Origin of the sequence: Tessaracoccus massiliensis, assembly GCF_000826065.2 — a bacterium.
Classification (GTDB): Bacteria; Actinomycetota; Actinomycetes; order Propionibacteriales; family Propionibacteriaceae; genus Arachnia; species Arachnia massiliensis_A.
Genome location: NZ_LN623540.1, coordinates 1 through 115,343, shown reverse-complemented (window position 1 = coordinate 115,343; position 115,343 = coordinate 1). Strand labels below are relative to the sequence as shown.

At 66.7% G+C, this 115,343-nt stretch carries 105 protein-coding genes; 53 read left to right on the top strand and 52 right to left on the bottom strand.

Annotated features, from left to right (window positions below):
- The first annotated feature begins 159 nt into the window (after window positions 1-159).
- Genes BN1186_RS03380 through BN1186_RS15360 form a run of 3 tightly spaced genes read left to right on the top strand, consistent with a single transcriptional unit; the run spans window position 160 to window position 2,261 of the window.
- On the top strand, window positions 160-1,152 hold the full coding sequence (locus BN1186_RS03380) for an acetylxylan esterase (protein WP_040282525.1): 993 nt from the start codon (window positions 160-162) through the stop codon (window positions 1,150-1,152).
- Window positions 1,153-1,155: 3 nt separating this feature from the next.
- Window positions 1,156-1,926 carry a hypothetical protein gene (locus BN1186_RS15925; protein WP_246043228.1) on the top strand — a complete coding sequence of 257 codons (771 nt, stop codon included), beginning with the start codon at window positions 1,156-1,158 and terminating at the stop codon, window positions 1,924-1,926.
- Window positions 1,927-1,943: 17 nt separating this feature from the next.
- Window positions 1,944-2,261 (top strand): hypothetical protein, encoded by a 318-nt coding sequence (locus BN1186_RS15360; protein WP_180349007.1) that lies wholly within the window; start codon window positions 1,944-1,946, stop codon window positions 2,259-2,261.
- A 28-nt stretch (window positions 2,262-2,289) separates the two neighbouring features.
- Here the strand turns inward: BN1186_RS15360 and BN1186_RS03365 are convergent, their stop codons facing one another.
- Window positions 2,290-2,784, bottom strand: a complete 495-nt coding sequence (locus BN1186_RS03365) for a DUF456 domain-containing protein (RefSeq protein WP_218975390.1) — start codon at window positions 2,782-2,784, stop codon at window positions 2,290-2,292.
- Between the two features lie 128 nt (window positions 2,785-2,912).
- On the opposite strand from BN1186_RS03365, the gene BN1186_RS03360 reads away from it, so the two are divergent.
- The 5 genes from BN1186_RS03360 (at window position 2,913) to BN1186_RS03340 (ending at window position 6,705) form a co-directional block, all read left to right on the top strand.
- Entirely contained in the window at window positions 2,913-3,566 is a 654-nt protein-coding gene (locus tag BN1186_RS03360; RefSeq protein ID WP_040282519.1) for a cytidylate kinase-like family protein, read from the top strand.
- A gap of 110 nt (window positions 3,567-3,676) precedes the next feature.
- Entirely contained in the window at window positions 3,677-4,207 is a 531-nt protein-coding gene (locus BN1186_RS03355) for a MarR family winged helix-turn-helix transcriptional regulator (RefSeq protein ID WP_052459726.1), read from the top strand.
- Between the two features lie 10 nt (window positions 4,208-4,217).
- The gene (locus tag BN1186_RS03350; RefSeq protein WP_040282517.1) at window positions 4,218-4,718 is read left to right on the top strand and encodes a TspO/MBR family protein; all 501 of its coding nucleotides are present in this window, start codon (window positions 4,218-4,220) and stop codon (window positions 4,716-4,718) included.
- A gap of 92 nt (window positions 4,719-4,810) precedes the next feature.
- Window positions 4,811-5,962, top strand: a complete 1,152-nt coding sequence (locus BN1186_RS03345) for a right-handed parallel beta-helix repeat-containing protein (protein ID WP_040282515.1) — start codon at window positions 4,811-4,813, stop codon at window positions 5,960-5,962.
- Between the two features lie 164 nt (window positions 5,963-6,126).
- The gene (locus BN1186_RS03340; protein WP_139650791.1) at window positions 6,127-6,705 is read left to right on the top strand and encodes a sulfite exporter TauE/SafE family protein; all 579 of its coding nucleotides are present in this window, start codon (window positions 6,127-6,129) and stop codon (window positions 6,703-6,705) included.
- Between the two features lie 74 nt (window positions 6,706-6,779).
- On the opposite strand, the gene BN1186_RS16210 is transcribed toward BN1186_RS03340, so the two are convergent.
- On the bottom strand, window positions 6,780-8,315 hold the full coding sequence (locus tag BN1186_RS16210; RefSeq protein WP_040282513.1) for a PQQ-binding-like beta-propeller repeat protein: 1,536 nt from the start codon (window positions 8,313-8,315) through the stop codon (window positions 6,780-6,782).
- Between the two features lie 227 nt (window positions 8,316-8,542).
- On the opposite strand from BN1186_RS16210, the gene BN1186_RS03330 reads away from it, so the two are divergent.
- The 9 genes from BN1186_RS03330 (at window position 8,543) to BN1186_RS03285 (ending at window position 18,689) form a co-directional block, all read left to right on the top strand.
- Window positions 8,543-9,457: a hypothetical protein gene (locus BN1186_RS03330; RefSeq protein ID WP_040282512.1), complete on the top strand. Its 915-nt coding sequence runs from the start codon at window positions 8,543-8,545 to the stop codon at window positions 9,455-9,457.
- Between the two features lies 1 nt (window position 9,458).
- The gene (locus BN1186_RS15355; RefSeq protein WP_040282510.1) at window positions 9,459-13,154 is read left to right on the top strand and encodes a hypothetical protein; all 3,696 of its coding nucleotides are present in this window, start codon (window positions 9,459-9,461) and stop codon (window positions 13,152-13,154) included.
- A 61-nt stretch (window positions 13,155-13,215) separates the two neighbouring features.
- Window positions 13,216-13,722 (top strand): ATP-binding protein, encoded by a 507-nt coding sequence (locus BN1186_RS03315; protein ID WP_040282508.1) that lies wholly within the window; start codon window positions 13,216-13,218, stop codon window positions 13,720-13,722.
- A 184-nt stretch (window positions 13,723-13,906) separates the two neighbouring features.
- The gene (locus BN1186_RS03310; RefSeq protein WP_040282505.1) at window positions 13,907-14,215 is read left to right on the top strand and encodes a helix-turn-helix domain-containing protein; all 309 of its coding nucleotides are present in this window, start codon (window positions 13,907-13,909) and stop codon (window positions 14,213-14,215) included.
- A gap of 317 nt (window positions 14,216-14,532) precedes the next feature.
- On the top strand, window positions 14,533-15,420 hold the full coding sequence (locus BN1186_RS03305) for a ribokinase (RefSeq protein ID WP_040282503.1): 888 nt from the start codon (window positions 14,533-14,535) through the stop codon (window positions 15,418-15,420).
- 143 nt (window positions 15,421-15,563) lie between these two features.
- Complete coding sequence (locus BN1186_RS03300; protein ID WP_040282501.1) at window positions 15,564-16,211, top strand: hypothetical protein; 648 nt, start codon at window positions 15,564-15,566, stop codon at window positions 16,209-16,211.
- A gap of 437 nt (window positions 16,212-16,648) precedes the next feature.
- Complete coding sequence (locus tag BN1186_RS03295; RefSeq protein WP_139650787.1) at window positions 16,649-17,143, top strand: PKD domain-containing protein; 495 nt, start codon at window positions 16,649-16,651, stop codon at window positions 17,141-17,143.
- A 97-nt stretch (window positions 17,144-17,240) separates the two neighbouring features.
- The gene (locus BN1186_RS03290) at window positions 17,241-18,197 is read left to right on the top strand and encodes an AEC family transporter (RefSeq protein ID WP_040282500.1); all 957 of its coding nucleotides are present in this window, start codon (window positions 17,241-17,243) and stop codon (window positions 18,195-18,197) included.
- Between the two features lie 60 nt (window positions 18,198-18,257).
- Window positions 18,258-18,689: a DUF7715 family protein gene (locus BN1186_RS03285; RefSeq protein WP_052459723.1), complete on the top strand. Its 432-nt coding sequence runs from the start codon at window positions 18,258-18,260 to the stop codon at window positions 18,687-18,689.
- Here BN1186_RS03285 and BN1186_RS03280 read toward each other — a convergent pair.
- From BN1186_RS03280 to nadA, 4 genes are all read right to left on the bottom strand, one after another.
- Complete coding sequence (locus tag BN1186_RS03280; protein ID WP_040282498.1) at window positions 18,686-19,345, bottom strand: O-methyltransferase; 660 nt, start codon at window positions 19,343-19,345, stop codon at window positions 18,686-18,688. The genes BN1186_RS03285 and BN1186_RS03280 overlap by 4 nt on opposite strands.
- A gap of 40 nt (window positions 19,346-19,385) precedes the next feature.
- Window positions 19,386-20,936, bottom strand: a complete 1,551-nt coding sequence (locus tag BN1186_RS15915) for a DUF4031 domain-containing protein (RefSeq protein ID WP_052459722.1) — start codon at window positions 20,934-20,936, stop codon at window positions 19,386-19,388.
- Window positions 20,937-21,058: 122 nt separating this feature from the next.
- A complete protein-coding gene (nadB, locus tag BN1186_RS03270; RefSeq protein ID WP_052459721.1) occupies window positions 21,059-23,149 on the bottom strand; it encodes an L-aspartate oxidase in 2,091 nt (696 codons plus the stop codon).
- Complete coding sequence (nadA, locus tag BN1186_RS03265) at window positions 23,146-24,168, bottom strand: quinolinate synthase NadA (protein WP_040282496.1); 1,023 nt, start codon at window positions 24,166-24,168, stop codon at window positions 23,146-23,148. The genes nadB and nadA overlap by 4 nt, the downstream gene beginning before the upstream one ends.
- Before the next feature lie 63 nt (window positions 24,169-24,231).
- Here nadA and BN1186_RS03260 point away from each other — a divergent pair, with 63 nt between their 5' ends.
- The gene (locus BN1186_RS03260) at window positions 24,232-24,954 is read left to right on the top strand and encodes an NUDIX hydrolase (protein ID WP_052459720.1); all 723 of its coding nucleotides are present in this window, start codon (window positions 24,232-24,234) and stop codon (window positions 24,952-24,954) included.
- A 93-nt stretch (window positions 24,955-25,047) separates the two neighbouring features.
- Here BN1186_RS03260 and BN1186_RS03255 read toward each other — a convergent pair whose 3' ends face one another.
- Complete coding sequence (locus BN1186_RS03255) at window positions 25,048-25,446, bottom strand: DUF2218 domain-containing protein (protein ID WP_052459719.1); 399 nt, start codon at window positions 25,444-25,446, stop codon at window positions 25,048-25,050.
- A gap of 31 nt (window positions 25,447-25,477) precedes the next feature.
- On the bottom strand, window positions 25,478-26,482 hold the full coding sequence (locus BN1186_RS03250; protein WP_040282494.1) for a LacI family DNA-binding transcriptional regulator: 1,005 nt from the start codon (window positions 26,480-26,482) through the stop codon (window positions 25,478-25,480).
- Window positions 26,483-26,645: 163 nt separating this feature from the next.
- Between BN1186_RS03250 and BN1186_RS03245 the strand changes: the two genes are divergently transcribed.
- Genes BN1186_RS03245 through BN1186_RS03235 form a run of 3 tightly spaced genes read left to right on the top strand, consistent with a single transcriptional unit; the run spans window position 26,646 to window position 31,652 of the window.
- Window positions 26,646-29,606 (top strand): glycoside hydrolase family 2 TIM barrel-domain containing protein, encoded by a 2,961-nt coding sequence (locus BN1186_RS03245; RefSeq protein ID WP_040282492.1) that lies wholly within the window; start codon window positions 26,646-26,648, stop codon window positions 29,604-29,606.
- Between the two features lies 1 nt (window position 29,607).
- Window positions 29,608-30,060: a NanQ anomerase/TabA/YiaL family protein gene (locus BN1186_RS03240; RefSeq protein WP_040282490.1), complete on the top strand. Its 453-nt coding sequence runs from the start codon at window positions 29,608-29,610 to the stop codon at window positions 30,058-30,060.
- A gap of 59 nt (window positions 30,061-30,119) precedes the next feature.
- Entirely contained in the window at window positions 30,120-31,652 is a 1,533-nt protein-coding gene (locus BN1186_RS03235) for an amino acid permease (protein WP_082031089.1), read from the top strand.
- 85 nt (window positions 31,653-31,737) lie between these two features.
- On the opposite strand, the gene BN1186_RS03230 is transcribed toward BN1186_RS03235, so the two are convergent.
- From BN1186_RS03230 to BN1186_RS03190, 9 genes are all read right to left on the bottom strand, one after another.
- Window positions 31,738-33,315 carry an amylo-alpha-1,6-glucosidase gene (locus tag BN1186_RS03230; protein ID WP_040282488.1) on the bottom strand — a complete coding sequence of 526 codons (1,578 nt, stop codon included), beginning with the start codon at window positions 33,313-33,315 and terminating at the stop codon, window positions 31,738-31,740.
- A 21-nt stretch (window positions 33,316-33,336) separates the two neighbouring features.
- Window positions 33,337-34,230 carry a carbohydrate ABC transporter permease gene (locus BN1186_RS03225; RefSeq protein ID WP_082031088.1) on the bottom strand — a complete coding sequence of 298 codons (894 nt, stop codon included), beginning with the start codon at window positions 34,228-34,230 and terminating at the stop codon, window positions 33,337-33,339.
- Window positions 34,231-34,233: 3 nt separating this feature from the next.
- Window positions 34,234-35,157, bottom strand: coding sequence for a carbohydrate ABC transporter permease (locus BN1186_RS03220; protein WP_052459718.1), 924 nt, complete (start codon window positions 35,155-35,157; stop codon window positions 34,234-34,236).
- Complete coding sequence (locus BN1186_RS03215) at window positions 35,154-36,446, bottom strand: extracellular solute-binding protein (protein ID WP_040282484.1); 1,293 nt, start codon at window positions 36,444-36,446, stop codon at window positions 35,154-35,156. The genes BN1186_RS03220 and BN1186_RS03215 overlap by 4 nt, the downstream gene beginning before the upstream one ends.
- Window positions 36,443-37,399 (bottom strand): DMT family transporter, encoded by a 957-nt coding sequence (locus BN1186_RS03210; protein ID WP_074436912.1) that lies wholly within the window; start codon window positions 37,397-37,399, stop codon window positions 36,443-36,445. Before BN1186_RS03210 ends, BN1186_RS03215 begins: the two co-directional genes overlap by 4 nt.
- A gap of 131 nt (window positions 37,400-37,530) precedes the next feature.
- Window positions 37,531-39,057 (bottom strand): lysine--tRNA ligase, encoded by a 1,527-nt coding sequence (lysS, locus tag BN1186_RS03205; RefSeq protein WP_040282482.1) that lies wholly within the window; start codon window positions 39,055-39,057, stop codon window positions 37,531-37,533.
- 156 nt (window positions 39,058-39,213) lie between these two features.
- The gene (locus BN1186_RS03200) at window positions 39,214-39,720 is read right to left on the bottom strand and encodes a heavy metal-binding domain-containing protein (RefSeq protein ID WP_052459717.1); all 507 of its coding nucleotides are present in this window, start codon (window positions 39,718-39,720) and stop codon (window positions 39,214-39,216) included.
- 312 nt (window positions 39,721-40,032) lie between these two features.
- Window positions 40,033-40,680, bottom strand: a complete 648-nt coding sequence (locus BN1186_RS03195) for an HAD-IA family hydrolase (protein WP_074436911.1) — start codon at window positions 40,678-40,680, stop codon at window positions 40,033-40,035.
- The gene (locus BN1186_RS03190; protein ID WP_040282725.1) at window positions 40,677-40,961 is read right to left on the bottom strand and encodes a cell division protein CrgA; all 285 of its coding nucleotides are present in this window, start codon (window positions 40,959-40,961) and stop codon (window positions 40,677-40,679) included. The genes BN1186_RS03195 and BN1186_RS03190 overlap by 4 nt, the downstream gene beginning before the upstream one ends.
- Window positions 40,962-41,158: 197 nt before the next feature.
- Here BN1186_RS03190 and BN1186_RS03185 point away from each other — a divergent pair, with 197 nt between their 5' ends.
- Window positions 41,159-41,935, top strand: coding sequence for a DUF881 domain-containing protein (locus tag BN1186_RS03185; RefSeq protein ID WP_074436910.1), 777 nt, complete (start codon window positions 41,159-41,161; stop codon window positions 41,933-41,935).
- 114 nt (window positions 41,936-42,049) lie between these two features.
- Here the strand turns inward: BN1186_RS03185 and BN1186_RS03180 are convergent, their stop codons facing one another.
- The 16 genes from BN1186_RS03180 to rfbB (BN1186_RS03105) form a co-directional block, all read right to left on the bottom strand.
- Window positions 42,050-42,697: an aminodeoxychorismate/anthranilate synthase component II gene (locus tag BN1186_RS03180; RefSeq protein WP_040282480.1), complete on the bottom strand. Its 648-nt coding sequence runs from the start codon at window positions 42,695-42,697 to the stop codon at window positions 42,050-42,052.
- 108 nt (window positions 42,698-42,805) lie between these two features.
- Window positions 42,806-44,731, bottom strand: a complete 1,926-nt coding sequence (gene pknB, locus BN1186_RS03175; protein ID WP_052459716.1) for a Stk1 family PASTA domain-containing Ser/Thr kinase — start codon at window positions 44,729-44,731, stop codon at window positions 42,806-42,808.
- 67 nt (window positions 44,732-44,798) lie between these two features.
- Window positions 44,799-46,226, bottom strand: a complete 1,428-nt coding sequence (locus tag BN1186_RS03170; protein ID WP_040282478.1) for a peptidoglycan D,D-transpeptidase FtsI family protein — start codon at window positions 46,224-46,226, stop codon at window positions 44,799-44,801.
- A complete protein-coding gene (locus BN1186_RS03165; RefSeq protein ID WP_040282476.1) occupies window positions 46,223-47,638 on the bottom strand; it encodes an FtsW/RodA/SpoVE family cell cycle protein in 1,416 nt (471 codons plus the stop codon). Before BN1186_RS03165 ends, BN1186_RS03170 begins: the two co-directional genes overlap by 4 nt.
- Complete coding sequence (locus BN1186_RS03160) at window positions 47,638-49,344, bottom strand: PP2C family protein-serine/threonine phosphatase (RefSeq protein WP_425471469.1); 1,707 nt, start codon at window positions 49,342-49,344, stop codon at window positions 47,638-47,640. The genes BN1186_RS03165 and BN1186_RS03160 overlap by 1 nt, the downstream gene beginning before the upstream one ends.
- Window positions 49,345-49,382: 38 nt before the next feature.
- Complete coding sequence (locus BN1186_RS03155) at window positions 49,383-49,844, bottom strand: FHA domain-containing protein FhaB/FipA (RefSeq protein WP_040282429.1); 462 nt, start codon at window positions 49,842-49,844, stop codon at window positions 49,383-49,385.
- Window positions 49,845-50,540: an FHA domain-containing protein gene (locus BN1186_RS03150; protein ID WP_040282431.1), complete on the bottom strand. Its 696-nt coding sequence runs from the start codon at window positions 50,538-50,540 to the stop codon at window positions 49,845-49,847.
- Between the two features lie 141 nt (window positions 50,541-50,681).
- On the bottom strand, window positions 50,682-51,701 hold the full coding sequence (meaB, locus tag BN1186_RS03145; RefSeq protein ID WP_040282433.1) for a methylmalonyl Co-A mutase-associated GTPase MeaB: 1,020 nt from the start codon (window positions 51,699-51,701) through the stop codon (window positions 50,682-50,684).
- 102 nt (window positions 51,702-51,803) lie between these two features.
- The gene (locus tag BN1186_RS03140; RefSeq protein WP_052459704.1) at window positions 51,804-52,670 is read right to left on the bottom strand and encodes a PqqD family protein; all 867 of its coding nucleotides are present in this window, start codon (window positions 52,668-52,670) and stop codon (window positions 51,804-51,806) included.
- Window positions 52,671-52,978: 308 nt separating this feature from the next.
- The gene (locus tag BN1186_RS03135) at window positions 52,979-53,500 is read right to left on the bottom strand and encodes an arsenate reductase/protein-tyrosine-phosphatase family protein (RefSeq protein ID WP_052459705.1); all 522 of its coding nucleotides are present in this window, start codon (window positions 53,498-53,500) and stop codon (window positions 52,979-52,981) included.
- Complete coding sequence (locus BN1186_RS03130) at window positions 53,493-53,744, bottom strand: PqqD family protein (protein ID WP_040282435.1); 252 nt, start codon at window positions 53,742-53,744, stop codon at window positions 53,493-53,495. Before BN1186_RS03130 ends, BN1186_RS03135 begins: the two co-directional genes overlap by 8 nt.
- Window positions 53,744-54,643, bottom strand: a complete 900-nt coding sequence (locus BN1186_RS03125) for a hypothetical protein (RefSeq protein WP_052459706.1) — start codon at window positions 54,641-54,643, stop codon at window positions 53,744-53,746. Before BN1186_RS03125 ends, BN1186_RS03130 begins: the two co-directional genes overlap by 1 nt.
- Window positions 54,640-56,019 carry a sugar nucleotide-binding protein gene (locus BN1186_RS03120; RefSeq protein ID WP_040282442.1) on the bottom strand — a complete coding sequence of 460 codons (1,380 nt, stop codon included), beginning with the start codon at window positions 56,017-56,019 and terminating at the stop codon, window positions 54,640-54,642. The genes BN1186_RS03125 and BN1186_RS03120 overlap by 4 nt, the downstream gene beginning before the upstream one ends.
- Window positions 56,020-56,204: 185 nt before the next feature.
- Entirely contained in the window at window positions 56,205-56,579 is a 375-nt protein-coding gene (locus BN1186_RS03115) for a type II toxin-antitoxin system death-on-curing family toxin (RefSeq protein WP_040282449.1), read from the bottom strand.
- Window positions 56,576-56,773 carry a FitA-like ribbon-helix-helix domain-containing protein gene (locus BN1186_RS03110; protein ID WP_040282450.1) on the bottom strand — a complete coding sequence of 66 codons (198 nt, stop codon included), beginning with the start codon at window positions 56,771-56,773 and terminating at the stop codon, window positions 56,576-56,578. Before BN1186_RS03110 ends, BN1186_RS03115 begins: the two co-directional genes overlap by 4 nt.
- A gap of 33 nt (window positions 56,774-56,806) precedes the next feature.
- Window positions 56,807-57,805 (bottom strand): dTDP-glucose 4,6-dehydratase, encoded by a 999-nt coding sequence (gene rfbB, locus BN1186_RS03105; protein ID WP_040282452.1) that lies wholly within the window; start codon window positions 57,803-57,805, stop codon window positions 56,807-56,809.
- A 230-nt stretch (window positions 57,806-58,035) separates the two neighbouring features.
- Between rfbB (BN1186_RS03105) and rfbA (BN1186_RS03100) the strand changes: the two genes are divergently transcribed.
- Window positions 58,036-58,911: a glucose-1-phosphate thymidylyltransferase RfbA gene (gene rfbA, locus BN1186_RS03100; protein ID WP_040282454.1), complete on the top strand. Its 876-nt coding sequence runs from the start codon at window positions 58,036-58,038 to the stop codon at window positions 58,909-58,911.
- A 336-nt stretch (window positions 58,912-59,247) separates the two neighbouring features.
- Here rfbA (BN1186_RS03100) and BN1186_RS03095 read toward each other — a convergent pair whose 3' ends face one another.
- A complete protein-coding gene (locus BN1186_RS03095) occupies window positions 59,248-60,654 on the bottom strand; it encodes a sugar transferase (protein ID WP_052459707.1) in 1,407 nt (468 codons plus the stop codon).
- Window positions 60,655-60,815: 161 nt separating this feature from the next.
- Between BN1186_RS03095 and BN1186_RS03090 the strand changes: the two genes are divergently transcribed.
- Window positions 60,816-61,454: a YveK family protein gene (locus BN1186_RS03090; protein ID WP_052459708.1), complete on the top strand. Its 639-nt coding sequence runs from the start codon at window positions 60,816-60,818 to the stop codon at window positions 61,452-61,454.
- A 41-nt stretch (window positions 61,455-61,495) separates the two neighbouring features.
- Complete coding sequence (locus BN1186_RS03085) at window positions 61,496-62,404, top strand: CpsD/CapB family tyrosine-protein kinase (RefSeq protein ID WP_147625361.1); 909 nt, start codon at window positions 61,496-61,498, stop codon at window positions 62,402-62,404.
- A 27-nt stretch (window positions 62,405-62,431) separates the two neighbouring features.
- Here BN1186_RS03085 and BN1186_RS03080 read toward each other — a convergent pair whose 3' ends face one another.
- Window positions 62,432-63,259 carry an arsenate-mycothiol transferase ArsC gene (locus BN1186_RS03080; protein WP_052459710.1) on the bottom strand — a complete coding sequence of 276 codons (828 nt, stop codon included), beginning with the start codon at window positions 63,257-63,259 and terminating at the stop codon, window positions 62,432-62,434.
- 175 nt (window positions 63,260-63,434) lie between these two features.
- On the opposite strand from BN1186_RS03080, the gene BN1186_RS03075 reads away from it, so the two are divergent.
- Window positions 63,435-64,973 (top strand): tyrosine-protein kinase domain-containing protein, encoded by a 1,539-nt coding sequence (locus tag BN1186_RS03075; RefSeq protein ID WP_052459711.1) that lies wholly within the window; start codon window positions 63,435-63,437, stop codon window positions 64,971-64,973.
- Here BN1186_RS03075 and BN1186_RS03070 read toward each other — a convergent pair.
- From BN1186_RS03070 to BN1186_RS03025, 10 genes are all read right to left on the bottom strand, one after another.
- Entirely contained in the window at window positions 64,970-65,536 is a 567-nt protein-coding gene (locus tag BN1186_RS03070; protein WP_139650781.1) for a hypothetical protein, read from the bottom strand. The two genes, BN1186_RS03075 and BN1186_RS03070, sit on opposite strands and share 4 nt — an antisense overlap.
- A gap of 649 nt (window positions 65,537-66,185) precedes the next feature.
- Window positions 66,186-67,298 carry a glycosyltransferase gene (locus tag BN1186_RS03065; RefSeq protein ID WP_040282459.1) on the bottom strand — a complete coding sequence of 371 codons (1,113 nt, stop codon included), beginning with the start codon at window positions 67,296-67,298 and terminating at the stop codon, window positions 66,186-66,188.
- On the bottom strand, window positions 67,298-68,230 hold the full coding sequence (locus BN1186_RS03060) for a glycosyltransferase family 2 protein (RefSeq protein WP_040282461.1): 933 nt from the start codon (window positions 68,228-68,230) through the stop codon (window positions 67,298-67,300). Before BN1186_RS03060 ends, BN1186_RS03065 begins: the two co-directional genes overlap by 1 nt.
- Window positions 68,227-69,261, bottom strand: a complete 1,035-nt coding sequence (locus tag BN1186_RS03055; RefSeq protein ID WP_040282463.1) for a glycosyltransferase family 4 protein — start codon at window positions 69,259-69,261, stop codon at window positions 68,227-68,229. Before BN1186_RS03055 ends, BN1186_RS03060 begins: the two co-directional genes overlap by 4 nt.
- Complete coding sequence (locus BN1186_RS03050; RefSeq protein ID WP_040282465.1) at window positions 69,258-70,301, bottom strand: glycosyltransferase family 4 protein; 1,044 nt, start codon at window positions 70,299-70,301, stop codon at window positions 69,258-69,260. Before BN1186_RS03050 ends, BN1186_RS03055 begins: the two co-directional genes overlap by 4 nt.
- Before the next feature lies 1 nt (window position 70,302).
- Window positions 70,303-72,546 (bottom strand): N-acetylneuraminate synthase family protein, encoded by a 2,244-nt coding sequence (locus BN1186_RS03045; protein ID WP_040282467.1) that lies wholly within the window; start codon window positions 72,544-72,546, stop codon window positions 70,303-70,305.
- Between the two features lie 58 nt (window positions 72,547-72,604).
- A complete protein-coding gene (locus BN1186_RS03040; RefSeq protein ID WP_074436908.1) occupies window positions 72,605-73,537 on the bottom strand; it encodes a glycosyltransferase family 2 protein in 933 nt (310 codons plus the stop codon).
- 1,000 nt (window positions 73,538-74,537) lie between these two features.
- Window positions 74,538-75,545, bottom strand: coding sequence for a CgeB family protein (locus BN1186_RS03035; RefSeq protein ID WP_040282469.1), 1,008 nt, complete (start codon window positions 75,543-75,545; stop codon window positions 74,538-74,540).
- Window positions 75,535-76,446: a glycosyltransferase family 2 protein gene (locus tag BN1186_RS03030; RefSeq protein WP_180349008.1), complete on the bottom strand. Its 912-nt coding sequence runs from the start codon at window positions 76,444-76,446 to the stop codon at window positions 75,535-75,537. The genes BN1186_RS03035 and BN1186_RS03030 overlap by 11 nt, the downstream gene beginning before the upstream one ends.
- 40 nt (window positions 76,447-76,486) lie before the next feature.
- Window positions 76,487-78,301: an ABC transporter ATP-binding protein gene (locus BN1186_RS03025; protein ID WP_040282472.1), complete on the bottom strand. Its 1,815-nt coding sequence runs from the start codon at window positions 78,299-78,301 to the stop codon at window positions 76,487-76,489.
- Window positions 78,302-78,374: 73 nt separating this feature from the next.
- Here BN1186_RS03025 and BN1186_RS03020 point away from each other — a divergent pair, with 73 nt between their 5' ends.
- Window positions 78,375-79,295, top strand: coding sequence for a glycosyltransferase (locus BN1186_RS03020; protein WP_082031085.1), 921 nt, complete (start codon window positions 78,375-78,377; stop codon window positions 79,293-79,295).
- On the opposite strand, the gene BN1186_RS03015 is transcribed toward BN1186_RS03020, so the two are convergent.
- Together BN1186_RS03015 and BN1186_RS03010 are read right to left on the bottom strand one after the other, a co-directional pair.
- Window positions 79,296-79,928: a glycosyltransferase family protein gene (locus BN1186_RS03015; RefSeq protein ID WP_040282474.1), complete on the bottom strand. Its 633-nt coding sequence runs from the start codon at window positions 79,926-79,928 to the stop codon at window positions 79,296-79,298.
- Window positions 79,929-80,314: 386 nt separating this feature from the next.
- A complete protein-coding gene (locus tag BN1186_RS03010) occupies window positions 80,315-81,676 on the bottom strand; it encodes a glycosyltransferase (RefSeq protein ID WP_052459714.1) in 1,362 nt (453 codons plus the stop codon).
- Between the two features lie 88 nt (window positions 81,677-81,764).
- Between BN1186_RS03010 and BN1186_RS03005 the strand changes: the two genes are divergently transcribed.
- Window positions 81,765-83,126: a glycosyltransferase gene (locus BN1186_RS03005; RefSeq protein WP_052459714.1), complete on the top strand. Its 1,362-nt coding sequence runs from the start codon at window positions 81,765-81,767 to the stop codon at window positions 83,124-83,126.
- A 386-nt stretch (window positions 83,127-83,512) separates the two neighbouring features.
- Window positions 83,513-84,145 (top strand): glycosyltransferase family protein, encoded by a 633-nt coding sequence (locus tag BN1186_RS03000; protein WP_040282474.1) that lies wholly within the window; start codon window positions 83,513-83,515, stop codon window positions 84,143-84,145.
- On the opposite strand, the gene BN1186_RS02995 is transcribed toward BN1186_RS03000, so the two are convergent.
- Window positions 84,146-84,997 carry a glycosyltransferase family 2 protein gene (locus BN1186_RS02995; RefSeq protein WP_052459713.1) on the bottom strand — a complete coding sequence of 284 codons (852 nt, stop codon included), beginning with the start codon at window positions 84,995-84,997 and terminating at the stop codon, window positions 84,146-84,148.
- A 142-nt stretch (window positions 84,998-85,139) separates the two neighbouring features.
- Between BN1186_RS02995 and BN1186_RS02990 the strand changes: the two genes are divergently transcribed.
- The 10 genes from BN1186_RS02990 to BN1186_RS02945 all read left to right on the top strand — a co-directional run bounded on the left by BN1186_RS02990 (window position 85,140) and on the right by BN1186_RS02945 (window position 98,471).
- A complete protein-coding gene (locus BN1186_RS02990) occupies window positions 85,140-86,954 on the top strand; it encodes an ABC transporter ATP-binding protein (RefSeq protein WP_040282472.1) in 1,815 nt (604 codons plus the stop codon).
- 40 nt (window positions 86,955-86,994) lie between these two features.
- The gene (locus tag BN1186_RS02985) at window positions 86,995-87,906 is read left to right on the top strand and encodes a glycosyltransferase family 2 protein (protein WP_180349008.1); all 912 of its coding nucleotides are present in this window, start codon (window positions 86,995-86,997) and stop codon (window positions 87,904-87,906) included.
- Window positions 87,896-88,903, top strand: a complete 1,008-nt coding sequence (locus BN1186_RS02980) for a CgeB family protein (RefSeq protein ID WP_040282469.1) — start codon at window positions 87,896-87,898, stop codon at window positions 88,901-88,903. Before BN1186_RS02985 ends, BN1186_RS02980 begins: the two co-directional genes overlap by 11 nt.
- Window positions 88,904-89,903: 1,000 nt before the next feature.
- The gene (locus BN1186_RS02975; RefSeq protein WP_074436908.1) at window positions 89,904-90,836 is read left to right on the top strand and encodes a glycosyltransferase family 2 protein; all 933 of its coding nucleotides are present in this window, start codon (window positions 89,904-89,906) and stop codon (window positions 90,834-90,836) included.
- Window positions 90,837-90,894: 58 nt separating this feature from the next.
- The gene (locus tag BN1186_RS02970) at window positions 90,895-93,138 is read left to right on the top strand and encodes an N-acetylneuraminate synthase family protein (RefSeq protein WP_040282467.1); all 2,244 of its coding nucleotides are present in this window, start codon (window positions 90,895-90,897) and stop codon (window positions 93,136-93,138) included.
- A 1-nt stretch (window position 93,139) separates the two neighbouring features.
- A complete protein-coding gene (locus BN1186_RS02965) occupies window positions 93,140-94,183 on the top strand; it encodes a glycosyltransferase family 4 protein (protein ID WP_040282465.1) in 1,044 nt (347 codons plus the stop codon).
- A complete protein-coding gene (locus BN1186_RS02960; protein WP_040282463.1) occupies window positions 94,180-95,214 on the top strand; it encodes a glycosyltransferase family 4 protein in 1,035 nt (344 codons plus the stop codon). Before BN1186_RS02965 ends, BN1186_RS02960 begins: the two co-directional genes overlap by 4 nt.
- Window positions 95,211-96,143 (top strand): glycosyltransferase family 2 protein, encoded by a 933-nt coding sequence (locus BN1186_RS02955; protein ID WP_040282461.1) that lies wholly within the window; start codon window positions 95,211-95,213, stop codon window positions 96,141-96,143. The genes BN1186_RS02960 and BN1186_RS02955 overlap by 4 nt, the downstream gene beginning before the upstream one ends.
- Window positions 96,143-97,255 carry a glycosyltransferase gene (locus BN1186_RS02950; RefSeq protein ID WP_040282459.1) on the top strand — a complete coding sequence of 371 codons (1,113 nt, stop codon included), beginning with the start codon at window positions 96,143-96,145 and terminating at the stop codon, window positions 97,253-97,255. The genes BN1186_RS02955 and BN1186_RS02950 overlap by 1 nt, the downstream gene beginning before the upstream one ends.
- A 649-nt stretch (window positions 97,256-97,904) precedes the next feature.
- Window positions 97,905-98,471: a hypothetical protein gene (locus BN1186_RS02945; protein ID WP_139650781.1), complete on the top strand. Its 567-nt coding sequence runs from the start codon at window positions 97,905-97,907 to the stop codon at window positions 98,469-98,471.
- On the opposite strand, the gene BN1186_RS02940 is transcribed toward BN1186_RS02945, so the two are convergent.
- Window positions 98,468-100,006, bottom strand: coding sequence for a tyrosine-protein kinase domain-containing protein (locus tag BN1186_RS02940; protein ID WP_052459711.1), 1,539 nt, complete (start codon window positions 100,004-100,006; stop codon window positions 98,468-98,470). The genes BN1186_RS02945 and BN1186_RS02940 overlap by 4 nt on opposite strands.
- 175 nt (window positions 100,007-100,181) lie before the next feature.
- Between BN1186_RS02940 and BN1186_RS02935 the strand changes: the two genes are divergently transcribed.
- Window positions 100,182-101,009, top strand: coding sequence for an arsenate-mycothiol transferase ArsC (locus BN1186_RS02935; RefSeq protein ID WP_052459710.1), 828 nt, complete (start codon window positions 100,182-100,184; stop codon window positions 101,007-101,009).
- Between the two features lie 27 nt (window positions 101,010-101,036).
- Here the strand turns inward: BN1186_RS02935 and BN1186_RS02930 are convergent, their stop codons facing one another.
- Both BN1186_RS02930 and BN1186_RS02925 read right to left on the bottom strand, forming a co-directional pair.
- Window positions 101,037-101,945, bottom strand: a complete 909-nt coding sequence (locus tag BN1186_RS02930) for a CpsD/CapB family tyrosine-protein kinase (RefSeq protein WP_147625361.1) — start codon at window positions 101,943-101,945, stop codon at window positions 101,037-101,039.
- 41 nt (window positions 101,946-101,986) lie between these two features.
- Complete coding sequence (locus BN1186_RS02925; protein ID WP_052459708.1) at window positions 101,987-102,625, bottom strand: YveK family protein; 639 nt, start codon at window positions 102,623-102,625, stop codon at window positions 101,987-101,989.
- Between the two features lie 161 nt (window positions 102,626-102,786).
- Here BN1186_RS02925 and BN1186_RS02920 point away from each other — a divergent pair, with 161 nt between their 5' ends.
- Entirely contained in the window at window positions 102,787-104,193 is a 1,407-nt protein-coding gene (locus BN1186_RS02920) for a sugar transferase (RefSeq protein ID WP_052459707.1), read from the top strand.
- Window positions 104,194-104,529: 336 nt separating this feature from the next.
- Here the strand turns inward: BN1186_RS02920 and rfbA (BN1186_RS02915) are convergent, their stop codons facing one another.
- Window positions 104,530-105,405: a glucose-1-phosphate thymidylyltransferase RfbA gene (rfbA, locus tag BN1186_RS02915; RefSeq protein ID WP_040282454.1), complete on the bottom strand. Its 876-nt coding sequence runs from the start codon at window positions 105,403-105,405 to the stop codon at window positions 104,530-104,532.
- A gap of 230 nt (window positions 105,406-105,635) precedes the next feature.
- Between rfbA (BN1186_RS02915) and rfbB (BN1186_RS02910) the strand changes: the two genes are divergently transcribed.
- The 12 genes from rfbB (BN1186_RS02910) to BN1186_RS02855 all read left to right on the top strand — a co-directional run.
- Window positions 105,636-106,634 carry a dTDP-glucose 4,6-dehydratase gene (gene rfbB, locus BN1186_RS02910; RefSeq protein ID WP_040282452.1) on the top strand — a complete coding sequence of 333 codons (999 nt, stop codon included), beginning with the start codon at window positions 105,636-105,638 and terminating at the stop codon, window positions 106,632-106,634.
- 33 nt (window positions 106,635-106,667) lie between these two features.
- Window positions 106,668-106,865: a FitA-like ribbon-helix-helix domain-containing protein gene (locus BN1186_RS02905; RefSeq protein WP_040282450.1), complete on the top strand. Its 198-nt coding sequence runs from the start codon at window positions 106,668-106,670 to the stop codon at window positions 106,863-106,865.
- Window positions 106,862-107,236 carry a type II toxin-antitoxin system death-on-curing family toxin gene (locus BN1186_RS02900; protein WP_040282449.1) on the top strand — a complete coding sequence of 125 codons (375 nt, stop codon included), beginning with the start codon at window positions 106,862-106,864 and terminating at the stop codon, window positions 107,234-107,236. The genes BN1186_RS02905 and BN1186_RS02900 overlap by 4 nt, the downstream gene beginning before the upstream one ends.
- A 185-nt stretch (window positions 107,237-107,421) precedes the next feature.
- Complete coding sequence (locus BN1186_RS02895; RefSeq protein WP_040282442.1) at window positions 107,422-108,801, top strand: sugar nucleotide-binding protein; 1,380 nt, start codon at window positions 107,422-107,424, stop codon at window positions 108,799-108,801.
- On the top strand, window positions 108,798-109,697 hold the full coding sequence (locus BN1186_RS02890) for a hypothetical protein (protein WP_052459706.1): 900 nt from the start codon (window positions 108,798-108,800) through the stop codon (window positions 109,695-109,697). The genes BN1186_RS02895 and BN1186_RS02890 overlap by 4 nt, the downstream gene beginning before the upstream one ends.
- Window positions 109,697-109,948, top strand: a complete 252-nt coding sequence (locus BN1186_RS02885) for a PqqD family protein (RefSeq protein WP_040282435.1) — start codon at window positions 109,697-109,699, stop codon at window positions 109,946-109,948. Before BN1186_RS02890 ends, BN1186_RS02885 begins: the two co-directional genes overlap by 1 nt.
- Window positions 109,941-110,462 (top strand): arsenate reductase/protein-tyrosine-phosphatase family protein, encoded by a 522-nt coding sequence (locus BN1186_RS02880; RefSeq protein WP_052459705.1) that lies wholly within the window; start codon window positions 109,941-109,943, stop codon window positions 110,460-110,462. Before BN1186_RS02885 ends, BN1186_RS02880 begins: the two co-directional genes overlap by 8 nt.
- Window positions 110,463-110,770: 308 nt before the next feature.
- Entirely contained in the window at window positions 110,771-111,637 is an 867-nt protein-coding gene (locus BN1186_RS02875; RefSeq protein WP_052459704.1) for a PqqD family protein, read from the top strand.
- A 102-nt stretch (window positions 111,638-111,739) separates the two neighbouring features.
- On the top strand, window positions 111,740-112,759 hold the full coding sequence (gene meaB / locus BN1186_RS02870; RefSeq protein WP_040282433.1) for a methylmalonyl Co-A mutase-associated GTPase MeaB: 1,020 nt from the start codon (window positions 111,740-111,742) through the stop codon (window positions 112,757-112,759).
- Window positions 112,760-112,900: 141 nt separating this feature from the next.
- Entirely contained in the window at window positions 112,901-113,596 is a 696-nt protein-coding gene (locus BN1186_RS02865) for an FHA domain-containing protein (RefSeq protein ID WP_040282431.1), read from the top strand.
- A complete protein-coding gene (locus BN1186_RS02860) occupies window positions 113,597-114,058 on the top strand; it encodes an FHA domain-containing protein FhaB/FipA (protein ID WP_040282429.1) in 462 nt (153 codons plus the stop codon).
- 2 nt (window positions 114,059-114,060) lie between these two features.
- Window positions 114,061-115,343 (top strand): PP2C family protein-serine/threonine phosphatase (locus BN1186_RS02855; RefSeq protein WP_052459703.1); only part of this gene is annotated, 1,283 nt, incomplete at its 3' end.

Sequence of the window (115,343 nt, the reverse complement as noted above, 5' to 3'; positions counted from 1 at the left end):
CGCGGCCGGCCACGTGCAGGAGCACCTGCCCGGCTCCTGCTTCGCAGGGCAGCCTCAGCGAAGGGTGCCGGGAAACGCTGCGGGGCCCTTTCGTCGTGTCGCCCTGCTCATCCTCGCAGGCGACCTGCTCAGGGGCCATGCGGGCACTAGGCTGAACCCATGGCATTCTTCGACCTCCCCGCGGAGGAACTGGCCCGCTTCGCACCGGAGCTCAACGAGCCCGCTGACTTCGACGACTTCTGGGCCCAGACCTTCACCGATCACGGGTCCGGGCCGCTCGACTTCATCTGCGAGCCGGTCGAGACCCACCTCTCAGTGCTCGACGCGTTCGACATCAGCTGGCGCGGCTTCGACGGCACCACCGTCCACGGCTGGCTCGTGCTGCCGCGAGGCACGGAGGGTCCGCTGCCCACCGTCGTGCAGTACACCGGCTACGCTGGCGGCCGCGGTATGCCGTTCGAGAACATCGCCTACGCCGTGGGCGGCTATGCGCAGTTCATCATCGACGCACGCGGGCAGGGCTGGCGCTCGCCCAGCCCGAAGCCCGGCTCCGAGGACCCCGGCCTGCGGACCTCCGGCAGCGTTCCCGGCTTCATGACCGCCGGCGTCCTCGACCCGGAGCTCTACTACTACCGCCGCCTCTTCGTCGACGCCGTGCGCCTGGCCGAGGCGGCCGCCAGTCACGAGCGGGTGGACGCGGACCGGCTGTTCGTCACGGGCGGCAGCCAGGGCGGGGCCATGGCGCTTGCGGTCGCCGCGCTGGCGGGACACCGCAACGTGAAGATTGCCGGCTGCGCGCCCGATGTCCCGTTCATGTGCAACTTCCCCCGCGCCATCGGCTTGACCGACGCCTATCCCTACAAGGAAGTGGCCGACTACCTCGCCACCTACCCGCAGCGCCACGCGCAGGTGATGCGCACGCTCTCCTACTTCGACGGCATGTCCATGGCCGCCCGGGCCACCATGCCCGGCCTGTTCTCGGTGGGGCTGATGGACCAGATCACCCCGCCGTCGACGGTGTACTCGGCCTACCGTCACTATGCGGGGGAGAAGGCCATCGAGGTCTACCCCTTCAACGGGCACGAGGGCGGCACCGGCTATCAGATCGAGCGCATCCACCAGTGGCTCAAAGGTCTGGTGGCAACGCGGTAGCGGTTGGTAGCGTGGAACAAGACCCTTTCAGACAGCCCGCTGGTCGCCTCGGTGCGAGACCTGGGTGTGCAGTTCCTCGACAACGACATCAACATCTCCGGGCAGGACGCGGTCACCTCCGTTGAACTCCCCGGCGACGAGACCTTCTGGATCTTCGGCGACACCCTCGAAGGCCCGTTCGAAACCGTGCGGTACCTCTCCCTGATGGAGGTGCTGTCCAACACGGGCGCCATCGTCCCGCTCCAGGACATCTCCGACGGCATCAAGGACTTCACCTACCTGACCGGGCCCGACGGGCGGCGTGCCCGGCAGATGATCGCCTTCGAGCCGCCCGAGCACAAGTCGACCCAGCGCCTCTGGGCCATCCACGGCACCCACCAGAACGGCAGCCTCTACCTCTACTACCACCGCATCACGATGGACCAGAAGCTCGACGTCTTCGAAACCTTCCAGCTCGACGGCATGGGCATCGCCAGGGCCGACGACGACTACAACTTCACGCGACTCGTCGCGCCCGATGGCACGGCCCTCGCAACTCGAGGACCTGGCGGCCTACGAGTACCTGGTGGCGGCACCCACCGTCGAGAATCCGGACATCGAGCCGGAATGGTCCTCGACGTGGGCGCCGACTGCCTGCCTGTTCGACAACGTGCCCAACGAGATGTCGGCCGCCTGGAACGAATACCTGGGCTGCTATGTGTCGCTGACCACCTACCGCCGCGAGAACACCCTCGTGATCCGCACAGCCCCGCAGCTGTGGGGGCCGTGGAGTGAACCGCAGGGTCACCTACATGACCTTCATCGACTCAGAGGTCTACGTGCCGCACCTCAGACAACGGTGCGTCGAGCCCGCCGTTGTCGATGTGCGGGCCGCGGGGCGATTGGCGGTGCCGGCAGATGAGTTTGAGGTGATCATGCTTGTGACCGGGGACATGGTGCCGGGCGGCGGACCGAAAATTGCCGTGTCGCTGGACAGTGGTGGTGCCGTGCTCGCGGGATTGGAACTCGGACGGGGACAGTCGGTTTTCATTCCCGACGGCGAGTCGCCTGCGGTGGAGCGCGGCGAGGTGTGGGTGGTTGCAGTGGCCTCAGAGCGCAGACAGAAGTGAGCCATCGGGGGCGTTGAGGCGTGGACAGTCACCACGCCGTCGCGATGCTGACTCCCACCGCCGCCGTCGCGATCATCGCGCAGGTGAACTCGATCAAGATGCCCAGGCCGAGGGCCTTGAGGGTGCGCCAGCTCGTCGTCAGGGCGGTGCGGAGGTTGCGCACCCGGTACCACTCGGCCAGCAGCAGGCCCACCGCGAAGCCGATCGGCAGCCCGAAGCCCGGCAACACGAACAGCCCGACGATGCCGAACACGACGCCCACCGCCACCGGCCACTTGGGGATCTCGTGGCGCTGTAGGGATCGGCCGGTCAGCAGCAGGCTGCTCAACGCGCCGATGATCAGCAGCACGGCCGCGACGCCGAATGCGACCCACCCCCACGGCGAGTGGCCCCAGATGGCCCAGGTCAACGCGCCCGCGCCGACGAGGAGGCTGCCGGCCGGGATCACCGGCAGCACGATGCCGGCCAGCCCGACGAGGGCCAAGGCGCCGGCCACTAGGGCGGCGATCATCTCAACAGTCACGCTTCCAGGGTAGAGCGCCAGCACGTCGTCGCGACTGTCGCCCGTTTCCCGGGTTGGCGGGCGGTCGCGCGCGTAGAGTGAAAGGACAGCCTGACGCCCACCGCTGGGCACCGAAAGAAAGGTCGGCCATGAGCGCCATCACCGTCTCCCGCAAGCTCGGATCCTACGGAGGCAGAATCGCCGAGAGAGTCGCCCGGGAACTGGGCTGGAAGTTCGCCGATCGCTTCTTCATCGACTCCGTCATCAGCGAATACGGCCTCAATCAGCTGGGATCGCTCTACGACAAGCCGCCGTCGCTGATGGACCTGTTCAACGAGAACACGATGCAGACCATCGGATGGATGAACAAGACGCTTGTCACCATCGCCGCCAGATATGACGTCGTCATCCTCGGCCGCGGCGGATTCGCCGCTCTGAAGGGCTACTCGGACGTCTTCAACGTGCTGGTCACCGCGCCCACTGACGAACGCATCAGGCGAGTCACGGAAGACAGCAAGGTGTCCCAGGGCATCGCGCAGGAGATGGTGGAGCGCGATCAGGACACGAAGTCGCGCTTCGTCCGCCGCTACTACGGCGAGAACTGGGCGTCCGACGACAGTTACGACCTGGTGATTGACACCTCTGAAGTGTCGCAGGACGAGGCCGTGCGGAGGATCGTCGACATGGCTCAGAGCCATCTCGCCACCGCAGGCGGCTCTCCCGTGACGGAGCTGGAGGTGGACGATCTGCTGCAGCAGACGATCGAGGAGCGCTTCCAGCGGGAAATGTTCCAGGCCCCGTAGGTCGCCCCGTTTCTGCCTCCTCCGTCCAAGGGCTGGCGCCCCCAGCGCTGGCCGCCAGGTAGATAGTCAAATAGGTTTGATATTCAATGGAAGTGGGGTAATGTGGGGCTGTGAGCACCCCAGACCACGAGCCGACGCCGGGCTTCCACCCCGTTGCCCACGCGCTCCAAGCCGTGATCACCCTCTCCAACGAGATCGAGCGCGAACTGGTGCGCCTCCTCGGCCTCAACCTCACCGATTACCGGGCGCTCACGATGCTGGCGTCGGCCGGCCCCACCACGGTGAGCGCGCTGGCCGAACGGATCGGCGCCTCCGCCGCCACCACGACGGCGATCCTCAACCGTCTCGAAGCCGCGGGCTACGTGCGGCGTAGCCGCATCGACGCAGACCGTCGCCGCGTGCACGTCTCGGTCGCGCCCGATGTGTACCCGAAGATCATGGGGCTGATGGGGCCCCTCGTGCGGCGCGTCGACGACGAGGTGACGTCGCTTCCGGCCGGGCAACAGGACGTCGTCGAGGCGTTCTTCGGACGCGTGACGCATCTGCTCGAGGACCACCTCGGCCAACTCTCCCAGCAGCCCGCGCCCGAAGCCGCCACCGCAGGGACCGACAGCGACGGTGCCCCCACCGTCGACAATTGAAGGAGTAAGCATGAAGAAGAAGGACCTCGCCAAGAAGGCATGGGCCCAGAGCCTCGCCATGACCACGGCCACCGCCGTGTCCGGATCCATCGCCACCGACACCAACTCGCTCTGGTACAAGAGCCTCAGCAAGCCGAAGTGGCAGCCGCCGGGCTGGCTGTTCCCCATCGTCTGGACGGGCCTGTACGCCGGCATCGCCGCGACGTCGGCACGCACCATCAAGAAGCTCGAGGCGCAGGGCGACCACGACGAAGCTGACCGCTACCGCGCTGCTCTGGGCGTCAACCTCGTGCTCAATCAGGGCTGGAGCTGGACGTTCTTCAAGGCGCAGAAGCTGGGCCCGGCCACCGGGGTCGCGGCGCTGCTGGCGGCCAGCTCCATCGGCCTGGCCAAGCGCTCCGGCGACGTGGAGCAGGGCAAGGGCCTCGAGCTGACGCCCTACGCGCTGTGGTGCAGCTTCGCCACGGTGCTCACCGCCGCCATCTGGCGTCGCAACAAGCGCTCCGAGTAGCAGGGCGGCGCCGCCGCGGACCGGAGAACAGGCCCCGATGGCACCCCGCTGCGGTATAACGGGACCCAACCGAACTACGTGGGAGATCCCGGATGAAGCGCACGCTCAGCATTCTGGTGTCAGGCGCGATGGCCCTCGCGGGCCTGGCCGTCGCGGCACCGGCGGCCAACGCCGCCACCGTCGACTGTCAGGACGTCACGAGGGGCCAGACCGTCGACGGCGACTTGGTGGTGTCGCAGTCGGCCTTCAGCTGCGTCCTCAACGACGTGACGGTCAAGGGCGACGTCGTCGTCGAGGCCAAGCGGGGCAGCTTCGCAGCGCAGGGCGGCTCCCACATCACCGGCAACGTCACCGCCGTGAATGAGCCGGTGAGCGTGTCCATCCATGACGGGAGCGTCGTCGACGGCGACGTCACCGTAAGTAACGCGACGGCGCAGGCGACGATCACCTTCAGGTCCAAGGTTCGCGGCAACGTGAACTTCACCGGGAACCGTTCACTGCTCCAGGTGCGGGGCAGCACCGTCGAGGGCAACCTCGCGGTCACTGACAACCGTGGCTCGTCGCTGGCCTTCTACAACAGCACGATCGAAGGCAACCTCATCTTCTCCCGCAACACCGGCGGGCTGAAGGGGGTCGCGGCCAACTCGATCCGCAACAACACCATCGGCGGCAACCTCGAATGCGAGGCCAACGTGGCCGCGCCGCAGGGCCGGGACAAAGTGGTGGGTGGCACCGCCAGCGGACAGTGCGCCACTTTCGTCAAGGTGGAGAAGCCGAAGCCGGTGGTGAAGTTCAAGCCCGCCGCCCCGTACACGCTGCCCGGCAACCACGTGGTCAACGGCCGCGACTGGCGGACCACCTGCGAGCCGTACTCCCGGACGCAGCGGTGTCGCACGGAGATCCTGGCCACCGTCGTGAAGATGGAAGCCGGCCGGTTCGTCCGCGAAACCGGGTGGGCGTTCAACAACCTCACCTACCTGCCGTACATGACGCGTGCGGCGTGGAAGGGCAACCGGCTGGGCGACCCGGCCTCCACCCAGAACGGCCAGTTCACCTCAGGCGGGCGCCAGTGGCGCACCGAATGCGACACCGCCGCCACCGGCCGCGACGCCTGCCGCAGCTACACGATGACCACGGTCTACGCGGCCGCCCCGAAGGCAGCCGGCGGGTACACGTTCAGCCAGAAGAACGAGTGGGTCTTCAACAACATCGTCATGTTCGGCGGGCCCGAGAAGCGTCCGTGAGCCTGTCACCTCGGTGAGCGACATATCTCTACCAAAACAGGGGGTCGGTGTGGATAATCCACACTGACCCCCTGATTTCGTAGAGATAAATCTCAGGCAGCTGAACTCTTGCGGGTGGGCTGGAGGCTGGCAAGATGAGGGGCTGTCGACAAGGGAGGCCGTCGGTGTCAGTTGCGGTGCTTGCGCTCCTCGTGGGCGCCACGGTGTTGTTCGCGTCGGCGACCCAACGCATCACCGGCCTCGGCTACGCCTTGGTGGCCTCTCCGCCCCTCGTCCTGCTGCTCGGCGCCGCCACTGGCGTGGCGCTGATCCAGATCATGGGCGTCAGCGTCGCCGTCGTGGTGCTGCTGTCCACCTTCAAACACGTGTCGTGGCGCAAGGCCGCCGGGCTGGCGCTGCCTGCGCTGATCGGCATCATCCCCGGCTGGTGGTTGGCGCGCACGGTGCCCGGCCCGGTGCTGCTGACCCTGATCGGTGGGATGGTGCTCCTCGCGTTGCTGACCATGGTCGCCAACTACCTGGGCTCCTCCGTGGGCGGCATTCTGCTGGGCCACGCGTGGGACATCGGCGGCTGGCCGCTCAGCGTGGCGGGGGCGCTGGCGCTGTTGGCCGTGGCTGGTGTCGCGGGCTCGACGGGTCGCCCGGCTGCGGCGGGCTCTAGGGCAGGTCCAACAACGCGATGTGATCCATCGAGCTCGATACCACGCCCTCCTGCAAGGCATGGATCTCCCATCCGTGGGTGAGATCCCAGGCGCCCACGATGCCGCCGGTGGCGAGGTTGAGTTCGTGCACGTCTGAATCGACGATCAGGAGCGAATCATCCGTCAGCACCGTGGTGCCGAGTTGGAGGCCGTACCCGTTGACCCAGAGGACCTCCCCGGTGGCCGGGTCGATCCCGGCGGTCTTCGTGCGGTCCGTGGCAATGAGCAGGTCGCCTGCGGTGGTGACAGTCGGCGGAACCTCCATGCCCAGCGCCTCGCCCATGCCGGTATCGAGGAGCTCGCCGACGGCGGCGCCGGTGTTGCTGTCCACGTGCATCAGCGTGCCGTCCTCGTCCAGGAAAGCGGGGAAGGTCACATCGCTGTCCCGAGGCAAGGCGCGGTTTGGGGAACGCCAGGCGCACGCCGCGCTCTGTGCGGGTGACGAAACGCAGATCGTAGTCGTAGGCCATGGCGACCGGGCCGTCGTTGCACCAGAGCCGCGACCCGTCGTCCACCAGCCGGCTGCAGAACGGCATGCCCTTGAGCTCACCCGTGGCGGCGTCGATGAAGACGGTGCGGGTGCCTATCCACAGGGCGCTGAGACCGTCGCCCACCCGTCGGAACCGCGGCCGGTCCAGCGCCGGCCCCTCGGGGAACCGCTCGGCCCGCACCCACACGCGGTTCTCGGAGAACAGGCCGTCGTGGCCCTCCACGCCTGACAGGTCGAGCTGCCACGCCTGGTTGAGTTCGCCGTCGAACCCGGTGACCACGGCGTGCGGCGCAGGCAGCCGCTGCTCGAGGAGGATGAGGTGATCCTGATCCACCGCGATGCCCGCGACCCAGCCGCCATATTCAGCCGACACCGTGGTCTCGCCCGTCTCCGGGCTGAGGAGGTGCAGCGTCCACCCGGTGCCCTGCCCCTGCTCCCACGCGGTGGCCTCGGCGCACGCGATGTGGTCGCGCAGGAGGGTGGGGGAGCAGTAGGCGCCCTCGAGGTCGCGGGTCCAGAGCTCCTCGCCGGTGCTGGCGTCAAGGCCGTGCAACCGGTTGTCGCCGCCGTCATCCCCGAGCGTGATCACGGCCCAGGTGGAGCCGGCGTCGATGATGGCCGCATCGTCGAGGAAGCCGTCGATGGAACTTTCGAAGATGCCCGCCGCGAGGTCGGGGCGCAGATCCACGGCGCTGAGGGTCCACACGGTGGGCGCGTCCACGGTGGCGCGTGGCGCTGGATTCCTCTCCGACGAGAGGGACGGACGCGACGGGCGCTCCTCCAGCGCCCGGTCCACCAGGAGCCACCCCGCGATGAGCGCGAGCACGATGAACGTGACGATGGAGGCGACCTCCGTGCGGCGGTGTCGCCGGGGCGGCAGGTTGGGGACGTGGCGAGGCTCGGGCGACGACGGTGCAGGTTCGGGCGGCGGCGCTGGCCGGGGCTCAGGCTCGGGGGCAGGGTCTGGCGTGGACATGGGCGTGGGCGCCTGGGGAGCGGCGGGGGAGCCATCGAGGGGCTCGGGGGCAGGGTCTGGCGTGGACATGGGCGTGGGCGCCTGGGGAGCGGCGGGGGAGCCATCGAGGGAGCCCCAGCCCTCAGGGCGCTCGAACTCGACGGCAGGCTGCTTCCGCCTGCGTTTCCCGATCTGCCACCACCTCACGGCGGCGAGGTTACCCGGGATATCAGCGTCATCTCTACCGATTCGGGGGGCCGGCGTGGATAATCCACACCGACCCCCCGAATCGGTGGAGATACGTTTCACGCCCCGGGTATGAGCGTGCTGGACGGTGACCAGAGACCGCGATTGTAGGGGTTACCCCGACGCGACGCGGGGCCCCCGGAGCGAACACTGAGTAGGTGCATTGCCATCCCCCGAAAGGACGCAACGTGTCACCCACCCGAAGGCGAACGATTTCGCTGACCCTCTTCGCCACGCTCATCGCAGCGTGGTTCATCCCCACGGCGCACGCGCTTGACGTGACGATCAAACCCAACGGGTTCGTCGCAGTCGCGCTGCCCGCCACCCCCGGGGCCACCCAACTGTGGATCGACGTCGAATCCCCAGGCCTCACCCACACCCAGGCCGTGGTGCGCCTCGACGGCGCTGGCGTCGAGATGCGCACCGGCCCGTTCGGCATCACCGGGATCGTCGTCCACGACCGCGGCCCGTCCACCCTCGAGGTGGCCCTTCGCGCGCCCGCCAGGGCGACGGTCTCGGTCATGTTCGCCGATGTGAGCGACCGCATCCTCCACTCGGACGCCGCCACGCTCAACTTCCGCGGCATGGACGATCCGAGCACCCCGCCCCCCGCAACGCCCACGGCACCGACCACGCCCACCGACCCCGGCCACACCTACGTGCGCACCGCGCCCTACACGCTGCCGGGCCTCCGCAAGGGCCTCAACGGACGCGACTGGAGCACCTCCTGCCAGCCCTATTCGCAGACCGAGCGCTGCCGCACCGAGATCTGGGCCACCGTCGTCCTGCTCGAGGACGGCCGCTTCGTGCGCAAGGAGGGCTGGGCGTTCAACAACCTCACCTACCTCCCGTACATGACCGAGGCCTCCTGGCACGGCAACCCGCTTGCCATGCACAACATGGCCGGCTTCACCTCCGGAGGACGCCAGTGGCGCACCGAATGCCACACCCCGCAGACCGGCAACGGCGCCTGCCGCAGCTACATCATGACCACGGTCTACGCCGCCACCGCGAAGCCTGCAGGTGGATACACCTTCTCGCAGAGCAACAAGTGGGTCTTCAACCACATCGTGATGTTCGGCGCACCGAGCTGGAGGGGCTGACATGATCGCCCGTTTCATCCGCTCGTTGCTGACCTTCATCGCGGCGTTCGCGCTGCTGCTCACGATGGCGCCGCTGGCGGCCAACGCCGCCCCCGGCGACGACGGCACGCCCATCCCCAAGCGCATCGACGACATGGTCCCCGCCCTCGACTCACCGTCCGGCCGCGGCGAACCACTGCCCGGGGGTGAGGCCGTCGCCTTCCCTGCCGGCGGCGCAGGCATGCACTCGGCGCTGATCCGGCTCTCCGTGTTCTCGCCCGACGTGGACACGCAGATCTCGGCCGCCGGCGCGCACGCGCTCCACGTGGCCAAGGGTCGTTCCTCCTCCACGACGGTGCTGGTCCCGCTGACCAGCGGCAAGTTCTCCGTCCTGGCCACGCGCACCGCGCAGGCACGAGTGGAGGTGCTGGCCACCTTCGGCGGCACCGCCGCCAGCGCAGGCGTCACGTTGGCGCTGCCCACCGCTGTCGCCCGCCCGGCTGACGGATCCCTCCTCAGCGCCGGCCCCGGCGACAGCGCCACCTTCGGCCTCGTCGGCGCCGGCGGCGTCCCATCCGACGGCGTGCGCGCCGTCCACGCCAGCCTCACCGTGCGTGCCACCACGGCCACCACGGTCAAGGTGGGCGCGCAGACGCTGCCGGTCAAGCCCGGCACCACCGTGCTCTCCACCGTGCTGACGCCTTCTGCGGCCGGCGACGTGGAGGTCACCGCGGGCGTGCCCGTCACCGTCGGCTTGCACGTGCGCGGCTGGGTCACCGGTGCCACCGCCGGCCCCAACAACGGCCCCGGGGCCTATTGGCCGGAGCCGCACAAGCTGCCCATCAGCTACACCGCCAACCCCACCCCGAAACCCGTCGAGGTGCACGGCCGCGCCGACGCCAGCCACGTGATGGCACTCATCTGGGCCGCCGCCGCCAAGCTCACCGCGCTCGAGGCCGGCGACCTCCGCCCGGGCCGCACCCGCGGCGCCGTCGTCGACCCGGCCACCGGCGCCCAACCCCAACTGGTGATCCTCCCCATCGAGGACGCCGAGATGGTGCTGCACCACGGCTCCGCCACCGCCAGGGTGATGGTGTTGGGCAGCTTCATCGGCGACGCCGGTGCGCCTGCCCTCCAAGGCCCCATCACCGTCGACTCGCCCGTGCAGGGCCCCGTCGACCTGGGTGACCACCTCACTGTCACCTTCTCCGGCCACCTCGATCTGCGCACCAGCACCCCGCAGCGCATCGAAGTGACCCTCCAGGGCCACCTTCTGGGCCTGGCCACCATGCGCCCGTCCGCCAGCGGCGTGACGTGGGAATTCACCACCGGCATCCGCGAACCCGGCGAACGCGCCTATGTGTTCACGCTCATCGGTCGCGACGACACCCGCACAGCCACCACCTGGCGCGGAATCTTCACCATCCCCGGTGCGGAGGCCGTGATCATCCAGGACGACGTGATCATCCTCGGCCGCTCCGACGACGACCCCGAACAGTTGGAACTGACCGACGACGCCGTGGCCTTCGCCACCGACCCGGGCTTCGTGCCGGGAGAGGTCATCGTCAGCGACGTCACCGAAGCAGCCCCCGACGGGTTCCTGCGGCGGGTGCGCGCCGTCGACGAGACTCCCGACGGTTTCGTGGTCCACACCGGCCCTGCGACCCTGGAGGACGTCTTCCTCCAGGTCAAGCGCGAGGCGTGGCAGCCGATGCTGCCCGGCGCACGTCCCGTCGAGCTACCCGCCACCGAACCGGGCGGGGTGGCGCTGACGGGGCACGCCGTCGTCCCCGCTGACGAGGCGTTCGTCGAGTTGCCACACGAGGCGGAGATGGAGGCCGTGACGGACGACACCGAGATCGACGAGCCGCCCACCGACTGGAGCGGACGCGTCGGCGCCAGTGTCAACGCGCTGAGGGGCGCCGCCGTCGGCCCGATGGCCATGCCCGTCCCGCGCCCACCCAGGCCGGAGGACGATCAGGGCGGCGACCCGCCGCCGTCGAAGGCTCAGACCACGGGCGAATCCGAGTACACCGATGTGTGGGACTTCAAGCTGCAGGACAAGGGCACCAAGGGCGCCGTGTCCTACGACATGAAGCTTGAGGGCATGTCCGCCATCGGCATGGAGGTGGTGTTCGTCCTCGAAGTCGACGTGGCGTGGGCTGGGCCCCTTCCTTATCCGGTGGTCAAGCAGTTCGAGACCTCGCTGCTGACCAGGGTGCAGGTTCGGCTCGAGGGAGACCTCGACATCAACGGCGCCTGGAAGAAGGAGTGGAAGAGCAGCATCCCGCTGCTGAGATTCCCCACCATGACCGTGTTCGTGGGGCCTGTCCCTGTGGTGATCGCGTTCAATGTGGACCTCACCATCAAGGCGAACGTCTCGATGTCGGCCGCTTTCCACCTGGGGTTCACGCAGGTCTCTGAGGCGTGGTTCAAGATCGGCTTCGCGTACAGGGACGGCAAGTGGGCCGCGATCAATGACGGTGCCACCAAGTTCGGCGACCCCGTCATGGACAGCGACGCCATCTTCCAAGGTCAGGTGCGCGCAGCCGCCGGGCCGGAGATCATGGCCAAGTTGATGCTCTACGACACGTTCGGCCCGGCGCTGGGCTTCGGCCTGAAGGCCGGCGTCGATCTGGACGCCAAGATGGAGGCAAACGGCCTGATGGCCCGGGTGAAGATCTACTTCACGGGCAGCGTGCTGGTGCAGGTCTCGCTGAAGATCCCCGTGATCAACGTCGACGTGACCGACCTCACCATCCTCGAGGGCGACATCCTCCGGTGGAACCTCGTCGACTGGAACTACGACTACTACGACCTGCTCACCGTGCCCAGGCCCGACCCTGATCCCGATCCCACCGACCCTCCGACGACGGACCCTCCAGATCCGACGGACCCGCCCACGACGGATCCGCCCGACCCGGTGGTCATCGACGCGCTCGAGTTCGCCAAGGCCATCGAGCTGCGGGAGTACATCTATGGCGGGGATGACGCGTGGTACGAGGATCGCGTGCCGATCGCGGCCGAGTGGGTCGACGGTCCGCCGTCGCCTGGCTCGGCGGCCATCGTGAAGGGCGACTTCAGCCTGCCGCCCACCGTCCTCAACCAGTACGAGGACACCCGGCCGGAAGCCCAGTTCCTCAAGGGTCGCTACCCCGTGCTGGGCACGGGTGGCACCAGCTTCTGGGACCCGGGCGCCGGCAGCAAGGGCAAGCCCGGCCCGGCGCACCGGGGGGAGGGTGTGACCGATTCCACCACGCTGAAGATCGACTTGCCGCCCATGAAGCGAGCCTCCTGCGTGAGCATCGCCGTGCTGGTGGGCGACTCCTCGGAGGAAGGCATCTTCGCCGCGGAGTGGGGCGGCACGTCGTGGCGACACGAGGGCGACATGCAGTTCTCGAGCGAGCACGCCGTCAACGACGAGGTCATCACACCGTGGTTCCCCTACCCGGGCGAACCGGTGTACCGGATGAACCGCGCCGGCCAGGACACGCGGGGCGTGGCGCCGTTCAGGTTCCAGGCGGTGACGAGGTGGCAGATCTCCGGCGACATCGGCCCGGGAAACTCGCTGTACCTCTCCACTGCAGCGTTTGACCCGAAGGGCCGCGGCGCCGCCATGGCCATCGAGTCCATCACGTTCATGGATTCCTTCCTGTGCCCCCGCCAGCCGAAGGGCACCCGGCAACTGTGGTCCGTGAGGGGGTTGGCCGACTGGTGACAGCTCTATCTTCCGTCGTGCGGGCGGAGTAGCCTGAGGCTCCCTCTCGGAGGAGGCCGCCATGGACGCGCCGCTCGTGGGCCGCGACGGTGAGCTGAGGCTCATCGTGGAATCCCTCGCGTTCGCCCGGCAGGGGCAGGCCCAGGTGGTCTGGCTCCAGGGCGACGCGGGGGCGGGCAAGACGACGCTGCTGCAGCGGGCTGTGGAACTGGCTTCGGCCGGTCCCGCAGCCCGCTGTTGCGTGTGGCGCGTGACCTGTGACCTGGCCGAGCGGCTCATCGAGCACGGCGTCTCGGAGCAGCTCCTGCGCCGGGCGACGGGGGCGGTGTCGGCGGATTCGCCGTCGTCGATCCGGTACGCGGAGCAACTGCTGGGGTCGTTGGCCGCGCAGGAGGATGTGACGGTGGTGCTGGCCATAGACGACCTGCACTGGTGCGACCGTTCCTCCCTCCAGATGCTGCGCTATGCCCTGCGCCGCCTCGACGGCCGGGTGCTGGTGCTGCTGGCCCACCGCCCCGTGTCGATGAGGCGGAGGCCGTGCTGGCCGGGCCCGGGGCCGTGGGGTTGAGCGCGTACGGGGCCTCGAGTGGCCTGCGGGGGTCGGCCGCGGTTGCCGTTGCGCGGGGGTCGCTGACCGAGGCTGAGTCGCTGCTCCGTGCCGCCGTCGACCTGGAGGCTGGGCCGGTGATGCAGGTGCGGGCGGAGTTGGCGTTGGGGCGCTGCTGCGTCGTCGCGGACAGCGGAGGGCGGCCGTGAAGTACCTGGAGCGGGCCTTGGCCAGGGCGTCGTCGCTGGGGGCCGTGGCGTGGCGGGAGCGCGCGGAGCGGGAGTTGGCGATGTCGGGGCTGAGGCCGTCGTCGGACGGGGTGGGGTTGACGCCGTCGGAGCGGGAGGTGTCGCGGCTGGCGGTGGAGGGGCTGACGAACCGGGAGATCGCCGAGCGGCTGAGCGTGAGCATCAAGACGGTGGAGAGCCATCTGACGAGAGTGTTCGTGAAGATGGGCGTGCGGCATCGGGTGGAGTTGGTGAGGGCGTTCCAGGTCGCCGAGCCCGGTCCCTGAGCGCTGGTTGAGTCGCGCCCGAGCGTTGGTTGAGCCAACTGCCCCCGAGCGCTGGTTGAGCCAACTGCCCCCGAGCGCTGGTTGAGCCAACCGCCCCCGAGTTTGCGAGGGGCGCGGTTGTGTCGAAACCGGGTGGTTTCTCGGCTCACGGCGACTCACGAACAGTGAGGACGGCGCGTAGGACTCGCGGGCCCAACCAGCGAAGCGTGGTGCTTCAGCGGTGCGGAAATATCTCTGCGTACAGAGGGCATCGTTGTGGATTATCCACACCTGCACCCCTGTGAGGTAGAGATAATGATGGGCTGAAGGGAGAGGCGATGGCTGAGGTAGTGGTGATCGGGTCGGCGAACGTCGATCACGTGGTGGAGATCGAGCACCGGCCGGTGGACGGCGAGACCATCCTGGGCTCAGACCTGACGTTCACCCCTGGCGGCAAGGGCGCCAACCAGGCCGTAGCGGCAGGGCTGCTCGGCGGGGCGGTGGCGTTCATCGGCTGCGTGGGTGCTGATTCGTCCGGCGACCTGCTCGTCGGCTCACTGGCCGGAGCCGGCGTCGACCTCTCGGGGACGGTGCGCGTGGGCGGGCCCACCGGGGTCGCGATCATCATGCTCACTCCGGATGGAGAGAATTCGATCATCGTCGCGCCCGGCGCCAACCGGCAGGTGACGCCCGAGGTCGTCGCCGGCAACGAGGTGTTGCTGGCCGACGCCCGGGTGGTGGTGGCGCAGTTGGAGATCCCGCTGGAATCGGTGGTGGAGGCCGTGTGGTACGCACCCGGCGCCCGTTTGGTGCTCAACGCGGCGCCGGCCGCCCCGCTGCCTGCCGAGTTGCTGGCGGAGTGCAACCCCCTGGTGGTCAACGAGTCCGAGGCCGCATCGCTACTGGGGGACGGGGCTCCGGAGGATGGAGCCGGATTGGCAGCGGCGCTGCTGGAACTTGGAGCCAGGTCTGTGGTGGTGACGATGGGGGCAGCCGGCGCGTTCGTGGCTGAGACCGGGGGAGATCCGGTGCACGTTGCGGCTGCGGAGGTGGAGGCGGTGGACACCACCGGCGCGGGCGACGCCTTCGTCGGCGCGCTGGCTGTGCGGTTGGCCGAAGGATCGGGATTGGCCGAGGCTGCGTCGTTCGCCTCGAGGGTTGCCGGGATTGCGGTGACGAAGAGGGGTGCGCAGTCGTCGTACCCGAGTCGCGCGGAACTCAAGTAGAGGGCCCCGTAGCTTGCCTGACACCTCGAGTGCAGCGAATTGCCCCGTCATCGACGCCGAAGTTATCCACAGGTTTGGGTTAGGGGTTCCAAAGTGACCCTTGTGCTTGTTTAGATGAAGCTCCACGTGGATCGGAGTTTCTGATGCGGCTGGTTCTTACTTCCGTAGCTGTTGTCGCGCTGCTGGTCGGTTGCTCGCCTGGGGATGAGGAGTCGCCGAGCCCAAGCCCGGAGCCGGTGGAGACGACGGTGTCAGAGTCGCCGGTGGTGAGCCCGAGTCCGTCGCCGACGACGGAGTCGCCCAGCCCCACTCCTACGCCCACGCCGTCGGTGTTCCAGTCGTACCCGGCTGATCTGCCGACGGAGGATCCGGAGTCGGCGGCGATCATCGCAGCCTGGCAGGAGTATCAGCGGGTCATGGACAAGTATCTTGCTGATCCAGATGGCTACACCGATTTCACCGAGACGCAGAATGTGACGACCGGGGAAGAGCAGAACATCGTCTTGGACACCGTGCAGCTCTACCGTGAGCGGAGAATTCAATCCAGAGGAGGCCTGTCTTTTGACTCACTGACCATCGGCGAGATGCAGCCGACAGGAGAAGGCGGTCAGCCGCAGGTGGCTCTCTCCTACTGCGTGGACCGCAGCCAAGGGAGAGTTGTGACGTATGACGGAGAGGTTTTCCCTACCGACCACCTGCAACCGCGTTTCAAAGAGGTCTCGACCATGGAGCAGGGGCTAGACGGAGTCTGGAGGGTTGCAGTCGTTCGCAACGGTGATGAGCCATGTTGAAGCGTTGGCTGAGCCCCCTGTTTGGCGCACTACTGATGCTCATTGTCGCGGGTAGCGCGACAGCGGACGATGCGATCTGTTCGAAGAGGGATCAACTTTCGGGTGAGTGTCTTCTCTGGATTCCCCTTGGCGGAGGCACTGAAAGGCCAGGGAATGGCTCAGGAGGTGGGAGCCCGCGCCCACAGCCTGCGCCTCCGTCGCAGCCGCGGGTGTGTTCCTACCAAGGCAAGGCAATTGACTGTGACATGCCAATGGGATCCTGGAGTTCGGCGGTGGGGGCGTGGTGTCGGTTGGCGCCGACGCAGCCGCCGTTGTCGGAGGCTGTGTGGGGTGGGCGTACGGATGGGGCGATTTATCTGTGCACGCGACCCGGTTTCGGTCTTCTTCCAGATCCGAATATGACGGCGTTGCGGTGGTTGCCGGGTCCGCCGGAGGCGGTGCGGGTCGATCCGCGGGAGGTCGCATTGCGGCTGTTGGCTCGGATTGATCTGCAGGCGGTGGAGCTCGGGATGTTTCCGGCCGGGGATAGTGATGTGCGGATGAGTTTTGTGGGCTGGAATACCTGGATGTGGGCGGAGACGCCGTCGCAGCAGCAGTGGGGGCCTGTTTCGTCGTCGGATTCGGGGAGCGGAATTACAGTGACGCTGACTGCGGAGGTTGACCGTGTGGAGTGGGACATGGGCGATGGCACGGTGGTGACCTGTGGGAAGGGGACGCCGTGGTCGGCGGCCAGGTCGCAGGGTGGGAAGAATGTTGCATCTCCTGATTGTGGGCATGTCTACGAGCAGAAGGGGACGTATGAGGTGACCGCGACGTCGTATTGGAATGTGCAGTGGAGCGGTGGTGGGCAGTCGGGGACGTTGCCGTTCTCGTTGTCGCGGAGTGCTGATTATCTGGTGGGGGAGTACCAGTCGCTCAACACGCAAGGCTGAAATGACGGAAGAGCCCCGCAGCCACCCACTCTGCTGATCCCCGCGGCAACAAGCGGCAAGGTGGTCGTCGATCCGGGCGCAGCGATAGCGTGCTGGGGTGACCGACGTGCTCTCCTCCACCGTGCCGATCTTCCTGATCGTCGCGCTGGGGTATCTGGTCACCCGGTTCGGGTCGCTCAAACGCGGCGACATGACGGTGCTGTCCACCTACGTCGTCAAGGTGGCGCTGCCGGCGCTGGTGTTCGTCAACGTCGCCGGGCGCACGCTCGCCGAGATCCTCGACCCAACGTGGCTGCTCACCTACGCCGTCGCCGCCATGGCCATGATCGCCCTCGGCCTGCTCTACGCCCGCGCGCGGGGGCTGTCCGCGAAGCGCGCGGCCACCGTCGCGTTCGCGATGAGCGGCACCAACAACGGGTTCGTCGGGTTTCCCATGTTCCTGATCCTGCTGCCCGACGTGGCGGGGCTCGCCGTCGGCATGGCCATGCTGGTGGACAACGTGCTCATCATCCCCGTGGCGATCGCGATGTTCGAGGCCGCCAGCGGGCGCGGCGGCCATTGGGTCAGGCAGCTGCTGGGGATCGTGCGACGCGTGGTCACGCACCCGATGGTGATCGCGATCGTCGCCGCGCTGCTCGTGGAGGCCTTCGCGGTCGAGCTGCCCGAGGTCCTGGACCGCTCGGTCACCATCGTGGCCAACAGCAGCTCCGCGGTCGCCCTCTTCGCGATCGGCGGGATGCTCGTGGGCCTCAAACTCCGCGGGCAACTGCGCGACATCCTCACCGCCGTGGGCGGAAAGCTGCTGCTCATGCCCGTGCTCGCCGTCGCACTCGTCACCCTGCTCCCGATGCTCGGGCTGCCCGCGCTGACCTTGGAGCTGCGCGTCGCCGCCGTGCTCACCGCTGCGTTGCCGTCGATGTCGGTGATGGCCACGGTCGCTGAGCAGCATGGCGAAGGCGACCTGGGTGCGGCATCGATGATGCTCTCGACGGTGTGCTCGTTCGTCACGCTGACCGCCTGGATGCTGGGCCTCACCGCGATCGGCTGGCTGTAATCGAGCGCCTGGCGGAAAATGTCAGAGGCTTCTCCTAGCGTTCTGGGTAGGAGGTAAACGATGAAAGTACTCGTTGCAAGCAAGGCCCTGGAACCCATCGAGGGCGATTACAACTTCTGCGTGGAAGGGGAGCTGGTCTACCTTCAGGAGCCCTGCGGCAGAGACCGACGAGACCCCGACGGCGGCTGCGGCTGCGGGAGGGGGTTCTCTGGGCTGATGTCCCACCGAGCATGCACCACCGCCAGCGTGGTGGAGACAGAGCTGAGTGAGGAGGATCTCTGCATGGCGATCGAGGCCAGCCTCGAAGCACAGGGCTGGCTGGACCCGTCGCTGATGAATCCCTGCGACAGGGCCGCAGTGGTGGGCCAGATCTTCCACGGGCTGCAGCGGATCACGGAGCGGTTCGAGGCAGGGACCCAGCTGCGGCGCCGGTTGGATCTTCTCTACACCTCGCCGGAGGCTTTGGAGAGCTACCTGGGCACGATGGATTAGCTGCTCCTGCGGAGGACGGCGAACCCGTCCCAGCCCTTCGTGCCCACCGTCTGGATCGCGGCCACCTCCAAGCGGGGGTCCTCGTTGGCGGCGGCGAGGGCGGCGCGCACTCCGCGGCTGTCGTCATCATCCGGGTGCAGCACGCGCCCGTCGCGCACCACGTTGTCGATCACGATCAGTGCGCCGGGGCTGGTGAGCTCGACGGCGCGGCTGAGGTAGGTGGGCAGCGAGGCCTTGTCGGCGTCGATGAACACGAAGTCGAAGGGTTCCACATCCAGCTCCGCGAGGCGGGCGGAGGTGCGGGCGGCGGGCCCGCACATGATGTCCACCCACGAACTGACGCCCGCCTCCTCCAGGTGGCGGCGGGCGGTCTCGGCGTTGCTGCGCTCCAGTTCTAGGCTGACCACGCGTCCGGCGGGGCCGACGGCGCGGGCCAGCCAGATCGTCGAGTAGCCGGCCAACGTGCCGAATTCGAGGACCCGCTTCGCTCCGGAGGCGGCGGCGAGGATGTGCAGGAGTCGGCCGAAAGACGGCGAGACCTCGATGCCGGGGCGGGTCACGTCGGTGGCGGTGCGGGCAGCGGAGAGGGCGTCGTCCTCGCCGGCGAGGGGCGCGAAGATGTCGTCGAGGGCCTCAGGCGTCGGTGAGTCGGCCATGCTCAGAGCCTAAGGCATGGCCTGGCGGCCGGTGGCAGTCTCAGCCGAGGTGGTCGGCGATCGCGACGGCGAGGTCACCGATGCCGCTGCTCACGCCGTCGCCCACCGTGATCACGCCGAACGGGGTGTCCTTGATCAGGCAGTTCTCGGCGCCGTTGGCGTCGGTGGAGCAGAGCACCTTGTCGTTGAGCACGGTGGGATCGGGGAAGAGCATGTCCTGCCAGCCCGGGTCCACGGTGGTGATGCCGAGGTCGAGCAGGAGAATGGTCTGGTCGCCCTGCCGGTAGGCGAGGGTGCCGTCGCTGGTGGTGAGTGTGTAGCCGAGGAGGGTCTCGGGCAGCGCGGCCGCAGTGAGGGGTTGTGGCTGGGCGCCCTGATCGGCCGGCTCCGTCTCTGCGGCGGGGGCAGTCTCGGTGGCGGGATCGGTCACGGGCTCGCTCGCCACCGGTTCGGTGGGCTCAACGGCCACCGTGGTCTCGGGGGCCGCCGGCTCAGTGGGTGCCGGCGCGACGGGGGGTTCCTCGGTGGGCGCTGGGTCCGCAGGTGCGGGCTCGATCGTGACCTCAGCGGGCGGTGCGGCCGGCGTCGGCTCCACGGAGGCAGTAGTGGTCTCGGTCGGGACGGGCGCGGGCACAGCCGTGTCGTCGTCGCCTCCGGTGAGCAGGAAGAACACGATGGTGCCGATGATGCCGATCAGCACCAGGGCGCCGATGACGTAGGGCAGCCGGCTGGGTCGGTTCTCTGCGGTGTCCTCGACGGGTTGCTCTGGGTCAGCAGTGAGGTCCGCTGGCTGGCTGGGCTCTGCCGGCTGTGGCGGCAATTGGATCTCGGAGTGGGGTTTCTGTGTCGGGGGAAACGTGCCCGTCTTGCGCGGGAGGGCCTGCGTCTGGTCCGGCTCGGAGGGCCGAGCCGAGTCCGCGGCCGGCTGGGAGTGGCCCCGGGCTGGGGGGATGACCGTGGTGGGGGTGTCCTCTGGGGATTCGCCTCCGGGAACGCCAGCGGGCTGTGAGGGCACGAGGGTGGGGGATGGCGGGGGCGGTCCGCTGAGCCGGCTCAGCGACTCCTCCGCCAGCCGGGCCGAAGCCTCCTCGTCCTCGCTGGCGACGCCCTCGTAGACCGCATCGTGGAACCAGGCCGCGAGGACGACCACAGGATCCGTGCACTGGAGCTCCTCGAGTGCGGTGAGGACCTGCGCCAGGTGGCGGACATCGTGGTAGTGGCGGTGCGGGTCCTGCCAGCGGGTCAGAAGGTCGTCGCGGAGGGAGTTGGGAAGGCCCAGCCCGCGCCAGGAGCGGTGCGCGACGTCGAGGGCCTGTTCCCGCGTGGGCGATTTCTGCGGCTTGCGGACGCGCAGGCCGCTGGCGGTGAGGGCGCGGATGAGCTCCATCTCGCCGACGGGGTGGGCGCCGAGGGCGACGAGGTCGTCGTAACGGGAGGCGGGCACGTCGTAGTGGTCGTGGTCGAACGCGCGTGGCGGCAGCTCAGCCTCGCGCGCGAAGGCGTGGAGTTCCTCAAGCGAGGTGTCTGAGATGAGATGCGCGAACACGGTGTCGTGAGCGGGCCAACGTGGTGGGTCGATCAGGATGCCCATCGCCCCATCCTTGCGTACGAGTACTGAAGCTTTGCCGCATATCTCTACCGATTCGGGGGGCGGTGTGATAATCCACGCTGCCCCCCCCCGAATCGGTAGAGATATTCTCGCTGGGCCAGATATCAGTCGGTCAGGAGATCGAGGCCGAGGTCGAGGACCTTCGCCGAGTGGGTCAGCGCGCCGATGGAGATGTAGTCCACGCCCGTGGCGGCCACGGCTCGGGCGGTGTCGAGGGTCAACCCGCCGCTGGCCTCGGTCTTTACCCCAGCGCGGCGGCAGAGGTTGACGGCTTCGCGCATGCTGTCGGGGCTCATGTTGTCTAGCAGCACCAACTGGGCGCCCACCTCGATGGCCTCGCGAACCTGGGCGATCGTGTCGCACTCCACCTCCACGGGGATCTCGGGAGCAGCCGCCTTCACCGCCTCGAACGCGGCGCGCACAGATCCCGTGGCGGCGACGTGGTTGTCCTTGATGAGGGCGGCGTCGCCGAGTGCCATGCGGTGATTGACGCCGCCGCCGTGCACCACGGCCGCCTTCTGCAGCGCACGCAGGCCGGGCACGGTCTTGCGGGTGTCGCGGATCCTGGCGCCTGTGCCGATGGGGGCGGCGGTGCAGGTGAGGCGGCCGCCCTGCAGGGTGAGGGCGAGGTGGTGTGGTGCGGTCTGCAGCGGGAAGTCGGCGCGGCGGTGCGCGCCCCTGGACTCCTGCCGGGCCAGCGCGGCCGTTGTGACGGCGGTGGCCACGAGGTGCAGGTTGGTGGCGGTGAGGGAGTCGTCGGTGAGGGCGTTCGTGGTGGGGGCGGCGCGCAGGTGCTCGAGCAGAGCGGTGAGGCCGTCGGCGGTGCGGGCGACGAATGCGTGGCTTTGCATCGCGGCCTTGAGTGCTGGGATGGAGGTGGGATTGATGAACGGGTTGGGATTGAGGTGTTGGATCGGCTGCGGGGGCCCTTCGTCGTGTCCCGGCTCCTTCGTCGCGGGGCCACGCTCAGGGGCCGTCCCAGTCAGGTGCTGGCCGAGGCGGTCGCCCATCACGAGAGCTTCGGTGAGGGAGTTCGAGGCCAGGCGGTTGGCGCCGTGCACGCCCGTGGCCGCGACCTCGCCGACGGCGAACAGACCCGGCACCGTGGTCACGCCGTCGAGCGTGGCGGCGACGCCCCCGCACGAGTAGTGCGCCGCCGGGTGCACGGGGATGGGCTGGGTGACGGGATCGACGCCGCGCTCCCGGCACAGCCCGAGGACGCCGGGGAAGTGTCGCTCCCACTTCGCGGCGCCGAAGGCCGTGGCGTCGAGGAACGCGTGCGGCTCGCGGGTGGTTCGGAGGTGGGCGATGATCGCGGCGGAGACGACATCGCGGGGTGCAAGGTCCTTCAGCGGGTGGACGCCGTCCATGATCCGCGTGCCGCGTGAGTCGACCAGCACGGCGCCCTCGCCGCGCACCGCCTCGCTGATCAGGACCCCGCGGGAGGTGGCCGCGTCGTCTGCCAGGACGGTGGGGTGGAACTGGACGAACTCGATGTCGCGCACGGCCGCACCCGCGCGTAGGGCCGCAGCGACGCCGTCGCCCGTCGCCCCGGCCGGGTTCGAGGTGACCGGCCAGAGCTGGCCGAGGCCGCCGGTGGCGAGCACCACCGCATCGGCGTGGATCGTGAGGTCCGGCAGCACGCGCACGCCGACGGCACGCCCACCGTCGGTCAGGATGTCAACCAGGCGCGCGTCCTCCAGGATGCGCACGCTGCTGCCCTCCAGCGCCTGCGACAGAGCGGCCCACAGCGCGCGTTCGATCTCCGCGCCGGTGGCATCGCCGTCGGCGTGGATGATCCGACGGTGGGAGTGGCCGCCTTCGAGGTGCAGGTCGAGTGCGCCGGTGGGGGTGCGGTCGAACTGCGCGCCGAGCTCGATCAGGCGACGGATGGTGCCGGGCGCGGCAGCGACGAGTTCGCTGACTGCGGCCTCGTTGCAGAGGCCTGCGCCGGCGGTGAGGGTGTCGGCGATGTGGGATTCAACGCAGTCTGTGGCGTCCCAGACAGCGGCGAGGCCGCCCTGGGCCCAAGCGGTCGCGGAATCGGTGACGCCGGAGCGGGTGATGGCGACGGTGTCGACGCCGGCGGCGGCCAGGTGCAGCAGCGTCGACAGGCCCGCCGCGCCTGTGCCGACGACCACCACCTGAGTGTGGAGGGGCTGGGGGGAGACCGGCTCGACCAGGGTGGTCGTCATTCGCCGGAGCCCTGGTTGCCGATGGCGATCATCCGCTCGACGGCGCGGCGGGCCCTCGCGGCGACCTCGGGCTCCACATCCACCTCGAAACCCCTCGTGGTCTCGGGGCTACCCAGGCAGGCTTCCAGCTTCTCGGGTGTGATCAGCTTCATGTACGGGCACGACGCCTGGGGATTCACGGCGCGGAAGTCCGTCGTCGGGTTGGCTTTGCGGAGTTGGTGCAACATGCCGATCTCGGTGGCCACCAGCACCTGCCCGCGGGTCTCCTGCCGGGCCGCGTCGAGCATGCCGCCCGTCGAGAGGATCTGTGTGCGGCCCGCGGGGATCGCGCCCGACTCCGCCAGCCACAGCGCCGACGTCGTGCAGCCGCACTCGGGATGCACGTAGAGCGCCGCGTCGGGATTGTCGTGGACGGCGTCGATGAGGCTCGACGGCGAGATGTCGGCGTGCACGTGGCATTCACCCAGCCACACGTGGATGTTCCGGCGGCCCGTGGCGCGGCGCACATGGGCGCCGAGGAATTGGTCCGGGAGGAACAGGATCTCGCGGTCTTCGGGGATGCTGAGCACCACGTCGACGGCGTTGCTTGAGGTGCAGCAGACGTCCGTGAGGGCCTTCACCTCGGCGGTGGTGTTGACGTAGGAGACGACGACGGCGCCCGGGTGTTCGGCCTTCCAGGCGCGTAGTTGCTCGGCGTTGATGGTGTCGGCGAGAGAGCAGCCAGCCCCCTGATCCGGGATCAGCACGCGTTTGGCGGGGGAGAGGATCTTGGCGGTCTCGGCCATGAAGTGGACGCCTGCGAACACGATGGTCCCTGCGTCTGCGGTGGCGGCGAGCCGGCTGAGCGCGAGGGAGTCGCCCACGTGGTGCGCGACGTCCTGGATGATGCCGGCCTGGTAGTTGTGCGCGAGGATCACGGCGTCGCGCTCGTTGGCGAGGCGGTGGATGCGCTCCTGCCAGGCCGCGACCTCCTCCGAAGTCCAGTTCTCCCACGATGTGGGGGTGAGGGTCAGCGTCATGTCGCTTCCTTCCGCAGGTTATCGCCTCAAAGGCGGAAACTGATGTAACAGTAACATGCAGCCATGACCGAGAGCCAAATCCGCGACGCCGCCGGAGTCGCCCTGTATCGCCACGAGGCCATCGGGGCGGTGCTGCAGGTGCGCGGGGTCGCGGGGCAGGAGGCGACGCCGACGTTGTGCGTGCTCACCGCGGTGCGCGGCCCGGCGCCGTTCGCGGGGCTGCCGGCGCTGCCGTCCGGCCCGGTCGAGCCGGGCGAGACGCTGGGCGACGCGGTGCTGCGCCACCTGGCGGCGAAGGTCGACGTGGGGGGTCTGGGGCATCTGGAGCAGTTGGGCACACGCTCGGATCCGGCGCGGGACCCCGCGCAACGCACCATCGGCACCACGTATCTGGGGCTGGTGGCGGCCGACGCGGAGCCGGCCTTGCCGGACAACGCAGCCTGGGTTGCGGTTGATGCTGTGCCGGAGATGGCGTTCGACCATCGAGACGTGGTGGAGCACGCCGTCGAGAGGCTTCGGGCGAAGCTGTCCTATACCAACATCGGGTTCGCGTTGATGCCCGAGGAGTTCACGATCGCTGAACTGAGGGCTGTGTACATGGCGGCGCTGGGGCGCGACGTGGCCGCGACCAACCTGCAGCGGGTGCTGACGCGGCGGGGGCAGCTTGAGGCGACCGGGGAGATGTCGGCGCCGGGGTCGAAGGGGGGTCGCCCGGCGAGGGTGTTCAGGTTTGTGGACCGCGAACTCGTGGTCACGGACCCCTTCGCGGTGTTGCGTCCGGAGTAGCCGGACCGCCACGCCGTCGTCGTTGAGGAGCACGGCCGAGACCTCGTCGGCGTGCGACTCCTGGGCCACAGACCCAAGGCGAAACGGATGCGATCAGACGTGTGGCTTGGTCTCGGGTGGATTGTCGATCAGATCTCGCGGCTCGTCGAGGCGCTGCACGGTGCCCGCGGTGCCGTCGTTGCGCGACCACGCCACCTGCAGATCATCGCGGCCGACGAAGCGCACCAAATGGCGACCCACGGCGCCCTCGACCCGCTCGATCGCCTCAAGGTCAGGACCGCTCACCTGCATGGTGATGGTTCCGCCCTGCACCGCGACCTCGGCGCGCCCGGTCTCGCCCAACTGCATCCAGCCGCTCTCCGACGCCGGGTCCCACCCGCCGCCGAACTTGCGCGACATGTGGCTGACCAACTGCTTGGCGTAGCGCGCCGCGCGCTCCACCTCGACGACGGCGGTGCTCGTGACGGCTAGGTTAGGGTTACCTAAGTTCATGCGGCCAGGATAGCTGGGCGAGGCATGCCAGCTACACCGAATCCCGCTCGATCAACTCCATGTCAAGCACGATCGTGCGGGCCGGGGCACCTGCGATCATGTCGAGCGCGGTCTCCGCGGCCAAGCGACCCTCTTGGTTCAGCGGCTGTCGCACCGTCGTCAGCGCGGGGGTCACCGCCGTGGCCAGGTTGTGGTCGTCGAACCCGATCAGCGATACATCCGCCGGCACGTTCTTCCCCCCCAGCGACAGGGCCTGTAGGGCTCCGGCGGCGATCCGGTCCGAGGCGGCCAGCACGCCGTCGATCTGAGGTTCCCGCTCCAGCAGCGATCGCATGCTCTCGAACCCGGAGGCTTCGTCCCAGCCCGTCCATACGGCCAACTCGGGGTCGAAGGTCCCGCCCATTGCAGCGCGGTAGCCCAGTAGACGGTCGACCGCAGCGGGGTTGTCCTGCGGCCCGTTGATGATGGCGATCCGACGGCGGCCGCGCTCCATCATCCGCGTACCGGCCAGTTGTGCGCCAGCGACGTCGTCGGCGTACACGTTGCCGAACACCCCCACGTACGGGTGTCCCTCCACCTGTCCGCAGAGCACGACGGGGAGCGTGCCCTCTTGGAGTGCCTCGAGCATGTCGCCGCCGACATAGGGGGAGATGGAGATCACGGCGTCGAAGGAGCGTCGCTCGAAATGTCGCAGCGCGCGCCGGTGCTCGGATTCGGACCAGGCTTGTAGCAGCACAGGCATGGTCGATGTCTCCGCGAGGCCGTCGTTGACGCCGCGCAGCACAGTGAGGAAGGTGGGGTCGCTGAAGAACTCGTCCAGCGGTTCGGTCACCAGGATGGCGATGGTCTCCGAGCGGCCGACGGCGAGGGCCCGGCCGAGTCTGTTCATGACGAAGCCTGTCTCCTGGACGGCAGCGCGTACCTTCTCCTTGGTGACGTCGGTGACCTGAGGTGAGTCGTTGAGCGCGCGGGACGCCGTGGCCCGTGACACCCCTGCCACGCGGGCTACGTCCGCGATGGTGGCGCGCTTGACCATGGTTGTATCCCCCGTTCTCTCGGCGGCCGACGGGCCCCATTGTGTCACGCCGTATGAAACCGATTTCATTGCGACCCCGCTGCTGACAAAGCGACGTCGGGCGTGTATCTTGGTTGAAATGAAACCGGTTTCATCCAAATCTCGAGCAAAGGAGACCGAGTCCATGTCAGATCCCCGCGACTGGGAAAACCAAGCACTCACCGGGCGCAACCGGCTCCCCGCCCGCGCATACTTCTTCGGCTACGCCAACCCCGACGACGCAGCCACCCGCGACCGCACGAGGTCGCGCGGCTTCGTCAGCCTCTCCGGGCCCTGGCAGTTCCGGCTCTTCGACGGCCCACTGCGTGTCCCTGCCGCCTTCCTGGCCGAATACCACGGCGACTGGGACGAGGTCACCGTCCCTCACATGTGGCAGGTCGACGGCTACGGCCACCTCCAGTACACCGATGAGGGGTACCCCTTCCCCATCGAACAGCCCCGCGTGCCAGCCGACACGCCCACGGGGGCCTATCAGCGCGTCGTCAGCCTCACCGCCCCCGCCGAGGGGGAGCAGGTCATCCTGAAGATGGACGGCGTGGAGTCCTACGCGGAGATCTACCTCAACGGGAACTTTGTCGGTATGACGAAGGGCTCGCGCCTGACCGCAGAGTTCGACATCACGGCCCTCATCGTCGACGGCGACAACCTCTTCGCAATCAAGGTCCTCCAATACTGCGACGCCACCTACATCGAGGATCAGGACATGTGGTGGGCATCGGGCATCTTCCGCGACCTGTACCTCATCACGCGACCCCAGGCCCGGCTGACGGACTTCTTCGTCTTCACCCACAAGGTGGGCGACTCCGCGGAGGTCACCCTCACCGCAGAGGCCGAGGGCACGCGACAGATCGGGTGGAGGATCACCGACGGCGGCACCACCGTCGCGGAGACCGTCCTCAACCCTGGCGACACGGTCACGGTCACCATCGAGGACGCCACGTTCTGGAACCCCGAGACGCCGTACCTCTACGACATGACTTTGACTGTCATGGGTGACGACGGCCCGGCCGAGTACGTCCCCCATCGCCTGGGCCTCCGCGAGATCACCATCGTGGACGGGCTGATGCGCCTCAACGGCTCGTACTTCATGATGCACGGCGTCAACCGCCACGACCACGACCCTGAGAAGGGCCGCGCCATCTCCATGGACCGTGCTCGCCGTGACCTCGAGCTCATGAAGCTTCACAACATCAACGCCGTGCGTACCGCGCACTATCCGAACGACCCGCGCTTCTACGAGATGACCGATGAGATCGGGCTGATGCTGATCGCTGAGACGGATCTCGAGTCGCACGGCTTCGCCAACGTTGACGACCTGGGCCGCGTCACTGACGACCCCGCGTGGGAGGCGGCCTACGTCGACCGCATCGAGCGTCACGTCCTGGCTCAGCGCAACCACGCATCGGTGTTGATCTGGAGCCTCGGCAACGAGTCTGAGTTCGGGTGCAACATCCGCGCGATGTACCACCGCGCCAAGGAACTCGACCCGACCCGCCCGGTGCACTACGAGGAAGATCGCAACGGCGAGGTGGTCGACATCATCTCGACGATGTACTCGCGCGTGCAGCAGATGAACGACTTCGGGGAGCATCCGCATCCCAAGCCGCGCATCAACTGCGAGTACGGCCACTCGATGGGCAACGGCCCCGGCGGACTGTCCGAATACCAGGAGGTGTTCAACAAGTGGGAGTCGATCCAGGGGCACTTCATCTGGGAGTGGTGCGATCACGGCCTGCTGGATCACACTGAAGACGGCCGCGAGTTCTACGCCTACGGCGGTGATTACGGCGACTACCCCAACAACAAGAACTTCTGCATCGACGGCATGGTCTTCCCCTGGCAGGAGCCCAGCCCCGGCCTGACCGAGTACAAGCAGGTCATCTGCCCGGTGCGCGTCTCCTGGGCCGACGGCGAACTCACCGTCACGAACCGCCGCTGGTTCACCGGCCTCGGCGACATCGAGATCCGCGTCGAAACCACCGTCGACGGCGAGGCGGCCGAGCCTCTGATCCTCACCCCGGAGCCCGTCGGGCCGGGGGAAACCTGGGCCACTGAGCTCGAGCTGGAACTGGGCGACGGGGTTCCCGCGGCCGCAGTGGCGCGGGTCTTCTCAACGCAGGCTCACGACTGGGCCGACGCCGGTCGGGAACTCGGCGTGTTCCAATTGGCGGTCGTGGATGTACTCCCGGCGCCGCCGTCAGTGGAGGGTGCGGTGGAGACCGCTGAGGACGAATTCACCCTCACAGTCACTGCAGGAAACGGGGAACTCGTCTTCGATAAGGTCGACGGCGCGCTCCTCTCCTGGCAGGCCGCCGGCCGCTCCCTGGTCGAGTCGCCGTTGAAGGTGGGCTTCTGGAAGCCGCTGATCGACAACCATCAGCAGGAGGCGGACGAGCACTGGCTGCCCAACCATGTGGAGATCATGCAGACCTCGGCACGTGACGTCACCTGGCGTCAGGATGGCGACGCGCTCGTCATCGAGCACGAGGTGCGCGTCGCCCCGCCGGTGCTCGATTTCGGCATGCAGTGCCGCGTCGCCTGGCGTATCACCCCCGATGGCGTCGCCACCGTGCACGTCGCCGGCGAGCCCTACGGCGACTACCGCGACATCATCCCGCGCATCGGCGTCAGCCTGGAGGTGCCGGGCGCCCTTCAGCACATCTCCTGGTTCGGTCGTGGCCCTGGTGAGAACTACCCGGACTCCAAAGCCGCCAACACCATCGGATTCTGGCACGCCACCGTCGAGGAGATGGAGACTCCGTACGTCTATCCGCAGGATTACGGCAACCGGGGCGATGTGCGCTGGATGACCATCACCGACGACGCCGGCAGCGGCCTCCACATCAGCCGCCCGGCGGATCAGGCCCCGTTCCACTTCTCCGCCTGGAACTACACCTGCCAGGACATAGACGACGCCCAGCACCGCACCGATCTGAAGCGCCGCGACCACGTCACCCTCAACCTCAACGACCAGGTGATGGGGCTCGGTTCCAACTCCTGGGGTTCGGAGGTGCTCGACGCCTACCGCACCCGCTTTGAGAGCTTCGACTTCTCGTTCACCATCCGCCCCACCGAGGAGAAATGACATGCGACTGTTCACCCACCGCGACATCATGCGCGAGGTCATGGCCAGCCACAAGAAGTGGAGCCGGACCCTCCAGGCGCTGGACAACGCCCCGCAACTGCAGAGGGGGGTGGCCTATTCCATCGTGGACTCCCTCACGTACCGCAGGGACCGTACCCCCGAGCTCGCCACGGACGCTCTGGTGGGCCGCCGTCGCTACCACGGCGTGGTGGCGGCGCTCGACGGCGATGTGGAGGTCGCCGTCGCGCCCAAGGCCAGCCTCACTGAGGAGGGCCCCTACTCGGATCTGACGGATCGGCAGTCGTTCAGCGGCGACGCCGCGACCGTCGTCGTGCCGGAAGGCGGGGTGCTCGTCGTTGACATCGACGAGGCGTTCCGTGTCCTGCCAGCGCCTGATGCCGATGCCGTGCTGCTGCACGTCTCGGTTGAGGGCGCCACCTTCCACAATAAGTGACACCAGGGGGCTAGTCCCCACCACCCCCTCCATAACTGCTCCCGAGAGAGAGACTGACCATGTCAACCGGAGTAAACCGCGCGCGGATCGGCATGTTCGCGCTGCTCACCATGACGGTGGCAGCGGTGTTCAACATCCGCAACGTCATCAACAACAACGTGGCGATCGGCCTGGCGTCGGCCCCGGCGTTCTTCTTCGCCACGCTGCTCTACTTCATTCCCTTCACCCTGGTCATCGCCGAGTTCGTGGCGTTGAACAAGAACTCCGAATCCGGTGTCTACCAGTGGGTGAAGACGTCGATGGGCGGACGCTGGGCATTCCTCACGGCCTTCTGCTACTGGTTCGTGAACCTGTTCTACTTCGCGTCCCTGCTGCCGCTGATCCTCGTGTTCTCCTCCTACCTGTTCTACGGCGAGGAGAAGCAGCTCTCGCAGCTGTGGATCACCATCTTGTCGATCGTCATCTTTGCGGTGGCCACCTACGTCTCCACCCGGGGCGCCAAGTGGATCGGCTCGGTCACCTCATTCGGCTCCACCCTCGTGCTGGTGCTGACAGCCGCGTTCATCCTCCTGTCGGTCGCTTCGCTGTTCGGTGGCGTCGAGCCCGCAACCCCCATCAGCGCCTCCACCATGGCCCCTGATCTGTCGACCTTCGCCATGGCGTGGGGCTTCTTCGGCACCTTGGCCTGGATCATCCAAGGCGTGGGTGGCGCAGAGTCGTCCGCGGTGTTCCTCAACGACCTCCGCGGTGGCGTCAAGGCCTTCGTCCGCACCATCGTCATCGCCGGCATCGTCATCGGCCTGCTCTACGCAGCCGCCTCCCTGCTGATGAACGTGTTCGTCCCGGTGGGCACGCTCGACTACTCCAACGGTCTGTTCGTGGTGATGGGCGCCGTCGGCGAGCACTTCGGCATGTCGGCCGGCATCGTCAGTCGCGTCGTCGGCCTCATCCTCCTGGCGGCGACGCTGGGCTCATTGCTGATGTGGACCTCCACCCCGGTGAAGATCTTCTTCTCGGAAATCCCCGAGGGTATCTTCGGTGGCAAGTTGGTGGAGCTCAACGAGGAAGGCATCCCGTGGCGCGCGGCCTGGCTGCAGTTCGCCATCGTGGTGCCCATCCTCATCATCCCGGCGCTCGGCTCCGGCAACATCAACGACCTGTTGGGCATCGTGATCAACATGACCGCGGCCACGGCCCTGCTGCCTCCGCTGCTGATCCTCCTGGCCTACTGGGTGCTCCGCAAGAAGTACGATCACGTGGCCCGCGACTTCCGCATGGGTAAGAAGGCCTTCGGTCTGTCCGTGGCCACCTTCCTTCTGGTGGTGTTCGCGTTCGTGTTCATCGCCGGCACCACCCCCGTCGGCCAGCCCCTGTGGTTGACGTTGATCTACAACGTCGGTGGCGTTGTGGTGTTCGTCGGCCTCGCAGTCCTCTGGTACGAGCGCTACATCAAGCGGCTCAAGCAGACCGATCCGGCCGCTGCGCATGAGGAACTGGAGCCCACCGCAGAGCAGATGCTGCGCGGCGACTACGTCCCGCCCCAGGAGCAGGACGACCCCACCGTCGATGAAGCGGGCAAGGTCAAGGACTGACGCTCAGCCCGTGGGCATGGTGAGGGCCCGGGAGGTTCGCCTCCCGGGCCCTTTCGCGTGTGCTGAGTTTGCGGTGGAGTGGCGATCAGTTGCCCGTGCTCAGGCGAACCGCGAGGTCCACCGTCAAGGCCGCGGACCAGCCGAACACCGTGGTGGCCCGGGGCGGCTTCTCGCCGGTGTCCGGGCGGAAGTACTCGTTGGGTCCATGCTGGGCGACCAGGCGCAGCGTGGCGAACTCGAGCCGTTCGGCCAGGTCGGTCGCGCCGCGGGCGCGCAGCCCCTTGGCGACCAACCAGTTCGTATTGACCCAGACGGGGCCACGCCACATTTCGGCCGGGGCGAAGGCAGGATCACGCACGGCCACCGTCGGCAGGGGGTGTGGCGTCCCGAAGCGCTGGGGGTCGGTGAGCGCGTCGAGCATGGCCTGCATCTGCTCGCCGGGCAGCCCCTCGACGAGGAGGGGCATCAGGGAGACGATCGTCTCGGAAGTCACGGGCGTGCCCTGCTCGCCGATGCTGGGGAAGAACCCGCGCCGCGCATCCCATGTGGCGACCAGGTCGGCGACGGCGTGGTCGGACCGCGACGAGCACCGTTGGGCGTCGCTTTCACGTCCCCGCTCCCGCAACCAGCCGGCCAGGATGTGGTCGGCGAGGATGAGGTAGCTCACCAGGTCGGGTGAGATGAGGATGGCCTCGGTGTCGAAGATCGGCGAATCGTCCAGCCCCGAGGAATACGGGTGCAGGTAGGCGGGGCGGCCCGAGGGAGCGGAGGTGGAGTACCACCAGTCCTGCGCTGCCATCATCGCTGGCAGGAACTCGTCCACCACGGCGGAGCCCGCCTTCTCCGCCAGTAGCTGCACGGCCAGAGCGGTGAGCGGCGGCTTCGTCAGCGGTACGCGTGAGTTCGCCAGGCTCGGTGAGCTCATGCGGCGCAGGTTCTCCAGGTCACCTGGGGGCAGGTCTTCGGAGGAAGCCAGAACGCCCTCATCGTGCACGACGTCGGGCAGTTGCCCATCGGCCCCCTGATGGGCCAGCGCGATGCGCAGCTGTTCGGTGGCCAAGTCGACGTCACCGTGGCGCAGGCCGATCGCCATGAAGTAGGCGTCCCACTGCCACAGTCCCACGTAGCCGATCTTCGATGGCACGACGGCACGGTTGGTGCCGATGGGGGCGTCCAGCCTGAGCGTGTTAGCGCCGAGCACCCACCAGCAGAAGCGGGTTACGTCGCGCCACTGCTTGTCGACGCGGGGGCACTTGGCCATCCACTCGCCCAGCTCGGCTGCGAGGGCACGGATCCCCGTGCCTTCGCAGCCGCGCACGATCTCGATATTCGCCTGCGACTCGTCGACTGATCCCGTCTCGAGCAGGAAGCCCTCCGGCAGCTCGACGACGACGCGCTCGTCCGCGACGTACAGGTGCGCGCCGCCGCGGAACGTGACGCGTAGCGGGGCCACGCGGGTGACCTCCGCGTCGACACCGTGCGGATCGACGACACGGAGCCCTGCCACGGCGACACTGTTGGCCAGCGGCCGCTCGTACGCGGCGCGGTATACGTCCAGCCCCCGTTCGCCGCGGCGTACGAACAGGCGCGAGCCGCGCACGGTGTAGGGCACATGGTGCAGGTCGAACCAGTGGGCGAGATCCTCGCCGAGATCGCTGTGCATGTCAGAGACGCCTTCCTTGTGTCAGCGGCCACCGAGCCCGGATGTGGCCAGGGACTCGATGATCTGGCGCTGGCCGATCATGAACGCGATCAGCATGGGCACCGTCGACAGCGCGGTGGCTGCCATCACGAGGCCGTAGTTCATCCCGCCGTACTGGCCCTGGAACTGGCTGAGAAGCAGGGGGATGGTGAACAACTCGGTGGAGTTCAGCAGCACCAGCGGCAGCAGGAAGTTGTTCCACGCGTCCAGCGCCACGATGATGCCCAGCGCACCCAGGCCCGGCCGGATGGCGGGGAGGATGATGGTCCAGTAGATGCGCCACCGGGATGCGCCGTCGATCATGGCGGCCTCTTCCAATTCGACGGGCACGGACTGTATGAACTGCCGGGCGAGGAACACTCCGAACGGGTTGACCAGGATGGCGGGGATGATCAGAGCCAGGTGCGAATCGATCCAGCCGAACTGGGCCATCAGGAAGTAGAACGGGACCAGGGTGACCTGCTTGGGCACCATCTGCATAGCGAGGAACACCATGAACAACACCTTCGAACCCTTGAAAGGGATGCGGGCGAAGCCATAGGCGGCCATCGAAGCGGTCAGCAGAGTGCCGAACACCACCAGCACAGTGATGTAGATCGAGTTGGCGTAGGCGCGCCCGAATGGCAGCGCGTTCCAGGCGTCGGGGAAGTTGGTCCACACCCACGGGTCCGGTAGAACGGACAGAGGATCCTGCAGCAGCTGCGGCAGACCCTTGAAGGATGTCAGCAGCATCCAGATGAACGGGGCGACCATGAGCAGGCCGAGGCCCAGCACAAGGGGATGCTTCAGCCATCCCAGCCAAGGGAGGCGACGGCGTTCCTGTGGTGCGGGAGTTACGGGGGTGGCTGTGGTGACGGGGATGGTTGATGCGGTCATGGCTCAGCCCTCGTAGTGGACGAACTTCTTCTGGGCGCCGAACTGCATTGCAGTGATCAGCAGGGTCAGCACCAGAAGGACGATGGAGGCGGCGCTCGACAGGCCGAACTGTGATTTGGCGAAGCCGAGGTCGTAGATGTGGTAGACGATGGTGCGGGTTCCGTTGTCGGGTCCCGCGTTGGGCACGAGCACGAACACCAGGTCGAACGTTTGCAGGGACGAGATGAAAGCCACCACCGACTGGTAGAACACGATGGGGCTCAGCAGGGGCAGGATCACCTTGAAGAAGCGCGCCAGCGGGCCGGCCCCGTCGATGGCGGCGGCCTCAAGGACAGACGGTGAGATGGATTGGAGCCCGGCCATGAAGATCACGATGTTGAGACCGAGTGACGACCAGACCGTGACCACACAGACGGCGAGGAGGGCGAGCCAGGGGTGCCCCAGCCAGTCGATCGGCGGGATGCCGAAGGTGTTGGTCAGAAAGCCACTGATGACGCCGTCAGGCCGCAGCAACTGTTGCCAGATCAGGGCCACCGCGATGGAACTGGTCACCACCGGTGCGAAGAACAGCACCAGGTAGAACGGACGCCCCTTAATTTTGTTGAGCAGGACAGCGCCCACGATGGACAGGAAGAGGCCCACCGGAACAGTGACGGCGGCGATGACCAGGGTGTTGATGATGGCTCGGCCGAGGAGAGGGCTGGTGAGCTGATCGCGGAAGTTGTCGAATCCGATGATCTGCGGCATCCCGAACCCGTTCCACTCGGTGAAGGCGAGGAGGAACGCGAAGACGAAGGGGATCAGGGTGAAGGTGAGCATGCCCAAGGCCTGAGGGGCCACGAAGAACATGCCCCAGTACCTGTCCCTCGCCCGCCACCCCTTCCGGGGCGGAGCTGCCTCCGCCCCGGTAACGGCTGCTGAACTCATGACTGTGTCTTCTCCGCAACCAGTGCAGCCACCTCATCCAGTGCGGTCTTGGCGTCCTTCTTGCCCTCGTAGAGCGGTTGCATGTACTCCACGGAGATCTGGTTGCTGAGGTCAGGCACGGCAGCCTCGGTGGCGTAGTTCGAGTAGCCGATGTCGCGCATGTCCAGCATGGTCTGTGCGTGGGCGGGGTAGCCCCCATCGGTGACGATGTCGTCGGCGCCGCTGATGGACGGCACCGCATTGCCCTGCCCCTCGAGGCGCAGTCGCTGGCCGTCCGCGTCGAGGAAGGACGAGAAGAACGTGAGTGCAGCCTCCGGGTCTGCGGCCTTGGCGTTGATCGCCAGGTATGACGCGGCCACCCCGGTGGGGGCAGCTTTACCGTCGTGGCTCGGCCAGCGCACGATGTCGTACAGGGCCTCGTCGACCCCCGCGCCGCGGATGGCGCCGATCGTGTACCGGCCGGCGGCGAGGAAGCCGAGCTTGTGCGTGACCAGCAGGGTTTCGGATCCGGCGCCTTCGGGCAGGAGGTCGGCGATCTTGAGTTCGCCGTTCTGGAAGCGCTTGGCGTATTCCTCCATGGCTGCCACGGAGTTCGGATCAGTGTTGGCGACGTAGTTGCCTTCGTCGTCGTAGACGCGGCCACCGTTGGTGGTCATGAAGCCGTCATGCGTGGCCCAGTAGTTCCAGTAGACCGCGCCGGTGAGGCCGGCTGACGCGAGCTTGGCGGTCATCTCGAAGAACTTGTCCGTGGTCCACTCGTCGTTCTCGGCGAGCTCGGCCGGGTCCTCGGTGATGCCGGCGTCCTGCAGTGCCTGCTTGTCGTACCAGAGGGCGTCGGGGTTGACGTCGTTGGGCAGGGCGTAGAGCTTCCCCTCCCAGCGGGCGATGTCGAGGACGTTCTCGGCGAAGTCGCCCTCGCTGACGGAGGCGCCCTCGATCGGCATCAGTACGTTGTTGCGGATGACAGATGCGACGCGGTCGTCGCCGATGTAGAACACATCTGGCGCGGTGTTGGAGCTGAGCTGGGTGAGCAGCTTCGAGTGGTACTCGGAGTAGGAGGGCGTGGGCTGGAAGACCAGTTCGATCTCGGGATGGTCGGTTTTGAACTGTTCCTGGAAGCGGTCATAGCTCTTCAGGTCTTCGGGTGAGCCCCACGTCGACCAGACGACCTTGCCTTCGCCGCCACCGCTGCCTGACCCTGAACAGGCGGTGAGGGTGGGGCCGGCAACGGCTGCTGCGGCGAGGATTCCGGCGAAGCCACCGAACTGGCGGCGGGAGAAGGTGGTCATGGTGTGCTCCTGTCTCGGGTCAACAGTGACCCTTCGTGGGTGGTGTGCTCCGGATGGTCCGGGGCGATCTGGCGGGTGAGGTTGGGATCGATGGTGTCGGCTTTACCTGCACGGAGGCCCACGAGCGTGGCCAGCAGGATGAGGGACCCGCCCACGAGGAGACGGGCCGTGATGGTCTCGCCGCCGAAGGCGACGGCGAAGGCGGAGGCGAACACAGGCTCGAAGGTCATCATGAGTGCGACTCGCGTCGGCGAGATGTGACGTTGGGCCCAGGTTTGGAGGAGCATCGTGACGACGCCGGCGATAATGGCGGTGTACAGGACCGCGCCCCATACGGGGATGCTCGCCGGGATGCGGTAGGCGCCGGGGAGGCCGAGGAAGGAGCAGGTGACGGCGACGCCGATCAGCTGCACCACAGTCAACGACACGGCATCCATGGAGCGGGACCAGCGGTCGAGCATCACGATGTGCAGGGCGTACAGGGTGGCGCCCACCAGGGTGAGGGACTCGCCGATGCCGCCTGATCCGACTCCGGTCAGGCTGAGGATGGCCAGGCCGAGGACGGCGATGCCCACAGCCACCCAGGTCATGGCGTTGAGACGCGCTTTGAAGGCGATCCACAAGATGATGGGGGTCAGGACGACGTAGGTGCCGGTGATGAACCCGGAGACCGAGGCGTTGGTGTGCTGCAGGCCAACGGTTTGGACGATTTGCGCCAGCCCGTACAGGCCGCCGAGAGTCAGACCGATCTGCCACTGTTGTGCGCTGAGCCTGCGTAGCCGGCGCCAGAAGATGATGGCGGGGATGAGTGCGCCGATGGAGAATCTCACGGCCAGGAAGTCGATCGGATCGACCAGAGTGACGGCGTCTTTGATGATGAAGAAGGTCGAACCCCACACCGCGGTCACCATGAGGATGGCCAGGGTGGCGAGCGTCGCCCTGCTGCCTCGCATCCTCACCGTGGACTCCTCATCGAATGTAACCGGTTACATTGGAGAGTGTAAGCGAGTGCCCTCGCCGGTTGCAACCGGTTTCATTGAATGAGATCGGGTTGTTATCCCCTACCGCAAGGTTTTCACTGAGATCAGTGCTCGGACGAGGGGCGCAGCAGCGGGTAGAGGATGGTCTCCCGGATTCCCACGCCGGTCAGCAGCATGATGAGGCGGTCGATGCCGAGGCCGAGGCCACCCAGCGGAGGCACGCCGTATTCAAGGGCTTCGATGAAGTCCTGGTCGTACTTCATCGCCTCATGGTCGCCTGCTGCAGCCAGCTTCGACTGCGCCATCAGCACGTCGCGCTGGATCACCGGGTCGATCAGCTCGGTATAGCCCGTGCCGCGTTCCACGCCGCCGATGATGAGGTCCCAGGCTTCCACCTTGCCCGCGTCGGTGCGGTGCCGCCGAGCCAGTGGCTGTGCGATGGACGGGTAGTCGTAGACGAACGTGGGCTGCAGCAGGCCAGGCTCCACGAGGTCGCCGAAGAGCTCCATGATCATCTTGTCCGCGGCCCACTTCGGGTCGTACTCCACCTCGTGTGCGTCGGCGTGCTTACGGAGCACCTCGACGGGGGTCTCCACGGTGATCTCCTCGCCAAGCTTCTCCGAGAGGGCGGGAAACACCGACAACCAGGGCCACTCACCGTCGAGGTCAATGACGCCGGCGGCGGTCTCGATCTGGCGCGATCCGACGGCGTCTGCCGAGGCCACCACGATGTCCTGGATGAGGCGCGCGATGGTGGTCTGGTCACCCCACGCCTGGTACGCCTCGAGCATCGTGAATTCTGCGGAGTGCGTCGAGTCGATGCCCTCGTTGCGGAACACCCGGCCGATCTCGAAGACGCGGTCAGCGCCGCCCACCATGGTGCGCTTGAGGTGCAACTCGAGGGCGATGCGCAGCGTCATGTTGATGTCGAACGCGTTGATGTGCGTCTCGAACGGGCGGGCTGCGGCGCCGCCGTGGATCAGTTGCAGGATGGGGGTCTCCACCTCCATGTAGCCCTGCCCGTACAGCGTCTCGCGTATCGCGCGCGTGATCGCGGAGCGCTTGCGCACCATCTCGCGGGCCTCGTCGCGCACGATGAGATCCACGTAGCGACGGCGGACCCGCGACTCCTCGGACAGGTCCTTGTGCATCACGGGCAGCGGGCGCAGCGCCTTGGCGGCCATGCGCCACTCGCTGGCCATGATGGACAGCTCACCGCGGCGCGACGCGATGACGCGGCCGGTGATGTGGACGAAGTCGCCCAGGTCGACGTCGGACTTCCACGACGCCAGGCCCTCCTCGCCGACCTCGGCCAGCGAGAGCATGACCTGCAGGCGCTCACCGTTGTCGTCGGGCGTGAAACCGTCCTGCAGGGTGGCGAAGGCCAGCTTGCCCGTGTTGCGGATGAACACGACGCGCCCGCCGGTGGTGACCACATCCTGGGTCTCCTCCCCGGCCTCGAGGTGGCCCCACGTGTCGCGGATCTCGCGGAGTGTATGGGTGCGCGTCAGGTCCGCCGGATACGCCTCGACGCCGGCCTCCAGTAACCGCGCACGCTTCTCCTTGCGGATGGCGGTCTGCTCGGAATCGGTGGGCAGGGGGGTGTTCGGGCTCTCAGTCACGCCGGTCATCCTACCTCCGAGGGCGCCGGGCGGCACGTCCTCACGTCCCCGCCGGTCTGAGCGTTCGACGGCGTGCCTGCGAGCCAGCGGACGACGAAGGGTCCCGCAGCCGGCCCGACGACTCCGAGCCCAGTGGTCAACCCGGAAACACCCTGCGGGTGAGGGTCAGCTGAACCTCACCGCGGTGCCGTAGGCCGTGAGCTCGGTGACGGTGTCGCTGATCTTCCCGCCGTCGAAGCGTAGGCCGACGACGGCGTCGGCGCCGGCTTCCTGCGCCTGTTGCACCAACGCTCCGATGGCGTCCTGGCGCGCAGCCGTATTGACGAAGCCCATCTCGGGGTTGTGCGCCATGTCACGCGGCCGAGTGGCGACCCCGATCACCACGCCCAACGTCTGCCCGATCTGGTGCCCGGGCAGCGACTCCGTGGTGGCAACCGGGATGGGATAGGTGACGAAATGGGGCCGACGCGGCTCGGTGTCGCGCTGCGGTTGTGGCGAGATGGGCTCGGGCCGCGACGGAGACAGCGCGGAGGCGGCCGGCGCTGAAGCAACCGGTGCGGGGGCGACCGGCGCCGATCCTGTGGGCTGAGCCGAGGGCTGGATACCGGCCGGCGGACCGGGCTTCGGCGTGGGCTGCGCGAACTGCGCCCCCTGCTGGCCGCCGCTGGGCATGATCGGATGGGGCCCCACGGGCCGCGGGCGGGGACGGGGAGTCGGGCGGGGCAGGGGCCGGGTCTGGTCCTGCGCTGCTGACCGGCTGGGCTGCGGTCGTCCAGGGCCTTGCTGCGGCTGAGTCATGTCGGCCAGCCTAGTGGCGGCCCGTCTCAGTCTCGGGAGATCGGCGAGGCAATCGGTTGCTGAGGTGCCGGACCGGCTGCGGGGCTGGTCCCTGAGCGTCGCGCCCCGCGCGGCGACGAATGGCGCCCGCAGCGTCTCCTGCACCTGAAGCACGCGGGTTGAGGCGTCAGAAGCGGCCGACCGCGCTCAGGCCAGGCGGAGGGCGACCCCGTCGTCGGCGGGTTCGAATGCCACCTCGGAGAGGTCCTTGACGTGCCAATCGGCGCCGAGTTCGTCGGCGGTGTGGTGCGTCATCTCGCCCAGCACCGCGCAGCCGGCGGCGCGCCCACCCGCGACTCCTGCCGGAGCATCCTCGACGACGAGGCACCGCCCGGCGTCGAAGCCCAGCCTTTGCGCGGCCAGGGCGAACGTCTCCGGGTCCGGCTTGCCGGCGGCGACCTGATCCCGCGTCACCAGGACGGCGGGGCGGGGCAGCCCCGTCGCGCCGAGGCGGGATTCCAGGAGAGGTGCGGTGCAGGACGTCGCGATGGCCGCGCGGTCAGCGGGCACCGCGGCCAATGCGTCGGCGGCGCCGGGGAGGGCGACCACGTCGTCGACATCCTCGATCTCCAACTGCTCGATCCGGGCCTGCCCCTCGTCGAACCTTTCCGCGGGTAGCAGGGCCCGCACCATCACGTCGCTGGGGAGGCCGGTGAACTGTCTGTGGTCGCGCGGCTCCACCCCGAATTCCCGCGCCCACGTGGCGGCTGCGCGGACGATGGCGGCGGTGGAATCCGCGAGCGTGCCGTCGAAGTCGAAGATGACGGCGTCGAAGACCCCGAGTGTGCGGATCACTTCCAGAGCGTCATGCCGGAGAAGCCGACAACGATGAGGATCAGCGCGATGGCCACGTTCCAGTCGCCGATGGCGCGCATGAAGCCGATGTCCTGGCCGGCAAGGTTGTAGACAACCATCCACGCGACGCCGAGGAGCCCGACGGGCACGAACACCTTCGGCACCCAGTTACGCCCGGCAGGCGCGAGGCGTGCATTTGCGGCGCGCTGTTCAGCTGTTTCAGCCAAGCGCTTACGCTTCAGCTTCTCGGCTGCCTGCTTGCGAACCTTTGATTCGGCCACGATGTCTCCTTCTGAGGTCCGCACTAGCCTAATTGAGACCGCCCGGAATCCCCACTTCGCCCCTGACGTGAGCCCGATTCGTGAGCAATTGGATAGGGTCACGGCCCGGATCGACGGCGCCACCGGCGTGTCGCGACCGTGACCCTATCCAATTGCTCACGGTGGGCAACGCCGCACCCGCCGCGTAGGCTGTGGCCATGAGGCTGTGGCGCGAGGTTCGGGAGCGGGGCTCCGCCGTGCGTGCCTCCATGGCCCGCAACCAGCTCCGCCCGCGCAGCCCCCGCGGCCGGGTGACCACCATCCTCGTGTGCGTGATCGCCGGGCTCATGATGACCGTCGCCAGCCTCGCAGCCCGTGGCACGGATCTGCGCAGCGACCGCAACGCCGACATGCGAGACCTCATCGTCTCCCAGAGCCAACGCAACGAGGAGCTGCGTCTGCAGATCAACGAGCTGCAGGCCGAGGTGGACGCACTGACGACCGGGAGCCAGGGACGCACCGACTACTCCAGCGACCTCGTCTTCGCCGAAAGCGCCGCCAGCATGACCGCCGTCAGCGGCCCAGGCATGCGCGTCACGCTCACCGACGCCCCGGCCGACGTGAAGCCGCCCGGCGTCGGCGATGACAGCCTCGTTGTGCATCAACAGGACATCCAGGCGGTCGTCAATGCGCTCTGGGCCGGGGGTGCAGAAGCCATGACCATTCAGGGCCAGCGCGTGATCGCCACCACCGGCATCAAGTGCGTCGGCAACACCGTGGTGTTGCATGGCATCCCATACGCCCCGCCGTATGTGATCGAGGCGATCGGGGACGGGGAGTCGATGCAGGCCGCGCTGGACGAGTCGCCCGCCGTGGGCATCTACCGCCAGTACGCCGAGGCCTACGGGTTGGGCTACCAGGCTGAGACCGCCGACGATCTGGAGCTGCCGTCGTTCAGCGGGTCGACGGGGGTGCGGTTCGCCAAGCCGAAGTGAGGCTGGTGCTGTGGTCAGGGCCGACGCTGGGGTGAGGTGTCGGATCGGCTGCGGGGCCCTTCGTCGTGCCCGGCTCGTTCCTCGCGGGGCACGCGCAGGGGCCGGCGCTGCGCGTCACTCGGCCAGCGACATGTCGGCCGACACCAGCGGGCTCAACCCCGCAGCGCGACGCGGGGCGTCGGCGTCGCCGCACTCCACGAGCCAGTTGGCGAGCATCTGATACCCGCCCTCTGTGAGCACCGACTCGGGGTGGAACTGCACCGCCTCGACGGGCAGCTCGCGGTGCCTCACCCCCATGATCACGCCGCTGTCCGTGCGGGCGGTGACCTTCAACTCGGCCGGCAGCGTGTCCTCGACGATGGCCAGGGAGTGGTAGCGCGTCGTCGTGACCGGCGACGGCAGCCCAACGAACACGCCCTCACCCTCGTGGAAGACAGGGGAGGTCTTGCCGTGCAACTGCTCGGGGGCGCGGTCGACGGTGCCACCGTACGCCACGGCCATCGCCTGCAAGCCGAGGCACACGCCGAACAGGGGCTTGACGCCTCCCATCGTGCGCACCACATCGACGCAGACGCCCGCGGCCTCGGGGGCGCCAGGGCCGGGGGAGATCAGGATCCCGTCGAACTTCTCGCCCCACGCCTCGTGACCGAACCTCGGGTCGTCGTTGCGCCAGACCTCCACCTCAGCGCCGATCTGCGCGAGATAGGAGACGAGGTTGTAGACGAACGAGTCGTAGTTGTCGATGACGAGGATGGAGGCCACCGGCCCATTGTGCCACTGCCCGCTGGTTGCGGTGTTGGGGACGCTGAGGCGTTTCTACACTGCTCGCTGCGCTCGCAGGCTCAACCAGCGCCGGACGACCGGCTCAACCTACGGGGTCGTGATCGACGCCGGGGTCTCCGTCTCGACCGATTCCTCCGTCGCAGGGGGTCCCTCCGTCGCCGGGGCGAGGGCGATCTTCACCTGGATCTTCTCCGTCCGCGGCAGCGGCTCGTCCCACGCGGGGGTCTGCTCGAACACCAGGCCGGGGGCCTGGGCCGTCGACTCCTCCTCGGTGACCTCGATCTCGAAGCCGGCCGCCTGGGCCGCGGCCGTGGCCTGCTCCAGGTTGAGGCCCGTGAGGCGGGGCACGATGGACTGCCCGGAGGCGATGGTCAGCGTGATGGGGGCGTCCACCGCGGCCGACGATCCGGGTGCCGGGTTGGACGTCACCACGTTGCCGGCGATCGCGTCGATGGGCTCATCGGCCGGGTCCATCTGCTGGGCCTCGGCGATGTTGGTGAACCCGCTGGTGGTCAGCAACGTCACGGCGGCGTCGTAGTTGATGCCCACGATCTGTTCCGGGATGACGCGGGTGTCCACACCGGAGGAGACGTAGAGCGTCACCTCGGCGCCGGGCTCCAGCTCCGTGCCCGCTACGGGGTCGGTCTCCAGCACCTGACCCACGTCGGTGGCGGTGCCGGCCCGGGTTTCGACGACGGGCACCAGCCCGAGGGCGGTGATCGCACGCTCGGCGGCGGCCTGGTTCTGGCCGATGACGTCCGGTACCGCGGCCAGCACCACCTCGGGGGTGGTCTCGGTCTGCGTGGGTTCAGGCGTCGTCGGCTCGGTCGTCGGGGTGGGCGTCGTCGCGGTCACCGACGGCGAGGGCGACGGCGAAGCGACCTCGCGCCCACCCGGGTTGAGCAGGAACCACAGCCCGATGAGCAGGCCGATCAGCACCAGCGCACCCAGGATGCCGAGCACGATCACACCGGTGCGCGACTTCGGCTCCTCCTCCTCCTCCTCCTCCTCCTTGTCCAGATCCTCCAGATGCTCCGGCGGCGGAGACGGGGCGGAGGCGAGGGGGGGCTCAGCGGGCATGACACCGCGCCGCGCCGTCGCCGTCATGGGATCTGAGGGGATCACCTGCGTGGGCACATCCACCGGCGCGCCGGCCAGCACGGGCTGCCCGTTCATGGCGCGCAGGATGTCCTCGCGGAACTCGGAGGCGTCCTGGTACCGGTCCCGCGGATCCTTCGCCAGCGACTTCAGCACGATGGCGTCCATCTCCGGCGTGACTTCCGGGTCGATCTGCGACGGCGGAACCGGCTGTTCCCGCACGTGCTGGTAGGCGACGCTCACCGGGGAATCGCCCTTGAACAACGGCTGCGAGGTGAGCAGTTCGTAGAGCAGGCAGCCCACCGAGTAGATGTCTGAGCGGTTGTCCACCTTCTCGCCGCGCGCCTGCTCGGGCGACAGGTACTGCGCGGTGCCGACCACGGCGGCGGTCTGCGTCATCGTGGCCGAGGTGTCGGCCACAGCGCGGGCGATGCCGAAGTCCATCACCTTGACGGTGCCGTTGGACGTCATCATGACGTTGGCGGGCTTGATGTCGCGGTGGATGATGCCGGCGCGGTGCGAGTACGCCAGGGCGTCGAGCACCCCGGCGGTGAACTCCAGCGCCCGCTCGGGAACGAGTTTGCGGCCGCCGCGCAGCACCTCGCGCAGCGTGATGCCCTCCACCAGCTCCATGATGATGTAGGGCACCGAGACCTGGGAGGCCTGGTCGATCTGCTCGCCGGTGTCGTAGACCGCGACGATGTTGGGGTGGTTCAGGCCGGCGGCGGACTGCGCCTCGCGGCGGAACCGGGCCTGGAAGGTGGGGTCGCTGGCCAGGTCGACGCGCAGCCGCTTGACGGCGACGTCGCGCTCCAGCCGCACGTCGCGTGCGCGCCACACCTCAGCCATGCCGCCTCGGCCAATGATCTGGTCGAGTTCGTAGCGGTTGCCGAGCAGGGCTCCTCGCTCTGTCATCGCTCGCGGTCCTTTCGGTTCGTCACGCACCATCTTGCGGCATGCACATGAGAGTTGTCTGAGAGTTTCATCGCAGGGCCTCCACAACAGCCTTGAAGATGGGTGCGGCCAGGCGGCCGCCGGAAATGTCGTCCCGTTCCACGTCGGCGTCCTCCACGAACGCCACCACGGCCACGTTCGGGTCCTCCGCGTAGCCCACGAACCATGCGTACGGCGGGCGGTCCGGGGCGGTCTGCGCGGTGCCGGTCTTGCCACCCACGACGACGCCGTCGATCTGGGCGGGCCGGCCCGTGCCGTCCTGGACGGTGGCCACCATCATGTCCTTGAGGTGCTGAGCGGTGGCCTTCGAGATGGGGTTGCCCAGGCTCTCGGGGGACTGCGAGCTCAGCACGGTGAGATCGCGGTTGGTGACCGTGGAGACCAGGTAGGGCTTCATCATCTCGCCGTCGTTGGCGATGGCGGCGGCCACCTGCGCGATCTGCAGCGGGGAGGCGGCCACGTCGTACTGGCCGATGGCGGTCAGCGCGGTCTGAGCCTCGTCGAGTTCCGTCGGGAAGCGCGACGTGGCGGCGGAGATGTCTATCGTCTGTTCCTTGTTGAAGCCGAACTTCTCGGCCATCTCGATCATCTTCTCGGCGCCGAGATCCAGCCCGATGGTGCCGAAGGCGGTGTTGCAGGAGGTCTTCATCGCCTGTTCGAGGGTGACCCGCTCTCCGCCGCAGTTGGTGGAGTTACCCATCGAACGCGACGAGTTCGGCAGCCGCAGCGACGCCGGTGAGTCCACCTCCGTCGACGGCACCATGCCGTCCTCCAGCGCGGCGGCGGCGGTGACCAGCTTGAACGTCGACCCAGGGGGGTAGACCTCGCGGGTGGCGCGGTTCTTCAGCGGCTCGTCGGGGGCGTTGAGAAGTTCGGACCATGCCTCGCGCTCCGCGGGCAGGTCCACCGTCGCGAGCCGGTTGGGGTCATAGGTGGGTGTGGAGACCAGCGCCTTGATCTCGCCGGTGGTGTAATCCATGGCGACGACGGCGCCGCGCTGGTTGCCCAACGCCCGCACCGCCGCGGCCTGGGCCGCCGGGTTGAGCGTGGTGGACAGGTTCGCGCCGCGACCCTGCCGGCCGCTGAGGATGTCGACGATGCGGCTGGCGGCCTGCGACGACGAGGTGCCGGCGAGCTGCTGGTTGTAGCTCTGCTCCAGCCCGGAGCGGGCGTAGTCGTAGGAGTACCAGCCCGTCACCGAGCTCCACAGCTCCGGCTCGGCGTAGCTGCGCACGTAGGGGAACCGGCCGCTGCGCTCCACGGACTGGGCGATGGGGGTGTTGCCCACCAGGATGGTGCCGCGGTTGCGGGAGAACTCGGCGTCGCGGACGCGACGGTTGCGGCCGTCCTCGTTGAGGGAATCCGTGCGCACCACGGAGATCCACGTGAGGTTGGCCAGCAGCGCGCACATCAGGAGCGCCACGAACGTGGCGACGGTGCGGATGGGTCCGTTCACCGGTGGATCACCCCCGTCGCGTCGTCGACGGCGGCCGCCTCGAGTTGGGCGGCGCTCTGCGGGGTGGCGGTGGCGGCCTGCGGCAGGCGGCTGCGGTGCGAGATGACCATGAGGATGCCGATGATGATCCAGTTGGCGATCAGTGAGGAGCCGCCCTGCGACATGAACGGTGTGGTGAGGCCCGTGAGGGGCAGTAGGCGGGTGGCGCCGCCGATGATGACGAAGACCTGCAGCGCGAACACGAAGCTGAGGCCCGCGGCCAGGAGCTTGCCGAAGCCGTCCGGGGAGGTCAGCGCGGTCTTGAAGCCGCGGGAGATCAGCAGGGCGTAGATCAGGATCACGGCCATCAGCCCGAGGATGCCCAGTTCCTCGCCGATGGCGGCCGAGACCATGTCGGACTTCGCCAACGGAGTCAGGCCGGGCCGGCCGAGGCCCCAGCCCCGGCCGAAGAGCCCGCCCCACGCGAAGCCGAACTGGGCGGAGATGATCTGCAGGTTGCGGTCGTAATCCGAGAACGGGTCGAGCCAGGCGTTGAGGCGGCGCGGCACGTGGTTGGTGAAGTTCGCGGCGGCCACGCCGGCGGCGGCGAACGCGAGCCCGGCGATGATCGGCCACGCCGGCCGCTCCGTCGCGATGTAGATCATCACGGTGAACAGGCCGAAGAACAGCAGCGAGGTGCCCAGGTCGTTCTGGAAGACCATCACCGCCAGCGACGCGAGCCACATCACGGCGATGGGGCCCAGGTCGCGCGCGCGGGGGAACTCGATGCCGAGGAACCGCTTGCCCGCCAGGGCCAGCACGTCGCGCTTCTCGTAGAAGTAGGCGGCGAACGCGATGGCCAGCAGGATCTTGGCCACCTCCGCCGGCTGGAACGACATTCCGAACACGCGGATCCAGATCCGTGCCCCGCCGGCTGCGTGCCCGATGAACGGAGCGAGGGGCAGGAGGAGCAGGAACAGTCCGCTGATGAATAACAGGTAGGGGTAGCGCTGGAGGCGACGGTGGTCGCGCAGCAGGATCGCCACGACGGCGAACAGCAGCAGGCCCAGAGCCGTCCAGGCTAGTTGCATGGTGGAATCCGTGCGCGGTGGTTCGGGGATCTGGTCGATCCGGTAGATCATGGCCAGGCCCAGCCCGTTGAGCAGGAACACGCTGGGCAGGATCACCGGATCCGCGTACGGCAGCCGGAACCGCACCACCAGATGCGTGAGCAGGCCCATGCCGTACCAGAGGGCCGCCACCGTGGCGATGTTGGTGGGCAGCTCCCCGTACAGGTTGAGGTTGGTGATGACCCAGCCGCCGAAGCCGAACGACTGCGCCAGCAGGAGCAGCAGCAACTCCACGTTGCGCCGCTTCTTGTAGACGATGACCTCGTCGGAGACCTTCGGCTGGACCTGGTCCTGGATGGACATCAGCAGTCCTCCAGATCGGCCTCTTCGCCAGGGGCCGGTTCCAGTTCGGCCAGCTCCTCCGAGAGCGAGGGGGTCGCCACCGGCTCCGGGGTTGACGGTTTGAGGAACTCGGGTGCGGTGGCGGTGGCGGTGGAAGCGGGCGCCGAGGTCTGCGTCGCCGTCGGTGACCCGACGGGGCTCTGCGGCAGGCCCGGACCTTCCTCAGCGGTGGTTCCCGGCAAGGGCGTCGTCGAAGAGGTGGGCGTGGGGGAGGTGGTGNCCAGCTCCTCCGAGAGCGAGGGGGTCGCCACCGGCTCCGGGGTTGACGGTTTGAGGAACTCGGGTGCGGTGGCGGTGGCGGTGGAAGCGGGCGCCGAGGTCTGCGTCGCCGTCGGTGACCCGACGGGGCTCTGCGGCAGGCCCGGACCTTCCTCAGCGGTGGTTCCCGGCAAGGGCGTCGTCGAAGAGGTGGGCGTGGGGGAGGTGGTGGGGGCAGGGGTCGCGCGGGCCTCGCGGCGCTCCGTGCGGATGGTGACGCACAGTTGGGCCATGTCGCGCAGCGAGCCGACGGTGCTCTCGGCGGCATCCAAGCTGCCCACGTTGATGGCGCTCTCCACCTCGCCGCGGTAGAAGCGGGGCAGGTCGTCGACGGGGATGTCGGTGCGCTCCACCAGGTCGTTGAGCTGGAAGCCCAAGACGTTGCCGGGTACGCCGTTGAACACGGCCACCTGCCCGTCATCGGCGGAGACGAAGTAGCGCGAGGACACGTACGCGGAGGTGGCCCACCAGCCGCCGCCCATCACCAGCACGATGGCCAGCACGGTGGCGATCACCCCCGGCCAGCGTCTTTTACCCTCCGTGGGGGCGTAGCGGGCGGCCTCGTCTGCGCTGTGCTCCACCACCACGTCGGAATCCGACGGCGGGGTGGGGTAGCCGGTGCCCTCCGACGCGGGCGCGGCCGCGGCGCGGGGAATGTCCACCTCGACGGCGGAACCCACCAGGCTCGATTCGGCGTCGTCGAGGGCGGCACTCTGCTCGACAACGTCGCCGATGACGATGGTGATGTTGTCGTGCCCGCCGTTCTCGTTGGCGGCTTGGGCGAGTTGTTCGACGGCCTTGTCGCGATCCTTCTCGGTGAGGAGTTCGAGGATGAGGTCGTCGTCGATGAGACCGCTCAGACCGTCGGAGCAGAACATCAGGCGATCGCCGAGTTCCGCGTCGAACACATCGAAATCCGGCTCAAAGTGCACCTGCCCGTTGAGGACCTTCAGGATGAGCGAACGGTGCGGATGCGTGGCTGCCTGTTCGGGGGTGATCTTGCCCTCGTCAATGAGTGACTGCACCCAGGAGTGGTCGTGCGTGAGCTGGGTGAGTTCGCCGTCGCGCAGGCGGTAGCCGCGGGAGTCGCCGATGTGGGCCAGCGCGAACTGCGTGCCGTTGAACAGGGCGCCGCAGAAGGTGGTGCCCATGCCGTCGAGTTCGAGGTTGTCTTCGATGAGGTCTGAGAGCTTCGTGTTGGAGCGGGCGATCATGCCGGCGATCCGCTCGAGCATCTCCTCGCCGTCGGAATTGCGGATGTCCGCGGAGTTGTCTGAGCGGGCGGCCTCCGTGGCGGCGACGGCGGAAGCGAGGTCGCCCGCGGCCGCGCCACCCATGCCGTCTGCCACGAGCAGCATCGTGGGCGAGGCGTAGCCCGCATCCTGGTTGTTCTTCCGGATGCGGCCCACTTCCGAGTGCGCGGTGAAGGCGAGGCTGAACGTCAAGGTCAGATCTCCAGCCTCATGAGGGTCTTGCCGATGCGCACCACGTCTCCCACGGTGACCTTGACCGGCTCGGTGACGAGCTTGCCGTTGACGTAGGTGCCGTTGGTGGACTGTAGATCCGAGATCACCCAGGTGGTGGCGTCCTTCTGCACCAGTTGGGCGTGGCGGGCGGAGGCGTAGTCGTCGTCGAGCAGGAGCGTGGAATCTGCGGCCCGGCCCAGGTTGATCGTGGGTTCGACGGGCACGGCGACGCCCTGCTGCGGCCCCGCGGTGATCGCGAAGCGGGTGGGTAGTTTGGATCGGCCCTTGCCGCGGCCGCGGTCTGCGGGGATGGCGCTCAGCGACGACGCGGGCACGCGCCGGCCGAACATGTCGGTGCGCACCACGTTGGCGACGAACAGGATGAAGAGCCAGAGCAGGCCGAGGAAGACGATCTTGATCGCCGCGATGACTAGATCTGACACTCAGGTCTCCGAAGGCGTATGCACCAACATTCTGGTGCTACCGATCTCGATTCGGGCGCCCTCTCCAATCCTCGTTTTGCTGATGCGGCTGCCGTTGACGTGCACGCCGTTGGTGGAACCGAGATCCTCGATGGTGATCACGGGATGGTCCGGGTCCCCGGTCACGCTGATGAGGGCGTGGCGGCGGGAGACGCCGGGGTCGTTGAGGCGGAGGTCCGCCTCCGAGCCGCGGCCGATCAGGATGCCCGGCGCGACCAGCGGGTGCCGCACGCCGTTGACCTCGAGCACGATGCGGCCAGGTCGTGGGGATTCGCTGCGGGTCTCCGGCGCCACGGCCTCCGAGACGACGGTGAACTGCCCCGTCGGGAGGGAGGTGTCGAGTTCGTAGTCGATGGAGATGGGACCGTTGAAGACGTAGTGGCGGTCCGCAGCGTGGTCGCGGAGCGCGGGGAGGATCTCCCCGTTGAGGGTCTTGGAGTAGGGGGCGAGCCTGTCGTAATCGTTCTGTGAGAGGCCGACGGTGAACGCGTTGGGCACCAGGCGCTTGTCGCGGGAGAGCAACTTGGCTTCCGCGTCGAGTTCCCGCTGGATACCGGCGACGATCTCGACGGGATGGACGTAGCCCTTGAAGGCACGTGCAAATACCTTGCCGACGGCGGATTCGATCCGCTTTTCAGCCTTGTCGAAGACTCCCATGCGCCTCCTTCCTGCGGTCGTTCGGACGCAACGGTACCCGGGCAGTCTACCCGTAGGTATGGATTGGCTCTGTGACGCCGTCGCCGTTGCTCCCTGAGCGTCGCCGGCGAGGCACGAGCCCGCGACGACGAAGGGCCCGACTCAATCGGCGTCGCGACCCCAGGGGAACGTGCCGATGTTGTCCGCGAACGCCCGCAGGATCTCCTGCGAACCCTCGAGCGCGCTCAGCGACTCCGCCGCGATCCGCGACTCCACGTCCTCAGAGACCACCCGCACCTCGGGCGAGGTGCGCAGCGACTCCATCAGCTCGTCGCGCACCATGTTCCACAACCAGTCGCGCTGCTGGGTGAGGCGGCGCTGCTGAAGAGAGCCCTCCTCCTCCAACTCGGCGCGGTGCTTGGTCACGGCGTTCCACACGTCGTCGAGGCCGGCGCCGGTGTACGACGAGCAGGTCAGCACGGGCGCGCGGCGCTTCTCATTGTCCGAGGTGATGAGCTTCATCGCGATGCTGAGGTCACGGGCGGCGACGCGGGCCTCGCCCTCGTTGTCGCCGTCGGCCTTGGTGATGGCGATGACGTCCGCCAACTCCAGGATGCCGCGCTTGATGCCCTGCAGCTGGTCTCCGGTGCGGGCCACCTGCAGCATGAGGAACGTGTCCACCATGCCGTGGACGGCGACTTCGGACTGCCCCACGCCCACCGTCTCCACGAGCACGACGTCGTAGCCGGCGGCCTCGAGGACGAGCATCGATTCGCGGGTGGCGCGGGCGACGCCGCCCAGGTGTCCGGCGGAGGGGGAGGGGCGGATGAAGGCGTCCTCGCGTTGGGCGAGGTCGGCCATGCGGGTGCGGTCGCCCAGGATGGAGCCGCCGGTGCGCGATGACGACGGGTCGACGGCCAGCACGGCCACCTTGTGCTGCCGCTCGTCGATGAGCTTGACGCCCATCGCGTCGACGAAGGTGGATTTGCCCGCCCCCGGCACGCCGGAGATGCCCACGCGGAACGCTTTTCCGGTGAGCGGGGCGATTTTCGCGAGCAGCTCGTGCGCCTGCTCACGGTGTGCGGGCTTCAACGATTCCACCAGCGTGATCGCACGGGCGATGTGCCCGCGGTTCCCGTCGACGATGCCTTGAGCCAGATCCTCCACACTCATTCTGCGCATGGTGTGACCCTATCGCGCGGGGTGGATGTCCACTCGATGGGAGGTCCACCTCGAAAAAAGGGTGGATGGTGCCGTCGAGTGGACATCCACCCGGTTGGACGGTCAGTTCCCTCGTTCGACGACGCCGTGTTCGGCCAGGGTCCGCAGCTGTTCCTCGACGGCGGGGATGAGGTTGCCGTCTGCCGGCGCGCCGAAGCGTTCCTCCAGGGCGGCGGCGAGTTCCTCGACGGAGCAGGGCAGCAACTCGATGATCGCGGTGGCGATGGGGCCGAGCCGCAGCAGTTCGTCGCCGACGAGGACGGCGCTCTCCTCACCGGCTACGAGCACCTCGGCGCGCTCACTGAGTGTTTCGTTCCCTGAGCGTTCGCCTGCGGGATTGCGAGCCAGCGGACGGCGAAGGCGCTGTCCTGAGTTTTCGTGAGGGACGAACGAACGTATCGAAGGAGCCGCCGCAGCCGATCCAGCACCTGAATCAACCAGCGACTGAACGCACCACTCGACGACGTCCTCAGCCTCGCCGTACTCGATCAGCGTCACGCCGCCGACCTGCTCGTAGACGTCAGCGAACACCTCCAGCGGGAGGTTCAGCTTCGACAGCGACGACGTCTCTGGCACCACCATCTCTACCGCATCCAGGAGACCAAGCGGCGTGAACGTGGCCTCCGCCCCGTCGCGACGACGCAGCACGGCCAGCCGGGCGAGCTTGACCCTCTCGGGGGTCGCGCCCAGCCCGACGTCCTCCGGTGCGTGCTCCCGCTTCGGCTTGCCCTTCTCATCCGCCCAGGTCAGCGGCTTGGGGTACGGCAGCACCTCGAGCGTCGCGGGCACAACTCCCACGGTCTCGTCCGTCACGTAGCCCAACGTCTGCGCGAGCAGGCGGGTGAGGGTCGACTTCCCCGTTCCGCCCGGGGCGACATAAGCCAGCGCCCGCCCCGACGCCGGGTCCGCCACCGCGCCGGCGTGCAGCATCAATAACGTGCCCCACTGCTGCTCGATGAGGGCTCGGGTGATCTGCTGGGTCGCTGACTCGAAGGAAGTGCCTTGAGCGAGCAGCAGAGGCTGAGGCTCCTTCGACCTGCCTGGCTCGCAAGCTCGCCGGGCAGGCTCAGGAAGCGACTCGGTCCCTGAGCAAGGCTCTGCGACGAAGGAGCCAGCCTGGTCGAACGGCGCTAAGCGTTCAACACACCTGCCCCACAGCCGGCGGAACTCGGCCTCGTCCAACCCATTGTCGGCCAGATCGACATCGACCCAGACCCCGAGCCCCCCAACGCGAATCATCAGACCTCCGCTGCCGGCACGAGCACGCCCGCGATCTCCGTCAACAAACCTTCCAGCACCGCCGCCGTCACCGCCGCGCGCTCGGGACCCTGCCGGTACGGGTCCGCGATGTCGTGACCCGACGCCGCGACCCTGTGCCGGTACGCCCACTGCAGCAACGCCTCCAGCCCCATCCCGGCAGGCGCGCCGCGCAGCGTCGTGGCCAACTGGCCCAGCGTGAACGTCTTACGGATCGCGCCGGGGTATTCGTCGAGCAGCCACAGCCGGTGGCGATCCTCCATCGTCACCAGCGCCACGGCCTCGGCCACCAGGGGCCGCGTGATGAACTTCGCACGGTGCTCCTCGAACCCGCCGGGGAGTGTGGCGGCCATGGTGTCGTCCATGGGGCGACCCGCCGTCGACGGCATGATCCCCGCCGACGCCACGCGGAACCCCGGCAGCAGCTCCCGGCCACGGGCCTCCGCCCACGGGGAACGGCAGATGTTGGCCGTACACACGAACACGATCAGCGGCTCAGTCACAGGTCACCAACCTCAGGTCCTTCAACTCCGCCAGGCAGGCGCCGACGTCTCGCCGGATCACGTCTTCGGTCTCACCGGAGGCGGCGGCCAGTTCGGGGACCATGTCGTCGACTGGCACCCCCAACCAGTCCCACACCACGGCGGCGCTGCCCGAAAGCGACACCAGTTCCCCGACGGCGGGGTGCACCGCCCAGATCCGTTCACCGTCGTCCTCCCAGACGACGGAGGCCTCACGCCGCCACATCAGCCGCCCCCCTTCTTCAGCCGCGACGTCGCGTACGCGGCCAGTTCCCGGCCCATCGTGCCAAAGCGGCCGAGGTTGCGCCGGAGAATCTCGCGGAAGGTGGGGGTGTGGCCGAGGTCTGATTCGAGGGAGGCGGGGTCGAAGAACACGAAGGAGCGGGCGACGCGGGATTTGGCCCGCAGCCCGCGTGCGGCCTTCCAGCGGGCGTGCCATTCGTGGAGCCGTGACGGGTTGGCCTCGCGGTAGTGCTTCCAGAGGAGGTATTCCGGGTGGTGTTCCCAGCCGTCGAGTTCGTCGAGGGCGGCGGCGAGCCCCAGTTCTGCGCCCGCCTCGCGGGCCAGGGCGCGCACCGATGCGCGCTCGTCGTCGCTGGCGCGGGTCCAGGCCCGGTCCACGTCGGGGTGCCCCGGGCCGCTGCGGGCGGCGTGCAGCAGCAGGATCAGCCGCTGCGCGTGCACCGACGGCACCGGGCACTCCACCGAGCCCAGCTCCGTGGCCCCGTGGTGGGCCCATAGGTCATCGAACGCGTCCTCGGGGAGGCCGGGGTAGTAGCGGTGCACGTCGGCGTTGCCGAGTTTGGGGTGGTAGATGTTCAGTGCGTGCCCGAAGGCCGAGCCGCTGTAGAACGAGGTCTTCTTCACCCAGCCGTGGTTCTGCGCGGCGGCGAAGAACGTCTTGATGTCTGCGGGGTGGACGAGGATGTCGGCATCTGAGCTGCCCCGCGGCACGGTGACCTCCACCTTCTCGCCTGAGCTGTCCACCGTCGTGCGCCTGTCGAGGAGTGCCTCCGCGACGGCCGGGCCCTTGATATGCAGCAGGCGGGCGCCGGCGTCGTCGGCGATGCGTTGCAGCACGCCGTGGATGATCCGCACGCGCACGTCGATGGACGGTGCGTTCATTCCAGGCTTCCGAGGTACTGGCGCAGCGCGGCCATGCCGTCGGCGGGTTCGAAGCCGGTGGCCTTGATCTTGTCCAGGGAGAGCGTGGAGTGGCGGGGGCGGGGCGCCATCGCGCGGCCGGCGGAGAACTCGGCTGTGGTGGTGGGGGAGACCTCCCCCTCCGCGCCGCGGGCGTCGAACACGGCGCGGGCCACGTCGAACCAGGTCATGGTGTCGCCGTCGGAGGTGACGTTGTAGGTGCCGTAGGGGACAGGGCCGGTGAGTACGTGTTGGACGGCGCGGGCGAGGTCGTCGGCGAAGGTGAGGCGGCCGTGCTGGTCGGCCACCACCGACGGGGAGGCGCCCTGGTCTGCCAGGCGGGCCATGGTGCGCACGAAGTTAGGGCCGTCGCCCACCACCCAGCTGGTGCGCAGGATGTAGTGGTGGGGCCAGGTGGCCACGAGGGCGTCGCCGGCGGCCTTGGCGGCGCCGTAGGCCGAGAGGGGAGTGAAGGTCTCATCCTCGTCGTGGTGCTCGGCCTCGCCGTCGAAGACGTAGTCCGAGGAGATGTGGATCAGGGGGAGGCGGTGCCGACGCGCCGTGGCCGCGAGGTTGGCTGGGCCGGTGACGTTAACGGCCCAGCAGGCGGCGCGACCCTCGCCTTCCGCGGCGTCGACGGCGGTCCAGGCGGCGGCGTTGATGATGGCGGAGGTCTGGGAGAACTCGTAGGCGGCCACGGCGTCGGCGTCGGTGATGTCGAGCTCGGCCCGGTCGGTGAACACCGCGTTGGGTAGCAGGCGGCGCAGCGCGCGGCCGAGCTGGCCGTCGGCCCCGGTGACCAGTGGGCGCGGGAGGGCGAACGGCTCGACGTCGGCGAGCTGGGGGTGGTTCTGGTCCGCGTCGCTGAGCACGGCGTCGGACAGGGGGATGGGCCAGTCGACGGCGGGGTGGCCCAGGTGGGTGAAGGTGTAGCGGGATTTCGCCTCGGCGGACCAGTGTTCGTTGACGAGGTAGGTGTAACAGGTGCCGTCTTCGAGGGCCTGGTAGGCGTTGCCGACGCCGCGGGGGACGAACACGGCGCGCCCGGCGTCGATCTCGATGGTGAAGACGCGGCCGAAGGTGGCGCCGTCACGCAGGTCGATCCAGGCGCCGAACACGCGGCCGGTGGCGACGGAGACGAGCTTGTCCCACGGTTCGGCGTGGAAGCCGCGGGTGACGCCGGCCTTGGCGTTGAAGCTGAGGTTGTTCTGCACCGGCCCGAAATCCGGCAGCCCGGCGGCCACCATTTTCTCGCGCTGCCAGCCTTCTTTGAACCAGCCGCGGGAGTCGCCGTGGACGGGGAGGTCGACGACGAGCAGCCCCGGAATGTCGGTGGGGGAGACGGTGGGCGTGGTCACGCGCTCAGCCTATCGGGTCGCTGCGCATCGCGGCCGGCCCCTGAGCCAGCCGCATGTCTGTTCCCTGGGTCAGCCGCCTGCGGCTGGTCGGAGGGCACTGAGCGTGGTGACTGCCGGTTGAATCGGAACTCGCCCGCCTCAAGATCGGGGTTCATCTGCGATTGCCTGGATTTCGACGGTGCTGTTCAGTCCGCGAGGTGGCGCCGTATCCAGGTCGCAATGTCAGGAACGTCCAAAGTCCCTTCAGCGATGCCCAGTACGAGCTGTTCTGCGTCGTCGACGGATTCGTAGGTGAGGTCGTGACCGTTCATCAGGCAGAATACGCGGGCTGCGGCCCAAGCCAACCGCATGTTTCCGTCCACCAATGGGTGGTTTCGGGCGAGTGAGTGGAGCAGTGCGGCGGCCTTCGCCTCGACGGTTGGGTAGGCGTCGCTGCCGAAGACCGTCGCCGCCGGCCGGGCGGCCGCCGACGACAGGAGCCCGGCGTCTCGAATGGTGAAGGCGCCGAGGACCCCTTCGGCGATATGGAGGAGGTCCTCAACGCTGAGGTAATCGGTCACTTCGCGAGCCGGGCGAGCAACTCGGCGTCCTCTGTGCGGACGCGTTCGATGGCCGACGTGAGCCGGGTGCGCCGGTGTGAGATGTACTCGTGGAGGGCTGAGCGTACGACGTCGTTCATTGAGCGTCCCTCAACCGCGGCCTGCTTCCGCAGCGCCGCCGCTTCGGCGTCGTCGAGACGAAGATTCATAGCCATCCGCTCATGGTACCAGCGCGGTACTGCTGCCCGCTACTGGCCCTTCGCCGCGTACTTGGCTTCGGTGGTGTCCTTCATCGGCCGCCACCAGGCCTCGTTTTCCTCGTACCAGGTGATGGTGTCTTTGAGGCCCTCGCTGAAGTCGGTGTACTGCGGCTCCCAGCCCAGCTCCTCGCGCAGCTTGGTGGAGTCGATCGCGTAGCGCAGGTCGTGGCCGGGGCGGTCGGTGACGTGGTCGTAGTCGTCGGGTTTGCGGCCCATGAGCTGCAGGATCAGCTCCACCACTTCCTTGTTGTTCTTCTCCCCGTCGGCGCCGATGAGGTAGGTCTCCCCGATGCGACCCTTCTGCAGGATCCCCCACACCGCGGAGTTGTGGTCGTCGACGTGGATCCAGTCGCGCACGTTCTCGCCGGCGCCGTAGAGCTTGGGGCGGATCCCGTCGATGAGGTTGGTGATCTGGCGGGGGATGAACTTCTCGATGTGCTGGCGCGGGCCGTAGTTGTTCGAGCAGTTGGACAGCGTGGCTTCCACGCCGAAGCTGCGTACCCAGGCGCGCACCAGGTGGTCGCTGGCGGCCTTCGATGCCGAGTACGGCGAGGACGGGTTGTACGGCGTCTGAGCGGTGAACTTCGCCGGGTCATCCAGCTCCAGATCCCCGTACACCTCGTCGGTGGAGATGTGGTGCAGCCGCTTGCCGAACTGCCGCACGGCCTGCAGCACGTGATAGGTGCCCACGATGTTGGTCTCGATGAAGACGCCCGGGCCCTCGAGGGAGTTGTCGTTGTGGCTCTCAGCCGCGAAATGCACGACGGCGTCGTGCGCCTCAACCAGCTCATTGACGAGGCCGGGGTTGGTCACCGAACCGGCGACTAACTCAAAGCGTTCCTCAGGTAGCCCGCCGAGGTTGGCGGTGTTACCGGCGTAGGTGAGCGCGTCAAGGACTGTGACCGTGGCGTCGGTATTGTTCAGCGCCCAGTGGACGAAGTTCGAACCGATGAAACCCGCGCCCCCGGTGACGAGTAGAGAGGTCATGGCCGACAGCCTAGTCGTATCATCAGCAGACTTCTGGTTGATCGTACTGACCAGCTACTGGCCCGCTGCTGTCCTCTGCGTGCTGCTGCCTGTCGTCCCGGTGCAAGATCTGCTTTGCCCAGTGCAGGGCCCTGGGAATGGGCTATAGACGGGATACAGGGGTACGTCCTCGTTCCCGGCCTTCTGCTGAACTGCGCTACACACGGCGGCGTCTCTGCCAAGCTGGGGACATGCGAGGAATCATTCTGGCCGGGGGCACCGGATCACGTCTCCATCCCATCACGCTCGGTACCAGCAAACAGCTCATGCCTGTCTATGACAAGCCGATGATCTACTACCCGCTTGCCACGCTCATCTTCGCCGGCATCCGGGATGTGCTGATCATCACCACCCCGCACGAGGCGCAGGCGTTCCACCACCTCCTCGGCGACGGCGAACAATTCGGTGTGAACTTCACCTTCGCGGTGCAGCCCGAGCCCAAGGGGCTGGCACAGGCGTTCACCATCGGGGCGGACTTCGTCGACGGCGAGAAGTCCTGCCTCATCCTCGGCGACAACATCTTCTCCGGCCCCGGCCTCGGCTCGCGGCTGCAGGAGCGCGCGCAGAGCGTCGACGGCGCCCTCGTCTTCGGCTACCAGGTGGCCGATCCCACCGCTTACGGCGTCGTCGAGGTGGACGACAACGGCATGGCCGTGTCCATCGAGGAGAAGCCGTCGCAGCCGAAGTCCCACTGGGCGGTGCCCGGCTTGTACTTCTACGACGAGCAGGTCACGGATATCGCGACGAACCTGAAGCCCTCACCTCGCGGTGAGCTGGAGATCACCGACGTCAACCGGGTCTACATGGAGCAGGGCAAGCTGCACGTCGACCTCCTCCCACGGGGCACCGCCTGGCTCGATACCGGCACCTTCGATTCCCTCAACGACGCCAGCAACTTCGTGCGCACCATCCAGGCCCGTCAGGGTCTACAGGTCGGCTGCCCGGAGGAGGCCGCGTGGAGGCGGGGCTTCCTGTCCGACGACGCGCTCGCCGAGCGCGCCACGCGCTACGAAAAGAGCGGCTACGGCCAGTACCTGCGCAACCTGCTCACCTACGACGCCCGCTGAGTCGTTGGTTGAGCCGCATCCCGCGAGGAACGGGTGGCTACGGCCAGTACCTGCGCAATCTGCTCACCTACGACGCCCGCTGAGTCGTTGGTTGAGCCGCTGCCCGCCAGGGACGGGTGGCTACGGGCAGTACCTGCGCAATCTGCTCACCTACGACGCCGGCTGAGTCGTTGGTTGAGCCGCTGCCCGCGAGGAACGAGCGGCGCAGCGTGTCGAAACCGGCTGAGCGTTCGAGCGGCCTTGATGCGAAGGTCACCGGGTTTCGACACGACCGCGCTCCTCGTTCCTCGGAGGCGGTCGGCTCAACCAGCGAATGGCGGGTCAACCAGCGACTGCTCAGTAGGCCCCGCGACTGCTGAGCACCGCACGCACCGTCTTCATCAGGATGACGATGTCCTGCACAAGCGACCAGTTGTCCACGTAGTACAGATCCAGCCGCACCGCGTCGTCCCAGCTCAGATCCGAGCGACCCGAGACCTGCCACAGCCCAGTGATGCCCGGGCGCACGTCCAGGCGACGCCGCACGTGCTTCTTGTACTGCTCCACCTCGTTGGCCAACGCCGGGCGAGGGCCGATGAGGCTCATCTCGCCCTTCAACACGTTGAACAGCTGAGGCAGCTCGTCAATGGAGTAGCGCCGGATGAAACGGCCGATCCGCGTCACCCGCGGGTCCTTCTTCATCTTGAACAGGCGACCATCGGCCTCGTTGTGTTCCTCCAACTGCTCGGCGCGGATCTGCTCCGCGTTGGGTACCATGGAGCGGAACTTGTACAGCTGGAACGGCTGCCCGCCCCGGCCGACTCGGCTCTGCTTGAAGATCACCTTCCCGCCATCCTCGAGCTTCACCAGCAGTGCGGTGATCAGCAGCAGCGGAGAGATGAGCAGCAGGATGAGCGAGGAGCCGACGATGTCGAACAGCCTCTTGGTCAGCTTCAAGGACCGCTCTGCCTGGGGCTTGCCAACGTGCATCAGCGGGATGCCCGCCACGGGGGTCACGCTGATGCGCTGGGCGGCGATGTCTGTCATGGCCGGCACCACGATCATCTGCGTGCGGTGTCGCTCCAGCGTGCGGGCGAAGGCGTTGAACTCGTTGCCGCGCCGCACGGAGCCGGAGGTGAAGATCACCGCGCCGATGTTGTTGTCGTTCACCGCCTCCAGCAGCTCCGAGGACGTGCCGACGATGGGCACACCGTCCACGTGCTCCTGCGGCTCGAGGGGGTTGGACAGCACGCCGACGGCGTCGTAGCCCAGCCAGGGCTCGCGGCCCAGCACGGCGATGACATCAGAAGCGGCCTCGGGATGCCCCGCCACCAGAGTGCGGACGCAACTCTTGCCCCGCCGTCGCAGCCCGTGCAGCACGCGCCGGGCGATGAGGCGCCCCAGAGCCAGCGCCGGAATGCCGATGAGGAAGAGCAGCGCCACGAAGATGCGTGAGAGCGGGTAGTTGAACAGGAACGCGGCTAGGGCCAGCACCAGCAGGAAGCCGACGGAGGCGTTGATCACCTGCCGGTACTCGTCCACGCCGGCGCCCCAATGGCGCGGGCGGTAGGAGCCGCCGAGGATGAGGGTGAGCACCCAGCCCAGGATGATCCACGGGACGATGGGGATGACGAGACGACGAACGTCCGCCTCCGCGTCCGGGAGGAACGGCATCCACTGGCGCAACTCCGCCGCGGCCAACGTGACCGCAATCACGATTGCCGCGTCGAGTGCCAACACCACCCAACGAAACTTGCTCTGCACCTACATACGCCCCCTTATGCACGCTCACCTTACTGAAACCTCGTGACAATTTGCACGCGTGCCAGGAAGCGACTGCGTGGGCAAGCGCCCCGCTGCCTATACCCATCGGGAAACGACGGTGACGTGCACCGTCCGGCAGACACGTCTGGGGGTTCCGCCACGTGACCGTCCTCGAGTTTTTCCGGTTCCTGAGGCACAACGCCCGCGGGATCATCCTCTTCACCCTGGCCGGGCTCCTCCTGTCTGCCGCGTTCGCGTTCTCGCGGCCCGTGGTCTACGAATCCTCCGCCACCGGCATCGTCGTGGCTGGCGACAACACCTCCGTCGGCGGCGCCATGAGCGGCCACGCCCTCGCCAAGCAGCGCGCCTCCGTCTACATCACCCTCGCCGGCACCGGCGCCGTCAGGGAGCGGGCCCTCGCCCAGCCCGAGGTGCAGGCCGCCCCCGAGGCCGGCCGTGGCGCCATCAGCGCCGAGCCCCTCAACGAGACCATCATCCGCGTCACCGCCACCGGCAACTCCGCGGAGAACGCCCGCATCCTGGCCGACGCCGCACTCACCGCTCTGGCCGAGGAGGCCGTCGCGCTTGAGGGCCTCACGGTGGACAACGCCGCCCCGCAGGACCCCGCCGCCACCCCCACGGCCGATCCCGCGGACCCCAACGCAGCTCCGGGCGAGGGCAACATCGCCGTCCGGCTGGCGAAGTACAGCCCGGCCGCCCTCTCCAGCGACCCGGTCTCCCCGAACTGGGTGAGATCCTCGCCGTCGGCACCGGCCTGGGCCTCCTGCTGGGCCTGCTGATCGCGTTCCTGCGCCGCCAGCTCGACGTGCGGGTGCGCACCATGAAGGACGTGGAGGACACCACCGGCCACGGCGTGCTGGGCGTCATCCCGGATTCGAAGGAGTTCGCCAAGCAGCGCGAGGGCGGCCGGATCAGCCTGGCCACGCTGGGCACCACCGGCGAGGCGCTGCGTCAGCTGCGCACCAACCTGCGCTTCGTCGACGTGGACAACCCGCCGCGCAGCATCGTGGTGAGCTCCTCCAACCCGGGCGAGGGCAAATCCACCATCTCCTCGGTGCTCTCAGTGCTGATGGCCCGCTCGGGCCAGCCCGTTGTCCTGATCGACGCGGACCTGCGCAAGCCCGTGCAGCACAAGACGTTCAACGCCGACAACGCCGTGGGCCTGTCCCAGGTGCTGGTGGGTGACGTGGCCGTGGAGGACGCGCTACAGCCCACCAACGAGCCCAACCTCTACGTCCTCACGTCAGGCCGTGTGCCGTCCAACCCCAGCGAGATGGTGGGCTCCAAGCGCATGCGCGCCCTCATCGAGAAGCTGTCGGAGAACTACTTCGTCATCACCGACGCGCCGCCCATCCTGGCCGTCACCGACGCCCCGCTGCTGGCCGCCTCCACCGACGGCGTGGTGCTGGTCACCCGCGTGGGCGTGACCCGCAAGGAGCAGCTCAACCTGGCCGTGAAGCTGGTCAAGCAGGTGGGCGGCACCGTGCTGGGCACCGTCATGCACCGCGCCCGCGCCAAGGCGATGGGCGAGACGGTCTACGGCGCCGGCTACGGCGGCAGCTACCAGTCCTACTACGGCGAGGGCTACCTGGCCGCCAAGGACGACGAGAAGGCCCCGGTCAGCGCAGACAACGTTGATCTCACCGTCGTCCGCGGCCCGGATACCAGCCTGACGCCGGTCACCCCGGAATCGGCTGAGGTCAAGAGCGCCAAGCGCCGCCTCTGGTGAACGCTCCCTGAGCCTGCCCCCGCCCAGCTACGTGGTGGTGCCGCGGTCCTCAACGCGCGATAGTGCCTCGAGGATGCGGTCCACGTGCTCTTCGATGTCGCGCGCTGTGCGGGCGGCTGCGTCGTCGCCCTGGCCGTAGGGGTCGATGACGGAATCTGCCGGGTCATGCGACCTGTGGCTCCACAGATACCCCGGCACCTCATCGGTGCCCAGCCCATCAGGTAGCTGCTGCAGCTCGCGGGTGGCCTGGCCGATCACGAACGTGCGCCGCGCCAGCTCCGGCCATTCGTCGAGGATGTAATCGCGCTGCTCCCCGGTGAGCGTGATGATCAGATCCGCGTGGCTGGCGACGGAGCGGTTCAGCTGCCGCGACCTGTGGGTGGTGTCCAGCCCGGCCTGCTTCAGGTGCGCGGCCATGGGCGGGTCCATCTCCTGCCCGACGAGGGCGTGGGTGCCGGCCGGGGAGAAGTGGATGGTGCCGTCGGAGCGGCCGCGGGCATAGGCGGCGGCATAGGCGGAGCGGCAGATGTTGGCGGTGCAGACGAAGAGCACGCCGAAGCGGTCCTTCGGCGGCGCCAGCTGCACGGTGGGCACGTCCTGGCTGCTTGCATCGACGATGAGGTGCCGCTCGGCGAGGGATTCGGTCAGCTTCTGGATGCCGGCAGCGATCAGGTCGGCGGGGGCGTCCCACCGGCCCGCGGCGGCATCGAGGGGGCTGATCCCTTCGGCCACGCTGTGCAGGATGGCGGCCTCGGCGCCGGTGAAGCTGCGGGTGGCGCCGGAGTGATCGCGCAGTTCCAGCCCGCCGTCGGTGAGAGCACTGGACGCGAGATCCGGGTGGAGGCGGTATTTCATGGTGCTCCTCTGGTGCCTACAGCTGACTGGTGGGAGCCACCCTAGTGCTCTGGGCCCCTCACCTGCGGGTGAATTGGCGCGGCGGGGTTGTGCCGGCCTCGGCATCTGATGCGTATGGCCGGGTGTGGGTGCAGTAGCATGAGGGATGTCTCCCCGCAAGTAGAAAGACGGCCGCGTGACGCTCATTGACCTGGTTCGCCTCCTCCGCAAGAACTTCCTCATCCTGCTGCTGTGCGCGGCGCTGGGCGTGGGGCTGGCGGCTGCGTGGACGCTGACCCGCCCGGCGGTGTACACCACCTCCGCCGTGGGCCTGGTGGTGGCCGGCGACACGCAGAATCTGGGCAACGCGACGTTCGGCGACGCGGTGGCCCAGCAGCGCGCCGCCGCCTACGCCGCCCTGGTGAACACCCGTGCGGTGGGGGACCGTGCCGCGGAGATCCTGGCCGCGATGCCGGAACAGCCGGCGATGGCCAGCTACACGGCCTCCGTTGATGCCGCCCCTGCGTTCATCCGCGTCACCGCGACGGCCGACAACGGCCTGTCCGCCCAGGCGACGGCGGACGCGGTGCTGCAGGGCCTCATCGACGAGGCGCTGCGCCTGGAGACGTACTCGCAGACCCAGACCATGGAGAACCCGCCGGAGGACCCCACCTCGCTCACGGCGCTGCACATCATGCCGTACGAGACGGCTTCCCTGCCCACCGTGCCGCAGCAGGCTGACCTGACCCGCAACCTCCTCGTCGGCCTCCTCGCCGGCCTGGCACTGGGCGTGGGCGTGGCGATCATGCGCCGGCAGCTGGATATCCGCGTGCGCACGCAGACCGACGTGGAGGAGCTCACCGGCCACGCCGTGCTGGGCATCGTGCCGGAGACCAAGGAGATGCGCCGCGAATCCAAGGGCGGCGGCTTGGCCACCGGCGCGGCCGCGGAGGCGCTGCGGAAGCTGCGCACCAATCTGCGCTTCGTGCAGGTGGACAACCCGCCCAGGGCGATTGTGATCACCAGCGCCAACCCGGCCGAGGGTAAGTCCACCGTCGCGGCCAACCTGGCCCGGCTGCTGGCGCAGGCCGAGCAGCGCACCGTGATTGTGGATGCTGACCTGCGTCGTCCGACGCAGGCGAAGCACTTCGGCCTGGACGGCAGCGTGGGCCTGTCCCAGGTGCTGGCTGGAGACGTGCCGGTGCGCGACGCGCTGCAGGCCACGGAAACGCCGTTGCTTCAGTTGCTGCCCGCCGGGCGGATCCCCCCGAACCCCAGCGAGCTGGTGGGCTCCAGGCACATGGCGGCGATGATCCGGGAGCTGTCGAAGGACGCCATGGTGATCATCGACGCCCCGCCGCTGCTGCCCGTGACCGACGCCGGCCTCCTCGCCGCTGCCGCCGACGGCGCCATCCTGGTGGTGCGCGTGGGCAAGACGTTCAAGGAGCAGGTGCAGCTGGCCACGAAGATGCTGCACCAGGTGGACGCGAAGCTGCTGGGCTCCGTGATGAACCTGGCCTCGCGCACAGCGATGGGCGAGGTGGTCTACGGCTATGGACGCAGCTACGGCTACTCGTCGACGTACCAGTACTACGGCGAGGGTGACGGCAAGAAGGGTCGCCGCTCGAAGCAGAAGAAGTCCAAGGCAGCCCCTGCCCGTCTGGCCCCTGCCGCTGAGGCGGCTGCCTCGGAGGCTGTGCGGCCGTCCCGGGCCATTCCGGCCGACGAGTCCTAGCTCGTCGGCTTCTCCAACTCGCCGACGGCTGCCTCGGCAGCCAACTCCTCGCGCGCCAGGCAGTGGTAGGCGATGTACATGCCTACGGCCATGGCCATGGGCACGCTGGTGAGGGAGTAGCCGATGTTGATGGAGCAGATGAGTGCGGCGATGATCGCCGCCTCTGCCCAGACTGGCCGGTGCGTGGCAGGGAGTTCGTGGAAGTTCCAGTAGAGCGAGATCCCCATGATGATCAGCAGGATCAGAGCGATGAGCCCACCTTCAGTTTGGAGCGCTCGGAAACTGTTGTGGAAGAACAGGGTGACGCCCTCGAACTCTGCCAGCGCTGTGCCTAGACCGTGGCCCCACCATCCCGCGGAGTCAGTGAGGATCCGCTCTGATTCCGTCAAGCGATCACGGAGGTTGTCGGAACCCAGCCGCTCCTGGAACCAGCCTTGCCGCTCGGCGTACTCGGACGCCCACTGGAACAGCCACACGACGCCAATCAGTGCGCCGAGGCTCAAGATTCGTCCGAACCTGCGGCCGAACAAGACCCACAGCGTGGCGATTGCCAGAGCGAACATGGAAGTGCGGGATTGCGTGAGCCAGATTGTGCCCGCCATGAAGAGCCACAGAAGCCAAACATCTCGACGTCTCGTCATCCGCTGAGCGACTATCAGCCCCACAGCGAGGACGGTAAATCCAAAACCGTTGGGATCGCCAAGGAGCCCTGTTAGGCGCCCAGCGTAGTTAGAAGACCCACCCATGCGAGGGATGCTCACGGCGGTGCCTGCCACCATGCCGACGAGCAGTCCTCGGCGAATGGAGTCAATGTGGAGACGTCCGCTGCCAACTACGTATGCCAGGGCGAAAAGCGAAGTCAGGCTGCCGGCCCTGCGGAGATCGAAATCGTCCTGTAGGAACGCTGACGGCAGAATGAGTGCAACCCACAGCGCGCCAGCAGCCAAGGTGAACATAGGCAATGAGATCCGCCAACGTGGCCGTGCGAAGAAGGCGAGGACAGCCAGGAGGATGGCCGCCATTGTGTTCAGCGGTAGGTCCGGAAACCCGGGAATCAAAGTGTGAAGCCCACGCAGAGGAATGATGACTGACAGCAGGAATACCGAGATCACGGTGTGACCGACATGGCTGTCATCCTCGACGCCATGGACTCGGTCTGGCACTGATGAAAGGGCGCTCACGGACGCGACTCTAGTCTGGGACGTTCCAGCGTCATAACGATGAAACCATCTCATCAACCTGTGTCCGCAGTTTCTCGGCGAAGCGGGATTCACTGAACTGGTCCACGTGAGCCTTGATGGAAGCGCCGCCTATGCGCTGCGTGCTACTTCTTCGCACTGCTTGGGTGATGTCTGCAACGGTTGGCTCCTCGAAGAAGCTTCCGCTGATGCCTTCGGCGACGGTGTCGAGATAGCCGCCTGCCCTCAGTGCAAGCGTTGGCGTGCCGAGCACTCCAGCTTCCAGTGGAGTCAATCCGTAGTCCTCATGGCTTGGCGCGATCAGGGCCGTAGCGTTGGCGTAGGCCCAGCTCAACTCCCCGTCCGTCAGCCCTTCAAGCATCCGGACGTTGGGTGGCAGATCTCGGCGCAGCGCTTCGCCCAGCGGCCCCTTGCCTACGATGACGAGCTTCTCGTCCGTGAGGGAGCGGAACGCATCAATCACCTTGTCCACGTTCTTGTACGGCAACAGCCGCGACACCACGAGATAGAACCCCGGTCCCCAATCGGTGAGCTGACTGATCGATTCAAGCTCAACCGAATCATTCACTGCGGGGGGCGCCGGCACGACAGTCGCCTCGATGCCATAGACGTCCTTGATGCGTTCCTTCACCACTGTGGAGTTCGCCAGGTACCGGTCTGCCGAGTGTGCGGCGCGCTGGTCCCACTCAACCAGCCGAGGGCGCAGAGCCGACAACGCCAACCCCACTGGTGACTTCTTTGGTGAGCCGCCCAGGTAATCCTCCGCCAGGTACAGGAACCGAGCGGGAGAGTGGCAGTAGACAATCTTCTTGCCTGTGGTGCGGAACCCGTGCGCGAACCCCGTCGTGGAGACGAGGAGCACGTCTGCATCGATCACCGGAGCCTTGTCGATGGCGCCCTGGTACAGCGGCAGCCCGAAGCGGTGATCCTTTTGAAGCAGCTTCACCCGATTGATGGGCAGCGTGTTCACGCGTACATCCCGCAGCTCGGGAAAGGTAGTCTCCGGGTTGTAGATGGTTGTGTAGAGCTCAGCATCAGGGAATGCACGGAGCATCGCCAGCGCAACGCGCTCGGCCCCACCACGTTGAGTGAAGTAGTCGTGCGCTATCGCTACTCGAGGCTTCATCAGATCTCCAGTGAAGTTTGGTGGGCATTGCGGTATCCAGCTAGAGCAGCTGATTCCACCGTGAGGGCGATCAGCTTGCGAGCGATTGGGGCAGGGAAGAGACGAGAAGCCTGATCCACGAGGCGTGCCAGCATGGCCGTCCGAGGGGCATCCAATTTGTTTCCCAGCCCCAGGACCAGCCGGTTCCACGCGGTTGGCTCTAGAACCGTGGGATCACCCAGAACTTCTTTCCCGTGTCGGTCTTCAAAGATCCGGCGCGCTGCTCCCGAATGGAAGGCTCTAGAGCTACGAATCACCGTGGTGACAGCTGCCATGTGATGGCGGGTCTCCAGTGCGGGCACGAGACGAACCGGGAAGCCTGCCTGATGGATCCGGTAGCCGTAGTCCACGTCCTCAAACCCGTAGGCGCGGTAGTCGGTGCTGTACTCACCCACCGTTTCGTACACCTCTCGGCGCACAGATACGTTCCCGCCCCAGTACCGCCAGCCCCTGTCCTGCTGCGCTCGGTATGCGTCGCGGCGGAAGGTGGCGTCAACGTGGCTGCCGTAGTTCCCCCAGTATGGGGTGGCTTCTGAGATGTTGATCGGCAAACCGACGGCTCCGCAGAGTTGATGGTGGTGTGGGGCTTTGTGTTCGCGGACGTAGTGAGGGGACGGCTCCATGTCATCGTCGCAGCGGATGAGCACATCTCCGGAAGCGCTGGTGAAGCCTGCGTTCAGCGCTGAAACGCGGCCGCGATTCTCTGGGAACACGATCGAGCGAACAGGGAGGTGGGCGTACTGCGCCACAACAGCTTCGGAACCGTCGATATCGCCGTCAATGACAACGATGGCTTCCCACTCGGAATCGTCCTGGGCCGCGAGGGCGGTCAAGAGTCTGGGCAGGCGCTCGGCGCCGCCGCGGCTTGGGATGACGATGGATGCGAGAGTCATGCGTGCTCTTCCTCCAATCGAGCCAGAATGGTGGCCAGCCGCTCACAGCCCGCATCGGGCGAGTAGGTGTCCCGCCAGCGCCTGGACGACGCCTCCAGCTGGGTGGGGGTGTAATCGCTGAGGGCGTCCTCGATAGTGGTGGCCAGCGCCGAGGAATCCGCTGCCTGGGCAACCCACGGGAAATCATGACCCGCAACCGACGGCAGCGCTCCGGCATTCGTGATGACGAAGGGGCATCCGGCAGACATCGCTTCTGCTACGACTAGTCCAAATGGCTCGTCCCATACCGATGGAAATACGGCCAGATCGACGGTGGAGAAGAAGTCTTCGCGCGAAATCCAGCCAGCGCGGGTGGTGATGTTGCTCACTTCCTCGAGGCTGTCCTCAACCTTTCGCACATCCTGCGGAGTGACGAATCGAGGTTCGCCTGCCAGCAGCAGGTGGTAGCCCCCAGGCGTCCTTCGATCCAGTTCCTTGACCGCTTCTGCCAGGACATCCACGCCCTTGTCGGGCGACAGCCGGCCGAGGTATCCGATGACCGCAGGTTCGCTCCGATTGAGGACGGCGCGACGCGAGATGTTGACCGGTTGGGTCCAGTTCTCCATGACGTAGGCGCCAAGACCGACCTGCGACTTCATGAGCTGCGAGGGAACGAGGACCATCTCCGCCCCGCGGGTGGCTACCCAGGCAACTGCTTTCAGGTGTCCTGCTGGCTGCTGGTGCAGGTGGACAACACGGTTGCTTAGCCCTGTCGTGGCGGCTGCCGGTCGCAGTCCGTTACACCACAGCAGTCCGCGTGGTTGCGCACCAGCCCAGGCACGGAGGCCCTTCAAGTACGGCAACGTGCCGTCGCCGTGAATACCGATCACGGGAAACTGCTCGGCGATTGCTGCGTCGAGCACCGAAGAGGGAGAAGAGGGAGCAACGATCTGGACATCGTGACCGAGTTCGCGCGCAGCCCTCGCCATCGCGAGCAGCATCACCTCGCCACCTCCGATCTCACCGTGGTTGGCCGCGAAGCTGATCTTCATCGCATGAGCCTCTCATAGAGTGCCGCGATCTGCTTGGTCATGTCGGAGACCGTTGGCCAGCTCTCGGTAAGGGTTGGCCTCATGGAGACATCGGTGGCCTGCCCACGCAGGAGGCGTGCTACTCGGTCCGTGTCTGCGGCATCCGTCAGGCAATGGTCAGGCAGGATCTCCGTGTTGCCACCCACTGGGGTGGCCACCACTCCCAAGCCGTGCGCGACAGCATCGAGGATGGAGTAGGAGGCGTTCTCCCAAGCCGAGAGCTGGACCAGGACGTCGTGACTGGCCAATGCCTTGTCAGCAGCTAGGTATCCGGGGAAGCGCACCCGGTCTGCGATGCCGAGACTCTGGGCTTGCGCGATCAGTGCGCCCCTTTCGGGCCCGTCGCCGGCCACCGTCAGCGAGGCGCTCGGCAGATCCTCGGCAGCCGTTGCGAAGGCATCGATGGCGTTGGAGATGCGCTTCTCAGGCGCCAGGCGGGCCAAGCTCAGGAACCTGGTGCCTGGCTCTCGAACGATGCCCGCTGGACGGTTCACTCCGTTGAGGATCACATCAATCTGGGTGGCGGGGCGCCAGGCCCGGATCATCTCCCGTTTGGTGGACTCACTTTCCGCAATCAGTGTGTCGAACCTGCGTGAGCGGAAGTGATGGAGCAATTTGCGCGCCGAGGCCTTGAGTATTCCCCGGTTGTACAACTGAGCATCTGCAGCGATGCCGTGCTCGGTGGAGACCACCTTGCAGGGCAGCCCCGGGGTTGCGGCAGCAGTCAGGAAGTCAGCTTTCGCCAAGTGCGAATGGACCACCGCTGGCTTCACGGATTGGATGACGGAGCGCAGCGCCCGCACGGCCTTGGCGGGATTGCCGTCCAACGCCACCGGATGGACCGGAACGCTCAATTTCGTGAGCTCTTCGAGGAGGGGGCCAGCTGGGCCTGCCACCTCAAGGTTGTAGCCGGGGAGGCCCTGTTTGGCGGCGTCGAGCACGTGCCGGGCCACGCCGGCCAGGTTGCTGACCGGCACCACCCACAGCGCGCGCCTTGTCACGTCAGAACCACTTCTCCAAGCGTTCCAACGCTGTCCAGAAGCCCGCGCCGTTATCGGTGTGGCCCATCCAGATCTCCGGGATGAACGGAACTCCGGGAGCCAGCTCGTCCAACTGCTTGGCCAGCAGCGGCCAGTCAACTTCGCCTTCGCCAATCTGTGGGCCCTCGCCGTCCACGCCTTCTGCATCGACAATGTGGAGGTGCTCGGTGAACGGCGCCAGCTTCTCCACGTAGGTGCTAAACGGCATCTTGTGGAAGTTGGCGGCGAGCTTGGAGTGCGAGATGTCCAGCGTGATGCGCTGGCCGTATCGCTCGCAGAAGTCGACCGTGTCGTCCAGGCCCATGAAGAGGTTGTGGTACTGCTGGCCGCCCATCAGCCACGGGTAGGGCGGGAGGGTCTGGGCCGTGAGGCGGACGCCGCTTGTGTCGAGGCGCTCGATGGCCTGGGCGATCCGCGTATACATCGCGGGGCGTTCGGAGGGATCGACGAAGCCGTCGGCGGTGAAGCCTCCCATGGTGGCGATGACGATGGGGTCTTCTTCCTGGGTGAAGTACTTGCGGAGGTACTTCGTCAGGTCGATGACGCGCTGCGTCTCCTGGATGGACCGCGCCCAGACATCCTCGTCCTGGCTGGCCAGGTTGACGATGAAATCGCCGGCGTAGAGGTCTGGCAGGTGCACTGTGTAGCCGTAAGGGAGCCGCTCGCTGAAGATCTCGTCAACGTTCAGTTCCACGTCCTTGTAGGAGAGATGGAACTCCACAAAGTCCGGGTTGGTGCCCTCGGCCAGCTTGAAGGTGTCGTGGTAGCGGACGGGTAGGCCCCACGGACGGCGGAACGAGTAGTCGCGCTTACCGATGGGGGTGTCGCTCAGATCGCCGGCATAGAAGAAGTCACCTTCGTCGATGGAGCGACCAGCGGTGCGGCCGATCAGTTCGTGCAGCTTGTTGGGCTGAAGACCCCGGCCAGGAGACTTCACCGTCACGTCATCGCGCGTGATGCGCTGCCCGCTCTCGATGCGGCGTGCAGCAACCAGCGACTTGGCCAGGTTGACCCGGTTCATGGATTCACCGGTGGAGACCACGCGGGCGCTGCCGTCGCCCAGAGACTCCTCGAGTTCGCGGATGCGGGCCACCATCTGCTTGAACTCGCCGGGGAGGAGGGAGACCTTGTGGTCGTTGCCTTCCAGGCTGCGGTCCGTGGTGAAGTGCTTCTCGATGATCCGGGCGCCCATCGCCACGGCGGCGACGGGGATGTGGAAGCCGCGCTCGTGGCCCGAGTAGCCCACGGGTCCGCCGGTGATCTCGGCCAGGCGGTTGAGGTAGCGCAGGTTGATGTCCTTGAACGGTGCGGGGTAGGTGCTCTGGCAGTGCAGCATCGCGAACGGGGAGCCGGAGGAGCGGAGCAGGTCCGCTGCCTCGATGATCTCTGCCTCGGTGCTCATGCCGGTGGAGACGATGAGCGGGAGCCCGGTGGCGAACATGTCCTCGAGCAGGGTGTGGTTGGTCATGTCGGCCGAGGCCACCTTGAGGCCCGGGATGCCGTACTCGGCCAGCACCTTCACGCTGGGGGAGTCCCAGGGCGTGCAGAGGATGTCGAGATCACGGGACTTGCAGTGGTCGAACACCTCGATCATCTGATCCGCGCTCAGCGAATACTTGCCGAGCAGGTTGAGCGTGTACTGGGCTCCGAGGTCCTCTCCACCGGTGGCGGCGCCGCTCTGGCGGTAGAGGGCATCCATGTCTCGGAGCTGGAACTTCACCACGTCGGCACCGCCGTCGACCGCGAGATCCACCAGTTCCTTCGCGAAACCGACGTCACCCTGGTGGTTGTTGCCGATCTCCGCGATGATCAGCGTCGGGTCATTAGCGGAGACCCGGTGGCGGCCGAACTGGAATGCACGGCGGTCGTTGCTCGCGACTGCGACGAGACGCCCCTGGTCGTCGAGAAGAGGGAGGTGGCTTATGGGGCCGTCGATGAGGCCGGCGATGTCACCATGAGGATCATCAATCCGAGCTCGCACAGCCTGGGCGTTGGCGGCCTGGCGGCTCGGCGTGTCGAGGCTGGCGTCGGGCGTTGAGAGCAGCCATCGGCGTACGTCACCGTCGGAGAGCGATCCGATCAGGTGGCCGTGGTTGTCCACCACGAAGATGATTCGAGACTTGTTCGCATCGATCTTGCGAAGAGCGTTAATCAGAGGCTCGTCGTCGCGGATTGCGTACTGGCCGACGTGACGGTCGATGATCATTTCATTGGCTCCCCGTGTATTCAGTCGCGCCCCAGTAGTAGGGGGCTTGTTCATAGTTTCACAACTCTGTTGGGCTCGGTCTTCTTGATCGCACGAGCGCTGGCGGATGATCCTCGCTGCGGACGAAGTAGGTCCAATATCCCGACAGCCGTCCTGCCGCGTCCACTACCCAGCGGACCCAGCGCGTACGCGGAGTGTGCCCAGGTTTGATCATGCGCCAAGGGAGCATCAGGCTCTGCTTGGCAAGGTCGACTATGAATGTTGTGAGATGGGGGGTCGTGCTCTCAGAGTCCGGATGTCGGGCAGCAGTGGCAATGCGTGCCTTGGCCATCTGGAATTCCTTCTTGACAACCCGCGTGCGTGGGGTGATCGTGAACTGCACGGACGCTGCTGGGACATAGTCAAGCTGAAATCCCGCTTCCTGTACTCGCCATGAAAACTCCAAGTCATCGCAGCCATAGGGTGGGAGCGACTCGTCGAAGCCACCTACAGCGAAGAACGTATCCCTGGCAATTGAAAAATTGCACCCCGGCGCATGTGGAAGATAGGCGGTTTGCATCAGCGTTTCGCTGAAGGCGCTCGGTTCCGGCGTGCCATCGGGGCGAACGGCCTCGACTCTCCCCCCTCCCATACCGGTGTCTACGGCTGCGGCATGGGCAGCAACCCATCCAGGGCGCACAGCGTCGTCAGCGTCGCAGAAGGCAAGCAGACGTCCGCGGGCTGCTGATGCGCCGGCATTACGAGCGAACGGAATACCGGGCTTCTCGCCTGAATCGATGACCCGGGCTGCTGTCACGGCGCCCAGCGAACTGGTGGCCCATGCGTCAACGAGCGCGGCGGTGCCGTCCGTAGAGCCATTGTTGGAAACGACTACCTCGAATGCTGGGGCGTCCACTTGTGCGCTCAGAGCATCGAGTTGACGCCGGATCGTCTTGGCACCATTTCGTACACAGATGATGACGCTGACTTCGATTGCAGGCAGGGCGGTCATGGCGTACTCCAGAAGGATTGGACGAGTTCGTCTATCGGTTTGCCCACCGGTACAGAGTACTTTGTGGGGGCATCTCCCCAGACTGCGAGTTCATAGCGTTCCCACATCTCTCGCAACCAAGAAGGCGGGTTTACATGGAAGGCCCAGGATGGCACGCCTCGTGCCGCTGATTCCAGAATTCCAGTGGAGAAGGCAGCGACCACCGGCTGATCCAGGCCTGCTAGCGAGCCGGCACCGTCAATGCGTATACCCATTTTGCGCCACAGTCTGTGTTGGATGCGCGATAGCCTGTCCTCTTCTCGTGGGTGCGGACGGTAGCTTGCGCCGGTCATTCGCCAGAATGTTGTCACTGACTTTGTCATCGCAATGCGGGAGAGTTCCGCACCGTGAAGTTGCCCGAGAAACACTGGTACTTCAAAACGGCTGACAGGGCGTTCAGGTTTGTGCTGTGCAGCGGAAGCCAAGAGCGGAGATCCAGTGACCCGAGTGCTGAGATCGCTGCGTCCCTCGGAGACGAAGTGCGCATCCGCTTCGGACCAGGCTAGAAACAGTGCGCCTTCCGGGGGTGGAGGCGACCACGGTGTCAGTAGCCCATGCTGAACAACGATCTGAGTGGCGCGATGTACTTGGGCGACCCCTTTCGCCCAGGCACCAACGGCCAAGTGATCTCCGATAGAAGCAACCCTATTGAGATTGTCGAAGGCCTTCTCTGTGCTATCGAGAACATGCCACCCCGGCCCGGGTGGGGTGATCGCTGCGGCCTCCGGCACTGCGAGGATGGCAGCTTGGTCCGAAGACTCCAACGCTGACAACAGAGCATGATGATTGGTGGGCGAATCAGAGTCGCACGCCACCAGCAGTTCAGGGTTAGAACCCCGCGACCACAGCTTGATTCGGGGCGGTAGGGGAGCGGAAGCGTCGCCTCGTAGCCGGTCTCTCAGCACGTGGATCCGCCGACGTGAACTCTGCCACCTCTGCCAATCATCATGCGTAGTGAATCTCAACCCCACAGCGCAGCCACCTTTGCTGCACGGTGTGCCCATGTGTGCTCCGCTAGCGTCCGTTTCTGGCCTGCCTCTCTGAGTGAGTCACCCCAACGATCGTCACGGATAGCACGTTGGCAGAGTTCGAGAAGTTCGTCTCCGTTACGGAATACCGCCACCTCCGTGCCAGGTTCGTAGTACTCCGCCACATCGTCACGATCGATCAGTTGTACTCCACCAACACCCGGCACCTCAAAGGTCTTCATGGTGAACCCGTCCTGGTCTCCGTGAACGTTGATGGCAGCGGGAGCTCCCGCGGTGAGGGCATAGCCGTCAAGGCGCCCGATGTCACGGGCCGACGGAACCTTGGGGCGGCTGACCTGCCACGTGCGGGCGAGGTCGACCGGGTGCCGGGACCAATCGCGGCCGTAAGCACGGACAGGCACGTCCTGTTCCGTCAGATGAGTCAGCAACTGCTCACGGCGTGGGTAACGGGCGCCGATGAACACGATCTCGGAGGTGTGGCGTGGCGGAGGCGCCATGGCCGGATCAAACGCATTAGGCACGTGCAGGCAATTGCGTCCTGCCTCGTTGAAGGCCGCTGTGTCGAGAGGGGAGTAGGAGATGAGGTGGTCATAGCGGTCGAGCAGTTCATCCGTGTGCGAAGTCCGGCGCACCTCATCCCACAACCAGCAGAAGCGCTTCGACCCCACCTCGTCGAGGGCGGTGAAGAGTTCGTGGCCGAACTGGTCGCCGCGGATGACGAGCGTGACGTCGGGACGAAGGGCCTTGACCGCCGCAGCCGTCTCCACCGTGATCTGGGAGTTCGTCTCGGCTTCGCCGATACCGAGCTTGGACGGCAACTCGCGTGCAAGCTTGTGGGTGAGTTTTTCCCGGAAGCTGGCCTTGTGGTCGTAGGCGTGGACGTCCATGTGGAAGCCGCGCTGACGGAAACCCTCGGCGATGCTGTGCGCGTAGCCGTGAAAGGTGGGGGCGATGAGGAGGAGCCTTGGTTCAGCGTCCATGGTTGCCCCAGATGAGGTCGAGTTCCTGATTCAGGACCCCTATCGGCTTGACGCCGATGCCGCGAAGGGCACGGATGCAGTTCCACATGAAGTTGACGACGGTGGCTCCGGTGAGGGCCGCCTTGAGCCTCCAAAGCCCTCCCCACTTCCTCGCGTAGCGGAACTGGGACGTGACCAGCCAGCGCCTGCGCTTGGCGGGGTCCGATGAGCCACCGCCCTCGTGGACCACGGTGACCGCGGGTAGGTAAATTCGTTTGAGTCCCCGTGCGGCCAGACGTCGTTGGAGGTCGATCTCCTCCGAGTTCATGTGGAATCGCTCGTCAAGGCCGCCCACCGCCCGGAAGTCCGCCGTCGGCACCATGAACGCGGCCCCCACCACCCAGTCGACCTCGATGGGTTGTGACGCCGTGAAGGCCCGCGGATCGTGGCCGAGAACACGCTGGAACCACGGACGGCCCCTCCAGCGGGCCAGCGGGGTCAGCCACTCAAGCGTCTGGTTGAGAACCGACGGCCATGCCCTCACTGTGTGGTCGATCTCACCCGCGGGCGTGATGACCCGGGGCGCCACTACTGCGGGCTGCCAAGGTTCGGCCTCGGAGGAGAACTGCTTCAAGAAGTCGGGGGAGACCTCGAGGTCGCTGTTGAGGACGAGGATGTACTTGCCCGTGGCCCGCTCCGCCCCGCTGTTGACGGCAGCCGCGAAGCCGCCGTTCGTGGGGCGACGAACCACCGTGATCCCAGCGCTATCGGGGAAGGGGACGGGCGACTGGTCATCGCTGACGATCACCTCATGGACGCCCTGATGGAGCAGTTCCTGAGCCAGTATCGCCGTCGGACCGGGGGCGCCATAGTGCGGGACGACGACGCTGATCGCCATGCTGCCCTTGGTTTCGTCTAGCACGTCCCCACCCGTCCTGCCGGTCATCGTTCCCTCGTGCTGGTCAGGCCAGCCGGCCCAGTCTCACGAGTTCGGCGAACTCCGCATTCGTGGCCACGAGTTCCTCCATTGTGCCCCGTGCGACGATCCGGCCGCCCGAGAAGAACATGATGGTGTCTGCGTTCCTGACGGTGGAGAGCCTGTGGGCGACGACGACCATCGTCATGGTGCCGTGGAGGGATTGGATGGTCTGCGAGATCCTGGCCTCGGTTTCGTTGTCCAGGGCCGAGGTGGCCTCGTCGAGGACGAGCACCTGAGGCTGGCGGTAGAGGGCTCTCGCGATGCCAATGCGTTGCTTCTGGCCCCCGGAGACGCGGCTGCCCTGATAACCCACTTGGGTGTCGAGCCCGTCCGGCATCCTGGCGATGACGTCCTCAAGCTGGGCAAGTCGTATGGCCTCCCGGAGCCGCTCTTCGTCGATGTCCTCAACAGGCACGCCGAAGGCGATGTTCTCGCGGACGCTCGCATCCTGGAGATAGACGTTCTGCGTCACGACACCGAGTTGCTTCCACCACGCGCCGGGGTGTTGGTGGATGGACACCCCATCCACCTGGATCGTCCCGCTGCCGGGGACGAAGAGCCCCAGAAGGAGGTCCACGAGGGTAGTCTTCCCGGCACCGCTCGACCCAACGAACGCGACGGTCTTGCCAGCCGGGATCACCCCGGAGACCCCTTGAAGCACGGGCTCGTCGGCGTCCGGGAACTGGAAGGTGACGTCCGTGAAGACGACGTCGGCGCTGGGGAACTCGTGGGGAAGCTCCGGGGTTGTGGCTCTACCGGCCTCGGACCTGAGGGTGCGGATCTCGCCCGCCATCTTCTCGACGCCGGGAAGGTTGGCCCTGATCCCTCCCACGTTGCCAACGATGCGGTTGAGTGACGGCATCATGCGGATGGCCGCGACGGCGAAGACGCCAAGGAAGGCGAGGGCATCCTGCTGGGAGGAGGTGGCGAAGAGCGCCAGGGCGATCACCATGATGCCCAGGATCATGACGACTTCGAGGAGGTAACGCGGCAGCTCGTTCAGGACGCTGAGTTGGCTCCCCAGTTGGGCCGAGCGACGGCGTGTCATCGAGTAGCCGGTGGTGAAGCGGCCCCCGGCCTGGGCAAGACGCACCTCCTTGAATCCATCGAGGATCGGCGTGATGAACCCCCAACTCAGGTGGTTCTCCGCTTGGATGCGCTCGCCGATGCGGCGCACGCGTCCCTTGAGCGCCCACTGGATGACGAAGGCCGAGCCCCCGAAGAACACAATGGCGACGAGGGTGGCGAGCGGGGACACGACGACCAGCGCGACAAGCAGGGCCAGAAGGGTGATGGCGTCCACCGCGACCGTGATGAGTGCCGAGGTGACATTGATGAGCGAAATGGGAAGGTAGCTGGTGAGCGCCTGGTAGACGTCGTCGGTGGACCGTCGTCGCTGGTGGATCCAGGGAGACGAGACGTACAGCGACAGCAATTCGTGGCTCGCGTCACCTGTCGCTCTTGCCATGACGCCGAGGCTCCACCAACGGAAGTAGATGGTGAAGAGGTTCTTGCCGAGCATCAGGACAACGACGGTCACGAGGATGACGACGAGCAACTCTGCTGGATCCGTCCGGCCCGTGACCGAGGAGACAACCCGGAGAATGGCCGACTGCGAGACGGGTGTTCCCGACACGATCTGCATGATGGGGAGGATCAGTACCACCGCGGCGAGGTCCATCAATGCCACGACGACGGCCCCCACGAGCATCGCGATCAGTTTCGGGCGCATTCGCCACGGCACGAGGACGAAGACCTCGCGCAGATTCCCGATCTGTTCTCGAATCCCTGTCAGCACTTGAGCCCCCACCTGCTACGAGGATTGGTGCCACCAGTCACTGTCGACGGGACCCAACCCATTTCGTAGGGTGATGCTACCGTCAGGTCAGGTTTGGACAGGCATCGGCTGGAGTGGCCGCAGCGTCTTGAGGGGGCGGGATATGAGTGTGGTCGTTGTCATCCCAGCGTTGAACGCCGCCCAGACCCTGCCCAGGCAACTGGAAGCGCTCAACAGCCAGACGGACTTGGACTTCCGGGTGGTGGTCAGTGACAACGGGTCCTCGGACGGCACGCCGGACGTCGCACGCCGTTGGGTACCGACATTTCACTCGCTAGAGGTGGTCGACTCTTCCGATCGGCCTGGTGCGGCTCATGCGCGAAACGTAGGTGTGGGTTCCAGCTCAGAGGACCTCATCCTCATCTGCGACGCCGATGACCGCGTTCGTCCCACGTGGGTGGAGGCCATGCGCCGGGGCCTCGCGTCCTCAGACGTCGTCACAGGGCCGTTGTTTCTAGTCTGGCCGGACGAACCCGGACGGCGAGAGGTGTGGAATGTCGATGCCCCGCCCATGTCGATGGGGTTCCGGCCGTACGTTCCCGGATGCAACGCAGGCCTCACCCGCGAGGCGTTCATGGGGGTGGGCGGCTTCGACGAGGATCTCTTCCGCGCCCAGGAGGATGTGGACCTGGGATGGCGATTGGTGGGGAACGGCCATGACATCTCCTTCGAGAGGGATGCGGCGATCGACTACTTCCAGCGGAGCGGGCTGCGCAGCTACCTGCGGCAGCAGTGGAGCTACGGCCGGGCCCACGTGACCTTGTTCATGAAGTACCGGGATGCAGGGATCCGCTCGGCCAGTTGGAAGACCTCAGCGCGTTGGTTCGTCGAGTGGGCGAAGCAGTTGCCGGGGCGCGTACGGAGCGGTGACGGCCGCACTGCGGTCGGTGGAGCGGTCTTCCAACTTTCGCGGTGCTGGGAGTCGCTGCGGACACGAACGTCCACCCCGCTATAGCTAGACCCAGTTCCTTGCCTGGAACAGTTGGTCGACCTGGCTCCACATGTGCTGGTAGGTGAATCGCGAGTGGACAAGGTCCGCTGCGCGGCGGCCCAGGCTGACGCGAAGATCCCTGTCATGACTGATGGATTGAATCGCGTCCCTCCAGGCCGTCACGTCGCCCGAGGGCACGAACATCGCTGTCTCATCGGTGAAGTACTCCCGCATCGGTTCGGTGTCAGTGAGGACCAGCGCCGCACCCGTTCCGGCGGCCTCAAGGGCAACCGACTGTCCGGTGGGATACGCCATGACCCTGGTGGGGACCAGGACAGCAGTCGCCCGCGCCAGGACACGTCGATATTCGCCGAAGGGGACCGTTCCCTTGAAGCTCACATTCGTCGGGAGTGGATGGCCTTGTAGGTTCTGTTCTCTGCAATACAGGTCGAGCAGTGCGTCTGTTTCGCCCATTGCGTTCAGAAGAGTGGGGTAGTCTCGGCCTCGGTCCACGCCCACCGAAACCAGAGCTGGCTCGCCGTCTTTGTCCGCTCGCGGAAACAGGCTGGGGGCGAATCCGAAGTTAATGGTCTCAACGCTGCCGCTGCGGAAGCCGGCGTCCTCGAGAACGTCTACCTGGTTGGAGGAGAAGACCATGGTCAGGGTCCACGCCGTTGTACGCCTTGGCTCGAGACCGACGCTCTCCCTTCGTGAGGGACTTGAGTTCATCCGACAACCAGCAAGCGATCATGGCGAGGGGTCGCTCGGAGTAGGGAGGGATGCGCCTCGCCCGCAACCATGAGGGGGCCAGAGCCTCGCGCTCCAGGAAGGCGAGCACCACGTCCGTATGCAGCACCTTCGGAACTGATCGAAGTGCTTTGTCGAGAGGACGGCCGGACCGATGTTCGACGACGTCGCGCACCTTCACGTGGACCCGACTAGTCGCAGGAGCAACCTCGACGAGTTCATACCAAGCCCGAGCAGTTCGGTGACCCCGTAGGGCCCCGCTGAGGCGAGGCGTTGAACGAGAACCAGACAGCGCTTCACCGTGCTTCGTCGCCCGCCTGCCCAAGTGGTGATCCTGGCGCGGAATATACGCCTCGCATCGCTGTCGCGAACGTCAACGCCGAGTACCTGCTCCATACCGCCGACTGGTGCACCCGTGCCTGTTCGACCGCTAATGGGTTGTTGACCAGGGCCTCCACCACCGCTTGGGCAAAGGTGTCTGGGAGATCCGTCAGGCCGCTGAACAGTCCCGCCCCGCCGATGCCCTCGGCGCCGATGGATGTTGTCACGACCGGTACTCCCGCCAGCAGCGCCTCAATCGTCTTGAACTTCACCCCGGCTCCGTGGAGAAGAGGAACCACCGCGACGCTGGCCTGCGCGTACTCATCGGCGATGTCCGGCACGAAGCCCCGCAGGATGATTCCATCGTGGTTGCCGCGAAACTGCGAGGCGTTCCCCGGGGACATGGCGCCACCAACGACGTGGAACTCCGCATTGGGAATGGCGGCTCGGACGAGGGGCCACACCTCCCTCGCGAACCATAGGAGACCGTCGACGTTCTCCTGGCGGGCCATGAAGCCAACCATGAGCACCCGGTGGGCGTCGTTGGCAATGTGCTGCGGGGGTTCACCGTCGGCCAGTGGTGGGTCAATCACCACCACCTTGCGGGCGGGTGCCCGGGGCAGGAGATCCCTGTCCTTTGCGCTGAACACCAGAACGTGATCGGCCAGTGCCAGCGCTCGTCTCTCCCAGGCGCGAGCCCAAGCCCCGGCCAGTTGCCATCGCAGCCTTCGTATCCTGTCGGGAGCTTTGTCCGCTTCTCGTCGACACTTCTGGCTCTGAACGTCGTGGAAGGTGAAGATGAGTCTTGCCCGACGGTTGATGAGCCGCGCCCAAGGAGCAAGCCTTGACCAGCCCTCCCACTGGAAGTCGAGTACGTCTGCACCCCTGACCAGACGGCGGATGTCTGGACGGCAGAGCATGTCGATAAGGGCACCCAAGGGAACTGGTTGGGAGTCGACCTTCTTCACAACGGCCTCAACGCGGTCGGCCGTTTGGTAGACCAGTTGATGCCACGGCTTCGCCACACTCCGATCCGCCAAGAGGCGGACGTCGGGCGCGACGCCCGGCTGCGCGAGTGCGTGAAGCGTGCTGGGCCGGTCCTGCGTCACCCACGTCAGGTGGTGGGTGCCCTCGAGCGCAGTGTGGAGGCGCCAGAGGTACTGGCCGCCAGCGTGCTCAATCCCCGGATAGGGGATGGCGGGTGACAGCGAGACGACCCTGATGGCGGCGCCGGAGGGGCGATCCGCCGTGACCGCGTCCATTGCCGCGCCCGCCGCCGCCGCCCACGCGCGCCAGCTGAGGCTGGAGTGGGCCCGATGCAGCGCTGCGGCACTCATCCGGGCATAGGTGCCTTGATCACCGAGTTGCCTGATCGCGGCCGCGGCCGCGATCAGGCAACTCGGTGATCAAGGCACCTATGCCCGGATGAGTGCCGCAGCGCTGCATCGGGCCCACTCCAGCCTCAGCTGGCGCGCGTGGGCGGCGGCGGCGGGCGCGGCAATGGACGCGGTCACGGCGGATCGCCCCTCCGGCGCCGCCATCAGGGTCGTCTCGCTGTCACCCGCCATCCCCTATCCGGGGATTGAGCACGCTGGCGGCCAGTACCTCTGGCGCCTCCACACTGCGCTCGAGGGCACCCACCACCTGACGTGGGTGACGCAGGACCGGCCCAGCACGCTTCACGCACTCGCGCAGCCGGGCGTCGCGCCCGACGTCCGCCTCTTGGCGGATCGGAGTGTGGCGAAGCCGTGGCATCAACTGGTCTACCAAACGGCCGACCGCGTTGAGGCCGTTGTGAAGAAGGTCGACTCCCAACCAGTTCCCTTGGGTGCCCTTATCGACATGCTCTGCCGTCCAGACATCCGCCGTCTGGTCAGGGGTGCAGACGTACTCGACTTCCAGTGGGAGGGCTGGTCAAGGCTTGCTCCTTGGGCGCGGCTCATCAACCGTCGGGCAAGACTCATCTTCACCTTCCACGACGTTCAGAGCCAGAAGTGTCGACGAGAAGCGGACAAAGCTCCCGACAGGATACGAAGGCTGCGATGGCAACTGGCCGGGGCTTGGGCTCGCGCCTGGGAGAGACGAGCGCTGGCACTGGCCGATCACGTTCTGGTGTTCAGCGCAAAGGACAGGGATCTCCTGCCCCGGGCACCCGCCCGCAAGGTGGTGGTGATTGACCCACCACTGGCCGACGGTGAACCCCCGCAGCACATTGCCAACGACGCCCACCGGGTGCTCATGGTTGGCTTCATGGCCCGCCAGGAGAACGTCGACGGTCTCCTATGGTTCGCGAGGGAGGTGTGGCCCCTCGTCCGAGCCGCCATTCCCAATGCGGAGTTCCACGTCGTTGGTGGCGCCATGTCCCCGGGGAACGCCTCGCAGTTTCGCGGCAACCACGATGGAATCATCCTGCGGGGCTTCGTGCCGGACATCGCCGATGAGTACGCGCAGGCCAGCGTCGCGGTGGTTCCTCTTCTCCACGGAGCCGGGGTGAAGTTCAAGACGATTGAGGCGCTGCTGGCGGGAGTACCGGTCGTGACAACATCCATCGGCGCCGAGGGCATCGGCGGGGCGGGACTGTTCAGCGGCCTGACGGATCTCCCAGACACCTTTGCCCAAGCGGTGGTGGAGGCCCTGGTCAACAACCCATTAGCGGTCGAACAGGCACGGGTGCACCAGTCGGCGGTATGGAGCAGGTACTCGGCGTTGACGTTCGCGACAGCGATGCGAGGCGTATATTCCGCGCCAGGATCACCACTTGGGCAGGCGGGCGACGAAGCACGGTGAAGCGCTGTCTGGTTCTCGTTCAACGCCTCGCCTCAGCGGGGCCCTACGGGGTCACCGAACTGCTCGGGCTTGGTATGAACTCGTCGAGGTTGCTCCTGCGACTAGTCGGGTCCACGTGAAGGTGCGCGACGTCGTCGAACATCGGTCCGGCCGTCCTCTCGACAAAGCACTTCGATCAGTTCCGAAGGTGCTGCATACGGACGTGGTGCTCGCCTTCCTGGAGCGCGAGGCTCTGGCCCCCTCATGGTTGCGGGCGAGGCGCATCCCTCCCTACTCCGAGCGACCCCTCGCCATGATCGCTTGCTGGTTGTCGGATGAACTCAAGTCCCTCACGAAGGGAGAGCGTCGGTCTCGAGCCAAGGCGTACAACGGCGTGGACCCTGACCATGGTCTTCTCCTCCAACCAGGTAGACGTTCTCGAGGACGCCGGCTTCCGCAGCGGCAGCGTTGAGACCATTAACTTCGGATTCGCCCCCAGCCTGTTTCCGCGAGCGGACAAAGACGGCGAGCCAGCTCTGGTTTCGGTGGGCGTGGACCGAGGCCGAGACTACCCCACTCTTCTGAACGCAATGGGCGAAACAGACGCACTGCTCGACCTGTATTGCAGAGAACAGAACCTACAAGGCCATCCACTCCCGACGAATGTGAGCTTCAAGGGAACGGTCCCCTTCGGCGAATATCGACGTGTCCTGGCGCGGGCGACTGCTGTCCTGGTCCCCACCAGGGTCATGGCGTATCCCACCGGACAGTCGGTTGCCCTTGAGGCCGCCGGAACGGGTGCGGCGCTGGTCCTCACTGACACCGAACCGATGCGGGAGTACTTCACCGATGAGACAGCGATGTTCGTGCCCTCGGGCGACGTGACGGCCTGGAGGGACGCGATTCAATCCATCAGTCATGACAGGGATCTTCGCGTCAGCCTGGGCCGCCGCGCAGCGGACCTTGTCCACTCGCGATTCACCTACCAGCACATGTGGAGCCAGGTCGACCAACTGTTCCAGGCAAGGAACTGGGTCTAGCTATAGCGGGGTGGACGTTCGTGTCCGCAGCGACTCCCAGCACCGCGAAAGTTGGAAGACCGCTCCACCGACCGCAGTGCGGCCGTCACCGCTCCGTACGCGCCCCGGCAACTGCTTCGCCCACTCGACGAACCAACGCGCTGAGGTCTTCCAACTGGCCGAGCGGATCCCTGCATCCCGGTACTTCATGAACAAGGTCACGTGGGCCCGGCCGTAGCTCCACTGCTGCCGCAGGTAGCTGCGCAGCCCGCTCCGCTGGAAGTAGTCGATCGCCGCATCCCTCTCGAAGGAGATGTCATGGCCGTTCCCCACCAATCGCCATCCCAGGTCCACATCCTCCTGGGCGCGGAAGAGATCCTCGTCGAAGCCGCCCACCCCCATGAACGCCTCGCGGGTGAGGCCTGCGTTGCATCCGGGAACGTACGGCCGGAACCCCATCGACATGGGCGGGGCATCGACATTCCACACCTCTCGCCGTCCGGGTTCGTCCGGCCAGACTAGAAACAACGGCCCTGTGACGACGTCTGAGGACGCGAGGCCCCGGCGCATGGCCTCCACCCACGTGGGACGAACGCGGTCATCGGCGTCGCAGATGAGGATGAGGTCCTCTGAGCTGGAACCCACACCTACGTTTCGCGCATGAGCCGCACCAGGCCGATCGGAAGAGTCGACCACCTCTAGCGAGTGAAATGTCGGTACCCAACGGCGTGCGACGTCCGGCGTGCCGTCCGAGGACCCGTTGTCACTGACCACCACCCGGAAGTCCAAGTCCGTCTGGCTGTTGAGCGCTTCCAGTTGCCTGGGCAGGGTCTGGGCGGCGTTCAACGCTGGGATGACAACGACCACACTCATATCCCGCCCCCTCAAGACGCTGCGGCCACTCCAGCCGATGCCTGTCCAAACCTGACCTGACGGTAGCATCACCCTACGAAATGGGTTGGGTCCCGTCGACAGTGACTGGTGGCACCAATCCTCGTAGCAGGTGGGGGCTCAAGTGCTGACAGGGATTCGAGAACAGATCGGGAATCTGCGCGAGGTCTTCGTCCTCGTGCCGTGGCGAATGCGCCCGAAACTGATCGCGATGCTCGTGGGGGCCGTCGTCGTGGCATTGATGGACCTCGCCGCGGTGGTACTGATCCTCCCCATCATGCAGATCGTGTCGGGAACACCCGTCTCGCAGTCGGCCATTCTCCGGGTTGTCTCCTCGGTCACGGGCCGGACGGATCCAGCAGAGTTGCTCGTCGTCATCCTCGTGACCGTCGTTGTCCTGATGCTCGGCAAGAACCTCTTCACCATCTACTTCCGTTGGTGGAGCCTCGGCGTCATGGCAAGAGCGACAGGTGACGCGAGCCACGAATTGCTGTCGCTGTACGTCTCGTCTCCCTGGATCCACCAGCGACGACGGTCCACCGACGACGTCTACCAGGCGCTCACCAGCTACCTTCCCATTTCGCTCATCAATGTCACCTCGGCACTCATCACGGTCGCGGTGGACGCCATCACCCTTCTGGCCCTGCTTGTCGCGCTGGTCGTCGTGTCCCCGCTCGCCACCCTCGTCGCCATTGTGTTCTTCGGGGGCTCGGCCTTCGTCATCCAGTGGGCGCTCAAGGGACGCGTGCGCCGCATCGGCGAGCGCATCCAAGCGGAGAACCACCTGAGTTGGGGGTTCATCACGCCGATCCTCGATGGATTCAAGGAGGTGCGTCTTGCCCAGGCCGGGGGCCGCTTCACCACCGGCTACTCGATGACACGCCGTCGCTCGGCCCAACTGGGGAGCCAACTCAGCGTCCTGAACGAGCTGCCGCGTTACCTCCTCGAAGTCGTCATGATCCTGGGCATCATGGTGATCGCCCTGGCGCTCTTCGCCACCTCCTCCCAGCAGGATGCCCTCGCCTTCCTTGGCGTCTTCGCCGTCGCGGCCATCCGCATGATGCCGTCACTCAACCGCATCGTTGGCAACGTGGGAGGGATCAGGGCCAACCTTCCCGGCGTCGAGAAGATGGCGGGCGAGATCCGCACCCTCAGGTCCGAGGCCGGTAGAGCCACAACCCCGGAGCTTCCCCACGAGTTCCCCAGCGCCGACGTCGTCTTCACGGACGTCACCTTCCAGTTCCCGGACGCCGACGAGCCCGTGCTTCAAGGGGTCTCCGGGGTGATCCCGGCTGGCAAGACCGTCGCGTTCGTTGGGTCGAGCGGTGCCGGGAAGACTACCCTCGTGGACCTCCTTCTGGGGCTCTTCGTCCCCGGCAGCGGGACGATCCAGGTGGATGGGGTGTCCATCCACCAACACCCCGGCGCGTGGTGGAAGCAACTCGGTGTCGTGACGCAGAACGTCTATCTCCAGGATGCGAGCGTCCGCGAGAACATCGCCTTCGGCGTGCCTGTTGAGGACATCGACGAAGAGCGGCTCCGGGAGGCCATACGACTTGCCCAGCTTGAGGACGTCATCGCCAGGATGCCGGACGGGCTCGACACCCAAGTGGGTTATCAGGGCAGCCGCGTCTCCGGGGGCCAGAAGCAACGCATTGGCATCGCGAGAGCCCTCTACCGCCAGCCTCAGGTGCTCGTCCTCGACGAGGCCACCTCGGCCCTGGACAACGAAACCGAGGCCAGGATCTCGCAGACCATCCAATCCCTCCACGGCACCATGACGATGGTCGTCGTCGCCCACAGGCTCTCCACCGTCAGGAACGCAGACACCATCATGTTCTTCTCGGGCGGCCGGATCGTCGCACGGGGCACAATGGAGGAACTCGTGGCCACGAATGCGGAGTTCGCCGAACTCGTGAGACTGGGCCGGCTGGCCTGACCAGCACGAGGGAACGATGACCGGCAGGACGGGTGGGGACGTGCTAGACGAAACCAAGGGCAGCATGGCGATCAGCGTCGTCGTCCCGCACTATGGCGCCCCCGGTCCGACGGCGATACTGGCTCAGGAACTGCTCCATCAGGGCGTCCATGAGGTGATCGTCAGCGATGACCAGTCGCCCGTCCCCTTCCCCGATAGCGCTGGGATCACGGTGGTTCGTCGCCCCACGAACGGCGGCTTCGCGGCTGCCGTCAACAGCGGGGCGGAGCGGGCCACGGGCAAGTACATCCTCGTCCTCAACAGCGACCTCGAGGTCTCCCCCGACTTCTTGAAGCAGTTCTCCTCCGAGGCCGAACCTTGGCAGCCCGCAGTAGTGGCGCCCCGGGTCATCACGCCCGCGGGTGAGATCGACCACACAGTGAGGGCATGGCCGTCGGTTCTCAACCAGACGCTTGAGTGGCTGACCCCGCTGGCCCGCTGGAGGGGCCGTCCGTGGTTCCAGCGTGTTCTCGGCCACGATCCGCGGGCCTTCACGGCGTCACAACCCATCGAGGTCGACTGGGTGGTGGGGGCCGCGTTCATGGTGCCGACGGCGGACTTCCGGGCGGTGGGCGGCCTTGACGAGCGATTCCACATGAACTCGGAGGAGATCGACCTCCAACGACGTCTGGCCGCACGGGGACTCAAACGAATTTACCTACCCGCGGTCACCGTGGTCCACGAGGGCGGTGGCTCATCGGACCCCGCCAAGCGCAGGCGCTGGCTGGTCACGTCCCAGTTCCGCTACGCGAGGAAGTGGGGAGGGCTTTGGAGGCTCAAGGCGGCCCTCACCGGAGCCACCGTCGTCAACTTCATGTGGAACTGCATCCGTGCCCTTCGCGGCATCGGCGTCAAGCCGATAGGGGTCCTGAATCAGGAACTCGACCTCATCTGGGGCAACCATGGACGCTGAACCAAGGCTCCTCCTCATCGCCCCCACCTTTCACGGCTACGCGCACAGCATCGCCGAGGGTTTCCGTCAGCGCGGCTTCCACATGGACGTCCACGCCTACGACCACAAGGCCAGCTTCCGGGAAAAACTCACCCACAAGCTTGCACGCGAGTTGCCGTCCAAGCTCGGTATCGGCGAAGCCGAGACGAACTCCCAGATCACGGTGGAGACGGCTGCGGCGGTCAAGGCCCTTCGTCCCGACGTCACGCTCGTCATCCGCGGCGACCAGTTCGGCCACGAACTCTTCACCGCCCTCGACGAGGTGGGGTCGAAGCGCTTCTGCTGGTTGTGGGATGAGGTGCGCCGGACTTCGCACACGGATGAACTGCTCGACCGCTATGACCACCTCATCTCCTACTCCCCTCTCGACACAGCGGCCTTCAACGAGGCAGGACGCAATTGCCTGCACGTGCCTAATGCGTTTGATCCGGCCATGGCGCCTCCGCCACGCCACACCTCCGAGATCGTGTTCATCGGCGCCCGTTACCCACGCCGTGAGCAGTTGCTGACTCATCTGACGGAACAGGACGTGCCTGTCCGTGCTTACGGCCGCGATTGGTCCCGGCACCCGGTCGACCTCGCCCGCACGTGGCAGGTCAGCCGCCCCAAGGTTCCGTCGGCCCGTGACATCGGGCGCCTTGACGGCTATGCCCTCACCGCGGGAGCTCCCGCTGCCATCAACGTTCACGGAGACCAGGACGGGTTCACCATGAAGACCTTTGAGGTGCCGGGTGTTGGTGGAGTACAACTGATCGATCGTGACGATGTGGCGGAGTACTACGAACCTGGCACGGAGGTGGCGGTATTCCGTAACGGAGACGAACTTCTCGAACTCTGCCAACGTGCTATCCGTGACGATCGTTGGGGTGACTCACTCAGAGAGGCAGGCCAGAAACGGACGCTAGCGGAGCACACATGGGCACACCGTGCAGCAAAGGTGGCTGCGCTGTGGGGTTGAGATTCACTACGCATGATGATTGGCAGAGGTGGCAGAGTTCACGTCGGCGGATCCACGTGCTGAGAGACCGGCTACGAGGCGACGCTTCCGCTCCCCTACCGCCCCGAATCAAGCTGTGGTCGCGGGGTTCTAACCCTGAACTGCTGGTGGCGTGCGACTCTGATTCGCCCACCAATCATCATGCTCTGTTGTCAGCGTTGGAGTCTTCGGACCAAGCTGCCATCCTCGCAGTGCCGGAGGCCGCAGCGATCACCCCACCCGGGCCGGGGTGGCATGTTCTCGATAGCACAGAGAAGGCCTTCGACAATCTCAATAGGGTTGCTTCTATCGGAGATCACTTGGCCGTTGGTGCCTGGGCGAAAGGGGTCGCCCAAGTACATCGCGCCACTCAGATCGTTGTTCAGCATGGGCTACTGACACCGTGGTCGCCTCCACCCCCGGAAGGCGCACTGTTTCTAGCCTGGTCCGAAGCGGATGCGCACTTCGTCTCCGAGGGACGCAGCGATCTCAGCACTCGGGTCACTGGATCTCCGCTCTTGGCTTCCGCTGCACAGCACAAACCTGAACGCCCTGTCAGCCGTTTTGAAGTACCAGTGTTTCTCGGGCAACTTCACGGTGCGGAACTCTCCCGCATTGCGATGACAAAGTCAGTGACAACATTCTGGCGAATGACCGGCGCAAGCTACCGTCCGCACCCACGAGAAGAGGACAGGCTATCGCGCATCCAACACAGACTGTGGCGCAAAATGGGTATACGCATTGACGGTGCCGGCTCGCTAGCAGGCCTGGATCAGCCGGTGGTCGCTGCCTTCTCCACTGGAATTCTGGAATCAGCGGCACGAGGCGTGCCATCCTGGGCCTTCCATGTAAACCCGCCTTCTTGGTTGCGAGAGATGTGGGAACGCTATGAACTCGCAGTCTGGGGAGATGCCCCCACAAAGTACTCTGTACCGGTGGGCAAACCGATAGACGAACTCGTCCAATCCTTCTGGAGTACGCCATGACCGCCCTGCCTGCAATCGAAGTCAGCGTCATCATCTGTGTACGAAATGGTGCCAAGACGATCCGGCGTCAACTCGATGCTCTGAGCGCACAAGTGGACGCCCCAGCATTCGAGGTAGTCGTTTCCAACAATGGCTCTACGGACGGCACCGCCGCGCTCGTTGACGCATGGGCCACCAGTTCGCTGGGCGCCGTGACAGCAGCCCGGGTCATCGATTCAGGCGAGAAGCCCGGTATTCCGTTCGCTCGTAATGCCGGCGCATCAGCAGCCCGCGGACGTCTGCTTGCCTTCTGCGACGCTGACGACGCTGTGCGCCCTGGATGGGTTGCTGCCCATGCCGCAGCCGTAGACACCGGTATGGGAGGGGGGAGAGTCGAGGCCGTTCGCCCCGATGGCACGCCGGAACCGAGCGCCTTCAGCGAAACGCTGATGCAAACCGCCTATCTTCCACATGCGCCGGGGTGCAATTTTTCAATTGCCAGGGATACGTTCTTCGCTGTAGGTGGCTTCGACGAGTCGCTCCCACCCTATGGCTGCGATGACTTGGAGTTTTCATGGCGAGTACAGGAAGCGGGATTTCAGCTTGACTATGTCCCAGCAGCGTCCGTGCAGTTCACGATCACCCCACGCACGCGGGTTGTCAAGAAGGAATTCCAGATGGCCAAGGCACGCATTGCCACTGCTGCCCGACATCCGGACTCTGAGAGCACGACCCCCCATCTCACAACATTCATAGTCGACCTTGCCAAGCAGAGCCTGATGCTCCCTTGGCGCATGATCAAACCTGGGCACACTCCGCGTACGCGCTGGGTCCGCTGGGTAGTGGACGCGGCAGGACGGCTGTCGGGATATTGGACCTACTTCGTCCGCAGCGAGGATCATCCGCCAGCGCTCGTGCGATCAAGAAGACCGAGCCCAACAGAGTTGTGAAACTATGAACAAGCCCCCTACTACTGGGGCGCGACTGAATACACGGGGAGCCAATGAAATGATCATCGACCGTCACGTCGGCCAGTACGCAATCCGCGACGACGAGCCTCTGATTAACGCTCTTCGCAAGATCGATGCGAACAAGTCTCGAATCATCTTCGTGGTGGACAACCACGGCCACCTGATCGGATCGCTCTCCGACGGTGACGTACGCCGATGGCTGCTCTCAACGCCCGACGCCAGCCTCGACACGCCGAGCCGCCAGGCCGCCAACGCCCAGGCTGTGCGAGCTCGGATTGATGATCCTCATGGTGACATCGCCGGCCTCATCGACGGCCCCATAAGCCACCTCCCTCTTCTCGACGACCAGGGGCGTCTCGTCGCAGTCGCGAGCAACGACCGCCGTGCATTCCAGTTCGGCCGCCACCGGGTCTCCGCTAATGACCCGACGCTGATCATCGCGGAGATCGGCAACAACCACCAGGGTGACGTCGGTTTCGCGAAGGAACTGGTGGATCTCGCGGTCGACGGCGGTGCCGACGTGGTGAAGTTCCAGCTCCGAGACATGGATGCCCTCTACCGCCAGAGCGGCGCCGCCACCGGTGGAGAGGACCTCGGAGCCCAGTACACGCTCAACCTGCTCGGCAAGTATTCGCTGAGCGCGGATCAGATGATCGAGGTGTTCGACCACTGCAAGTCCCGTGATCTCGACATCCTCTGCACGCCCTGGGACTCCCCCAGCGTGAAGGTGCTGGCCGAGTACGGCATCCCGGGCCTCAAGGTGGCCTCGGCCGACATGACCAACCACACCCTGCTCGAGGACATGTTCGCCACCGGGCTCCCGCTCATCGTCTCCACCGGCATGAGCACCGAGGCAGAGATCATCGAGGCAGCGGACCTGCTCCGCTCCTCCGGCTCCCCGTTCGCGATGCTGCACTGCCAGAGCACCTACCCCGCACCGTTCAAGGACATCAACCTGCGCTACCTCAACCGCCTGGCCGAGATCACCGGCGGACCCGTGGGCTACTCGGGCCACGAGCGCGGCTTCCACATCCCCGTCGCCGCCGTGGCGATGGGCGCCCGGATCATCGAGAAGCACTTCACCACGGACCGCAGCCTGGAAGGCAACGACCACAAGGTCTCCCTCCTCCCCGGCGAGTTCAAGCAGATGGTGGCCCGCATCCGCGAACTCGAGGAGTCTCTGGGCGACGGCAGCGCCCGCGTGGTCTCCACCGGTGAATCCATGAACCGGGTCAACCTGGCCAAGTCGCTGGTTGCTGCACGCCGCATCGAGAGCGGGCAGCGCATCACGCGCGATGACGTGACGGTGAAGTCTCCTGGCCGGGGTCTTCAGCCCAACAAGCTGCACGAACTGATCGGCCGCACCGCTGGTCGCTCCATCGACGAAGGTGACTTCTTCTATGCCGGCGATCTGAGCGACACCCCCATCGGTAAGCGCGACTACTCGTTCCGCCGTCCGTGGGGCCTACCCGTCCGCTACCACGACACCTTCAAGCTGGCCGAGGGCACCAACCCGGACTTTGTGGAGTTCCATCTCTCCTACAAGGACGTGGAACTGAACGTTGACGAGATCTTCAGCGAGCGGCTCCCTTACGGCTACACAGTGCACCTGCCAGACCTCTACGCCGGCGATTTCATCGTCAACCTGGCCAGCCAGGACGAGGATGTCTGGGCGCGGTCCATCCAGGAGACGCAGCGCGTCATCGACCTGACGAAGTACCTCCGCAAGTACTTCACCCAGGAAGAAGACCCCATCGTCATCGCCACCATGGGAGGCTTCACCGCCGACGGCTTCGTCGATCCCTCCGAACGCCCCGCGATGTATACGCGGATCGCCCAGGCCATCGAGCGCCTCGACACAAGCGGCGTCCGCCTCACGGCCCAGACCCTCCCGCCCTACCCGTGGCTGATGGGCGGCCAGCAGTACCACAACCTCTTCATGGGCCTGGACGACACGGTCGACTTCTGCGAGCGATACGGCCAGCGCATCACGCTGGACATCTCGCACTCCAAGCTCGCCGCCAACTTCCACAAGATGCCGTTTAGCACCTACGTGGAGAAGCTGGCGCCGTTCACCGAGCACCTCCACATTGTCGATGCAGAAGGCGTGGACGGCGAGGGCCCACAGATTGGCGAAGGCGAAGTTGACTGGCCGCTGCTGGCCAAGCAGTTGGACGAGCTGGCTCCCGGAGTTCCGTTCATCCCGGAGATCTGGATGGGCCACACCGATAACGGCGCGGGCTTCTGGACAGCGTTGGAACGCTTGGAGAAGTGGTTCTGACGTGACAAGGCGCGCGCTGTGGGTGGTGCCGGTCAGCAACCTGGCCGGCGTGGCCCGGCACGTGCTCGACGCCGCCAAACAGGGCCTCCCCGGCTACAACCTTGAGGTGGCAGGCCCAGCTGGCCCCCTCCTCGAAGAGCTCACGAAATTGAGCGTTCCGGTCCATCCGGTGGCGTTGGACGGCAATCCCGCCAAGGCCGTGCGGGCGCTGCGCTCCGTCATCCAATCCGTGAAGCCAGCGGTGGTCCATTCGCACTTGGCGAAAGCTGACTTCCTGACTGCTGCCGCAACCCCGGGGCTGCCCTGCAAGGTGGTCTCCACCGAGCACGGCATCGCTGCAGATGCTCAGTTGTACAACCGGGGAATACTCAAGGCCTCGGCGCGCAAATTGCTCCATCACTTCCGCTCACGCAGGTTCGACACACTGATTGCGGAAAGTGAGTCCACCAAACGGGAGATGATCCGGGCCTGGCGCCCCGCCACCCAGATTGATGTGATCCTCAACGGAGTGAACCGTCCAGCGGGCATCGTTCGAGAGCCAGGCACCAGGTTCCTGAGCTTGGCCCGCCTGGCGCCTGAGAAGCGCATCTCCAACGCCATCGATGCCTTCGCAACGGCTGCCGAGGATCTGCCGAGCGCCTCGCTGACGGTGGCCGGCGACGGGCCCGAAAGGGGCGCACTGATCGCGCAAGCCCAGAGTCTCGGCATCGCAGACCGGGTGCGCTTCCCCGGATACCTAGCTGCTGACAAGGCATTGGCCAGTCACGACGTCCTGGTCCAGCTCTCGGCTTGGGAGAACGCCTCCTACTCCATCCTCGATGCTGTCGCGCACGGCTTGGGAGTGGTGGCCACCCCAGTGGGTGGCAACACGGAGATCCTGCCTGACCATTGCCTGACGGATGCCGCAGACACGGACCGAGTAGCACGCCTCCTGCGTGGGCAGGCCACCGATGTCTCCATGAGGCCAACCCTTACCGAGAGCTGGCCAACGGTCTCCGACATGACCAAGCAGATCGCGGCACTCTATGAGAGGCTCATGCGATGAAGATCAGCTTCGCGGCCAACCACGGTGAGATCGGAGGTGGCGAGGTGATGCTGCTCGCGATGGCGAGGGCTGCGCGCGAACTCGGTCACGATGTCCAGATCGTTGCTCCCTCTTCTCCCTCTTCGGTGCTCGACGCAGCAATCGCCGAGCAGTTTCCCGTGATCGGTATTCACGGCGACGGCACGTTGCCGTACTTGAAGGGCCTCCGTGCCTGGGCTGGTGCGCAACCACGCGGACTGCTGTGGTGTAACGGACTGCGACCGGCAGCCGCCACGACAGGGCTAAGCAACCGTGTTGTCCACCTGCACCAGCAGCCAGCAGGACACCTGAAAGCAGTTGCCTGGGTAGCCACCCGCGGGGCGGAGATGGTCCTCGTTCCCTCGCAGCTCATGAAGTCGCAGGTCGGTCTTGGCGCCTACGTCATGGAGAACTGGACCCAACCGGTCAACATCTCGCGTCGCGCCGTCCTCAATCGGAGCGAACCTGCGGTCATCGGATACCTCGGCCGGCTGTCGCCCGACAAGGGCGTGGATGTCCTGGCAGAAGCGGTCAAGGAACTGGATCGAAGGACGCCTGGGGGCTACCACCTGCTGCTGGCAGGCGAACCTCGATTCGTCACTCCGCAGGATGTGCGAAAGGTTGAGGACAGCCTCGAGGAAGTGAGCAACATCACCACCCGCGCTGGCTGGATTTCGCGCGAAGACTTCTTCTCCACCGTCGATCTGGCCGTATTTCCATCGGTATGGGACGAGCCATTTGGACTAGTCGTAGCAGAAGCGATGTCTGCCGGATGCCCCTTCGTCATCACGAATGCCGGAGCGCTGCCGTCGGTTGCGGGTCATGATTTCCCGTGGGTTGCCCAGGCAGCGGATTCCTCGGCGCTGGCCACCACTATCGAGGACGCCCTCAGCGATTACACCCCCACCCAGCTGGAGGCGTCGTCCAGGCGCTGGCGGGACACCTACTCGCCCGATGCGGGCTGTGAGCGGCTGGCCACCATTCTGGCTCGATTGGAGGAAGAGCACGCATGACTCTCGCATCCATCGTCATCCCAAGCCGCGGCGGCGCCGAGCGCCTGCCCAGACTCTTGACCGCCCTCGCGGCCCAGGACGATTCCGAGTGGGAAGCCATCGTTGTCATTGACGGCGATATCGACGGTTCCGAAGCTGTTGTGGCGCAGTACGCCCACCTCCCTGTTCGCTCGATCGTGTTCCCAGAGAATCGCGGCCGCGTTTCAGCGCTGAACGCAGGCTTCACCAGCGCTTCCGGAGATGTGCTCATCCGCTGCGACGATGACATGGAGCCGTCCCCTCACTACGTCCGCGAACACAAAGCCCCACACCACCATCAACTCTGCGGAGCCGTCGGTTTGCCGATCAACATCTCAGAAGCCACCCCATACTGGGGGAACTACGGCAGCCACGTTGACGCCACCTTCCGCCGCGACGCATACCGAGCGCAGCAGGACAGGGGCTGGCGGTACTGGGGCGGGAACGTATCTGTGCGCCGAGAGGTGTACGAAACGGTGGGTGAGTACAGCACCGACTACCGCGCCTACGGGTTTGAGGACGTGGACTACGGCTACCGGATCCATCAGGCAGGCTTCCCGGTTCGTCTCGTGCCCGCACTGGAGACCCGCCATCACATGGCAGCTGTCACCACGGTGATTCGTAGCTCTAGAGCCTTCCATTCGGGAGCAGCGCGCCGGATCTTTGAAGACCGACACGGGAAAGAAGTTCTGGGTGATCCCACGGTTCTAGAGCCAACCGCGTGGAACCGGCTGGTCCTGGGGCTGGGAAACAAATTGGATGCCCCTCGGACGGCCATGCTGGCACGCCTCGTGGATCAGGCTTCTCGTCTCTTCCCTGCCCCAATCGCTCGCAAGCTGATCGCCCTCACGGTGGAATCAGCTGCTCTAGCTGGATACCGCAATGCCCACCAAACTTCACTGGAGATCTGATGAAGCCTCGAGTAGCGATAGCGCACGACTACTTCACTCAACGTGGTGGGGCCGAGCGCGTTGCGCTGGCGATGCTCCGTGCATTCCCTGATGCTGAGCTCTACACAACCATCTACAACCCGGAGACTACCTTTCCCGAGCTGCGGGATGTACGCGTGAACACGCTGCCCATCAATCGGGTGAAGCTGCTTCAAAAGGATCACCGCTTCGGGCTGCCGCTGTACCAGGGCGCCATCGACAAGGCTCCGGTGATCGATGCAGACGTGCTCCTCGTCTCCACGACGGGGTTCGCGCACGGGTTCCGCACCACAGGCAAGAAGATTGTCTACTGCCACTCTCCCGCTCGGTTCCTGTACCTGGCGGAGGATTACCTGGGCGGCTCACCAAAGAAGTCACCAGTGGGGTTGGCGTTGTCGGCTCTGCGCCCTCGGCTGGTTGAGTGGGACCAGCGCGCCGCACACTCGGCAGACCGGTACCTGGCGAACTCCACAGTGGTGAAGGAACGCATCAAGGACGTCTATGGCATCGAGGCGACTGTCGTGCCGGCGCCCCCCGCAGTGAATGATTCGGTTGAGCTTGAATCGATCAGTCAGCTCACCGATTGGGGACCGGGGTTCTATCTCGTGGTGTCGCGGCTGTTGCCGTACAAGAACGTGGACAAGGTGATTGATGCGTTCCGCTCCCTCACGGACGAGAAGCTCGTCATCGTAGGCAAGGGGCCGCTGGGCGAAGCGCTGCGCCGAGATCTGCCACCCAACGTCCGGATGCTTGAAGGGCTGACGGACGGGGAGTTGAGCTGGGCCTACGCCAACGCTACGGCCCTGATCGCGCCAAGCCATGAGGACTACGGATTGACTCCACTGGAAGCTGGAGTGCTCGGCACGCCAACGCTTGCACTGAGGGCAGGCGGCTATCTCGACACCGTCGCCGAAGGCATCAGCGGAAGCTTCTTCGAGGAGCCAACCGTTGCAGACATCACCCAAGCAGTGCGAAGAAGTAGCACGCAGCGCATAGGCGGCGCTTCCATCAAGGCTCACGTGGACCAGTTCAGTGAATCCCGCTTCGCCGAGAAACTGCGGACACAGGTTGATGAGATGGTTTCATCGTTATGACGCTGGAACGTCCCAGACTAGAGTCGCGTCCGTGAGCGCCCTTTCATCAGTGCCAGACCGAGTCCATGGCGTCGAGGATGACAGCCATGTCGGTCACACCGTGATCTCGGTATTCCTGCTGTCAGTCATCATTCCTCTGCGTGGGCTTCACACTTTGATTCCCGGGTTTCCGGACCTACCGCTGAACACAATGGCGGCCATCCTCCTGGCTGTCCTCGCCTTCTTCGCACGGCCACGTTGGCGGATCTCATTGCCTATGTTCACCTTGGCTGCTGGCGCGCTGTGGGTTGCACTCATTCTGCCGTCAGCGTTCCTACAGGACGATTTCGATCTCCGCAGGGCCGGCAGCCTGACTTCGCTTTTCGCCCTGGCATACGTAGTTGGCAGCGGACGTCTCCACATTGACTCCATTCGCCGAGGACTGCTCGTCGGCATGGTGGCAGGCACCGCCGTGAGCATCCCTCGCATGGGTGGGTCTTCTAACTACGCTGGGCGCCTAACAGGGCTCCTTGGCGATCCCAACGGTTTTGGATTTACCGTCCTCGCTGTGGGGCTGATAGTCGCTCAGCGGATGACGAGACGTCGAGATGTTTGGCTTCTGTGGCTCTTCATGGCGGGCACAATCTGGCTCACGCAATCCCGCACTTCCATGTTCGCTCTGGCAATCGCCACGCTGTGGGTCTTGTTCGGCCGCAGGTTCGGACGAATCTTGAGCCTCGGCGCACTGATTGGCGTCGTGTGGCTGTTCCAGTGGGCGTCCGAGTACGCCGAGCGGCAAGGCTGGTTCCAGGAGCGGCTGGGTTCCGACAACCTCCGTGATCGCTTGACGGAATCAGAGCGGATCCTCACTGACTCCGCGGGATGGTGGGGCCACGGTCTAGGCACAGCGCTGGCAGAGTTCGAGGGCGTCACCCTGTTCTTCCACAACAGTTTCCGAGCGCTCCAAACTGAAGGTGGGCTCATCGCTCTGATCCTGCTGATCATCATGGGGATCTCGCTCTACTGGAACTTCCACGAACTCCCTGCCACGCACCGGCCAGTCTGGGCAGAGGCGGCGATCATCGCCGCACTCATCTGCTCCATCAACATCGGCTACTCCCTCACCAGCGTGCCCATGGCCATGGCCGTAGGCATGTACATCGCCTACCACTGCCTGGCGCGCGAGGAGTTGGCTGCCGAGGCAGCCGTCGGCGAGTTGGAGAAGCCGACGAGCTAGGACTCGTCGGCCGGAATGGCCCGGGACGGCCGCACAGCCTCCGAGGCAGCCGCCTCAGCGGCAGGGGCCAGACGGGCAGGGGCTGCCTTGGACTTCTTCTGCTTCGAGCGGCGACCCTTCTTGCCGTCACCCTCGCCGTAGTACTGGTACGTCGACGAGTAGCCGTAGCTGCGTCCATAGCCGTAGACCACCTCGCCCATCGCTGTGCGCGAGGCCAGGTTCATCACGGAGCCCAGCAGCTTCGCGTCCACCTGGTGCAGCATCTTCGTGGCCAGCTGCACCTGCTCCTTGAACGTCTTGCCCACGCGCACCACCAGGATGGCGCCGTCGGCGGCAGCGGCGAGGAGGCCGGCGTCGGTCACGGGCAGCAGCGGCGGGGCGTCGATGATCACCATGGCGTCCTTCGACAGCTCCCGGATCATCGCCGCCATGTGCCTGGAGCCCACCAGCTCGCTGGGGTTCGGGGGGATCCGCCCGGCGGGCAGCAACTGAAGCAACGGCGTTTCCGTGGCCTGCAGCGCGTCGCGCACCGGCACGTCTCCAGCCAGCACCTGGGACAGGCCCACGCTGCCGTCCAGGCCGAAGTGCTTCGCCTGCGTCGGACGACGCAGGTCAGCATCCACAATCACGGTGCGCTGCTCGGCCTGCGCCAGCAGCCGGGCCAGGTTGGCCGCGACGGTGGACTTACCCTCGGCCGGGTTGGCGCTGGTGATCACAATCGCCCTGGGCGGGTTGTCCACCTGCACGAAGCGCAGATTGGTGCGCAGCTTCCGCAGCGCCTCCGCGGCCGCGCCGGTGGCCAAGCCGCCGCCCTTGGATTCGCGGCGCATCTCCTTGGTCTCCGGCACGATGCCCAGCACGGCGTGGCCGGTGAGCTCCTCCACGTCGGTCTGCGTGCGCACGCGGATATCCAGCTGCCGGCGCATGATCGCCACGCCCACGCCCAGTGCCAGGCCGGCGAGGAGGCCGACGAGGAGGTTGCGGGTCAGGTCAGCCTGCTGCGGCACGGTGGGCAGGGAAGCCGTCTCGTACGGCATGATGTGCAGCGCCGTGAGCGAGGTGGGGTCCTCCGGCGGGTTCTCCATGGTCTGGGTCTGCGAGTACGTCTCCAGGCGCAGCGCCTCGTCGATGAGGCCCTGCAGCACCGCGTCCGCCGTCGCCTGGGCGGACAGGCCGTTGTCGGCCGTCGCGGTGACGCGGATGAACGCAGGGGCGGCATCAACGGAGGCCGTGTAGCTGGCCATCGCCGGCTGTTCCGGCATCGCGGCCAGGATCTCCGCGGCACGGTCCCCCACCGCACGGGTGTTCACCAGGGCGGCGTAGGCGGCGGCGCGCTGCTGGGCCACCGCGTCGCCGAACGTCGCGTTGCCCAGATTCTGCGTGTCGCCGGCCACCACCAGGCCCACGGCGGAGGTGGTGTACACCGCCGGGCGGGTCAGCGTCCACGCAGCCGCCAGCCCCACGCCCAGCGCCGCGCACAGCAGCAGGATGAGGAAGTTCTTGCGGAGGAGGCGAACCAGGTCAATGAGCGTCACGCGGCCGTCTTTCTACTTGCGGGGAGACATCCCTCATGCTACTGCACCCACACCCGGCCATACGCATCAGATGCCGAGGCCGGCACAACCCCGCCGCGCCAATTCACCCGCAGGTGAGGGGCCCAGAGCACTAGGGTGGCTCCCACCAGTCAGCTGTAGGCACCAGAGGAGCACCATGAAATACCGCCTCCACCCGGATCTCGCGTCCAGTGCTCTCACCGACGGCGGGCTGGAACTGCGCGATCACTCCGGCGCCACCCGCAGCTTCACCGGCGCCGAGGCCGCCATCCTGCACAGCGTGGCCGAAGGGATCAGCCCCCTCGATGCCGCCGCGGGCCGGTGGGACGCCCCCGCCGACCTGATCGCTGCCGGCATCCAGAAGCTGACCGAATCCCTCGCCGAGCGGCACCTCATCGTCGATGCAAGCAGCCAGGACGTGCCCACCGTGCAGCTGGCGCCGCCGAAGGACCGCTTCGGCGTGCTCTTCGTCTGCACCGCCAACATCTGCCGCTCCGCCTATGCCGCCGCCTATGCCCGCGGCCGCTCCGACGGCACCATCCACTTCTCCCCGGCCGGCACCCACGCCCTCGTCGGGCAGGAGATGGACCCGCCCATGGCCGCGCACCTGAAGCAGGCCGGGCTGGACACCACCCACAGGTCGCGGCAGCTGAACCGCTCCGTCGCCAGCCACGCGGATCTGATCATCACGCTCACCGGGGAGCAGCGCGATTACATCCTCGACGAATGGCCGGAGCTGGCGCGGCGCACGTTCGTGATCGGCCAGGCCACCCGCGAGCTGCAGCAGCTACCTGATGGGCTGGGCACCGATGAGGTGCCGGGGTATCTGTGGAGCCACAGGTCGCATGACCCGGCAGATTCCGTCATCGACCCCTACGGCCAGGGCGACGACGCAGCCGCCCGCACAGCGCGCGACATCGAAGAGCACGTGGACCGCATCCTCGAGGCACTATCGCGCGTTGAGGACCGCGGCACCACCACGTAGCTGGGCGGGGGCAGGCTCAGGGAGCGTTCACCAGAGGCGGCGCTTGGCGCTCTTGACCTCAGCCGATTCCGGGGTGACCGGCGTCAGGCTGGTATCCGGGCCGCGGACGACGGTGAGATCAACGTTGTCTGCGCTGACCGGGGCCTTCTCGTCGTCCTTGGCGGCCAGGTAGCCCTCGCCGTAGTAGGACTGGTAGCTGCCGCCGTAGCCGGCGCCGTAGACCGTCTCGCCCATCGCCTTGGCGCGGGCGCGGTGCATGACGGTGCCCAGCACGGTGCCGCCCACCTGCTTGACCAGCTTCACGGCCAGGTTGAGCTGCTCCTTGCGGGTCACGCCCACGCGGGTGACCAGCACCACGCCGTCGGTGGAGGCGGCCAGCAGCGGGGCGTCGGTGACGGCCAGGATGGGCGGCGCGTCGGTGATGACGAAGTAGTTCTCCGACAGCTTCTCGATGAGGGCGCGCATGCGCTTGGAGCCCACCATCTCGCTGGGGTTGGACGGCACACGGCCTGACGTGAGGACGTAGAGGTTGGGCTCGTTGGTGGGCTGTAGCGCGTCCTCCACGGCCACGTCACCCACCAGCACCTGGGACAGGCCCACGGCGTTGTCGGCGTTGAACGTCTTGTGCTGCACGGGCTTGCGCAGGTCCGCGTCGATCAGGACAACGGGCTGGCCCGAGCGGGCCATCAGCACTGAGAGCACCGAGGAGATGGTGGATTTGCCCTCGCCCGGGTTGGAGGAGCTCACCACGATGCTGCGCGGCGGGTTGTCCACGTCGACGAAGCGCAGGTTGGTGCGCAGCTGACGCAGCGCCTCGCCGGTGGTGCCCAGCGTGGCCAGGCTGATCCGGCCGCCCTCGCGCTGCTTGGCGAACTCCTTCGAATCCGGGATGACGCCCAGCACGCCGTGGCCGGTGGTGTCCTCCACGTCCTTCATGGTGCGCACCCGCACGTCGAGCTGGCGGCGCAGGAACGCGATCAGCAGGCCCAGCAGGAGGCCCAGGCCGGTGCCGACGGCGAGGATCTCACCCAGTTCGGGGAGACCGGGTCGCTGGAGAGGGCGGCCGGGCTGTACTTCGCCAGCCGGACGGCGATGTTGCCCTCGCCCGGAGCTGCGTTGGGGTCCGCGGGATCGGCCGTGGGGGTGGCGGCGGGGTCCTGCGGGGCGGCGTTGTCCACCGTGAGGCCCTCAAGCGCGACGGCCTCCTCGGCCAGAGCGGTGAGTGCGGCGTCGGCCAGGATGCGGGCGTTCTCCGCGGAGTTGCCGGTGGCGGTGACGCGGATGATGGTCTCGTTGAGGGGCTCGGCGCTGATGGCGCCACGGCCGGCCTCGGGGGCGGCCTGCACCTCGGGCTGGGCGAGGGCCCGCTCCCTGACGGCGCCGGTGCCGGCGAGGGTGATGTAGACGGAGGCGCGCTGCTTGGCGAGGGCGTGGCCGCTCATGGCGCCGCCGACGGAGGTGTTGTCGCCAGCCACGACGATGCCGGTGGCGGAGGATTCGTAGACCACGGGCCGCGAGAACGCGAACGCGGCAGACAGGAGGAGCCCGGCCAGGGTGAAGAGGATGATCCCGCGGGCGTTGTGCCTCAGGAACCGGAAAAACTCGAGGACGGTCACGTGGCGGAACCCCCAGACGTGTCTGCCGGACGGTGCACGTCACCGTCGTTTCCCGATGGGTATAGGCAGCGGGGCGCTTGCCCACGCAGTCGCTTCCTGGCACGCGTGCAAATTGTCACGAGGTTTCAGTAAGGTGAGCGTGCATAAGGGGGCGTATGTAGGTGCAGAGCAAGTTTCGTTGGGTGGTGTTGGCACTCGACGCGGCAATCGTGATTGCGGTCACGTTGGCCGCGGCGGAGTTGCGCCAGTGGATGCCGTTCCTCCCGGACGCGGAGGCGGACGTTCGTCGTCTCGTCATCCCCATCGTCCCGTGGATCATCCTGGGCTGGGTGCTCACCCTCATCCTCGGCGGCTCCTACCGCCCGCGCCATTGGGGCGCCGGCGTGGACGAGTACCGGCAGGTGATCAACGCCTCCGTCGGCTTCCTGCTGGTGCTGGCCCTAGCCGCGTTCCTGTTCAACTACCCGCTCTCACGCATCTTCGTGGCGCTGCTCTTCCTCATCGGCATTCCGGCGCTGGCTCTGGGGCGCCTCATCGCCCGGCGCGTGCTGCACGGGCTGCGACGGCGGGGCAAGAGTTGCGTCCGCACTCTGGTGGCGGGGCATCCCGAGGCCGCTTCTGATGTCATCGCCGTGCTGGGCCGCGAGCCCTGGCTGGGCTACGACGCCGTCGGCGTGCTGTCCAACCCCCTCGAGCCGCAGGAGCACGTGGACGGTGTGCCCATCGTCGGCACGTCCTCGGAGCTGCTGGAGGCGGTGAACGACAACAACATCGGCGCGGTGATCTTCACCTCCGGCTCCGTGCGGCGCGGCAACGAGTTCAACGCCTTCGCCCGCACGCTGGAGCGACACCGCACGCAGATGATCGTGGTGCCGGCCATGACAGACATCGCCGCCCAGCGCATCAGCGTGACCCCCGTGGCGGGCATCCCGCTGATGCACGTTGGCAAGCCCCAGGCAGAGCGGTCCTTGAAGCTGACCAAGAGGCTGTTCGACATCGTCGGCTCCTCGCTCATCCTGCTGCTCATCTCTCCGCTGCTGCTGATCACCGCACTGCTGGTGAAGCTCGAGGATGGCGGGAAGGTGATCTTCAAGCAGAGCCGAGTCGGCCGGGGCGGGCAGCCGTTCCAGCTGTACAAGTTCCGCTCCATGGTACCCAACGCGGAGCAGATCCGCGCCGAGCAGTTGGAGGAACACAACGAGGCCGATGGTCGCCTGTTCAAGATGAAGAAGGACCCGCGGGTGACGCGGATCGGCCGTTTCATCCGGCGCTACTCCATTGACGAGCTGCCTCAGCTGTTCAACGTGTTGAAGGGCGAGATGAGCCTCATCGGCCCTCGCCCGGCGTTGGCCAACGAGGTGGAGCAGTACAAGAAGCACGTGCGGCGTCGCCTGGACGTGCGCCCGGGCATCACTGGGCTGTGGCAGGTCTCGGGTCGCTCGGATCTGAGCTGGGACGACGCGGTGCGGCTGGATCTGTACTACGTGGACAACTGGTCGCTTGTGCAGGACATCGTCATCCTGATGAAGACGGTGCGTGCGGTGCTCAGCAGTCGCGGGGCCTACTGAGCAGTCGCTGGTTGACCCGCCATTCGCTGGTTGAGCCGACCGCCTCCGAGGAACGAGGAGCGCGGTCGTGTCGAAACCCGGTGACCTTCGCATCAAGGCCGCTCGAACGCTCAGCCGGTTTCGACACGCTGCGCCGCTCGTTCCTCGCGGGCAGCGGCTCAACCAACGACTCAGCCGGCGTCGTAGGTGAGCAGATTGCGCAGGTACTGCCCGTAGCCACCCGTCCCTGGCGGGCAGCGGCTCAACCAACGACTCAGCGGGCGTCGTAGGTGAGCAGATTGCGCAGGTACTGGCCGTAGCCACCCGTTCCTCGCGGGATGCGGCTCAACCAACGACTCAGCGGGCGTCGTAGGTGAGCAGGTTGCGCAGGTACTGGCCGTAGCCGCTCTTTTCGTAGCGCGTGGCGCGCTCGGCGAGCGCGTCGTCGGACAGGAAGCCCCGCCTCCACGCGGCCTCCTCCGGGCAGCCGACCTGTAGACCCTGACGGGCCTGGATGGTGCGCACGAAGTTGCTGGCGTCGTTGAGGGAATCGAAGGTGCCGGTATCGAGCCAGGCGGTGCCCCGTGGGAGGAGGTCGACGTGCAGCTTGCCCTGCTCCATGTAGACCCGGTTGACGTCGGTGATCTCCAGCTCACCGCGAGGTGAGGGCTTCAGGTTCGTCGCGATATCCGTGACCTGCTCGTCGTAGAAGTACAAGCCGGGCACCGCCCAGTGGGACTTCGGCTGCGACGGCTTCTCCTCGATGGACACGGCCATGCCGTTGTCGTCCACCTCGACGACGCCGTAAGCGGTGGGATCGGCCACCTGGTAGCCGAAGACGAGGGCGCCGTCGACGCTCTGCGCGCGCTCCTGCAGCCGCGAGCCGAGGCCGGGGCCGGAGAAGATGTTGTCGCCGAGGATGAGGCAGGACTTCTCGCCGTCGACGAAGTCCGCCCCGATGGTGAACGCCTGTGCCAGCCCCTTGGGCTCGGGCTGCACCGCGAAGGTGAAGTTCACACCGAATTGTTCGCCGTCGCCGAGGAGGTGGTGGAACGCCTGCGCCTCGTGCGGGGTGGTGATGATCAGCACATCCCGGATGCCGGCGAAGATGAGCGTGGCAAGCGGGTAGTAGATCATCGGCTTGTCATAGACAGGCATGAGCTGTTTGCTGGTACCGAGCGTGATGGGATGGAGACGTGATCCGGTGCCCCCGGCCAGAATGATTCCTCGCATGTCCCCAGCTTGGCAGAGACGCCGCCGTGTGTAGCGCAGTTCAGCAGAAGGCCGGGAACGAGGACGTACCCCTGTATCCCGTCTATAGCCCATTCCCAGGGCCCTGCACTGGGCAAAGCAGATCTTGCACCGGGACGACAGGCAGCAGCACGCAGAGGACAGCAGCGGGCCAGTAGCTGGTCAGTACGATCAACCAGAAGTCTGCTGATGATACGACTAGGCTGTCGGCCATGACCTCTCTACTCGTCACCGGGGGCGCGGGTTTCATCGGTTCGAACTTCGTCCACTGGGCGCTGAACAATACCGACGCCACGGTCACAGTCCTTGACGCGCTCACCTACGCCGGTAACACCGCCAACCTCGGCGGGCTACCTGAGGAACGCTTTGAGTTAGTCGCCGGTTCGGTGACCAACCCCGGCCTCGTCAATGAGCTGGTTGAGGCGCACGACGCCGTCGTGCATTTCGCGGCTGAGAGCCACAACGACAACTCCCTCGAGGGCCCGGGCGTCTTCATCGAGACCAACATCGTGGGCACCTATCACGTGCTGCAGGCCGTGCGGCAGTTCGGCAAGCGGCTGCACCACATCTCCACCGACGAGGTGTACGGGGATCTGGAGCTGGATGACCCGGCGAAGTTCACCGCTCAGACGCCGTACAACCCGTCCTCGCCGTACTCGGCATCGAAGGCCGCCAGCGACCACCTGGTGCGCGCCTGGGTACGCAGCTTCGGCGTGGAAGCCACGCTGTCCAACTGCTCGAACAACTACGGCCCGCGCCAGCACATCGAGAAGTTCATCCCCCGCCAGATCACCAACCTCATCGACGGGATCCGCCCCAAGCTCTACGGCGCCGGCGAGAACGTGCGCGACTGGATCCACGTCGACGACCACAACTCCGCGGTGTGGGGGATCCTGCAGAAGGGTCGCATCGGGGAGACCTACCTCATCGGCGCCGACGGGGAGAAGAACAACAAGGAAGTGGTGGAGCTGATCCTGCAGCTCATGGGCCGCAAACCCGACGACTACGACCACGTCACCGACCGCCCCGGCCACGACCTGCGCTACGCGATCGACTCCACCAAGCTGCGCGAGGAGCTGGGCTGGGAGCCGCAGTACACCGACTTCAGCGAGGGCCTCAAAGACACCATCACCTGGTACGAGGAAAACGAGGCCTGGTGGCGGCCGATGAAGGACACCACCGAAGCCAAGTACGCGGCGAAGGGCCAGTAGCGGGCAGCAGTACCGCGCTGGTACCATGAGCGGATGGCTATGAATCTTCGTCTCGACGACGCCGAAGCGGCGGCGCTGCGGAAGCAGGCCGCGGTTGAGGGACGCTCAATGAACGACGTCGTACGCTCAGCCCTCCACGAGTACATCTCACACCGGCGCACCCGGCTCACGTCGGCCATCGAACGCGTCCGCACAGAGGACGCCGAGTTGCTCGCCCGGCTCGCGAAGTGACCGATTACCTCAGCGTTGAGGACCTCCTCCATATCGCCGAAGGGGTCCTCGGCGCCTTCACCATTCGAGACGCCGGGCTCCTGTCGTCGGCGGCCGCCCGGCCGGCGGCGACGGTCTTCGGCAGCGACGCCTACCCAACCGTCGAGGCGAAGGCCGCCGCACTGCTCCACTCACTCGCCCGAAACCACCCATTGGTGGACGGAAACATGCGGTTGGCTTGGGCCGCAGCCCGCGTATTCTGCCTGATGAACGGTCACGACCTCACCTACGAATCCGTCGACGACGCAGAACAGCTCGTACTGGGCATCGCTGAAGGGACTTTGGACGTTCCTGACATTGCGACCTGGATACGGCGCCACCTCGCGGACTGAACAGCACCGTCGAAATCCAGGCAATCGCAGATGAACCCCGATCTTGAGGCGGGCGAGTTCCGATTCAACCGGCAGTCACCACGCTCAGTGCCCTCCGACCAGCCGCAGGCGGCTGACCCAGGGAACAGACATGCGGCTGGCTCAGGGGCCGGCCGCGATGCGCAGCGACCCGATAGGCTGAGCGCGTGACCACGCCCACCGTCTCCCCCACCGACATTCCGGGGCTGCTCGTCGTCGACCTCCCCGTCCACGGCGACTCCCGCGGCTGGTTCAAAGAAGGCTGGCAGCGCGAGAAAATGGTGGCCGCCGGGCTGCCGGATTTCGGGCCGGTGCAGAACAACCTCAGCTTCAACGCCAAGGCCGGCGTCACCCGCGGCTTCCACGCCGAACCGTGGGACAAGCTCGTCTCCGTCGCCACCGGCCGCGTGTTCGGCGCCTGGATCGACCTGCGTGACGGCGCCACCTTCGGCCGCGTCTTCACCATCGAGATCGACGCCGGGCGCGCCGTGTTCGTCCCCCGCGGCGTCGGCAACGCCTACCAGGCCCTCGAAGACGGCACCTGTTACACCTACCTCGTCAACGAACACTGGTCCGCCGAGGCGAAATCCCGCTACACCTTCACCCACCTGGGCCACCCCGCCGTCGACTGGCCCATCCCCCTGTCCGACGCCGTGCTCAGCGACGCGGACCAGAACCACCCCCAGCTCGCCGACGTCGAGCCGTTCGCCCTCCCGCGCCCACTGGTCACCGGGGCCGACGGCCAGCTCGGCCGCGCGCTGCGCCGCCTGCTACCCAACGCGGTGTTCACCGACCGGGCCGAGCTCGACATCACCGACGCCGACGCCGTGGCCGCCTACGAGTTCTCCCAGACCTCCGCCATCATCAACGCCGCCGCCTGGACCGCCGTCGACGCCGCGGAAGGCGAGGGTCGCGCCGCCTGCTGGGCCGTTAACGTCACCGGCCCAGCCAACCTCGCGGCCACGGCGCGTCGGCACCGCCTCCCCCTGATCCACATCTCCTCGGACTACGTCTTCGACGGCGAGGCCGAGCACCACGACGAGGATGAGACCTTCACTCCCCTCTCGGCCTACGGCGCCGCCAAGGCCGCCGGCGACGCCCTCGTGGCCACCTGGCCCCACCACTACATCCTGCGCACCAGCTGGGTGGTGGGCGACGGCCCTAACTTCGTGCGCACCATGGCCCGCCTGGCAGACCAGGGCGCCTCCCCGTCGGTGGTGGCCGACCAGCACGGCCGCCTCACCTTCGCCGACGACCTCGCCCGCGCCGTCCAACACGTACTCACCGGCCCTGTCCCCTACGGCACCTACAACGTCACCTCCGACGGCGACACCATGACCTGGTTCGACGTGGCCCGCGCCGTGTTCGACGCCCGCGGCGCGGAGGGGGAGGTCTCCCCCACCACCACAGCCGAGTTCTCCGCCGGCCGCGCGATGGCGCCCCGCCCCCGCCACTCCACGCTCTCCCTGGACAAGATCAAGGCCACCGGCTTCGAACCCGCCGACGGCATGGCCGCGCTGCGCCAGTACCTCGGAAGCCTGGAATGAACGCACCGTCCATCGACGTGCGCGTGCGGATCATCCACGGCGTGCTGCAACGCATCGCCGACGACGCCGGCGCCCGCCTGCTGCATATCAAGGGCCCGGCCGTCGCGGAGGCACTCCTCGACAGGCGCACGACGGTGGACAGCTCAGGCGAGAAGGTGGAGGTCACCGTGCCGCGGGGCAGCTCAGATGCCGACATCCTCGTCCACCCCGCAGACATCAAGACGTTCTTCGCCGCCGCGCAGAACCACGGCTGGGTGAAGAAGACCTCGTTCTACAGCGGCTCGGCCTTCGGGCACGCACTGAACATCTACCACCCCAAACTCGGCAACGCCGACGTGCACCGCTACTACCCCGGCCTCCCCGAGGACGCGTTCGATGACCTATGGGCCCACCACGGGGCCACGGAGCTGGGCTCGGTGGAGTGCCCGGTGCCGTCGGTGCACGCGCAGCGGCTGATCCTGCTGCTGCACGCCGCCCGCAGCGGCCCGGGGCACCCCGACGTGGACCGGGCCTGGACCCGCGCCAGCGACGACGAGCGCGCATCGGTGCGCGCCCTGGCCCGCGAGGCGGGCGCAGAACTGGGGCTCGCCGCCGCCCTCGACGAACTCGACGGCTGGGAACACCACCCGGAATACCTCCTCTGGAAGCACTACCGCGAGGCCAACCCGTCACGGCTCCACGAATGGCACGCCCGCTGGAAGGCCGCACGCGGGCTGCGGGCCAAATCCCGCGTCGCCCGCTCCTTCGTGTTCTTCGACCCCGCCTCCCTCGAATCAGACCTCGGCCACACCCCCACCTTCCGCGAGATTCTCCGGCGCAACCTCGGCCGCTTTGGCACGATGGGCCGGGAACTGGCCGCGTACGCGACGTCGCGGCTGAAGAAGGGGGGCGGCTGATGTGGCGGCGTGAGGCCTCCGTCGTCTGGGAGGACGACGGTGAACGGATCTGGGCGGTGCACCCCGCCGTCGGGGAACTGGTGTCGCTTTCGGGCAGCGCCGCCGTGGTGTGGGACTGGTTGGGGGTGCCAGTCGACGACATGGTCCCCGAACTGGCCGCCGCCTCCGGTGAGACCGAAGACGTGATCCGGCGAGACGTCGGCGCCTGCCTGGCGGAGTTGAAGGACCTGAGGTTGGTGACCTGTGACTGAGCCGCTGATCGTGTTCGTGTGTACGGCCAACATCTGCCGTTCCCCGTGGGCGGAGGCCCGTGGCCGGGAGCTGCTGCCGGGGTTCCGCGTGGCGTCGGCGGGGATCATGCCGTCGACGGCGGGTCGCCCCATGGACGACACCATGGCCGCCACACTCCCCGGCGGGTTCGAGGAGCACCGTGCGAAGTTCATCACGCGGCCCCTGGTGGCCGAGGCCGTGGCGCTGGTGACGATGGAGGATCGCCACCGGCTGTGGCTGCTCGACGAATACCCCGGCGCGATCCGTAAGACGTTCACGCTGGGCCAGTTGGCCACGACGCTGCGCGGCGCGCCTGCCGGGATGGGGCTGGAGGCGTTGCTGCAGTGGGCGTACCGGCACAGGGTCGCGGCGTCGGGTCACGACATCGCGGACCCGTACCGGCAGGGTCCCGAGCGCGCGGCGGTGACGGCGGCGGTGCTGGAAGGTTTGTTGACGGAGATCGCGGGCGTGCTCGTGCCGGCAGCGGAGGTCTGATGATTCGCGTTGGGGGGCTCGGGGTCTGGGTCGATGTCGATCTGGCCGACAATGGGTTGGACGAGGCCGAGTTCCGCCGGCTGTGGGGCAGGTGTGTTGAACGCTTAGCGCCGTTCGACCAGGCTGGCTCCTTCGTCGCAGAGCCTTGCTCAGGGACCGAGTCGCTTCCTGAGCCTGCCCGGCGAGCTTGCGAGCCAGGCAGGTCGAAGGAGCCTCAGCCTCTGCTGCTCGCTCAAGGCACTTCCTTCGAGTCAGCGACCCAGCAGATCACCCGAGCCCTCATCGAGCAGCAGTGGGGCACGTTATTGATGCTGCACGCCGGCGCGGTGGCGGACCCGGCGTCGGGGCGGGCGCTGGCTTATGTCGCCCCGGGCGGAACGGGGAAGTCGACCCTCACCCGCCTGCTCGCGCAGACGTTGGGCTACGTGACGGACGAGACCGTGGGAGTTGTGCCCGCGACGCTCGAGGTGCTGCCGTACCCCAAGCCGCTGACCTGGGCGGATGAGAAGGGCAAGCCGAAGCGGGAGCACGCACCGGAGGACGTCGGGCTGGGCGCGACCCCCGAGAGGGTCAAGCTCGCCCGGCTGGCCGTGCTGCGTCGTCGCGACGGGGCGGAGGCCACGTTCACGCCGCTTGGTCTCCTGGATGCGGTAGAGATGGTGGTGCCAGAGACGTCGTCGCTGTCGAAGCTGAACCTCCCGCTGGAGGTGTTCGCTGACGTCTACGAGCAGGTCGGCGGCGTGACGCTGATCGAGTACGGCGAGGCTGAGGACGTCGTCGAGTGGTGCGTTCAGTCGCTGGTTGATTCAGGTGCTGGATCGGCTGCGGCGGCTCCTTCGATACGTTCGTTCGTCCCTCACGAAAACTCAGGACAGCGCCTTCGCCGTCCGCTGGCTCGCAATCCCGCAGGCGAACGCTCAGGGAACGAAACACTCAGTGAGCGCGCCGAGGTGCTCGTAGCCGGTGAGGAGAGCGCCGTCCTCGTCGGCGACGAACTGCTGCGGCTCGGCCCCATCGCCACCGCGATCATCGAGTTGCTGCCCTGCTCCGTCGAGGAACTCGCCGCCGCCCTGGAGGAACGCTTCGGCGCGCCGGCAGACGGCAACCTCATCCCCGCCGTCGAGGAACAGCTGCGGACCCTGGCCGAACACGGCGTCGTCGAACGAGGGAACTGACCGTCCAACCGGGTGGATGTCCACTCGACGGCACCATCCACCCTTTTTTCGAGGTGGACCTCCCATCGAGTGGACATCCACCCCGCGCGATAGGGTCACACCATGCGCAGAATGAGTGTGGAGGATCTGGCTCAAGGCATCGTCGACGGGAACCGCGGGCACATCGCCCGTGCGATCACGCTGGTGGAATCGTTGAAGCCCGCACACCGTGAGCAGGCGCACGAGCTGCTCGCGAAAATCGCCCCGCTCACCGGAAAAGCGTTCCGCGTGGGCATCTCCGGCGTGCCGGGGGCGGGCAAATCCACCTTCGTCGACGCGATGGGCGTCAAGCTCATCGACGAGCGGCAGCACAAGGTGGCCGTGCTGGCCGTCGACCCGTCGTCATCGCGCACCGGCGGCTCCATCCTGGGCGACCGCACCCGCATGGCCGACCTCGCCCAACGCGAGGACGCCTTCATCCGCCCCTCCCCCTCCGCCGGACACCTGGGCGGCGTCGCCCGCGCCACCCGCGAATCGATGCTCGTCCTCGAGGCCGCCGGCTACGACGTCGTGCTCGTGGAGACGGTGGGCGTGGGGCAGTCCGAAGTCGCCGTCCACGGCATGGTGGACACGTTCCTCATGCTGCAGGTGGCCCGCACCGGAGACCAGCTGCAGGGCATCAAGCGCGGCATCCTGGAGTTGGCGGACGTCATCGCCATCACCAAGGCCGACGGCGACAACGAGGGCGAGGCCCGCGTCGCCGCCCGTGACCTCAGCATCGCGATGAAGCTCATCACCTCGGACAATGAGAAGCGCCGCGCGCCCGTGCTGACCTGCTCGTCGTACACCGGCGCCGGCCTCGACGACGTGTGGAACGCCGTGACCAAGCACCGCGCCGAGTTGGAGGAGGAGGGCTCTCTTCAGCAGCGCCGCCTCACCCAGCAGCGCGACTGGTTGTGGAACATGGTGCGCGACGAGCTGATGGAGTCGCTGCGCACCTCGCCCGAGGTGCGGGTGGTCTCTGAGGACGTGGAGTCGCGGATCGCGGCGGAGTCGCTGAGCGCGCTCGAGGGTTCGCAGGAGATCCTGCGGGCGTTCGCGGACAACATCGGCACGTTCCCCTGGGGTCGCGACGCCGATTGAGTCGGGCCCTTCGTCGTCGCGGGCTCGTGCCTCGCCGGCGACGCTCAGGGAGCAACGGCGACGGCGTCACAGAGCCAATCCATACCTACGGGTAGACTGCCCGGGTACCGTTGCGTCCGAACGACCGCAGGAAGGAGGCGCATGGGAGTCTTCGACAAGGCTGAAAAGCGGATCGAATCCGCCGTCGGCAAGGTATTTGCACGTGCCTTCAAGGGCTACGTCCATCCCGTCGAGATCGTCGCCGGTATCCAGCGGGAACTCGACGCGGAAGCCAAGTTGCTCTCCCGCGACAAGCGCCTGGTGCCCAACGCGTTCACCGTCGGCCTCTCACAGAACGATTACGACAGGCTCGCCCCCTACTCCAAGACCCTCAACGGGGAGATCCTCCCCGCGCTCCGCGACCACGCTGCGGACCGCCACTACGTCTTCAACGGTCCCATCTCCATCGACTACGAACTCGACACCTCCCTCCCGACGGGGCAGTTCACCGTCGTCTCGGAGGCCGTGGCGCCGGAGACCCGCAGCGAATCCCCACGACCTGGCCGCATCGTGCTCGAGGTCAACGGCGTGCGGCACCCGCTGGTCGCGCCGGGCATCCTGATCGGCCGCGGCTCGGAGGCGGACCTCCGCCTCAACGACCCCGGCGTCTCCCGCCGCCACGCCCTCATCAGCGTGACCGGGGACCCGGACCATCCCGTGATCACCATCGAGGATCTCGGTTCCACCAACGGCGTGCACGTCAACGGCAGCCGCATCAGCAAAACGAGGATTGGAGAGGGCGCCCGAATCGAGATCGGTAGCACCAGAATGTTGGTGCATACGCCTTCGGAGACCTGAGTGTCAGATCTAGTCATCGCGGCGATCAAGATCGTCTTCCTCGGCCTGCTCTGGCTCTTCATCCTGTTCGTCGCCAACGTGGTGCGCACCGACATGTTCGGCCGGCGCGTGCCCGCGTCGTCGCTGAGCGCCATCCCCGCAGACCGCGGCCGCGGCAAGGGCCGATCCAAACTACCCACCCGCTTCGCGATCACCGCGGGGCCGCAGCAGGGCGTCGCCGTGCCCGTCGAACCCACGATCAACCTGGGCCGGGCCGCAGATTCCACGCTCCTGCTCGACGACGACTACGCCTCCGCCCGCCACGCCCAACTGGTGCAGAAGGACGCCACCACCTGGGTGATCTCGGATCTACAGTCCACCAACGGCACCTACGTCAACGGCAAGCTCGTCACCGAGCCGGTCAAGGTCACCGTGGGAGACGTGGTGCGCATCGGCAAGACCCTCATGAGGCTGGAGATCTGACCTTGACGTTCAGCCTCGCCTTCACCGCGCACTCGGAAGTGGGCCGCATCCGGAAGAACAACCAGGATGCGGGCTACGCCTCGCCCACGATGCTGCTCGTGGCAGACGGCATGGGTGGCGCGGCCGCGGGCGACCTCGCTTCCGCCGTCGCCGCCACGGAGGCCGCCCGCTCAGACAACTCCGCGGACATCCGCAATTCCGACGGCGAGGAGATGCTCGAGCGGATCGCCGGCATGATCGCCCGCTCCAACACGAAGCTCTCAGACCTCATCGAAGACAACCTCGAACTCGACGGCATGGGCACCACCTTCTGCGGCGCCCTGTTCAACGGCACGCAGTTCGCGCTGGCCCACATCGGCGACTCCCGCGGCTACCGCCTGCGCGACGGCGAACTCACCCAGCTCACGCACGACCACTCCTGGGTGCAGTCACTCATTGACGAGGGCAAGATCACCCCCGAACAGGCAGCCACGCATCCGCACCGTTCGCTCATCCTGAAGGTCCTCAACGGGCAGGTGCACTTTGAGCCGGATTTCGATGTGTTCGACGCGGAACTCGGCGATCGCCTGATGTTCTGCTCCGACGGTCTGAGCGGTCTCATCGACGACGACCTCATCCTCGAACTCCTCACCGAGAAGGATCGCGACAAGGCCGTCGAACAACTCGCCCAAGCCGCCAACGAGAACGGCGGGCACGACAACATCACCATCGTCATCGGCGACGTTGTCGAGCAGAGTGCCGCCCTCGACGACGCCGAATCGAGCCTGGTGGGTTCCGCCGTCGAGGTGGACATTCCCCGCGCCGCGGCCGCGCCCGCGTCGGAGGGCACCGGCTACCCCACCCCGCCGTCGGATTCCGACGTGGTGGTGGAGCACAGCGCAGACGAGGCCGCCCGCTACGCCCCCACGGAGGGTAAAAGACGCTGGCCGGGGGTGATCGCCACCGTGCTGGCCATCGTGCTGGTGATGGGCGGCGGCTGGTGGGCCACCTCCGCGTACGTGTCCTCGCGCTACTTCGTCTCCGCCGATGACGGGCAGGTGGCCGTGTTCAACGGCGTACCCGGCAACGTCTTGGGCTTCCAGCTCAACGACCTGGTGGAGCGCACCGACATCCCCGTCGACGACCTGCCCCGCTTCTACCGCGGCGAGGTGGAGAGCGCCATCAACGTGGGCAGCTTGGATGCCGCCGAGAGCACCGTCGGCTCGCTGCGCGACATGGCCCAACTGTGCGTCACCATCCGCACGGAGCGCCGCGAGGCCCGCGCGACCCCTGCCCCCACCACCTC

Bases quoted from the DNA above. Each gene is read 5' to 3' on its own strand.
- BN1186_RS03380 (WP_040282525.1), top strand. From the start codon at position 160: ATGGCATTCTTCGACCTCCCCGCGGAGGAACTGGCCCGCTTCGCACCG.
- BN1186_RS15360 (WP_180349007.1), top strand. From the start codon at position 1,944: ATGACCTTCATCGACTCAGAGGTCTACGTGCCGCACCTCAGACAACGG.
- BN1186_RS03360 (WP_040282519.1), top strand. From the start codon at position 2,913: ATGAGCGCCATCACCGTCTCCCGCAAGCTCGGATCCTACGGAGGCAGA.
- BN1186_RS03350 (WP_040282517.1), top strand. From the start codon at position 4,218: ATGAAGAAGAAGGACCTCGCCAAGAAGGCATGGGCCCAGAGCCTCGCC.
- BN1186_RS03345 (WP_040282515.1), top strand. From the start codon at position 4,811: ATGAAGCGCACGCTCAGCATTCTGGTGTCAGGCGCGATGGCCCTCGCG.
- BN1186_RS15355 (WP_040282510.1), top strand. From the start codon at position 9,459: ATGATCGCCCGTTTCATCCGCTCGTTGCTGACCTTCATCGCGGCGTTC.
- BN1186_RS03315 (WP_040282508.1), top strand. From the start codon at position 13,216: ATGGACGCGCCGCTCGTGGGCCGCGACGGTGAGCTGAGGCTCATCGTG.
- BN1186_RS03305 (WP_040282503.1), top strand. From the start codon at position 14,533: ATGGCTGAGGTAGTGGTGATCGGGTCGGCGAACGTCGATCACGTGGTG.
- BN1186_RS03300 (WP_040282501.1), top strand. From the start codon at position 15,564: ATGCGGCTGGTTCTTACTTCCGTAGCTGTTGTCGCGCTGCTGGTCGGT.
- BN1186_RS03285 (WP_052459723.1), top strand. From the start codon at position 18,258: ATGAAAGTACTCGTTGCAAGCAAGGCCCTGGAACCCATCGAGGGCGAT.
- BN1186_RS03280 (WP_040282498.1), bottom strand. From the start codon at position 19,345: ATGGCCGACTCACCGACGCCTGAGGCCCTCGACGACATCTTCGCGCCC.
- BN1186_RS15915 (WP_052459722.1), bottom strand. From the start codon at position 20,936: ATGGGCATCCTGATCGACCCACCACGTTGGCCCGCTCACGACACCGTG.
- nadB (WP_052459721.1), bottom strand. From the start codon at position 23,149: ATGACGACCACCCTGGTCGAGCCGGTCTCCCCCCAGCCCCTCCACACT.
- nadA (WP_040282496.1), bottom strand. From the start codon at position 24,168: ATGACGCTGACCCTCACCCCCACATCGTGGGAGAACTGGACTTCGGAG.
- BN1186_RS03260 (WP_052459720.1), top strand. From the start codon at position 24,232: ATGACCGAGAGCCAAATCCGCGACGCCGCCGGAGTCGCCCTGTATCGC.
- BN1186_RS03255 (WP_052459719.1), bottom strand. From the start codon at position 25,446: ATGAACTTAGGTAACCCTAACCTAGCCGTCACGAGCACCGCCGTCGTC.
- BN1186_RS03250 (WP_040282494.1), bottom strand. From the start codon at position 26,482: ATGGTCAAGCGCGCCACCATCGCGGACGTAGCCCGCGTGGCAGGGGTG.
- BN1186_RS03245 (WP_040282492.1), top strand. From the start codon at position 26,646: ATGTCAGATCCCCGCGACTGGGAAAACCAAGCACTCACCGGGCGCAAC.
- BN1186_RS03240 (WP_040282490.1), top strand. From the start codon at position 29,608: ATGCGACTGTTCACCCACCGCGACATCATGCGCGAGGTCATGGCCAGC.
- BN1186_RS03235 (WP_082031089.1), top strand. From the start codon at position 30,120: ATGTCAACCGGAGTAAACCGCGCGCGGATCGGCATGTTCGCGCTGCTC.
- BN1186_RS03230 (WP_040282488.1), bottom strand. From the start codon at position 33,315: ATGCACAGCGATCTCGGCGAGGATCTCGCCCACTGGTTCGACCTGCAC.
- BN1186_RS03225 (WP_082031088.1), bottom strand. From the start codon at position 34,230: ATGACCGCATCAACCATCCCCGTCACCACAGCCACCCCCGTAACTCCC.
- BN1186_RS03220 (WP_052459718.1), bottom strand. From the start codon at position 35,157: ATGAGTTCAGCAGCCGTTACCGGGGCGGAGGCAGCTCCGCCCCGGAAG.
- BN1186_RS03215 (WP_040282484.1), bottom strand. From the start codon at position 36,446: ATGACCACCTTCTCCCGCCGCCAGTTCGGTGGCTTCGCCGGAATCCTC.
- BN1186_RS03210 (WP_074436912.1), bottom strand. From the start codon at position 37,399: ATGCGAGGCAGCAGGGCGACGCTCGCCACCCTGGCCATCCTCATGGTG.
- lysS (WP_040282482.1), bottom strand. From the start codon at position 39,057: ATGACCGGCGTGACTGAGAGCCCGAACACCCCCCTGCCCACCGATTCC.
- BN1186_RS03200 (WP_052459717.1), bottom strand. From the start codon at position 39,720: ATGCCCAGCGGCGGCCAGCAGGGGGCGCAGTTCGCGCAGCCCACGCCG.
- BN1186_RS03185 (WP_074436910.1), top strand. From the start codon at position 41,159: ATGAGGCTGTGGCGCGAGGTTCGGGAGCGGGGCTCCGCCGTGCGTGCC.
- pknB (WP_052459716.1), bottom strand. From the start codon at position 44,731: ATGACAGAGCGAGGAGCCCTGCTCGGCAACCGCTACGAACTCGACCAG.
- BN1186_RS03165 (WP_040282476.1), bottom strand. From the start codon at position 47,638: ATGTCCATCCAGGACCAGGTCCAGCCGAAGGTCTCCGACGAGGTCATC.
- BN1186_RS03150 (WP_040282431.1), bottom strand. From the start codon at position 50,540: ATGGGAGTCTTCGACAAGGCTGAAAAGCGGATCGAATCCGCCGTCGGC.
- meaB (WP_040282433.1), bottom strand. From the start codon at position 51,701: ATGCGCAGAATGAGTGTGGAGGATCTGGCTCAAGGCATCGTCGACGGG.
- BN1186_RS03140 (WP_052459704.1), bottom strand. From the start codon at position 52,670: ATGCTGCACGCCGGCGCGGTGGCGGACCCGGCGTCGGGGCGGGCGCTG.
- BN1186_RS03130 (WP_040282435.1), bottom strand. From the start codon at position 53,744: ATGTGGCGGCGTGAGGCCTCCGTCGTCTGGGAGGACGACGGTGAACGG.
- BN1186_RS03125 (WP_052459706.1), bottom strand. From the start codon at position 54,643: ATGAACGCACCGTCCATCGACGTGCGCGTGCGGATCATCCACGGCGTG.
- BN1186_RS03110 (WP_040282450.1), bottom strand. From the start codon at position 56,773: ATGGCTATGAATCTTCGTCTCGACGACGCCGAAGCGGCGGCGCTGCGG.
- rfbB (WP_040282452.1), bottom strand. From the start codon at position 57,805: ATGACCTCTCTACTCGTCACCGGGGGCGCGGGTTTCATCGGTTCGAAC.
- rfbA (WP_040282454.1), top strand. From the start codon at position 58,036: ATGCGAGGAATCATTCTGGCCGGGGGCACCGGATCACGTCTCCATCCC.
- BN1186_RS03085 (WP_147625361.1), top strand. From the start codon at position 61,496: ATGAAGGACGTGGAGGACACCACCGGCCACGGCGTGCTGGGCGTCATC.
- BN1186_RS03080 (WP_052459710.1), bottom strand. From the start codon at position 63,259: ATGAAATACCGCCTCCACCCGGATCTCGCGTCCAGTGCTCTCACCGAC.
- BN1186_RS03070 (WP_139650781.1), bottom strand. From the start codon at position 65,536: ATGTTCGCTCTGGCAATCGCCACGCTGTGGGTCTTGTTCGGCCGCAGG.
- BN1186_RS03065 (WP_040282459.1), bottom strand. From the start codon at position 67,298: ATGAAGCCTCGAGTAGCGATAGCGCACGACTACTTCACTCAACGTGGT.
- BN1186_RS03060 (WP_040282461.1), bottom strand. From the start codon at position 68,230: ATGACTCTCGCATCCATCGTCATCCCAAGCCGCGGCGGCGCCGAGCGC.
- BN1186_RS03055 (WP_040282463.1), bottom strand. From the start codon at position 69,261: ATGAAGATCAGCTTCGCGGCCAACCACGGTGAGATCGGAGGTGGCGAG.
- BN1186_RS03045 (WP_040282467.1), bottom strand. From the start codon at position 72,546: ATGATCATCGACCGTCACGTCGGCCAGTACGCAATCCGCGACGACGAG.
- BN1186_RS03040 (WP_074436908.1), bottom strand. From the start codon at position 73,537: ATGACCGCCCTGCCTGCAATCGAAGTCAGCGTCATCATCTGTGTACGA.
- BN1186_RS03035 (WP_040282469.1), bottom strand. From the start codon at position 75,545: ATGGACGCTGAACCAAGGCTCCTCCTCATCGCCCCCACCTTTCACGGC.
- BN1186_RS03020 (WP_082031085.1), top strand. From the start codon at position 78,375: ATGCTACCGTCAGGTCAGGTTTGGACAGGCATCGGCTGGAGTGGCCGC.
- BN1186_RS03015 (WP_040282474.1), bottom strand. From the start codon at position 79,928: ATGGTCTTCTCCTCCAACCAGGTAGACGTTCTCGAGGACGCCGGCTTC.
- BN1186_RS03010 (WP_052459714.1), bottom strand. From the start codon at position 81,676: ATGAGTGCCGCAGCGCTGCATCGGGCCCACTCCAGCCTCAGCTGGCGC.
- BN1186_RS03005 (WP_052459714.1), top strand. From the start codon at position 81,765: ATGAGTGCCGCAGCGCTGCATCGGGCCCACTCCAGCCTCAGCTGGCGC.
- BN1186_RS03000 (WP_040282474.1), top strand. From the start codon at position 83,513: ATGGTCTTCTCCTCCAACCAGGTAGACGTTCTCGAGGACGCCGGCTTC.
- BN1186_RS02995 (WP_052459713.1), bottom strand. From the start codon at position 84,997: ATGAGTGTGGTCGTTGTCATCCCAGCGTTGAACGCCGCCCAGACCCTG.
- BN1186_RS02980 (WP_040282469.1), top strand. From the start codon at position 87,896: ATGGACGCTGAACCAAGGCTCCTCCTCATCGCCCCCACCTTTCACGGC.
- BN1186_RS02975 (WP_074436908.1), top strand. From the start codon at position 89,904: ATGACCGCCCTGCCTGCAATCGAAGTCAGCGTCATCATCTGTGTACGA.
- BN1186_RS02970 (WP_040282467.1), top strand. From the start codon at position 90,895: ATGATCATCGACCGTCACGTCGGCCAGTACGCAATCCGCGACGACGAG.
- BN1186_RS02960 (WP_040282463.1), top strand. From the start codon at position 94,180: ATGAAGATCAGCTTCGCGGCCAACCACGGTGAGATCGGAGGTGGCGAG.
- BN1186_RS02955 (WP_040282461.1), top strand. From the start codon at position 95,211: ATGACTCTCGCATCCATCGTCATCCCAAGCCGCGGCGGCGCCGAGCGC.
- BN1186_RS02950 (WP_040282459.1), top strand. From the start codon at position 96,143: ATGAAGCCTCGAGTAGCGATAGCGCACGACTACTTCACTCAACGTGGT.
- BN1186_RS02945 (WP_139650781.1), top strand. From the start codon at position 97,905: ATGTTCGCTCTGGCAATCGCCACGCTGTGGGTCTTGTTCGGCCGCAGG.
- BN1186_RS02935 (WP_052459710.1), top strand. From the start codon at position 100,182: ATGAAATACCGCCTCCACCCGGATCTCGCGTCCAGTGCTCTCACCGAC.
- BN1186_RS02930 (WP_147625361.1), bottom strand. From the start codon at position 101,945: ATGAAGGACGTGGAGGACACCACCGGCCACGGCGTGCTGGGCGTCATC.
- rfbA (WP_040282454.1), bottom strand. From the start codon at position 105,405: ATGCGAGGAATCATTCTGGCCGGGGGCACCGGATCACGTCTCCATCCC.
- rfbB (WP_040282452.1), top strand. From the start codon at position 105,636: ATGACCTCTCTACTCGTCACCGGGGGCGCGGGTTTCATCGGTTCGAAC.
- BN1186_RS02905 (WP_040282450.1), top strand. From the start codon at position 106,668: ATGGCTATGAATCTTCGTCTCGACGACGCCGAAGCGGCGGCGCTGCGG.
- BN1186_RS02890 (WP_052459706.1), top strand. From the start codon at position 108,798: ATGAACGCACCGTCCATCGACGTGCGCGTGCGGATCATCCACGGCGTG.
- BN1186_RS02885 (WP_040282435.1), top strand. From the start codon at position 109,697: ATGTGGCGGCGTGAGGCCTCCGTCGTCTGGGAGGACGACGGTGAACGG.
- BN1186_RS02875 (WP_052459704.1), top strand. From the start codon at position 110,771: ATGCTGCACGCCGGCGCGGTGGCGGACCCGGCGTCGGGGCGGGCGCTG.
- meaB (WP_040282433.1), top strand. From the start codon at position 111,740: ATGCGCAGAATGAGTGTGGAGGATCTGGCTCAAGGCATCGTCGACGGG.
- BN1186_RS02865 (WP_040282431.1), top strand. From the start codon at position 112,901: ATGGGAGTCTTCGACAAGGCTGAAAAGCGGATCGAATCCGCCGTCGGC.